102 protein-coding genes, 6 pseudogenes and 1 riboswitch (1 of these 109 cut by a window edge) are annotated in these 111,921 nt (G+C 61.1%); of the genes and pseudogenes, 47 read left to right on the plus strand and 61 right to left on the minus strand.

What is annotated here, in order from left to right:
• From NKJ15_RS19145 to NKJ15_RS19170, 6 genes are all read left to right on the plus strand, one after another.
• Window positions 1–630, plus strand: partial view of a DMT family transporter gene (locus tag NKJ15_RS19145; RefSeq protein ID WP_352502598.1) — the 3' portion only. It extends 282 nt beyond the left edge of the window; the window shows 630 of its 912 coding nt (coding positions 283–912); its start codon lies off the left edge, out of view; it ends in the stop codon at window positions 628–630.
• Between the two features lie 147 nt (window positions 631–777).
• On the plus strand, window positions 778–1,497 hold the full coding sequence (locus NKJ15_RS19150; protein WP_352452148.1) for a FadR/GntR family transcriptional regulator: 720 nt from the start codon (window positions 778–780) through the stop codon (window positions 1,495–1,497).
• Between the two features lie 51 nt (window positions 1,498–1,548).
• Window positions 1,549–2,523: a sialic acid TRAP transporter substrate-binding protein SiaP gene (locus tag NKJ15_RS19155; RefSeq protein ID WP_023717039.1), complete on the plus strand. Its 975-nt coding sequence runs from the start codon at window positions 1,549–1,551 to the stop codon at window positions 2,521–2,523.
• 144 nt (window positions 2,524–2,667) lie between these two features.
• Window positions 2,668–3,240: a TRAP transporter small permease gene (locus tag NKJ15_RS19160; protein ID WP_352470555.1), complete on the plus strand. Its 573-nt coding sequence runs from the start codon at window positions 2,668–2,670 to the stop codon at window positions 3,238–3,240.
• Between the two features lie 3 nt (window positions 3,241–3,243).
• Entirely contained in the window at window positions 3,244–4,650 is a 1,407-nt protein-coding gene (locus tag NKJ15_RS19165; RefSeq protein WP_352540079.1) for a TRAP transporter large permease, read from the plus strand.
• Complete coding sequence (locus tag NKJ15_RS19170) at window positions 4,647–5,696, plus strand: L-idonate 5-dehydrogenase (RefSeq protein ID WP_352816810.1); 1,050 nt, start codon at window positions 4,647–4,649, stop codon at window positions 5,694–5,696. Before NKJ15_RS19165 ends, NKJ15_RS19170 begins: the two co-directional genes overlap by 4 nt.
• A gap of 189 nt (window positions 5,697–5,885) precedes the next feature.
• Here the strand turns inward: NKJ15_RS19170 and NKJ15_RS19175 are convergent, their stop codons facing one another.
• The 12 genes and pseudogenes from NKJ15_RS19175 to NKJ15_RS19230 all read right to left on the minus strand — a co-directional run bounded on the left by NKJ15_RS19175 (window position 5,886) and on the right by NKJ15_RS19230 (window position 12,941).
• Entirely contained in the window at window positions 5,886–6,194 is a 309-nt protein-coding gene (locus tag NKJ15_RS19175; RefSeq protein ID WP_352470553.1) for a type II toxin-antitoxin system RelE/ParE family toxin, read from the minus strand.
• 21 nt (window positions 6,195–6,215) lie between these two features.
• Window positions 6,216–6,453 (minus strand): annotated as a pseudogene (locus tag NKJ15_RS19180) (CopG family ribbon-helix-helix protein).
• 453 nt (window positions 6,454–6,906) lie between these two features.
• Complete coding sequence (locus tag NKJ15_RS19185) at window positions 6,907–8,649, minus strand: relaxase/mobilization nuclease domain-containing protein (RefSeq protein ID WP_352540078.1); 1,743 nt, start codon at window positions 8,647–8,649, stop codon at window positions 6,907–6,909.
• Window positions 8,646–8,897 carry a hypothetical protein gene (locus NKJ15_RS19190; RefSeq protein WP_352470551.1) on the minus strand — a complete coding sequence of 84 codons (252 nt, stop codon included), beginning with the start codon at window positions 8,895–8,897 and terminating at the stop codon, window positions 8,646–8,648. Before NKJ15_RS19190 ends, NKJ15_RS19185 begins: the two co-directional genes overlap by 4 nt.
• The gene (locus NKJ15_RS19195) at window positions 8,894–9,682 is read right to left on the minus strand and encodes a lytic transglycosylase domain-containing protein (RefSeq protein ID WP_352470550.1); all 789 of its coding nucleotides are present in this window, start codon (window positions 9,680–9,682) and stop codon (window positions 8,894–8,896) included. The genes NKJ15_RS19190 and NKJ15_RS19195 overlap by 4 nt, the downstream gene beginning before the upstream one ends.
• A 262-nt stretch (window positions 9,683–9,944) precedes the next feature.
• The gene (locus NKJ15_RS19200; RefSeq protein WP_023674284.1) at window positions 9,945–10,271 is read right to left on the minus strand and encodes a DUF736 domain-containing protein; all 327 of its coding nucleotides are present in this window, start codon (window positions 10,269–10,271) and stop codon (window positions 9,945–9,947) included.
• A gap of 44 nt (window positions 10,272–10,315) precedes the next feature.
• Window positions 10,316–10,876: a S26 family signal peptidase gene (locus tag NKJ15_RS19205; protein ID WP_352470548.1), complete on the minus strand. Its 561-nt coding sequence runs from the start codon at window positions 10,874–10,876 to the stop codon at window positions 10,316–10,318.
• On the minus strand, window positions 10,873–11,304 hold the full coding sequence (locus NKJ15_RS19210; RefSeq protein WP_352470547.1) for a replication initiator protein A: 432 nt from the start codon (window positions 11,302–11,304) through the stop codon (window positions 10,873–10,875). The genes NKJ15_RS19205 and NKJ15_RS19210 overlap by 4 nt, the downstream gene beginning before the upstream one ends.
• Before the next feature lie 17 nt (window positions 11,305–11,321).
• Window positions 11,322–11,612 (minus strand): helix-turn-helix transcriptional regulator, encoded by a 291-nt coding sequence (locus NKJ15_RS19215; RefSeq protein ID WP_352502580.1) that lies wholly within the window; start codon window positions 11,610–11,612, stop codon window positions 11,322–11,324.
• Window positions 11,613–11,737: 125 nt separating this feature from the next.
• On the minus strand, window positions 11,738–12,262 hold the full coding sequence (locus NKJ15_RS19220; RefSeq protein ID WP_352470697.1) for a DUF2285 domain-containing protein: 525 nt from the start codon (window positions 12,260–12,262) through the stop codon (window positions 11,738–11,740).
• A gap of 46 nt (window positions 12,263–12,308) precedes the next feature.
• Window positions 12,309–12,494 (minus strand): transcriptional regulator domain-containing protein, encoded by a 186-nt coding sequence (locus NKJ15_RS19225; protein WP_352452199.1) that lies wholly within the window; start codon window positions 12,492–12,494, stop codon window positions 12,309–12,311.
• A gap of 168 nt (window positions 12,495–12,662) precedes the next feature.
• Window positions 12,663–12,941, minus strand: coding sequence for a DUF2285 domain-containing protein (locus NKJ15_RS19230; RefSeq protein ID WP_352816816.1), 279 nt, complete (start codon window positions 12,939–12,941; stop codon window positions 12,663–12,665).
• Window positions 12,942–13,067: 126 nt separating this feature from the next.
• Between NKJ15_RS19230 and NKJ15_RS19235 the strand changes: the two genes are divergently transcribed.
• Window positions 13,068–13,283: a helix-turn-helix domain-containing protein gene (locus tag NKJ15_RS19235; RefSeq protein ID WP_023674290.1), complete on the plus strand. Its 216-nt coding sequence runs from the start codon at window positions 13,068–13,070 to the stop codon at window positions 13,281–13,283.
• Window positions 13,284–13,476: 193 nt separating this feature from the next.
• On the opposite strand, the gene NKJ15_RS19240 is transcribed toward NKJ15_RS19235, so the two are convergent.
• The 4 genes from NKJ15_RS19240 to NKJ15_RS19255 all read right to left on the minus strand — a co-directional run bounded on the left by NKJ15_RS19240 (window position 13,477) and on the right by NKJ15_RS19255 (window position 17,260).
• Window positions 13,477–13,806 (minus strand): DUF736 domain-containing protein, encoded by a 330-nt coding sequence (locus NKJ15_RS19240; protein WP_352470544.1) that lies wholly within the window; start codon window positions 13,804–13,806, stop codon window positions 13,477–13,479.
• Window positions 13,807–14,654: 848 nt separating this feature from the next.
• Window positions 14,655–15,590 (minus strand): SLOG family protein, encoded by a 936-nt coding sequence (locus tag NKJ15_RS19245; protein WP_352470543.1) that lies wholly within the window; start codon window positions 15,588–15,590, stop codon window positions 14,655–14,657.
• Between the two features lie 312 nt (window positions 15,591–15,902).
• Window positions 15,903–16,949 (minus strand): DUF7146 domain-containing protein, encoded by a 1,047-nt coding sequence (locus NKJ15_RS19250; protein ID WP_352816902.1) that lies wholly within the window; start codon window positions 16,947–16,949, stop codon window positions 15,903–15,905.
• Window positions 16,949–17,260 carry a hypothetical protein gene (locus tag NKJ15_RS19255; RefSeq protein WP_352470542.1) on the minus strand — a complete coding sequence of 104 codons (312 nt, stop codon included), beginning with the start codon at window positions 17,258–17,260 and terminating at the stop codon, window positions 16,949–16,951. The genes NKJ15_RS19250 and NKJ15_RS19255 overlap by 1 nt, the downstream gene beginning before the upstream one ends.
• A gap of 763 nt (window positions 17,261–18,023) precedes the next feature.
• Here NKJ15_RS19255 and NKJ15_RS19260 point away from each other — a divergent pair.
• The gene (locus NKJ15_RS19260) at window positions 18,024–18,437 is read left to right on the plus strand and encodes an excisionase (RefSeq protein ID WP_352470541.1); all 414 of its coding nucleotides are present in this window, start codon (window positions 18,024–18,026) and stop codon (window positions 18,435–18,437) included.
• Window positions 18,438–18,445: 8 nt separating this feature from the next.
• Window positions 18,446–19,486 (plus strand): tyrosine-type recombinase/integrase, encoded by a 1,041-nt coding sequence (locus NKJ15_RS19265; RefSeq protein WP_352470540.1) that lies wholly within the window; start codon window positions 18,446–18,448, stop codon window positions 19,484–19,486.
• A gap of 548 nt (window positions 19,487–20,034) precedes the next feature.
• On the opposite strand, the gene NKJ15_RS19270 is transcribed toward NKJ15_RS19265, so the two are convergent.
• From NKJ15_RS19270 to NKJ15_RS19335, 14 genes are all read right to left on the minus strand, one after another.
• Complete coding sequence (locus NKJ15_RS19270) at window positions 20,035–21,102, minus strand: ABC transporter ATP-binding protein (RefSeq protein ID WP_352470539.1); 1,068 nt, start codon at window positions 21,100–21,102, stop codon at window positions 20,035–20,037.
• The gene (locus NKJ15_RS19275) at window positions 21,102–21,890 is read right to left on the minus strand and encodes an ABC transporter permease (RefSeq protein ID WP_352470538.1); all 789 of its coding nucleotides are present in this window, start codon (window positions 21,888–21,890) and stop codon (window positions 21,102–21,104) included. Before NKJ15_RS19275 ends, NKJ15_RS19270 begins: the two co-directional genes overlap by 1 nt.
• Complete coding sequence (locus NKJ15_RS19280; RefSeq protein WP_352470537.1) at window positions 21,890–22,759, minus strand: ABC transporter permease; 870 nt, start codon at window positions 22,757–22,759, stop codon at window positions 21,890–21,892. The genes NKJ15_RS19275 and NKJ15_RS19280 overlap by 1 nt, the downstream gene beginning before the upstream one ends.
• Before the next feature lie 68 nt (window positions 22,760–22,827).
• Window positions 22,828–23,889, minus strand: coding sequence for an ABC transporter substrate-binding protein (locus NKJ15_RS19285; RefSeq protein WP_352816823.1), 1,062 nt, complete (start codon window positions 23,887–23,889; stop codon window positions 22,828–22,830).
• Between the two features lie 39 nt (window positions 23,890–23,928).
• A complete protein-coding gene (locus NKJ15_RS19290; protein ID WP_352470535.1) occupies window positions 23,929–24,915 on the minus strand; it encodes a PfkB family carbohydrate kinase in 987 nt (328 codons plus the stop codon).
• Window positions 24,912–25,970: an ADP-ribosylglycohydrolase family protein gene (locus NKJ15_RS19295; RefSeq protein ID WP_352470534.1), complete on the minus strand. Its 1,059-nt coding sequence runs from the start codon at window positions 25,968–25,970 to the stop codon at window positions 24,912–24,914. The genes NKJ15_RS19290 and NKJ15_RS19295 overlap by 4 nt, the downstream gene beginning before the upstream one ends.
• Before the next feature lie 3 nt (window positions 25,971–25,973).
• Window positions 25,974–26,699 (minus strand): GntR family transcriptional regulator, encoded by a 726-nt coding sequence (locus tag NKJ15_RS19300; protein WP_352470533.1) that lies wholly within the window; start codon window positions 26,697–26,699, stop codon window positions 25,974–25,976.
• Window positions 26,700–27,111: 412 nt separating this feature from the next.
• Entirely contained in the window at window positions 27,112–27,885 is a 774-nt protein-coding gene (locus NKJ15_RS19305; protein ID WP_352816905.1) for a hydroxymethylpyrimidine/phosphomethylpyrimidine kinase, read from the minus strand.
• Entirely contained in the window at window positions 27,876–28,481 is a 606-nt protein-coding gene (locus tag NKJ15_RS19310; RefSeq protein ID WP_352470532.1) for a thiamine phosphate synthase, read from the minus strand. The genes NKJ15_RS19305 and NKJ15_RS19310 overlap by 10 nt, the downstream gene beginning before the upstream one ends.
• Window positions 28,478–29,251: a thiazole synthase gene (locus tag NKJ15_RS19315; protein WP_352470531.1), complete on the minus strand. Its 774-nt coding sequence runs from the start codon at window positions 29,249–29,251 to the stop codon at window positions 28,478–28,480. Before NKJ15_RS19315 ends, NKJ15_RS19310 begins: the two co-directional genes overlap by 4 nt.
• A gap of 1 nt (window position 29,252) precedes the next feature.
• Window positions 29,253–29,450, minus strand: coding sequence for a sulfur carrier protein ThiS (gene thiS / locus NKJ15_RS19320; protein WP_023679205.1), 198 nt, complete (start codon window positions 29,448–29,450; stop codon window positions 29,253–29,255).
• Window positions 29,419–30,420 carry a glycine oxidase ThiO gene (gene thiO / locus NKJ15_RS19325; protein ID WP_352816828.1) on the minus strand — a complete coding sequence of 334 codons (1,002 nt, stop codon included), beginning with the start codon at window positions 30,418–30,420 and terminating at the stop codon, window positions 29,419–29,421. Before thiO ends, thiS begins: the two co-directional genes overlap by 32 nt.
• Window positions 30,417–32,252, minus strand: coding sequence for a phosphomethylpyrimidine synthase ThiC (gene thiC, locus NKJ15_RS19330; protein ID WP_352517564.1), 1,836 nt, complete (start codon window positions 32,250–32,252; stop codon window positions 30,417–30,419). The genes thiO and thiC overlap by 4 nt, the downstream gene beginning before the upstream one ends.
• Window positions 32,253–32,356: 104 nt before the next feature.
• A riboswitch (TPP riboswitch) is annotated at window positions 32,357–32,473 on the minus strand.
• 181 nt (window positions 32,474–32,654) lie between these two features.
• Window positions 32,655–34,199 carry a Fic family protein gene (locus tag NKJ15_RS19335; RefSeq protein WP_352470527.1) on the minus strand — a complete coding sequence of 515 codons (1,545 nt, stop codon included), beginning with the start codon at window positions 34,197–34,199 and terminating at the stop codon, window positions 32,655–32,657.
• A 1,131-nt stretch (window positions 34,200–35,330) separates the two neighbouring features.
• Between NKJ15_RS19335 and NKJ15_RS19340 the strand changes: the two genes are divergently transcribed.
• From NKJ15_RS19340 to NKJ15_RS19370, 7 genes are all read left to right on the plus strand, one after another.
• Entirely contained in the window at window positions 35,331–35,786 is a 456-nt protein-coding gene (locus NKJ15_RS19340; protein WP_352470526.1) for a YybH family protein, read from the plus strand.
• Window positions 35,787–36,311: 525 nt separating this feature from the next.
• Window positions 36,312–38,309: a conjugal transfer protein TraG gene (locus NKJ15_RS19345; protein ID WP_352816831.1), complete on the plus strand. Its 1,998-nt coding sequence runs from the start codon at window positions 36,312–36,314 to the stop codon at window positions 38,307–38,309.
• Window positions 38,310–38,313: 4 nt separating this feature from the next.
• The gene (locus NKJ15_RS19350; protein WP_352502910.1) at window positions 38,314–38,748 is read left to right on the plus strand and encodes a CopG family transcriptional regulator; all 435 of its coding nucleotides are present in this window, start codon (window positions 38,314–38,316) and stop codon (window positions 38,746–38,748) included.
• 297 nt (window positions 38,749–39,045) lie between these two features.
• Window positions 39,046–40,044, plus strand: coding sequence for a LacI family DNA-binding transcriptional regulator (locus NKJ15_RS19355; protein ID WP_352470523.1), 999 nt, complete (start codon window positions 39,046–39,048; stop codon window positions 40,042–40,044).
• Window positions 40,041–41,558, plus strand: a complete 1,518-nt coding sequence (locus NKJ15_RS19360) for a sugar ABC transporter ATP-binding protein (protein WP_352470521.1) — start codon at window positions 40,041–40,043, stop codon at window positions 41,556–41,558. Before NKJ15_RS19355 ends, NKJ15_RS19360 begins: the two co-directional genes overlap by 4 nt.
• Window positions 41,558–42,613 (plus strand): ABC transporter permease, encoded by a 1,056-nt coding sequence (locus NKJ15_RS19365; protein WP_352470519.1) that lies wholly within the window; start codon window positions 41,558–41,560, stop codon window positions 42,611–42,613. Before NKJ15_RS19360 ends, NKJ15_RS19365 begins: the two co-directional genes overlap by 1 nt.
• Window positions 42,614–42,686: 73 nt before the next feature.
• On the plus strand, window positions 42,687–43,676 hold the full coding sequence (locus NKJ15_RS19370; protein ID WP_352816835.1) for a substrate-binding domain-containing protein: 990 nt from the start codon (window positions 42,687–42,689) through the stop codon (window positions 43,674–43,676).
• 729 nt (window positions 43,677–44,405) lie between these two features.
• On the opposite strand, the gene NKJ15_RS19380 is transcribed toward NKJ15_RS19370, so the two are convergent.
• From NKJ15_RS19380 to NKJ15_RS19430, 11 genes and pseudogenes are all read right to left on the minus strand, one after another.
• Window positions 44,406–45,056, minus strand: a complete 651-nt coding sequence (locus NKJ15_RS19380) for a hypothetical protein (RefSeq protein WP_352470517.1) — start codon at window positions 45,054–45,056, stop codon at window positions 44,406–44,408.
• 32 nt (window positions 45,057–45,088) lie between these two features.
• Window positions 45,089–51,550, minus strand: coding sequence for an RHS repeat-associated core domain-containing protein (locus NKJ15_RS19385; RefSeq protein WP_352816837.1), 6,462 nt, complete (start codon window positions 51,548–51,550; stop codon window positions 45,089–45,091).
• Window positions 51,551–51,575: 25 nt separating this feature from the next.
• Window positions 51,576–54,413: a leucine-rich repeat domain-containing protein gene (locus NKJ15_RS19390; RefSeq protein WP_352816840.1), complete on the minus strand. Its 2,838-nt coding sequence runs from the start codon at window positions 54,411–54,413 to the stop codon at window positions 51,576–51,578.
• 65 nt (window positions 54,414–54,478) lie between these two features.
• Complete coding sequence (locus NKJ15_RS19395) at window positions 54,479–56,596, minus strand: RICIN domain-containing protein (RefSeq protein WP_352816842.1); 2,118 nt, start codon at window positions 56,594–56,596, stop codon at window positions 54,479–54,481.
• 19 nt (window positions 56,597–56,615) lie between these two features.
• The gene (locus NKJ15_RS19400) at window positions 56,616–58,661 is read right to left on the minus strand and encodes a hypothetical protein (protein ID WP_352816845.1); all 2,046 of its coding nucleotides are present in this window, start codon (window positions 58,659–58,661) and stop codon (window positions 56,616–56,618) included.
• Window positions 58,658–59,998, minus strand: a complete 1,341-nt coding sequence (locus NKJ15_RS19405; protein ID WP_352540056.1) for a hypothetical protein — start codon at window positions 59,996–59,998, stop codon at window positions 58,658–58,660. Before NKJ15_RS19405 ends, NKJ15_RS19400 begins: the two co-directional genes overlap by 4 nt.
• Window positions 59,995–63,843, minus strand: a complete 3,849-nt coding sequence (locus NKJ15_RS19410) for a hypothetical protein (RefSeq protein ID WP_352816848.1) — start codon at window positions 63,841–63,843, stop codon at window positions 59,995–59,997. The genes NKJ15_RS19405 and NKJ15_RS19410 overlap by 4 nt, the downstream gene beginning before the upstream one ends.
• The gene (locus tag NKJ15_RS19415; protein WP_352816851.1) at window positions 63,840–65,168 is read right to left on the minus strand and encodes a hypothetical protein; all 1,329 of its coding nucleotides are present in this window, start codon (window positions 65,166–65,168) and stop codon (window positions 63,840–63,842) included. Before NKJ15_RS19415 ends, NKJ15_RS19410 begins: the two co-directional genes overlap by 4 nt.
• A complete protein-coding gene (locus NKJ15_RS19420) occupies window positions 65,165–66,295 on the minus strand; it encodes a hypothetical protein (RefSeq protein ID WP_352502898.1) in 1,131 nt (376 codons plus the stop codon). The genes NKJ15_RS19415 and NKJ15_RS19420 overlap by 4 nt, the downstream gene beginning before the upstream one ends.
• 373 nt (window positions 66,296–66,668) lie before the next feature.
• Window positions 66,669–67,304 carry an Lcl C-terminal domain-containing protein gene (locus tag NKJ15_RS19425; RefSeq protein ID WP_352612586.1) on the minus strand — a complete coding sequence of 212 codons (636 nt, stop codon included), beginning with the start codon at window positions 67,302–67,304 and terminating at the stop codon, window positions 66,669–66,671.
• Window positions 67,305–67,558: 254 nt separating this feature from the next.
• Window positions 67,559–68,351, minus strand: a pseudogene (locus NKJ15_RS19430) (IS5 family transposase); the annotation flags it as partial.
• A gap of 358 nt (window positions 68,352–68,709) precedes the next feature.
• On the opposite strand from NKJ15_RS19430, the gene NKJ15_RS19435 reads away from it, so the two are divergent.
• Window positions 68,710–68,880 (plus strand): hypothetical protein, encoded by a 171-nt coding sequence (locus NKJ15_RS19435; protein WP_352612588.1) that lies wholly within the window; start codon window positions 68,710–68,712, stop codon window positions 68,878–68,880.
• Window positions 68,881–69,593: 713 nt separating this feature from the next.
• Here NKJ15_RS19435 and NKJ15_RS19440 read toward each other — a convergent pair.
• The gene (locus tag NKJ15_RS19440; RefSeq protein ID WP_352612590.1) at window positions 69,594–69,899 is read right to left on the minus strand and encodes a hypothetical protein; all 306 of its coding nucleotides are present in this window, start codon (window positions 69,897–69,899) and stop codon (window positions 69,594–69,596) included.
• 659 nt (window positions 69,900–70,558) lie between these two features.
• Complete coding sequence (locus NKJ15_RS19445; RefSeq protein ID WP_352816854.1) at window positions 70,559–71,452, minus strand: hypothetical protein; 894 nt, start codon at window positions 71,450–71,452, stop codon at window positions 70,559–70,561.
• 640 nt (window positions 71,453–72,092) lie between these two features.
• Between NKJ15_RS19445 and NKJ15_RS19450 the strand changes: the two genes are divergently transcribed.
• Window positions 72,093–72,218 carry a hypothetical protein gene (locus tag NKJ15_RS19450; protein ID WP_352612592.1) on the plus strand — a complete coding sequence of 42 codons (126 nt, stop codon included), beginning with the start codon at window positions 72,093–72,095 and terminating at the stop codon, window positions 72,216–72,218.
• A 234-nt stretch (window positions 72,219–72,452) separates the two neighbouring features.
• Here the strand turns inward: NKJ15_RS19450 and NKJ15_RS19455 are convergent, their stop codons facing one another.
• Both NKJ15_RS19455 and NKJ15_RS19460 read right to left on the minus strand, forming a co-directional pair.
• Window positions 72,453–72,668 carry a DUF3072 domain-containing protein gene (locus tag NKJ15_RS19455; protein WP_352816857.1) on the minus strand — a complete coding sequence of 72 codons (216 nt, stop codon included), beginning with the start codon at window positions 72,666–72,668 and terminating at the stop codon, window positions 72,453–72,455.
• A 425-nt stretch (window positions 72,669–73,093) separates the two neighbouring features.
• Complete coding sequence (locus tag NKJ15_RS19460) at window positions 73,094–73,768, minus strand: Crp/Fnr family transcriptional regulator (RefSeq protein ID WP_352816907.1); 675 nt, start codon at window positions 73,766–73,768, stop codon at window positions 73,094–73,096.
• 375 nt (window positions 73,769–74,143) lie between these two features.
• Between NKJ15_RS19460 and NKJ15_RS19465 the strand changes: the two genes are divergently transcribed.
• Window positions 74,144–74,371 carry a hypothetical protein gene (locus NKJ15_RS19465; protein WP_352816859.1) on the plus strand — a complete coding sequence of 76 codons (228 nt, stop codon included), beginning with the start codon at window positions 74,144–74,146 and terminating at the stop codon, window positions 74,369–74,371.
• Window positions 74,372–74,386: 15 nt separating this feature from the next.
• Window positions 74,387–74,679 (plus strand): annotated as a pseudogene (locus NKJ15_RS19470) (GSU2403 family nucleotidyltransferase fold protein).
• 218 nt (window positions 74,680–74,897) lie between these two features.
• Here the strand turns inward: NKJ15_RS19470 and NKJ15_RS19475 are convergent.
• Window positions 74,898–75,284, minus strand: a complete 387-nt coding sequence (locus NKJ15_RS19475) for a type II toxin-antitoxin system VapC family toxin (RefSeq protein ID WP_352612595.1) — start codon at window positions 75,282–75,284, stop codon at window positions 74,898–74,900.
• Window positions 75,284–75,541 (minus strand): type II toxin-antitoxin system VapB family antitoxin, encoded by a 258-nt coding sequence (locus tag NKJ15_RS19480; RefSeq protein WP_031195575.1) that lies wholly within the window; start codon window positions 75,539–75,541, stop codon window positions 75,284–75,286. The genes NKJ15_RS19475 and NKJ15_RS19480 overlap by 1 nt, the downstream gene beginning before the upstream one ends.
• A gap of 517 nt (window positions 75,542–76,058) precedes the next feature.
• Here NKJ15_RS19480 and trbB point away from each other — a divergent pair.
• The 16 genes and pseudogenes from trbB to NKJ15_RS19560 all read left to right on the plus strand — a co-directional run bounded on the left by trbB (window position 76,059) and on the right by NKJ15_RS19560 (window position 91,889).
• Entirely contained in the window at window positions 76,059–77,075 is a 1,017-nt protein-coding gene (gene trbB, locus NKJ15_RS19485) for a P-type conjugative transfer ATPase TrbB (RefSeq protein ID WP_352816862.1), read from the plus strand.
• 74 nt (window positions 77,076–77,149) lie between these two features.
• A complete protein-coding gene (locus NKJ15_RS19490) occupies window positions 77,150–77,413 on the plus strand; it encodes a TrbC/VirB2 family type IV secretion system protein (protein WP_352474837.1) in 264 nt (87 codons plus the stop codon).
• On the plus strand, window positions 77,413–77,676 hold the full coding sequence (locus tag NKJ15_RS19495) for a VirB3 family type IV secretion system protein (RefSeq protein WP_352685422.1): 264 nt from the start codon (window positions 77,413–77,415) through the stop codon (window positions 77,674–77,676). Before NKJ15_RS19490 ends, NKJ15_RS19495 begins: the two co-directional genes overlap by 1 nt.
• An 11-nt stretch (window positions 77,677–77,687) precedes the next feature.
• Window positions 77,688–80,195 carry a conjugal transfer protein TrbE gene (trbE, locus tag NKJ15_RS19500; protein WP_352816865.1) on the plus strand — a complete coding sequence of 836 codons (2,508 nt, stop codon included), beginning with the start codon at window positions 77,688–77,690 and terminating at the stop codon, window positions 80,193–80,195.
• Window positions 80,192–80,941 carry a P-type conjugative transfer protein TrbJ gene (gene trbJ / locus NKJ15_RS19505; RefSeq protein ID WP_502901235.1) on the plus strand — a complete coding sequence of 250 codons (750 nt, stop codon included), beginning with the start codon at window positions 80,192–80,194 and terminating at the stop codon, window positions 80,939–80,941. Before trbE ends, trbJ begins: the two co-directional genes overlap by 4 nt.
• A 12-nt stretch (window positions 80,942–80,953) precedes the next feature.
• Window positions 80,954–81,322 (plus strand): putative entry exclusion protein TrbK-alt, encoded by a 369-nt coding sequence (gene trbK-alt / locus NKJ15_RS19510; RefSeq protein ID WP_352685424.1) that lies wholly within the window; start codon window positions 80,954–80,956, stop codon window positions 81,320–81,322.
• A complete protein-coding gene (gene trbL, locus NKJ15_RS19515) occupies window positions 81,319–82,689 on the plus strand; it encodes a P-type conjugative transfer protein TrbL (protein ID WP_352772991.1) in 1,371 nt (456 codons plus the stop codon). The genes trbK-alt and trbL overlap by 4 nt, the downstream gene beginning before the upstream one ends.
• Entirely contained in the window at window positions 82,686–83,372 is a 687-nt protein-coding gene (gene trbF, locus NKJ15_RS19520; protein ID WP_352612605.1) for a conjugal transfer protein TrbF, read from the plus strand. Before trbL ends, trbF begins: the two co-directional genes overlap by 4 nt.
• On the plus strand, window positions 83,369–84,433 hold the full coding sequence (gene trbG, locus NKJ15_RS19525) for a P-type conjugative transfer protein TrbG (protein ID WP_502906926.1): 1,065 nt from the start codon (window positions 83,369–83,371) through the stop codon (window positions 84,431–84,433). The genes trbF and trbG overlap by 4 nt, the downstream gene beginning before the upstream one ends.
• Entirely contained in the window at window positions 84,430–85,644 is a 1,215-nt protein-coding gene (locus NKJ15_RS19530; protein WP_352542694.1) for a TraB/TrbI/VirB10 family type IV secretion system protein, read from the plus strand. The genes trbG and NKJ15_RS19530 overlap by 4 nt, the downstream gene beginning before the upstream one ends.
• A pseudogene (locus tag NKJ15_RS19535) lies at window positions 85,641–85,757 on the plus strand (DUF2274 domain-containing protein); the annotation flags it as partial. The gene NKJ15_RS19530 and the pseudogene NKJ15_RS19535, both read left to right, overlap by 4 nt.
• A gap of 32 nt (window positions 85,758–85,789) precedes the next feature.
• Window positions 85,790–86,077: a DUF2274 domain-containing protein gene (locus NKJ15_RS19540; protein ID WP_352474823.1), complete on the plus strand. Its 288-nt coding sequence runs from the start codon at window positions 85,790–85,792 to the stop codon at window positions 86,075–86,077.
• A gap of 305 nt (window positions 86,078–86,382) precedes the next feature.
• Window positions 86,383–87,144: a Tll0287-like domain-containing protein gene (locus NKJ15_RS19545; protein ID WP_352816870.1), complete on the plus strand. Its 762-nt coding sequence runs from the start codon at window positions 86,383–86,385 to the stop codon at window positions 87,142–87,144.
• Window positions 87,141–89,918 carry an ATP-binding response regulator gene (locus tag NKJ15_RS19550; RefSeq protein ID WP_352816873.1) on the plus strand — a complete coding sequence of 926 codons (2,778 nt, stop codon included), beginning with the start codon at window positions 87,141–87,143 and terminating at the stop codon, window positions 89,916–89,918. The genes NKJ15_RS19545 and NKJ15_RS19550 overlap by 4 nt, the downstream gene beginning before the upstream one ends.
• Window positions 89,919–89,930: 12 nt before the next feature.
• Complete coding sequence (locus NKJ15_RS19555) at window positions 89,931–90,302, plus strand: response regulator (protein WP_352816876.1); 372 nt, start codon at window positions 89,931–89,933, stop codon at window positions 90,300–90,302.
• Window positions 90,303–90,326: 24 nt separating this feature from the next.
• A complete protein-coding gene (locus NKJ15_RS19560; RefSeq protein ID WP_352502865.1) occupies window positions 90,327–91,889 on the plus strand; it encodes an adenylate/guanylate cyclase domain-containing protein in 1,563 nt (520 codons plus the stop codon).
• A gap of 446 nt (window positions 91,890–92,335) precedes the next feature.
• Here NKJ15_RS19560 and NKJ15_RS19565 read toward each other — a convergent pair whose 3' ends face one another.
• The 13 genes from NKJ15_RS19565 to NKJ15_RS19625 form a co-directional block, all read right to left on the minus strand.
• On the minus strand, window positions 92,336–92,728 hold the full coding sequence (locus NKJ15_RS19565; protein ID WP_352473010.1) for a hypothetical protein: 393 nt from the start codon (window positions 92,726–92,728) through the stop codon (window positions 92,336–92,338).
• A gap of 231 nt (window positions 92,729–92,959) precedes the next feature.
• Window positions 92,960–93,598: a ribbon-helix-helix domain-containing protein gene (locus NKJ15_RS19570; RefSeq protein WP_352473009.1), complete on the minus strand. Its 639-nt coding sequence runs from the start codon at window positions 93,596–93,598 to the stop codon at window positions 92,960–92,962.
• Entirely contained in the window at window positions 93,595–93,897 is a 303-nt protein-coding gene (locus NKJ15_RS19575; protein ID WP_352473008.1) for a beta-barrel domain-containing protein, read from the minus strand. The genes NKJ15_RS19570 and NKJ15_RS19575 overlap by 4 nt, the downstream gene beginning before the upstream one ends.
• 194 nt (window positions 93,898–94,091) lie before the next feature.
• Entirely contained in the window at window positions 94,092–94,670 is a 579-nt protein-coding gene (locus tag NKJ15_RS19580) for a hypothetical protein (protein ID WP_352473006.1), read from the minus strand.
• Window positions 94,667–95,257 carry a L,D-transpeptidase gene (locus NKJ15_RS19585; protein ID WP_352502864.1) on the minus strand — a complete coding sequence of 197 codons (591 nt, stop codon included), beginning with the start codon at window positions 95,255–95,257 and terminating at the stop codon, window positions 94,667–94,669. The genes NKJ15_RS19580 and NKJ15_RS19585 overlap by 4 nt, the downstream gene beginning before the upstream one ends.
• A complete protein-coding gene (locus NKJ15_RS19590) occupies window positions 95,241–96,404 on the minus strand; it encodes a CpaE/TadZ family protein (protein ID WP_352502863.1) in 1,164 nt (387 codons plus the stop codon). Before NKJ15_RS19590 ends, NKJ15_RS19585 begins: the two co-directional genes overlap by 17 nt.
• Window positions 96,401–97,036, minus strand: coding sequence for a TadE/TadG family type IV pilus assembly protein (locus NKJ15_RS19595; RefSeq protein ID WP_352473002.1), 636 nt, complete (start codon window positions 97,034–97,036; stop codon window positions 96,401–96,403). Before NKJ15_RS19595 ends, NKJ15_RS19590 begins: the two co-directional genes overlap by 4 nt.
• A 2-nt stretch (window positions 97,037–97,038) precedes the next feature.
• Window positions 97,039–97,572, minus strand: a complete 534-nt coding sequence (locus NKJ15_RS19600) for a TadE/TadG family type IV pilus assembly protein (RefSeq protein ID WP_352685437.1) — start codon at window positions 97,570–97,572, stop codon at window positions 97,039–97,041.
• Window positions 97,572–99,056, minus strand: a complete 1,485-nt coding sequence (locus NKJ15_RS19605; protein WP_352816883.1) for a TadE/TadG family type IV pilus assembly protein — start codon at window positions 99,054–99,056, stop codon at window positions 97,572–97,574. Before NKJ15_RS19605 ends, NKJ15_RS19600 begins: the two co-directional genes overlap by 1 nt.
• Before the next feature lie 64 nt (window positions 99,057–99,120).
• Complete coding sequence (locus tag NKJ15_RS19610; RefSeq protein WP_352472999.1) at window positions 99,121–99,387, minus strand: hypothetical protein; 267 nt, start codon at window positions 99,385–99,387, stop codon at window positions 99,121–99,123.
• A 10-nt stretch (window positions 99,388–99,397) separates the two neighbouring features.
• Window positions 99,398–100,843, minus strand: coding sequence for a type II and III secretion system protein family protein (locus NKJ15_RS19615; RefSeq protein WP_352472998.1), 1,446 nt, complete (start codon window positions 100,841–100,843; stop codon window positions 99,398–99,400).
• 55 nt (window positions 100,844–100,898) lie between these two features.
• A complete protein-coding gene (gene cpaB / locus NKJ15_RS19620) occupies window positions 100,899–101,936 on the minus strand; it encodes a Flp pilus assembly protein CpaB (RefSeq protein ID WP_352502861.1) in 1,038 nt (345 codons plus the stop codon).
• 83 nt (window positions 101,937–102,019) lie between these two features.
• The gene (locus NKJ15_RS19625; protein ID WP_352472996.1) at window positions 102,020–102,193 is read right to left on the minus strand and encodes a Flp family type IVb pilin; all 174 of its coding nucleotides are present in this window, start codon (window positions 102,191–102,193) and stop codon (window positions 102,020–102,022) included.
• A 528-nt stretch (window positions 102,194–102,721) separates the two neighbouring features.
• On the opposite strand from NKJ15_RS19625, the gene NKJ15_RS19630 reads away from it, so the two are divergent.
• The 9 genes and pseudogenes from NKJ15_RS19630 to NKJ15_RS19670 all read left to right on the plus strand — a co-directional run bounded on the left by NKJ15_RS19630 (window position 102,722) and on the right by NKJ15_RS19670 (window position 110,593).
• Window positions 102,722–104,104 (plus strand): TadA family conjugal transfer-associated ATPase, encoded by a 1,383-nt coding sequence (locus tag NKJ15_RS19630; RefSeq protein ID WP_352816887.1) that lies wholly within the window; start codon window positions 102,722–102,724, stop codon window positions 104,102–104,104.
• Complete coding sequence (locus NKJ15_RS19635; RefSeq protein WP_352542681.1) at window positions 104,104–105,075, plus strand: type II secretion system F family protein; 972 nt, start codon at window positions 104,104–104,106, stop codon at window positions 105,073–105,075. Before NKJ15_RS19630 ends, NKJ15_RS19635 begins: the two co-directional genes overlap by 1 nt.
• 45 nt (window positions 105,076–105,120) lie before the next feature.
• A complete protein-coding gene (locus NKJ15_RS19640; protein ID WP_502898822.1) occupies window positions 105,121–106,038 on the plus strand; it encodes a type II secretion system F family protein in 918 nt (305 codons plus the stop codon).
• A 54-nt stretch (window positions 106,039–106,092) separates the two neighbouring features.
• The gene (locus NKJ15_RS19645) at window positions 106,093–106,644 is read left to right on the plus strand and encodes a tetratricopeptide repeat protein (protein ID WP_353045347.1); all 552 of its coding nucleotides are present in this window, start codon (window positions 106,093–106,095) and stop codon (window positions 106,642–106,644) included.
• A gap of 9 nt (window positions 106,645–106,653) precedes the next feature.
• Window positions 106,654–107,160: a prepilin peptidase gene (locus NKJ15_RS19650; RefSeq protein ID WP_352816890.1), complete on the plus strand. Its 507-nt coding sequence runs from the start codon at window positions 106,654–106,656 to the stop codon at window positions 107,158–107,160.
• A gap of 195 nt (window positions 107,161–107,355) precedes the next feature.
• On the plus strand, window positions 107,356–108,243 hold the full coding sequence (locus tag NKJ15_RS19655) for an MBL fold metallo-hydrolase (protein ID WP_352816913.1): 888 nt from the start codon (window positions 107,356–107,358) through the stop codon (window positions 108,241–108,243).
• Window positions 108,207–109,025 (plus strand): annotated as a pseudogene (locus tag NKJ15_RS19660) (IS630 family transposase); the annotation flags it as partial. The gene NKJ15_RS19655 and the pseudogene NKJ15_RS19660, both read left to right, overlap by 37 nt.
• Before the next feature lie 121 nt (window positions 109,026–109,146).
• Window positions 109,147–109,944 carry a sterol desaturase family protein gene (locus NKJ15_RS19665; protein ID WP_352542677.1) on the plus strand — a complete coding sequence of 266 codons (798 nt, stop codon included), beginning with the start codon at window positions 109,147–109,149 and terminating at the stop codon, window positions 109,942–109,944.
• Between the two features lie 19 nt (window positions 109,945–109,963).
• Window positions 109,964–110,593 carry a methyltransferase family protein gene (locus NKJ15_RS19670; protein ID WP_352816893.1) on the plus strand — a complete coding sequence of 210 codons (630 nt, stop codon included), beginning with the start codon at window positions 109,964–109,966 and terminating at the stop codon, window positions 110,591–110,593.
• Window positions 110,594–110,627: 34 nt separating this feature from the next.
• On the opposite strand, the gene NKJ15_RS19675 is transcribed toward NKJ15_RS19670, so the two are convergent.
• A complete protein-coding gene (locus NKJ15_RS19675) occupies window positions 110,628–110,912 on the minus strand; it encodes a hypothetical protein (protein ID WP_352816895.1) in 285 nt (94 codons plus the stop codon).
• On the opposite strand from NKJ15_RS19675, the gene NKJ15_RS19680 reads away from it, so the two are divergent.
• Window positions 110,911–111,600: a phosphatase PAP2 family protein gene (locus NKJ15_RS19680; RefSeq protein ID WP_352816898.1), complete on the plus strand. Its 690-nt coding sequence runs from the start codon at window positions 110,911–110,913 to the stop codon at window positions 111,598–111,600. The two genes, NKJ15_RS19675 and NKJ15_RS19680, sit on opposite strands and share 2 nt — an antisense overlap.
• Before the next feature lie 78 nt (window positions 111,601–111,678).
• Window positions 111,679–111,881 (plus strand): annotated as a pseudogene (locus NKJ15_RS33025) (hypothetical protein); the annotation flags it as partial.
• Between the last annotated feature and the right edge of the window lie 40 nt (window positions 111,882–111,921).

Raw genomic sequence — 111,921 nt, forward strand, 5'->3', positions numbered from 1 at the left:
TACGGCGCCGGCTATCTCGTCAGCGGCTTGCTCTCGGTCGTCTTCTCGCTCGCCTCGGTCATCAACATGCTGCTCGCTGCCTTGGTCGTCGGCGAGCGCCCGGCGCCGCGCATTCTCGCCGGCGGCCTCATCGGCTTCGCCGGCATAGCGCTGATGTTCTTTCCCGAAATCGCCGCCAACGGGCTTTCCGGCGGCACGTTGGTGGGCCTTCTTCTGTGCCTCTGTGGCACGCTGAGCTTCTGCGCCGGCAATCTCGTCTCCGTCGCAAACCAGCGCCGCGGCCTGCCGCTCGTTTCAACGAGCGCCTGGGGCATGCTTTATGGCACTCTGTGGTCGACGTTCCTGGCCTTCCTGCTTGGTGAGCCGTTCGTGTTCGCGACGACCGCCTCTTATATTGGCTCGCTGGTCTTCCTCGCCGTCATATCGACCGTCGTCGCTTTCGCCGCCTACCTGACGCTGCTCGGACGCATTGGCGGCGCCCGCGCCGGCTATGCGACCGTCATATTTCCCGTCTTTGCGCTTTTGATCTCCACGGCGCTGGAAGGCTATGCCTGGACCGCTTACGCGGTTGCCGGGCTCGCCCTCGTCGCCGCCGGGAACGTCCTGGTCATTCGCGGGGGACGGCGCTGACGCATGGAATGCTTGCGCAATGCCGCCGCGTTCCGGTTGTGCGGGCCGCGGTTCCATCGAGCTTGACTCTCCGCGTCCTCTGTCTAAGCTGCGGTCAATGGGTCAGACCAATGTACCAGGGTTGGCCCGGGAGGGAACTAAACGCACATGCCGATCCAGGCCGTTGAACCACGCCGGCTTTACCGACAGGTCGCCGATCAGCTCAGGCAGCTGATCGATGCCGGCGAGTTTTCCGTCGGCGACCGCCTGCCGACCGAGCGGGATCTGGCCGACCAGCTCGGAATTTCCCGCCCGACAGTCCGTGAAGCGCTGATAGCGCTGGAGGTCGAAGGCCGCATACGCATCCGCGTCGGCTCGGGTATCTACGTCACCGATCCGCCGAGCGCCGCCGCCTCCGAACCCGAAGTCGAGGAAGGCCCGTTCGAGCTGTTGCGCGCGCGCGAATTTGTCGAAGGCGCGATCGCCGCCGAAGCGGCCCTCCATGTCCGGCCTGCAGATATCGAACGGCTCGACGACGTGCTGCGCCGGATGGAGGCCATGCGTCACCCCAACAAGATGACCATTGCGCTCGACCGGGAATTCCACACCGCTGTCGCCGGCATTCTCGAGAACGCGGTGCTGGTGCGCTTCATCGGCGAGCTTTTCGACCAGCGCATGAACCCGTACTTCGAACGCCTGTCGATCTATTTCGAGACCAGCGATTCCTGGCAGGTCGCGGCAAAGGAACATCGTGCCGTGCGCGATGCAATTGCCGCGCGCGACCCCGAGCGGGCCAAGGCCGCCATGCAGCAGCATCTGCGCCAGTCGCAAATCAGATTCTCACGCAATTTCGATGAGAGAGCCGCAGCCAAGGAGGTTGCGGAATAGCAGTTGGCCGGGGGGAGATCCGGCCGTCAAGTTCAACCAGGGAGGAATTAGATGCTGAGAAAATACGCAGTTCTGCTCGGTGCGATCGCCGCAATTGCCATACCCATGGCGTCGGCCTCGGCGGAAACGGTCCTGAAATGGGCGCATGTCTACGAGACGACGGAGCCCTTCCACACCGAATCCGTGTGGGCGGCCGACGAAATCAAGAAGCGCACCCAGGGCCGCTACGCCATCGACGTCTATCCGGCCTCGCAGCTTGGCAAGGAAGCAGACATCAACCAGGGCCTGATGCTCGGTACCGTCGATATCATCATTTCCGGATCGAGCTTCGCGGCGCGCGAATATCCACCGATCGGCGTCACCTATTTCCCATACACTTTCCGCGATGCCGACCATTTGCTGAAATACACCAAGAGCGACGTCTACAAGGCCCTGACCAAGGGCTATGAGGACAAGACCGGCAATCACATCGCCGCCACCACCTATTACGGGACGCGGCAGACCACCTCGAACCGTCCGATCGCCAAGTGCTCCGACATGCAGGGCCTGAAGATGCGGGTTCCCGACGTGCCGGCCTATCTGGCCATGCCGCGTGCCTGCGGCGCCAACACCGCGCCGATTGCCTTCGCCGAGGTGTATCTGGCCCTGCAGAACGGCACGGTCGAGGCCCAGGAGAATCCGCTGACCACCATCGAGGCGAAGAAATTCTACGAGGTGCAGAAGAACATCGTGCTCACTGGCCATATCGTCGATCATCTCAACACCATCATATCGGCGTCGCGCTGGGCCTCGCTTTCCGACGAAGACAAGAAGATCTTCACCGAGGTGATGCAGGAGGCTGCCGCCCGCGCCACGGCAAAGATCGTCGCCCGCGAAAAGGAACTGGTGCAGGTATTCAAGGACCGCGGCATCAGCGTAACCGATGTCGACCGTGCCGACTTCGAGAAGAATGTGCTGGAGAAGGTCACCTTCGAGGAGTTCGGCTACAACAAGGCCGATTGGGAAGCGATCCGCGCCATCAAGTAGGCCATCGGCAAATCGAATGCTTAATCAAGAGGATAGAGCGGCAATCGGATTTGCTGCTTTAACCTGCTCTTCGGTCCGGCTCCAAATTGCGCCGGACGGCCTTTTCAATCCTTGACGACCCACCAGCTTCGGGAGCCCGCGCCGATGGCCGAGGAACACCACATCGAGATCACCGTCGGAGAGATCGCGCACGCCTTCGAGGAGGTGCCGGTACACGTCGACCTGTCGGACCACGGCATCGAGGACTGGATCACGCTTGCCGTATTCTGGGGCATGGTCGTGTGTGTCTTCCTGCAGTTTTTCACCCGCTATGCGCTGAACAACAGCCTTGCGTGGACCGAGGAGATCGCCATCAACGCGCTCGTCGTCGTCGTTTTTCTGGGCGCCGCCATGTGCGTGCGCCTTTCGCGCCATATCCATGTCGACGTGCTTTACCACTATCTGCCGGAGCGCGTCGGCCGCTGGCTGGCGCTCGCCGTCGATGTTATCCGCATTGCATTCTTCGGCTACGGGTCCTGGCTGATGTGGCGCTACGTCACGATCGTGGCGCATGAGCGCATGGTCACCGTCAACCTGCCGCGGCGCTGGTTTTTCTACGCCGTACTGGCCGGGTTCGTGCTGATGCTACTGCGCTCGATCCAGGTCTTCATCGGCAATTACAGGCGCGGCTATTCGGTGCTCGAGCGTCCTGGCGCGTTCGAGACGGCGGGGGTCTGAGCGATGCTGCTTCTGGTCGGGGGCTTTCTTGTCCTGATGCTCATCGGCGTGCCGGTCGCCGTTTCGATGGCGGCCGCGTCGATCCTTTACCTCGTCATCTACGGCGTCGCGCCCGATATCATCGCGGCCCAGCGCATGATCGCCGGGGTGGAGAGCTTTCCGCTGCTCGCCGTTCCGTTCTTCATCCTGGCCGGCAACCTCATGAACATCGCCGGCGTGACCGGGCGCATCTATTCCTTCGCCCTTGCCCTGGTCGGCTGGATGAAAGGCGGCCTGGCGCAGGTCAACATCATCGGATCGGTGATCTTTTCCGGCATGTCGGGCACCGCTCTCGCCGACGCCGCCGGCATCGGCACCATCGAGATCAAGGCGATGAAGGACCACGGCTATCCTATCGACGCCGCGGTCGGGGTTACCGCCGCTTCCGCCACGCTCGGGCCGATCTTTCCGCCCTCGCTGCCCTTCGTCATCTACGGCATGATGGCCAATGTCTCGATTGGCGCGCTGTTCATGGCCGGCATCCTGCCCGGCGTGGTCATGACCGTGCTGATGATGATCACGGTCGCCATCTTCGCCCACAGGCGCGGCTGGGGCTCCGACACATCCTTCGAGCTTCGGCGGCTGGCCGAAGCTGCGGGCGAGGTGCTGGTGGTGGCTGCCTTTCCGATTGGCTGCTATGTGCTGGTGCAGCTTGGCCTGTCGATCAATATCGCGGTCGGCATAGCGCTGCTGGTGCTGATCGTGGCGGACTGGTATTTCGATTTCTCCGCGGTCATGGCGCTGATGACGCCGGTTATCCTGATCGGCGGCATGACGATGGGCTGGTTCACGCCGACCGAGGCGGCGATGGCGGCTGTGATCTGGTCGCTTTTCCTCGGGCTGGTGCGCTACCGCACGATGACGCTGCGTTTGCTTGCCAAGGCCAGCTTTGACACGATCGAGACGACCGCCTCGGTGCTTTTCATCGTCACCGCCGCATCGATCTTCGCCTGGCTGCTCACCGTCAGCCAGGCAGCACAGCTGTTCTCGAACTTCATTTTCGCGCTCACCGAAAACAAGTGGGTCTTCCTGATCCTGGTCAACATCCTGATGCTGGTGGTCGGCTGCTTCCTCGATACGATCGCCGCGATCACGATTCTGGTGCCGATCCTGCTGCCGGTCGCCGCCGTCTACGGCATCAACCCTGTGCATTTCGGGCTGATCATGACGCTCAACCTGATGATCGGGCTTTTGCACCCGCCGCTCGGCATGGTGCTCTTTGTGTTGTCGCGCGTTGCCAAGCTCTCGGTTGAGCGCACCACCATGGCGATCCTGCCGTGGCTGGTGCCGCTTATCGTGGCGCTGCTTCTGATCACCTTCATACCCGCCATCACGCTTTGGCTGCCGACCGAGATGGGCTTGATCCGGTGAGTGGCCAGGCGATTGCCGCGACGCTGTTCGGCCCGCAGGACCTGCGCGTCGTGGAGCGTCCGCTTGAACCGCTGGCACCAGGTATGGTGCGGGTGCGCTTTGGGGCAGGGGGCATCTGCGGCTCCGACCTGCATTATTTCCGCCATGCCCGTACCGGCGACTTCGTCGTCACTTCGCCGCTTGTCCTCGGCCACGAAATCTCAGGCGAAATCGTCGAGATCAACGGCGCCGCGCCCGGCCTCGGCATCGGCGACCATGTCGCGGTCAATCCGTCGCGCTGGTGCGGGCGTTGCGCGCGATGCCTGGAAGGCCGCGCCAATCTCTGCGAGAACATCTATTTCATGGGCTCGGCATCGAAGACGCCGCATATGCAGGGCGGATTCGCCAGTCTGTTCGACGCCACGCCCGCGCAATGTTTCAAGGTTCCATCTGACGTGGCCTACCAGGCGGCCGCACTTGCCGAGCCGTTGGCGGTCAGTCTGCACGCCGTCGCGCGGGTGGGCGACGTCAGGGGCCGCAACGTCGTCCTGTTCGGTGCCGGCCCCATCGGTCTCTTGACCATGCTCGCGGCCAGGCTTGCCGGCTGCGCTGAACTGACCGTCGTCGATATCGCCGCCGCGCCGCTCGCCTTCGCCCGCCGGCTTGGCGCCGACAGGACGATCGACCTTTCCGGCGGCGACGCCGAACTCCAGGCGCTTGCTGCCGGGGATTCGCTTGATGTCGCGTTCGAGATTTCAGGCACTGCCGCCGGCCTTGCCGCGGCGATCGCCAGTGTCCGGCGCGGCGGCACGGTGGTCCAGGTCGGCAATCTTCCCGGTGGCCACATCGCGCTGCCTGCCAATGCAGTAATGGCCAAGGAGATCGACCTCAAAGGCACATTCCGCTTCGGCACGGAGTTCGGCCGGGCGGTCGATCTCATCGTGTCGGGGGAGGTGGACGTCCTGAAGCTGATGACAGCGGAGCGCACGCTTTCTTGCGCCACCGATGCCTTCCGACTTGCCGCCGACCGTTCACAGAGTGTCAAGGTCGTGCTGACCGCGGACTGAATCGTGGTTCTTGCCAGATCGTTAGCAGCCATAACTCATTGCGAACGGACGAAACTCAGAACGTGCTCGACGTATATGCTCCCACCCAGGTCTCCGGTTAAACTCGGGAGCAATACCCGGCAGCTTGCTGTCAAAATTGTTGGCAGCAAATCCGCTCGCGATTAAAGCCCCTTCGTCGCGAGATTTCGTTCAGTTCGGCCATTCCTCGTCCTGCCAATCGCGCGCTGCGTGGATCACCCGCAAAATTGAAATGCTTTCTCGGCCGCCCTTGGCGGTCACGGCATAAGCGATGATGTAGGGCAGGCGACTCATAGGCTTTTCATAGGTGCCGGATACGCGGCCGGGCCGCCCGGTTGCCATTTCCCCAAGCGCGGCCCCTGCGTCCAGAATCCGGTCTGCTGCCAGGCGCGCAGCGCGCGGATTATCCTGCGAAATATAGGCGATCTGTTCCTTGATGTCGTCCAGCTCACCGCGAGACCACTGAACGGCTCGCGTCACACCTTGCGGCCCGTGCCGGCATCAATCGCGGCATACAATTTCTGCCATAGCCCTATCATGGGACACGATGCGCCCAGCTTCGACATCAGCAAGGCCGCGCTTGATACCTTCAATGATTTCAAGCTCGCGATCGACTTACGCTGCGACGGCTTCACCTGCGAGGAATGACTTGCTACGCCGGGTGTCGGTTTGCGATCCGGTCGAGCTTTTCCTTTACATCGGGACTGACGCGAATTGTCATAGTGGTGCTAGCGGCCATAGCGGTGTCCTGTGTTGATCGGTGTACACCTTAGCACAGAGCGCCGCGCTGGTTCATTATCCCCTGACCGCCGAGCCGACGATCGAATCCACAAAGAAGCGCTGCAGCAAGACGAAGAGCACCAGTGGCGGGAGCACGGCAAGCGTGGCGCCAGCCATCACCAGTCCCGTGTTTAGAGCGCCTCTGTTGTAGCTGAGCAGGCGACTAAGGCCGATGACGATCGGATATTCGTGTGCATTGCCCTGTAGAACGGTCAGCGGCCAGACATAGCTATTCCAGTGATAGACGAAGGCAAACAGCGCCAGTGCCGCGATTGCCGGCGCCAGACTGAATCGAGGATGCGCAAAGTCCCTGTTTTTTGCGAGGCAATCGGCGCTTCACTGTGCAGGTACAAATAGAATGTGCGACCGTGCTGGCTTCCCAGCATCAGGATAGAGCATACGCCTGGAACCTTCATAGCCCGATGCCGCGCTTCTTTCCCAGGTTCCAATCCACGCCCCCCATATCCGAGCACACGACCCCGATGACTTGATTACCCAATCGCTTTTCGAGCGACGGCGACCAGGGCACGAGCTTGAATTCGAGTCCATTGTCGATCATCGCGAGCCGGCCTGAAGCCAGCGAGAAACGCCGCCGGTAAATCCCAGCCACATGATCGCCGTTGGCAGCCTTCGAGAACGAGAGGCCCGTCTGGGCGGCGAGGCGGGCACCGAGCGATTCCACCTCATGATCGTGTAAAGTATCGATCAGATTGCGCACAAGAATGACGCGCTGTCCCTCGCGCTTGGCCAGATCGCGGCTGACAAGGTGGTCGACCCGATCTTGCAGTGCCTGTCTTACGTCCCTACCAAAGCCGCCGTCACCGAATTCGGCAGGCTCGCGTGCAACGAGTTGGCGATCGAGCCAAGTCGCGCCGGAAGCATGGACCTGCTGTTCGATTGACAGGTCGGAGCGGACCGCGAGCGTGACCCGGCCACCGCCATTTGCACTCGCATCGCGGCACAACTCCACGACCGAGCCCGGGTCGGAGTCTCCGGCCGCATCAGGGTCATCGAAGCGAATGTGGTGCGTGCGTCCATCAATGCCATCGACGATGGCATAGGCCGCGCCGCGCCGTTCGTCATAAAGACCGCGTTCGAGCAGTCGGCCGATCACGGGCGCATCAATCCTTTCGGCGGCTAGCACATAGTCGGCCGTCCCTTTTTCTAGCCCATGCACAGTGAGGCTGCGGTGCATGCGCTTGATGATGTCGCCGCGTTCACCGAGGGCGCGCAAAGTGGGCTCGGCCTGTTCGACCACTATCCACTGGCCGGGACGGATCTCGTTCGCGAGGCCCAGGCTTTCCAGTTGCCGCAGCCGGCCGACTTTGAGCCCCAGGAACTCGTCGGGCCGGCGATCAGGATGTGGCGCGAGATCAATGATACCATGACGGTCGGCGTCACGAACAAGCTGGCGATCGAGCTGCGTCCAGCGCTCAGTGTCGACCTGGCGCTCGATGGCCCGGCGGATGTCGAGGTCCATGCGGAGCCCAAGCGTCTGGGTGAGAATGTCGCTCGCCCGATCGCGCATGCCCTGGCGGATGTAGTCCCGCGAGATGACAAGGCTCTCGCCATCGTCGGCAACGCCGCGAACGAGGATGTGAACGTGCGGATGTTCGGTGTTCCAGTGATCGACGGCTATCCAGTCGAGCCTCGTGCCGAGGTCGCGCGCCATGTCGGCCATCAGGTCACAAGCGAAGTTCTTGAGGTCGCCGAGCTCCATTGCATCGTCTGGCGAAACGATGAAACGGAAGTGATGCCGATCATCCTTGCAGCGGTCGCAGAAGGCGTCATGATCTGCATCTTTGGTGTCGGGACCGAACATCCTCGCCTTCTCACCATCACGTGTAACACCTTCGCGGCGAAGATATTTGAGATGGGTGGCGAGTGGCCCAGACCCTCTGAACTGCCGTACCACACGGGTCTTGACGACGGCGCCGCGTGACCGGTCAGAGATGAGGCGACTGGCGCGGATGCTCGCTGACCTGCCGCGGCCAAACGTTGAAGCTCGCGGGGAGGTGATCCGACCCTGGCGTGTAAGGTGACCGCCGGCGCGCTGTGTGGCCGCAAGAGCCTGGAAGATGAAGGGTCGTGCGCGCTGGCCGGCGCGGGAGCGGATGCGACCAGGGCGGACGCGAAAGCTATCGTCACGCTTCATGCTAGACGGCCACGAGGTGCGGTTTCCATTGAAACACTGAAAAATTGGGAATAGCGCACATCGCTGATTGTGCCAGCACATTGCGAAATGAGACGAAAATTGTAAGGAAAACAATCGGCCGAACCGAGCCGCACCTCGCGGCCCTTTATCCTGCCAATCTCTCTGTTCTCATCCACAGCCAACCCTTCCGCCGGAATTTCCGCGACGGAACAGGCCGGAATGCAATTGAGGAGGAACGTGGCGATCATTGCGATATGGCTAAAGAGGGCTGAGCGAATAGGCCGGAACCAGCGTGGTTCGATTGGAAATCGGTTTCACCCGGCTGTGGCTCGATCGCGGTCAGGTCCGCAACAGGATTGCCCATTGGCGACCGCATTGCAGACGAATGAATCGCCGCAAAGATCGTCTCGGCATAACCATTGCCATCCGATGCAGCGGCGTTCCGAATGTCATGGGGATGCGGAAAGATCGTTGCACGGAGTGAGCTGGCTCTGCCCCTTCCGTGCCGCGCGCGCCGCGGAGTGAGAACTGCACCATCGAGCAGCGGCGCAAGTTTCCTGACGTAGTCGACCGTCTCGCGTGGCAGCGGACGGCCGGTTAAGAGATGTTCCGTGTACCGACCAGGACCGGCATTGTAAGCGGCAAGAAAGCCGCTGCGCCCGAAGCTGTCGAGCATTTCGCGAAGATATGCTGCACCTGCAAGAATGTTGTCACGCGGTTGATACGGATCGTCACCGAGACGGTATTTGATGCGCAGTTCTTGCCACGTCGCCGGCATGATCTGCATCAAGCCCATTGCGCCCTTGCTTGAAAGCGCACGAACATCGCCGACGCTCTCAACATGCATGACGCCGCGCAGCAACTGCTCTGGAATGGCGAAGCGTTTTGACGCTTCCCGGATATGCCGCGACCACGGGCCAGCCGACAAGATCGTCGACTCGGAGTGCGCCGGCCGTTCACCAGCAGAGGAAGCCGCTGCACCAGTTTCGGGCGCCACGAAGCCGAGCATCACACATGCGGCAAACGTCGTCATGCCTCTGTGGGCTGCGTCCCGCAGACCGCAGAACCGATGCGCCGCCAGCCTGCGACGGTGTTCGCTTCCGTTAAGGGCAGGGGCTCGCCAATCGAACCGGCTTTGCCAAAATTGTGATGAAATCGGCGTCCGCAGCCACAAGCAAGTGTCCGGCCCCCTCTGGGCTGCCTCGCGGGCGGTCGGGTCGAAGGGTTTGACCGGCGCGCAATGGATCAAAAGGGTTGGCGAGAAAGATTCGTCGAAGGGCTCCAGAAGCATCTGTTCAGCCTCGCCCGTCGCGCTTCGATGATCGGTTCCAGTGCAGGCTCCAGACGCTGTTCTCTGCATCGGACCGGAACAGCTTGGCGCGGATCGGCTGCGTAAAGGACGGGTCGTCAATTGAGACGGAGAGGTAATCCCCAGCCTTGTCTCCGGCGCGGTCCCAAGCCGCACCGACCGCCATCCCTTCGCAATAGATCAGATGGTCGGGCGCGTTTTCGGTTTTGGATTTCTCGGCAGGCAGGATGGCAATCTTCGCCTCGATTGTTAGCGTGGAGAGATTGCCGAAGAAGCCGTCATCATTGCGCGTGAAGGTTCCGATCTGGGTCATTGCAGTGCTCCTTTCTGAGTGTTAGTGCGCGTCGAGCCGAGCCCTCACGGCTCGCTAGCGAGGGGATCGTTGGTGATATCCAGTACCGGAGTGGTGCGCTCCGTGGTCCAGACTGGAACCGCGCGGCCAACTATCGATGAGAGCGGGAGCGGGCCGAAATAGCGGCTGTCAAAACTGTCGGCTGCACCCGGGTTCATAAGGAAGACGTCGGCCTCGGCAACGTCGCGGCAGCCCTGCCAGATGGGCAGGGATCGACCACGACTGTCACGCTCGCGCGCATGTCCATACGTCTTGCCGTTGACGATGATCATTGTGCCTTGGCGACAGACGGTTGCGCCCCCGAGTGCCAAAACATGCTTGAGGAGCGGCACATTTTTCGGCAGATAGCCGCGTCTTGCCATGAAGGCCGCCAATGGCTCGGGCGGCATGATGACGGCGATATTGGCAATACCGATTTTGTCGGCCGGCTGGACGCGATAGAGCCCGACGGGGATGCTCGCCGATGCGTTCCAGATGGACAGCGGCGGATGGCTAATCCATGCCGGCGCCGCGGCGAGCACTGCGCCGCCAACCATGGTGGCGATGATCTTTGTGCGTTTGCTCATGACTCGATCCCGGGGCGCAGCAGGAAAGCTTTACGACGCTTGCCGGTGTATGGACTCGGCTGCTCGCGTGCGGCTATCCGGCTGTGGACGTGCCGCCGTTGACGCGGCGACATGAAGGTCAGGATTTGCTGCTGTTTCGCCGCTACCAAGCGGCGCGGTTGCAATCTCCTGGCTTGCGCGTGGATGGTTTGCGACGCAGCCCAGACCAGGATGGCAGCGTTCCAAATCGTTCCCATGCCGTGCACACTTGCCGCCTCAACGCAGGTCGATTCTTCGCCCGCATGAGGGTGGATCGGTGTCAGGCGGCGGGATTTCACCAATAAGACGAGCTGCCGCGCCACGACGTCCCGCGTGCCGCGTGGAGGGAAGCCGGTTGAGGGGACATAAGACAGCGCAAATTGCTGCTGAACGGTCTCGCGATACTGCATTTTCGGTGCGCCACAGATCAGGAGCTGCGGTCGCGCCGGCCGACATAGGCGGGCGCGCGGGCTGCATGGGGTTTTGCCGGCGGAACATAGGTCGCGTTGGCATCGCTGGTGGAGGTGCGTGCGCCCAGCTCTATCCAGGCGTGCAGGTCGTTGATGTCGTAGAGAACGCGCCCGCCGACCTTCCGGTATTTTGGGCCGGTGCCGTAGGTCCGGTGCTTTTCGAGTGTGCGGACGCAGAGCCCGACGATGGGTGCTGCCTCCTTCGTGCGCAAATACTTTTGGGGCGCGTCCGCGGGACCCTTCGACATCGCTCGATCTCCATTCGGTTCTGCTGTCGTCCTGGCCTGCCGGGACGCGCGAAGTGGACCATGATCGAAATGAGGAAAGGCGAGGGAGGGCAAAGATTGGGGGGCGCGTTTTTGCTACCCCTTTGCTATCCCGAAGAAGGACTTCGGCGGCCGGACTTTTCGCTGCGGTTGTGGGGATAGAAGAGAAGATCGCGATAGCCGCCGGCGACTAAAAAAGCTGCACGGCGTAAGATAGCTCGGACCTTGTGGCGGAGATGATGATCACGCCAATCTCGCGGCACAATCGGCTCTTGCGAAAACAGCACCTCCGCGAGCTGACGATAGGTTGCACCCATGCGGTGACCATCATGTGCGCGCAAATTGAGGATATGCCTGGTCTTGGTCTGTTGCGGCAGCGCGCCGTAAGATGAACTTCCTGCCCGGCCGTTCAGTGCGCGCCAGAACCGGCGCGCTGCATCGAGCCGCGTCTCGAATGCAGCGTCGAGCGGCAGAAGGGTAGCGTTGAATTCACCGGCGCGGTCATCAGCGACGAGATGACTTTTCCCAATTAAGGTAGACCAAATAATGTGAAGGCCTTCGTCCTGCGGCCAAACGCTGGCTCCGGCAAGGCTGGAAGGTCGAACTGTTTGATGGGATGTAGATACCCGCATGACCCGGAGCACGCGCGGCGAGGCCTGTTCCGTCCAGATGATATTGTCAGCTTTCGGAAGTCCGGCACCGGCAGTTTTGAAATCGCGCGCCCCAACGGGCGGCGAGATCGGGCTGACCGGCAGGTTCTCCAGAACCAGCGAGTTGCGATGCAAGCTGGCTGCACTCTGCCACGAATTCGTCATTCCGGATCAGATACTCGGCAGCGAATTCCGTAGCCTGGTAGCTGCACATGTGTGCATACGCCGCCGGATCGGTCCAATCGCCTTGCACTGTTCCTGTCCTCTCCGCGTACCCGGATGTGAGGCGTCGGCGTCAACATTCCCGGCGGATAAGGAAGTTGAATAGTTGGAGAGTCGACAAACCATTATGCCGACTCAGCAAAGTGGAGCGCCGGCCGCGTCAGTGCGGAGCGCCGCCAGCGAGAAGATATCGGTAGCCGCTGGTCGTTATCCATCGCGCGCGGGCAAGATGGGTTTCCCAGGACCGGAACGCTCGTTCCGGCTCCTGCTCCGGGTCTATATGCAAGACGATCCTGGCCACCTCTCGCCAATCGGCATCTTCCGCCGCCGCGTCAAGCAGGCGAATGTAGGTGAGCAGACGCTCCTCGTCATAGCCGATCAGGACCGAGGCATCCGGCGCAATGTCGGCGACATCAGGATCGAGCAGCGGTTTAAGCATGGTATTTGACCGTTCATATTTCGATCGCGATCTCGAAGGAGCCGTCCTTTAGATCGAGCACCAATCATAGCGAATAGGAACGATCATTCCTAGAACGATAGTTCCCTTTCTGGTCCCTAATCCGCCATGAATCTCAAGGAGATCATGGCGGCCAACATGCGTCGTCTGCGCCATGACCAGAACGTGACGCAGGAGGAACTGGCCGCCCGCTCTGGACTGAGCATGCGTTACGTCGGATCGATCGAGCGCGCTCGGGTCTCGGCCAGCATCAGTGTTCTTGGGAGGATCGCAACTGCGCTGAATGTGGACCCATGCGAGTTGATCAGAAAATCGGCACCGTGAGTTGACGCGGGAAACACCTCGAATTTTCGATGATCGGCGAGGCGACATGCAGGAATGAAGTCTCCAGTCGCGAACACGACAGGTAGTCGCCCCGAAGTCCGACGGAGCTCGTTGCGCAGCGACTGCGCTCATCTTGTCGTGAAAAGGAGGACGGCCCCGCCCTGTTCGTCCGGGCGGAGCCTTGGTCGGGGCTTTACTCCGCGTTGCGGCGGCCGTTGGGGCGGGACCAGATGAGGCTGTAGTCTTCGCCTTGCTCATCGTTGAAGAGGTTGGCGTAGATCGGAGCGGTGAAGCTCGGATCGTCCAGCTTCAGGCCGAGAAAGTCGCGGCCTTCATTGGAGCGCTTGGACCAGGCGGCGCCGATCTCGACCCGCCCGACGAAGACACGGTGACTGGGGGCGTTGTCGCCAGAGCGGTTGGCCTCGGGGACGATGCGGACGTTCTTGGCCTGGAGCGAGAGGGTGACGATTTCGCCGGTGAACTCGTTGTTGCCGGTCCTCTTGAAGCTTCCGATTATCGCCATGAGTTTTCTCCTTGAACTCTGTTTCGAGCCCGCACCATTGCGGCCTCAATGGCGATCGGCGGGCCGCAGGCGATCGACGCCGCATCGCTTGCGACCGCAGCGCCAGCGGAGGATGGCAGCCAAGCGACTTTGTTGTTTGGCGAGGAATGACGGCGCAGCTGGCAGGGGAAGAAAGTCGATTGGCGCCATTGCGGCTTAGGCGATCGAGGCGCAGCCGACCTTCGGCCAGATCAGCCCATTAGAGAGGCCGTTTGGAGCGGCCCACCAGATAGAGACATCAACGGAGAACCTGGCGATACCGTCGCTGGCGAAATCCTGGCTACGATGGTCACCGGCGTCGATGCTCCTCTGTACAGGCATCGCGAAGTCGCAAGCTGTTGTCAGCAACGCGCATAAGACACGCACGTGATGGTTCAAGTCACGGCTGACGTGCACCACCGGATATGCGCTATCTTTAGAACGGGTCGGAACCCCGTGGTGGATTCGAACTGTGCGTCGCGCGATGCCGTGTCAGCGACGACGCTAACAATGCGACGGGCAAAAAAAGCATCCTGCCCACGCCGGTTGTTCGGTGAGTTCGCCCAGATCCAGGCCCTGTTCGGTTGAACGGGCGTCGTTATTCGCAGCTGTGATGCCAGCTGCGACGCAGCTGAACGTTGACGGCAAGCGTGACGGCGTCGCGCGCCTTTGCTAGGGCGCGGACTTGAGTATCGCAAAAAGACGGGCGGCGCAGGAAGCCGGAGATCGGGCATCCCGGGCCAAGCACTCCAGCGAGCTGCAAATACAGTACCCGCTGCCCGATCGCGGCCGTATCGCACAATCGAAAAAAGGGTAGGGGCGGGCAGCGCTTACGTGCCGCCTCCCTTGGGGCGGAAGTCGAGGACTGGGATACCGAGCTTCTTTGCCTTGTCTGCAAGATTGTCCTGAATTCCGGTCCCGGGAAAGACGATGACGCCTATCGGCAGCGCCTCCAGCATTGCATCATTGCGCTTGAACGGGGCGGCTTTGGCATGCTTTGTCCATTCAGGGGCAAAGCCGATTTGGGGTACCTTGCGATGGTCTGCCCAACAGGAGGCGATCTTTTCGCCACCCTTCGGCGATTTCCCGTGCATCAATACCATGTCGGGATGCCTGGCGTGGACCTGGTCGAGCTTGGCCCAGATCAGCTGGTGGTCATTGAAGTCGAGCCCAGCGGTGAAGGCGATTTTCGGGCCAGGTGGCAGAAGGACTTCCTGCGAGGCGCGTTTCTTGGCGCTGAGAAAATCGCGGCTGTCGATCAGCGCAGAGGTCATGTTGCGATGGTTGACTATCGATCCGCTGCGCGGTCGCCAACTCGATCCGGTGTGGCGCTCGTAGTGCTCCGCGGCCTGATCACGCATCAGTTCGAAGGCGCTTTGGCGTTCGATCAGCGTCTGCCCTTCGGCCGTCAGGCGTTCCAGCTCGACGGATTTCACTTCGCTGCCGTCCTGCTCACGCTGGCTGCGGCGCTGCGCCTGCTCGTTGTGATCGAGTTCGCGCTCGATCCGATCTGCGGCGCGGTGAAAGATGTTGACGGTCGACCACAGAAGATCGTCGAGATCGGGCTCGAGGCGAGTGTCTTGCAGTGCCACGATGAGGGCGTCGAAGATGTCGGCGATCGCGCCGGCGACGCAGTGGCCCTCTGGAAGCGGTCGAGGATCAGGCTCATCCACGAAGGGACGGTAGCCATAGAGCTGGAGTTCGGTGAGGACGTGGTCGATGGGTGAAGACGAGTGCTGTGGTTCGTAGTCGTCATGCTCGCTCATTGGATGCTCCGCCGGTTGGACCGCGACCCTCGCGGCCTTCATGGCGACGGAAGCCGGCGGACGGGACGGACCTGCACCCGCAGCGAAGCGAAGGGCCGGAGTGTCAGCGGAGGAGGGTGAAGGCCGGCTATTTTGCTTCGCGATGGAAAGCGCTCCCTTGAGGAGCGTGCCGGAAAATAGTCGGCCGGAGACATTGCGGGTCCGGGTCGTTTGCTGGCCGATCGCCCTCTCGAAGGCCCGCAGGCGTGGTTCTCTCCGACTTCAGGAGCATCCAGTGATGCAAGCGACAGCGGACAGGCTGTTCGTTCCGAGTTATCCCGCCACTGCCATGAAACGGGCGATGTCCTGCGGGGCGAGCTGAACACGGACTGCTGCTCGAACGGCATCCACGCCTAGCGTACAGAGATCTTCGTTGAGGTCCCCAAGTGCCGGCGAGAGCACGACCGGCTCGATCCCGGCAGCATTCGCTCTTTCGATCAAGGTGTCACGCGCGCCGTTACCGGCTGGATCGGCGTCACGCACGATGTAGAGCCGTCTCAGCGTGAGGGGAAACAGCATGGCAGCAAGATGAGCGGCCGAGAGTGCCGCTGCCATAGCCATATCGGGCAGGATGCACCGAAGCGACAAGACGGTCTCGATGCCTTCGCCGCCCGCCATGACGTCGCCCGGCAGGCCAAAACGAACCGCGTGACCGAGAAGATCGCCCATCGCGCGCCTCGGCGTATCGACCGGTGCCTTGCCCCTGCCGGAAGGATCAAGCCATGTGCGATGTGCGCCAGTCAAATGGCCGTCGAGATCGGTGACGGAAGCGATCATCGCCGGCCAGGTCTCAGTCGGCGCTTGTTCGTCGGGCCGGTAGTAGCAGCGCGGGTGAAAACGCAGGCTTCCGGTCCCGTGCAAAGCGGTAATACTGCGGTTGTGCAGATACGCCTCTACGACCGTACCCGCAATCGGCTGCGACATCGCAAACAGCCGACGCGCTTTCTCCGACATTTCCGACGGCGCGGCCAGCAACTTCGACCGCATTGATGTCTGCTCTGGTCCGGGATGCGGTAGGCCGAGAAACGTTATTGCCTCATGGGCAACGTCCCTGAAGTCGCTCAAACCGCGGCTTTCGCGGATGATATCGAGAAGATCGCCATGATCCCCGGTCGCCGCGTCAGTCCATTTGCCGGCTGCGCCCTTTCCGCACTGCGAGCCGACGAGCCGCACGAACATAGAGCGACCCGGCGTGTTTCGGACATCGCCAACAAGCCAGTAGCGTCCCTCGCGATGTCCGTTCGAAAGATAGTGGCGACAAACCGCTTCGGCCTGTCGGCCCAGGCGGTGGGCCAGTTCGGACGCGTCGTGTCGGGGCATCATGCATCCTCCCGCGAGTCGATGCGCTGATAGCGCTCCAGCAGCTTGCCCAGAATTGCGGGTTCGGGCGCCTGTGGCTCAGTGGGACTGGCCGACCCTGCGCGAATCTCGACGGCAAGGCGCTCGATGCAACCACTGGTCGTCTTGCGCACGAGGAGGTGCGAGTGGGTCGTCACTTCAGCTACGAGGTCAGGTAGGTCCTCGATCCAGATGTCAGCCTTGACGCGGACCTGGGACATGGAGAACTCCACGTTCTTGAAGGCAATGTCTCGCGAGGACAGAAGGGTAATTTTCTGAGGGGTAGTCGCCATCGGGATGTACTCCGAGACGGGCAGTCGAGAGCCTCTCTCTCGACCTTCAAACTCGTCATGGAGATCCCGGCACTCCTCGTCCTCTTGTGCTTGGCAGCCAACCGAGGTTGTTGCGGGGTAGCAACTCAGTGACGGTGTTCCTGTTTCCAAACGCGGCTGCATACAAACGTGCAGCAGTAGCGATTAAGGACCACAGCGCGGCGATGAACGACGAGCGGGGCCGGTCGCCCCATTGGAAGTATCTAGGTTCTTCATCACGCCTTCGGCGCTGTGGCGTGCGACACCGAGGGCATGCGGCTGAGTTCGAGAGCGAACAGAGCGCTTTTTGCGACGGGAAATCGATTTGGACGTGGTTGGTCATCACGGGCGGCCTGCCGCTAATCGTCGCCAGCAATGACGCTGCCAGCCAAGAAGCGAAGGAGGTACTCCGCTGCCCTGCTCGCCTGAAGGCGGCGCGGCGCGCGCGGGCGTTGCGACGCAATAGGCCCTTCGGCCGCATCGATACTGAAACGATGGTCGGATCCCTTTAGGAGTGTGTCTGGCCGGACTGGAAGCAGAGGCCAGCCATAGATTTGTTGCGCAACCACTCCGATTGACAGGTCGAAGGCGCCTCTTCGCCGCAGCACCTCCGGCGGGCGGTTTTCGCAGCCGGTTTTTTGGAGAAGAGTTCTCCGGCAGGACCGTGTCCAGAACGGCGAGACAGGACGGAGTGCTCAACGAGGTCGGCGAACAGCTCAGACCTAAGAACTGCTGAGGACTTCTTATGAAAATCCCCGACCAATTCGACGAGACCACACCACTGCGCGTCGAAATCGCTGCGCGAATTGCCTTTCCCGACGGCTCGATGAGCGCAGCAGGCCTACGCAAGGAACGTGACGCCGGTCGACTTGAAACGGAGCTAATCGCCGGAAAGGAATACGTCAGCTTGATGGCAATCGCGAGGATGAGGGAACTATGCCGCGGACTTCGAAAGGGCCACGCCTGGTATGGCGTGACGAAAGCTGGAAAAAAGATGGAACGCGCCGAAACAAAGCTGGATGGTTTATCCGCGATGGAACCAGCTTCATCAGCGCTGGCGGCGGCGAAAAAGGCCGTCCAGGAACTGAAGCTGAAAAGGCGCTCGCCGCCTACATTGGAAGCAAATACCACCGAGCGCGGGGAGCCGAGGACGTCTTAATTGCCGATGTGGTCAACCTCTACCTTAAAGAGGTTGCACCGAAGCACGCGACACCAGAAGAGACGGCGGCTCGGCTGGATAAGGTCCTTGATTACTTCGGGGAAAAAACTCTCGCCGCCATCAATGGCAAACTCTGCCGCGAGTACGTTGCGTCGCGCCCCACCGAAGCCGCGGCGCGCCGCCAACTCGAGGATCTTCGTGCCGCCATCAACTACTACCGCAAGGAGGGTTATACAACCGCCGCACCGGTCATCACCCTGCCAGACAGGGCCGCCGCCCGCGAACGCTGGTTGACCCGCAGTGAGGCGGCCGCACTGATCTGGGCAGCTTGGCGAATGAAGCAGACATGGAAGGGCCAAGAGAGTGGCCGGCGCACTGGGCGACATCTCGCGCGCTTCATCCTCGTCGCACTTTATACAGGAACGCGCTCGGCCGCAATCTGCGGTGCCGCCATACGCCCAACGAAAGGGCGCGGTCATGTGGACCTAGACCGCGGTATCTTCTATCGCGGTGCCACCGGCGCAAGGAAGACCAAGAAGCGCCAACCCCCTGTACCGTTGCCCGAGCGGCTGCTGGCGCACCTCCGGCGCTGGGCGCGCACTGATCTTCACATCGAGACCAAATCGCGCGGCAAAAGTGCGAACATCGGTCGCAAGATATCGCAGGATTTTGTCGTGGAATGGAATGGAAAGCCGGTGCGGTCGATAGACAAGAGCTTCAAGACGGCGCGCGAAATCGCCGGCCTAGGGCCCGACGTTACTCCGCACGTGTTCCGCCACACCGCGGCGACTTGGATGATGCAAGCCGGCACCGATATGTGGCAGGCTGCGGGCTTTCTTGGCATTACAGTGGATGTCCTGATCGAAACTTACGGCCATCATCATCCTAATTTCTTGGCAGACGCCGCCGAGAAGATCACGAAGAAGCCAGTTTTCTCCAAGTCGCCGCAAACCGTTCCGAGTATAACTCAAATCGCAAGACACGAACGCGGTGTGCTCATCCCACAGGTTTCCCACAGAAACGGCGAAAGGAAACGCGACCAGTCGTGAGCGAACGTGGCGAAGGAGCCCAGGAACAATAACGACTTGCTGGTAAACCCACATCGTTCGGGACGATGGGATCGCACGTTCAAAACTGCCATCCGCACCCCGCTCAAAGGTCTACTCCGGCTCCCCAGGGCGCGTGCTCGCAGCCGTGCCTTGGATCGGTTTGCCGGGTCCCGAAAGCGACATTGAATGTGGGAGGATTAGAGGCAAAGATCGTGATGCCTGGCTTGACGGAGGCTTGTCTTCGAGGCCAATGAATACGCGCCTGGCCAAATCTCAAAACAGCAGCAAACGGCGCACTAGCCGCAAGCCCGGCGCACCGCTTCTGAGTGAAACTGTCAATCGGCAAGACCTTGGCCATGCCAACCATGTCGTTGTCCATCATCATTGCCGGGATCGGTTGCTCCGGGCCGCAAGACCACCAAAAAACTGGCATGGTCTCGTAGGCGGGACGTATCGGCGTTTCTGGCGCGGACCTCAACCAGGAGGTCGCAATCTTTTGCCATCACAAAAGCCCCATCTGAGTCGGTCAGTGGTCCATCTCTGGCCTGCTACCCCGCGACGATCAAGACTGTGCTTTCCGGCGACCAATGCAGCACGACATCCTGACCTTCCGCCAGCCTGACAGCGCCGGTATTCTGCACAATCACCTTGAGCGTCTGGCCAGCACGCTCGACAAAGTAGGTGCTGCTATTTCCGGCGAAGATGCGCTTCGATACCTGGCCTCGCAGCAGATTCGCGTTGGCCGCATCCGGAGCCTCGGCATCGGTGAAGATGCGGATGCGTTCGGGCCGCACGGCGCAGCTTGCCTTGGCCCCAGCGGCAAGCTTGGTACCCGAGCCGACGGCAATCGCTGTGCCGTCCGGCAGCCGGATGCCGTTGCCCGTGCTGTCGCCGCGAAGGATGTTGGCGTCGCCCAGGAAGGTGGCGGCAAACTCACTCGTCGGCCGATCGTAGATCTCCTCGGGCGAGCCTTCCTGCACCAGCTTGCCATCGCGCAGAATGCCGATGCGGTCGCTCATCGTCAGCGCTTCTTCCTGGTCGTGGGTGACGAAGATGGTGGTGATGCCGATCTCGCGCTGGATGCGCTTGAGCTCGATCTGCATGTCGACGCGCAGCGCCTTGTCCAGCGCGCCGAGTGGCTCGTCAAGCAATAGCACGCGCGGCCGGATGACGATCGCGCGAGCGAGCGCAACCCGTTGGCGCTGGCCGCCGGACAGCTGATGCGGCCGGCGGCCGCCGAGCCTGCCGAGTTGCACAAGGTCGAGTGCGCGCTGTACCTCGCTGGCAATCACCGCCTTGGGCTCGCCGCGCACCGACAGGCCAAAGGCGACATTGCCAGCAACGCTCATGTTGGGAAATAGGGCGTAGTTCTGGAACACCATGCCGATGCGCCGTTTTTCGACTGGCACCCGTTCGACGCTCTCACCACCTATGGTGATGCGGCCGGAATCGGGAAAGTCGAAGCCCGCGATTTGTCGCAGCAGCGTGGTCTTGCCGCTGCCTGACGGCCCGAGCAGGGCATAGAAGCCGCCATCGGCGAAATCGATAGACACATCGTCCAGCGCCTTGTGCGTGCCAAAACTGCGCGATACATTCGATACCTGCACGCCCGCCATTATTTCTCTCCGCCGAATTTGAAGAAGCGCGCTGTCAGCAGCATCAGCGCCATCGACACGACAATGATGATCGTCGAGACAGCATTGATCTCGGGCGTGAAACCTTTGCGGATCGCGGCGTAGATTTCGACCGGCAGCGTCGTCTGGCCGGGCGTCGACAAGAAGTAGGATACGACGAACTGGTCGAAGGACACGGCGAAGGCGAACAGCCCACCGGCAATGACGCCCGGCATGATCCAGGGCAGCGTGACGCGGTTCGTCAACTGCCATTGATTGGCGCCGAGCGAGCGCGCCGCCTCTTCCAGCTCGTGCGCGAAGGTCTGCAGTCGGGCCGACACGACGACAATGACGTAGGGAAGCGCAAGCGCGACGTGGCCAAGCAGGATGGCGAACAGGCCGCGCCCAATGCCGACGCCGAAGAAGAAGATCAACATCGCCGTGCCGGTTATCAGCCACGGAATGGCGATTGGCGGAAACAGCAGCGCCTGCAGGAATTTCTTGCCGCGAAACTCATAGCGGTAGAGCGCAAGTGACGCCGCCGAGCCAAGCACGACGCAGATGATGGTAGTGATGACTGCGATTTCGACACTGTTCCAGGTGGCTGAGATAAGCTGGTCGTTCTGCCACAGCGAGACATACCATTCCGCCGTCCATTCGAACGGCAGCTGGTAGAAGGGCGAAACGTTGAAAGACATTAGCGCCATGATGATGATTGGCACATAGAGGAAGGCGAGCAATAGCCAGATGTAAAGGCGGCCGAGCCATTCGAGAACACGTGTCGTCGCCATCACGTAGCCCTCCGCAGCACCGGCGAGGCAACCGCCAGGATGACCAGCACGACGGCCAACAGGATAAAGGAGAGCGCAGCACCCAGCGGCCAGTTGAACACGGCGACGAACTGGTCCTCGATGACAGTGCCGTAAAAGGTGCCGGTACGGCCGCCGAGGATGCGCGGTTCCATGAACGAACCAACAACCGGGACGAAGACGAGCGCTGCGCCCGCCACCAGCCCCGGCATCGACAGCGGAATGATGACTCGATTCAGCACCTGCAGCCGCGAGGCGCCGAGCGAGCGCCCGGCTTCGATTAGCGAGTCATCGATGGCCTGCAGGGTCAGATAGCAGGTCAGCACCATGTAAGGCACGTAGGAGTGCACCAGCCCGATGATTACGGCCGGATAGGAATACATTAGGTCGATGTTGATCTTGAACGGCAGGACGGCGTTGAGCGCAGTGTCGAGAATGCCGCCTTCACGCAACACCATCGCCCAGGAGAAGATACGCACCAGCCCGTTCGACCAGAACGGCAGGATGACGAGCAGGAAAATCGCCTCTCGGGTGCGGCCTTTCAGCACCTTGGCCAGCACATAAGCGGCGGGATAACCGATGACGATGCACCACAGCGTCACCTCGAGGCCGAGGCGCAGCGAGGCCAAAAGCAATGTCAGATAAAGGCTTTGTGAAAAGAAGGCGGCATAGTTTTCGAGCGTGAACGCCCACGGCTTTCCCGACAGCGGCAGGTCGGTCATGAAGGAGAAGAAGACCATGGCTGAGAGCGGCAGGAAGATCGCAACCGTCAGCCAGAGATAGGCAGGCGCCAGCAGTGGCAAGGCCGATCTCAATCCGCTGCGCGACGCGGCCGCAACCTGTGCTGCCATGACATCCACCTCCCAGGATGGGGAAGCATCAGCCGACATGGATGGTCGGCTGATCCCGGCTTCTGCTGTTACTTCACGTCGACCTTGAGCTGCTGCCAGAGCGACAGATAGGTTTCGCGCTGGGCGTCTGTGATCGGCGCCTGGAACTGAATGCGCTTGGCGACTGCCGGGTCACCCATCACCTTGCGGTTGAACGCATCCCCGGGAAGTGCTTCTACAGCCTTGGTGTTGGCGGATACCGGGGCTCCGACCTTGGTGACCCATTCGACATAGAACTTCGGGTCGATCATGTAGTTGATGAAGGCCTCGGCGCCGGCGACATTCTTGGAACCGACCGGAATTGAGAAGGCGTCGAGCCAGGCGACAGCGCCCTCCTGCGGGATCACGAGCGAGACCGGCAGCTTGAAATGGGTCTTGGCGCGATCGGCCGAGCCGCTCCAATAGGTGCCGATGTCGATCTGGTTAGAGGCAGCCATCTGGTTCCAGTCGTTCTCCGAGCTCCAGAACGTCTTGATCTGCGGCATCAGCGAGGTGAGCTTCGCCTTGACCGCCTCGATATCCTTGATGTCGTTGATGTTCTGGCCGGTGGCAATGGCGCCGAACTGAACCGCCTCGACGGCATCATCACGGATGGTGACGCGGCCCTTGTGAGCGGAATCCCACATTTCGGCGATGCTCGTCGGCGGCTTATCGAAGGATTTTTCATTGATGGCGAGCGCCGTCAGCCCCCAGACCCACGGCACGCCATAGACCTTGCCGTCATGGACGAGCATCGGCGATCCGGCCTTGTCCTTGCTGATGTCGGGAAAGTTCGGCAGCTTGGACGTGTCGATCGGCTGGATCAGCTTTTCCGCCATCGCCTGGTCGTTGAAAGCGGCGTTGATCATGACCACATCGTAAAGGCCGGGATTGGTCCTGAGCTTGGTCAGCATCTCCTGTTCGGAATTGAAAAAATCGTTGACGACCTTGTGGCCGGTCGCCTTCTCGAAGGCTTCGATGGCCCACGGCTCGTCGGCGCCGTAGCCCTTCCAGTTGAGTACGTGCACCTCGTCGGCCTTGGCGGCAAATGCGAGTGCGGAGGTGAAGACGGCGGTCGCCGTCAGCAGGGCAGTCAAGTCGGGCATGCGCATGTTCGTTCCTCTCTGTGTTTGCCCGCTTCCCGGGCTTTGTCAGGCTGTCGGGCGTTTGGCCTCTTGCTTCCGGCCATGGAGGCCGATCGGCGGACCGCCGGCATGGCTTAGGAATGTCTGGATTTCGTGGTCGGTCGGCGCTGATGAACCACCGTGGCGGGTGACGGAAATGGCCGCCGCCGCATTGGCGTAGCGCGCTGCTTCAAAAGGCGGCGCGCCGCGCGCCAGCGCACTGACGAAAGCGCCGATATGGGTGTCGCCGGCGCCATTGGTGTCGATGGCGTCGACCTCGAAGCCGGCACTCGTTTGCGCCGAGCCATCGGCCAGCCGTATGTGGCAGCCTTTCGCTCCGGCGCGAATAACGACGCCGACGGCCTTCGGGGAGTGGTCGCTAAGAAGCCGTGACGCGAGTGCCTCGACGTCGCCCGGACCGGCAATCGCGGCCGCTTCCATCCTGTTGCAGCTCAACCAGGTGGTGCGGGCGAGTATCCGAGGCAGGATAGGGCGGGGAATGTCGACGACGACAGGTGTCGGGTCGAGGACAAGCGGTGTGTCGGCCGGAAGTGCCTCGATCCAGTCGACAAGCGCGTTTCGGCTTCCCGGATAGCTAAGCGTATAGCCGGAGGTGAACACCCAATCCCCCGGGGCGACCGAGACGGGCGCCATCATGTCAAGGCTGAGCAAGCTCTCCGCACCAGGCCACGAGACGAAGGTGCGCTCGGCATCGCTGCTGATCATGGCGACGCAATTGCCGCTGTCCATGACGGGCGATGGCGTCGTCAGCGTCTCGATCCCCTCATTGGCTAAGGCCGTGCGCAGGAAGTCGCCATTGGGTCCGCTGCCGAGCTGGCCGCCGAACACCACCTTCATGCCGGTGCGGCTGGCCGCGACCATCATGTTGAAGCCGCCGCCGGCGACTTGCGTGTAGCTCGACGCCGTCTTCTCCGTACCCGGCGCCGGCAAGGCGTCGATGCGGTAGACATAGTCGACCACCGCGCTGCCGACATGGACGAGACGCCCACTCATGCCGCCGCATCCTTGCCGGGACCCGTCCTGTCGGCACGGCGCTTGGATATACGGGCCGCAACAAGGTCGGCGGTGAGCGCGCCAACCGCCGCAATGTCGATGCCCTTGAGGTCTGCAATGCGGTTCTGAGGCAGTCGGGAAAAGCCGGTGCAGGCGCCGGCCACGCCGGTCGCGATGGCGCCGATCGTATCAGTGTCGCCACCGAGATTGGCACTGATCACCGCCGCTTGCCAGGGATTACCGCCGGCGACTTCCAGCACGGCGAATGCAGCCGGAACGGACTCCTGACTGGCGACGCCGGTGCCGACCAGATCGGTGATCAGCCGGATCGCGTCCTTCGTCGCCTTGCCGCGCACAAGCTCCTGCCCCCACCCAATGCGCGCGGCAATGTCACCGCCGGTCACCCAATGGCCGAGCGTTGCTCCGCACCTCGCCGCGGCGATGGCGCTGTCGGAAGCGGCGCGCCAGTCGCCGCCGGCGACGCCGCGGCTGACGGCCGCCGCAACGGCGGCTGCGGCCGCAATGGCAACCGAGGTGTTGTGCGTGGCCCGGCAGGTCTCGGCAACTTTGGCGACCAGCGCGTCCAGCGGCTCTGGCGGCATCATGATGCCGACCGGCGCAATGCGCATGGCCGCACCATTTGTGTCGCCGCTGCGCCCCGCTTCCTCGGCCGGCACGCCATTGTTGATGGCGTCGATGGCGCGTTTGGTCGATGGTCCCAGCAGATCGTAGCTGCCGCGCGCTTTGACGTCGCGCTCCCAGTCGAGCAGCGCGTTGACCCACCGCGCATGATCGAAGCGGTTACCGGATTCGACCAGGATACGGCCAAGCAGAAGCGCCTGTTCGGTGTCGTCGGTGATCGTTCCAGCGGGAAGCCCCTTCGACACCGGATGGTCGGCGAAAGGAGCAATGAAGCCCTCTACATGGGCGTAGAGTTCGGCAATCCGGGCCGGCGACAAAAGCTGCGTCGGCATGCCCAGCGCATCCCCCAGTGCCCCGCCGACAAGCGCCCCCATGGCCCGATCAATCATATTCCCGGTGTTGTCGTCCGGCATCACTCAGAACCTCATATGCAGCGCAAAATGCGCCGGGTTGAGCAGGCTGGTCACATATTCGATCGGCCGGTCATCGGCGGCGCGGGTCAACCGGCGACCGCGAAGGAACGGCGTGCCTTGCGGGCAACCGAGGATTGCAGAGTCCTCGGCGTTGAGCATTTCGATGCCGACCCATTCCTCGCCATGGTCGGGAATGAGGCCCGCGCCGCGCAGCGTCTGGTGCAGCGAGCCTTCGCGCAGGCCGCGCAACGGCACGTCCTCCAGTTCCGGCGACAATGGCAGGCGGCTGCGCTCGATGGAGATGGCGTGGCCGTCGCTGGCATTGGTGCGCACCCGGTCGACAGCGATGAAAAACGGGTTTTCTATACCAAGCAGTGCGGCAAGACCGGGGTCCTCGATCACCTCGAGCCGCAGCGTCCGCGTCTCGGCGTTGGCGCCGGCGTTGGCGAGCGCCCGCGACCAACCGATGGAGTCATCAACGGGCTTGCCATCGAAGGTGACGAAAGAGCCGATGCCGACCTTGGTGGTGATCAGCCCGCGGTTGGACAGTTCCTCGAGGCCTTTGCGGACGGTGTTGCGGCTGACGGAGAAACGCTGGACGAGCTTGTTCTCGCTTTGCAGCCGGTCGCCGAAGCCGAGAACACCGGAGCGGATTTCATGTTCGAGAACGGTGGCGATCTGTTCGGGCTTGCCCGTGCCGGGAGACAGTTGAACCAAGCGCCGCTTCATATGGGTACCTGTTCAGTGATCCTGTATAATCCTGTTCATATCACGGCAGGCTTGTCAACGAGTGCCGCATGGAGCAGTTCGTGATCCCAAGTCCGGTTCAACAGGACGGCATAAGGAGCGTCAGCCTAGCGCCGCCGCAGCCGAGACGCGGGATCGACCGCTCCCGTCGAGGGGCATCGTTTAGCAGGAGCTCGCGACCAAGGTGAATTCCAGGATCGCAGTCGGATGGGGGGAAAGGATGCCACACAACGCACTAGATACGGCGCACGACGGCCGCCTCGCCATCGTTGATCTCGCGGTCGCCGCCTGGCGAGGCCGTCAAACTACTCCTGTCGAGTGAGGTGAATTACGAGGGGAAATTACCAGCCCGGACCCGCGAGAGGCAGGCGTTTCTTTCGAGAGTTGGAAAATTTTACAAGCTTCGTCGGTCTGCTGCATTCTTCTTAAACATGGCCAAGACAAGCCGCTTGCCTTCGCGCACACTGTCTTCGAGCGGCTTCGCCTTCGCCAGATGCGCCGCAATCGCGCTAGCCAGCATGCAACCCGTCCCGCGCATTGATGCGACAAGACGAGGTGCGTCGAAGCGGATTGGTTCTTGATCGGAACGCAACAGAATATCGGTTGATCGAGGTCCTGATGCGTGGCCCCCTTTGATCAGCAGGCCCGGCACGCCGGCTGCCAGCAATTTCCGTCCCAGTCTCACCGCGTCGCTCTCGTCGGCTGGCGGTTCCGCACCAACAAGGAGCGCCAGCTCCAGGAGATTGGGGGTCACAAGGCAGCAAAGCGGCATCAGGTCGCGCCTCATGGCAGCGATGGCACCTGCTTCCAGAAGCCCCCGGCCGGAGCTCGAGGCCAGCACCGGATCGAGCACTGCCGGCACCTGCGGATTTTCGCGCAGCACGCCGGCAATGGCAACGACGATCTCATCCGTTGCGAGCATGCCGATCTTAATTGCCGCCACCTTGTTGGCCTGTAGCGCGGCGCACATCTGATCGGCCACAAGATCGGGCTGCGAAGGATGGATTTCCATTACGGCTTCGTGCGTCTGCACCGTCAGCGCTGTGACAGCCAGGCAGGTGCGCACGCCAATGGAAGAGATCGTCTCGATATCACGTGCAATTCCAGCCCCACCGCTGGGGTCTGATCCGCCGACCACGAGCACATGCGGTTCTCGCCTCAGCGCCATGGCTTTGTCTTTTCGATCCATTCTCGCGTGCGCGCTTCGGGATCGGCATTCAACGTGATGTCGGTGACCACCGCCGCGCTGTCCGCACCAGCCTCGAAGACACCGTCGAGCCGGTCGGGGTTGAGGCCGCCGATGGAGACCAATGGGATCGGCGCCACTCGATGCTTCCACTCGCTGATCCGCTCGAGCCCTTGCGGCGCCCATTTCATCTGCTTCAGGATGGTGGGATAGATGGGGCCGAGCGCGATATAGTCGGGCTCGGCAGCGATGGCCGTTTCCAGTTCGAGATGATCGTGCGTGCTGAGCCCGAGCTTCAATCCGGCGTACTTAATCGCCAGCAGGTCGGCCGCAGCCAAATCCTCTTGGCCGAGATGGACGAAGTCGCAGCCTTCCTCAATGGCGAGCCGCCAATAATCGTTGACGATCAGTTGGCAACCATGGACCGCGCAGACGCCGTTCGCGCGGCGGATTTCCGTCCGCAGCGTGGCCTCGTCCCTATCCTTGATGCGCAACTGAACCAGCTTGACGCCAAGTGGCACCAGCCGTTCGATCCAGGCGGCGCTGTCGACGATCAGGTAGAAGGGATCGAGCTTCATGAGAAAACCGCCCTGCCGAATGTTGGTGTCGATGGCACCGCGACGTCGCGGGGTTCGAGCATCCCCGAGCTGAAAGCTTCTCGACCGGCGTCGACCGCCTTGCCGAACGCACGCGCCATGCCGACCGGATCGGCCGCCTTGGCGACCGCTGTGTTCAGGAGCACGGCATCAAAGCCGAACTCCATGACTGTTGCCGCGTGCGATGGCCGTCCGAGACCAGCATCCACGATCAGCGGGACATCAGGGAAATGTCCGCGCATCGAGCGCAGCGCCATGATGTTGACCGGCCCGAGGGCGGAACCGATCGGTGCGCACCAGGGCATCAAGACCTTGCAGCCCGCCGCAAGCAGCCGCTCGGCGACGACAAGGTCGTCGGTAGTATACGGGAACACCGCAAAACCGTCCTCGCACAGGATGCGGGCGGCTTCGAGCAGACCGAACACGTCCGGCTGCAGCGTGTCGTGGTTGCCGATCACTTCGAGCTTGATCCAGGGCGTGCCGAAGACTTCGCGCGCCATTTGTGCGGTCGTGACCGCTTCGTTGACGGAGTGGCAGCCAGCAGTGTTGGGCAGGATTCTGACACCAAGCGACCGGATCAACGACCAGAATTTTTCGCCAGCCCTGCCGCCTGCCATTTCACGGCGCAACGAGACGGTCACCACCGAGGTGCCCGATGCCCTGACTGCATCGGCAAGGATGGCCGGCGAAGGATATTGAGCGGTGCCGAGAAGCAGGCGGGAGGGAAGCGTCGTCCCGAGAAGATCGAACATGCTAGCCTCCCTGCATGGGCGAGAGGATTTCGATCCGGTCGCCGTCGTTCAATTGGAATTCCGCCCGGCTGGCTTTGTGCACGAGGTCGTTGTTGACGGCGGTCGCGAGCCAATCGCCCTCATAGTCAAGCGCGGCAAGCAGCTCGGCCAGCGTGGTGGCGGCAACCTCATGCACTTTGCCGTTGACCATCAGTTTCATGAGCAAGCTCCACGGGTTTGTCGTGATTGAAGACAATTTCGCCCGCCAGGCGCGCCATGGCGGGGGCGAGAAGAAAGCCATGGCGATAGAGCCCGTTGATCGCGACGGTGTCTCCGCTCATTTCGACGCGCGGCAGATTGTCGGGAAAGGCTGGACGGACGCCGACACCGGTTTCAACGATCTCGGCCTCGCCAAAGGCCGGATGGAGGGCATAGGCGGTACCCAGAAGCTCCATCATGGAGCGCGCCGTGACCGGTCTGGCGGACCGGCTTTCAATCATCGTCGCACCGATCATGAACTGGGCGTCGGCACGCGGTACCGCATAGAGCGGAAAGCGCGGATGCAGCAACCGGACCGGGCGCGACAGCGAGAAGTCTGGCGTGTTTAGGATCAGCATTTCGCCGCGAACGCCGCGAAGCCTGTCATCGGCGGCTGCCATTCCCGTGCAATCGATCTGACGATCGAAACCGGAAACATGCCGGGCGTCGGTGCCGAAGTGGAATTTGACACCCATGGCTGCGAGCTTGTCATGAAGTGCTGCCATCGCCTGGCGCGGATCGAGATGGCCCTCATCGGGAAAGAGCAATCCGCGGCGAAAGCGGCCGGCTAAGTCGGGCTCCAGGAGCGCAATTTCGTCTTCGTCGACACGCCGATGGCCCGACGTGCGGCTGGCGAGGCGGTCGAGCTCGCCGGCATCACGCGGGGCGGCCACGACAAGTGTTCCGCCCCGTGTCACCTGACCCGGCAGCACCGCATCCCACCAGTCGGCAGCGTCACGTCCAAGGTCCAGCACCGGCTGCTCGGCGCTTTCACGCTCGCACCATGGCGCCAGCATGCCGCCGGCGAACCACGACGCATTGCCTCCAAGGCCATGCCGGATCTCGGCGACCGTGACCGTCGCGCCGCGGGCGGCGAGTTCGAAGGCGGCGATGAGGCCGGCGACGCCGGCCCCCTTTATCAGCACCTTCATGACGGCTTACCTGGCTGAGGCGTGAGCGGTGCGACGGTCTCGTCCGCTGGCACGTAGAGATCGCCGCCCTCGCGGTATTTCGCCGCCATCGCCGCCATGCCCTCTTTCTGTGCCTCGGCGCGGATGTCGTGAGAGATACGCATCGAGCAGAATTTCGGTCCGCACATCGAGCAGAAATGCGCCAGCTTGTGCGCCTCCTTGGGCAAGGTCTGGTCGTGGAAGGACCGTGCGGTTTCGGGGTCGAGCGACAGGTTGAACTGGTCCTCCCAGCGGAACTCGAAGCGCGCGCGGGAAAGGGCGTCATCCCTGACTTTCGCCGCCGGGTGGCCCTTCGCCAGGTCGGCCGCGTGCGCTGCGATCTTGTAGGTGATCACGCCGGTCTTGACGTCATCGCGGTCGGGAAGGCCGAGATGCTCCTTGGGCGTGACGTAGCAGAGCATGGCCGTTCCGAACCAGCCGATCATCGCCGCGCCGATGCCGGAAGTGATGTGGTCGTAGCCCGGCGCGATGTCGGTCGTCAGCGGTCCAAGCGTATAGAACGGCGCCTCGCCACAGACGGCGAGCTGCTTGTCCATGTTCGCCTTGATCTTGTGCATCGGCACGTGGCCGGGCCCCTCGATCATCACCTGGCAATCTTTCGCCCAGGCGATCTGCGTCAGCTCGCCGAGCGTTTCCAGCTCGGCGAATTGCGCCGCGTCGTTGGCATCGGCGATCGAGCCGGGACGAAGGCCGTCGCCGAGCGAGAAGGAGACGTCATAAGCGCGGCAGATGTCGCAGATCTCCGCAAAGTGCTCGTAGAGGAAGCTTTCCCGGTGATGGTGCAGGCACCATTTTGCCATGATCGAGCCACCGCGCGAGACGATACCCGTGACCCGGTCAACGGTCAGCGGGATGTAATGCAGCCGCACGCCGGCGTGGATGGTGAAATAGTCAACGCCTTGCTCGGCCTGCTCGATCAACGTGTCGCGGTAGACCTCCCAGGTCAGGTCCTCGGCGATGCCACCAACCTTTTCGAGCGCCTGGTAGAGCGGCACCGTGCCGATCGGCACCGGCGAGTTGCGCACGATCCATTCGCGGATGTTGTGGATGTTGCGGCCGGTCGACAGATCCATCACCGTGTCGGCGCCCCAGCGGATCGCCCACACCATCTTTTCGACCTCTTCAGCCATCGACGATGTGACGGCGGAGTTACCGATATTGGCGTTGATCTTGACCAGGAAATTGCGGCCGATGATCATCGGTTCGCTCTCGGGATGATTGATGTTGGCGGGAATGATCGCGCGTCCGCGCGCCACCTCGTGGCGGACGAATTCAGGCGTGACGAAGTCGGGGATCGCCGCGCCGAAGGCCTCGCCGTCGCGCTCAAGCTTGCCGTGCAGGATCTCGCGACCAAGGTTCTCGCGGATGGCGACGAACTCCATTTCGGGCGTGATGATGCCAGCGCGCGCATAGGCAAGCTGTGTCACCGCCTTGCCGGTCTGGGCCCGGAGTGGCCGGTTGCGGACTGGAAATTCCGGTGTTAGGCGCTCGCCTGCCGCAAACCCATTGTCTTCTGGCCGGACGTGGCGGCCGTCATAGGCTTCGACATCGCCGCGCGCGGTGACCCATTCATGGCGAAGCCGTGCAAGGCCGTTTTCGATGCTGGTTTCGACAGTCGGGTCGGTATAGGGGCCGGACGGATCGTAAGCGGTCACCGGCGGCTCGCCTGCCGTCGGATGGACGGAGATTTCGCGCATCGGCACCCTGAGCTGCGGGTGGATGGTACCGGATTTGTGGATTTTGCGTGAGGCAGGCAGCGGTCCCGTCGAGACGGCGGGGGTGAGGGCATTCATCTTGAGGCTCCTTTGCTCGTTGCATTGGAGACCCAGTTCTGTGCCGGAAGGATGAAAAGACGCTTCTGTCGACCTGCCGAAACAGGACCTCGGGCGTAAACTCCCGCAAAGCGCTTGCACCGTCCCTACGCCAGTATGAACTGGATCAGGTTCAACGGGTCACTGCGCCGCGAATGCCAGCAGTATCTCAGCCCCTTGCCGGGACTCCCCTGGTGAATGCGTGAGGTTGGACGGGACCGCTCCGGTTTGTCAAGCGCGTTCTGGCCGCGGCTGATCGGCGGCCGGTCAGACCGTGCGGAAAAAATCGTGCATGTCTCGGCGACAAGTCAAGCATCGGAGATGAAGGCAGGGACAAGGGAATCGCAAACCGTCGGACTAAAATCGATCCTGATGATCACACCTTCAATGGGCACCAAAGGTTTGCGCGTAGATCGCCTCGATTCTTCCTGCCTCGTCACTGGTCAGCGCGGCGAATTCCTTCTCGCGCGCGCGGTTCGATAGATGGCCATCATTCTGGTGAAGAAAACGGAAGAGCAGATCGGTCAACCGCTCGGGCATGTCGATAAAGGCGTCCACCTGCTGCCGGAACTGATCGTAGCGCTGCAGAAATGCGGTTTCCTCGGGAAGGTCCCGTTCGATCGTCCGCTGAACGCAAGCATAGAGGAATTCGGCGTGCGGGGTTGCATCGAAGAACCGGTAGAAATCACCGGTGTCATTCAGCACCCGGACGTTGAATTGCGGCGTCGGTTCCCATTCCACCAACGGCAGAAGGCGCTGCGAATAGCTCTCGAGCACGCCCCTGTACTCGTTGATCTGGTCCAGGATCGCGGCCGAGACGGGAAAGACCACTCCCGGCGGATTGAAGCCGCGCATGGCAAGGACGTGGTGGATTAGGTAGCGGTGAATGCGGCCGTTTCCGTCCTCGAACGGGTGAATATAGACAAAGCCGAAGGCGAGGATTGCGGCGGCTACGACTGCATCAAGCTTTTGCGCGGGGCCCTGATCGAACGCCGCCATTCCATCGATTAGCCGCGGCAGGTCCTCGGGCCGAGCGCTGATGTGATCGGGCAAGGGCGTACCGTTGTCTCGATCATGCTCACCGACGAAACCTCCTTCTTTTCGGAAGCCAAGTCTTACGAAACGAGCGTCACCAAGTACAATTCTTTGCAGACGCAGCAGCTCATCGCGATCGATCGGCCAGCGGCCGGCTTCGCCGATGGCGCGGCCCCAGCGCTGGATGCGATCTTGCGGCGGGTGCTCGCCCTCGATCGCGTAGCTTGATCGCGAGTCTTTGAGCAAAAGAAAGGCGGCGGTCCGAGCAAGGAGGTCGCGCGGCACGTCCGCTACGATTGCCTCCGCGCGCCGCGGTAGTTCAAGGCCGATGAATTTTTCGAGAATCTTGGTGCGGAACACCAGAGGGCAGAACTCACGCGTGCCGGGGAGATTGTCCCTTACGCGATAGCGCGAAGCGGTCTTGTCGGGTCCGGGCCACTGCAGCTCGGGATCGACAACCGGAATGTATCGTCCGGCCTCCGCGTCCGGCAGATCGATACGCGCGTCCCTCAGCCATTCATATAAAAACCAGATGCGGCGGGCATAACTGCCGGTCGGGCTTTCACGGACCAGCGCCTCGATCGGCGCGGGACCGGTCACTTGGAACAGCCGCTTGAGGACGGCAAGGTCCAGTCCCTCGTACTTGAGCGCAAAGGTCAGGTGGCCTTCGAGGGTAGGATTTGGGGCATGGCGGGGGGTCATGATCCGCCAGCCATCCCGTTCGGTAATGCGATGATGCTCGCCAGTGGCGAACAACCTACGGGGCAAGGGCGCGGCGAGCCTGTAGGCTCCGATCAGGGCGCTGTACCCGGCCGGGGTCGCCGTTTCAGGAAGGCGGATTTCCTGAAAAACGGTAACAGGACCTGAAAATTGGTGCTGTTGCACCGCAGGCATGAAACGCGAATCCTTCCATTGAATTTTGGTTTAGTCGGCAAAACCTATGAAAAATGATCCTATCCCATGAAAAATGATGCCACAAGACAAATTTTCCGAAAACCGATTCTAAAACAGTGCTGAGGTCGATCAAGCAAGAACTCCGCCACCGGCTCAAGGAAGCGACTTCAGACCAAAAAGGTGAGTCCAGGAACCGCCATTCGCCCGTCTTAGTCACGAGGCCGGCACGGATGGCCCGCTTTACGTCGAGCCGGATTGCTCGAGCGCGCCGTTCGGGGCTCACTCATAGAGCGCTCCGGTGCGCGATCCCGATTTGATAGCCGCGATCACGCTCGCGACTGATCTTGGTGACGTGGCGGCGTCGGAGTAGAAAAGTGATGCAGGATGTCGGTGGCGTCGTGTGTGTGTGACCTGAAGTGAGTTCTCTGCGGTATGGGGGGCGGCACGCAGCGCGCGTCTTCTCGGCAAACAGATCGACGAAGCGGCACCGAAGGGAAGTTCCTGGCATTCATTCTCGCCATCGCTGCCCCAATTTGCCGATCGGACTGCCGATCGATCTCGCCCAATACTTTGCGCGCGCAAGGGCCGAAGCTGAACTGGGCGGCACCTGCTCATTCGGGAGCTGACTCATGCTTGGTGCCCGAGAGAGCTGTGCCTGATCGAATGCGTGAAATCGTAGCTCGGAGTGGAGAGGCTGACGCGGTCATCTGTCACCCGCCTTCGGGCTGTAAGGAAAGCGCGACATCGTCTCCAATGCTCGTTCCCCACGTCGAGGGGCCCAGCGGCTTGGCTACGGGGGGGACTGTCAGCTAGTGGCCGCTGGGCCTTGACGACCAGCGACCGTAAGAGGAGGCCCTGTGCTGGCTGACGAAAACTTGCGAGCAAAGCCACGGAAAAGCATCATTCGAACGAACTCTTTCGTCGAGACGAGGAGGGCAGTGAGGCGGTAGCCGCCGCTTTGAAGTTCTCCGGCAGCTGCTACGCTGGTCATTCCGAGGGTCGCAGTTGCGCTTGCGCCGTCATATCAGATAAGTCTAATAAAATACGCGCCTGGCCATCGAACGCGCCGCGGCGCCCTTGGGTCGGCGCTATTCATCGGGTGGGCATGTCGGGCACGCAAGGGAGGACGAAATGAGACTGGTTCAGTCATTTGCATTTGCTGCTGTGCTGCTTCTTTCGTCTGCATTGTCTGCGGCCGCCCACTCGGCTCGTGAGGACATCGAAGCGGCGTTGGTAAAATTCATGGACGCCTTCAACAGCGGAAACGCAGCAGCGGTAGGTCAAATGTATACCGACGATGCCGCCCTGCTGCCACCCGACGGCAAACGCGTCGATGACCGCAAGGGCGTGGAAGAATTCTGGCAGGGCGCAATCAAGGCCGGGATGAAGAATCTCACCCTGAAGGCGCTGGAAGTGGAAGAGAGCGGGAATCTCGCCTACGAAGTTGGCGCATTTACGCTCGGTGTGCCGAGCAAAGGCGGTGCCCCTTCCACCGTTGCGGGCAAGTACATTGTCGTTTGGAAAAAAGGGGACGACGGGACGTGGCGCCTGCATCGGGACATCTGGAACTTTGGTGCGGCCCAATAGATTCCGCGACCCGTGAGGCCGGCGCGCGCAACAGTTCCAACGAAAGTCCATGGCAATAGTTGATGTGACTGAATTGATTAACAAAATTGAACAGACTTGATGGGTCTGCTCATCGAGTCGGCTCTGGATCTATCGCGCTACCGATCAGGGAGGCGGTAAGATTCGAGCTCAGCAGAACGGCAATTCCGGCTGACCACCACTTGCCGGGACTAGAGCGTTCTCCGGCTCGGCGCGCCGCTGAGGGCTCTTGTTCATTTGGTCGTGGGCAATCCGCGGTTCTCCAAGAACCCGTCCATCTCGTCAAATGCCATCTGAGCCGAGACAACTAATTATCATTGGGCAAAGTAGCGGCTCAACGGCTCCAGAAGAAAGCAGCCCCCCGATGCTCGTTCAACATTCGAGCCCGCATCGGGCAAGTCTTTCCACGTCCGGGTACGCCATGCTGCTTCGACCGCCCCTTTCTTCTTGCGGATTTAGGAATTCGAGCTTTTCGGTTGTTCCGATCATCCATTTGGGAAACGATCGATGCCGGCAAGCAAGGTTTTATGGGGCCAGATACTCACCGCCTTTCTGATCGTCGTCGCGACGACATGGGGAGCAACACAGTGGACGGCAGGGCGGCTCGGCTTTCAAAGCCAACTCGGTCCGCCGTGGTTCGAATTGGCTGGACAGCCCGTTTATCCGCCGCCAGCCTTTTTCTGGTGGTGGTTTTTCTACGACGCCTACGCGCCGAAGGTCTTCCTGGAGGGCGCGGCGATTGCGGCGAGCGGAAGCCTCATGGCTATCGTCGCAGCGATCGGGATGTCGCTGTGGCGGGGGCGCGAGGCAAAGGACACCACGACTTACGGCTCGGCGCGCTGGGCGACGCGAGACGAAATCAAGGCCGCTGGGATGATCGGTCAGGATGGGCTGATCCTGGGTATGTTGGGCCGACACTATCTGCGCCACGACGGTCCGGAACACGTGCTATGTTTCGCACCGACCCGAAGCGGCAAAGGCGTCGGCCTGGTCGTGCCGTCACTACTGACCTGGCCGGGTTCGGCAATCGTCCACGACATCAAAGGCGAAAACTGGGAACTGACGGCCGGATGGCGGGCCCGTTTCGGCCAGGTGCTTCTGTTCGACCCGACCAATGCTGGATCAGCAGCCTACAATCCTCTGCTGGAGGTGCGACGGGGCGAGTGGGAAGTTCGAGATGTGCAGAACGTGGCGGATGTCCTGGTCGACCCAGAAGGCACATTGGAACGCCGCAACCACTGGGAGAAGACCAGCCATTCGTTGCTGGTCGGCGCAATACTGCACGTGCTCTATGCGGAGAAAGACAAGACCCTCGCAGGCGTGGCGAACTTCCTTTCCGATCCAGAGCGGCCAATCGAGGCAACGCTGCGCGCCATGATGCTGACGCGGCATTTGGGTGATGCAGGCCCGCATCCCGTCGTGGCGTCGGCTGCTCGGGAACTGCTTAACAAGTCCGAGAACGAGCGTTCCGGCGTGCTCTCGACGGCCATGAGTTTTCTGGGCCTCTACCGCGATCCAGTTGTGGCCAAGGTGACGTCATGCTGTGACTGGCGGATCGCAGACCTTGTCGAGGAGGCACGGCCGACGACGCTTTATCTGGTCGTGCCGCCATCGGACATCAGTCGCACAAAGCCGCTGATCCGACTCGTGCTTAACCAGATCGGCCGCAGGCTCGCCGAAGATCTTCACGCGAAGGATCACCGGCAGCGTCTTTTGATGCTGCTGGACGAGTTTCCCGCGCTTGGCAGGCTCGATTTCTTCGAAAGCGCGCTGGCCTTCATGGCCGGGTATGGCATCAAGTCGTTCCTGATTGCACAATCGCTCAATCAGATCGAGAAGGCCTACGGACCGAACAATTCCATCCTCGACAATTGTCATGTGCGGGTGAGCTTCGCCACGAATGACGAGAGGACGGCCAAGCGCGTCTCAGACTCTCTGGGGACCGCGACCGAGTTGCGCGCCATGAAGAACTATGCGGGGCACAGATTGTCGCCCTGGCTCGGGCATCTGATGGTGTCGCGGCAGGAAACGGCGCGTGCACTGATGACGCCGGGCGAGATCATGCAGCTGCCGCCGACCGAGGCGATCATTATGATCTCGGGCCAGTTCCCAGTCCGTGCGAAGAAGGCACGCTACTTTGCCGACCCGCGTCTTGCCGAGCGTGTCTTGCCGCCACCAAGGACCGGAGGGACAACGCAGAACGCTCGCCCTGACGACTGGACCGACACGACACTTCTTGCTGAGCCGGAAGGCAAATCTCGCAAGCTGAGGCTTGCCAGGGATCAGCAGGACGAGGATCCGGCCAATGGCGGCATTCGCCGCCAGCCCGAGCTTCCCGAACACGAAGACATCGCGCCGGAACGAACGGCACGCTGCGACGATGAGTTCGACCTCGACAGGGATGAGCCCGATGATGACGCCGTTCGTCGCCGCAGTGTCGATCAAGCCATGAGACGCGCAGCTCGTCAGGCCGCCCTTGACCCCAATGATGGCATTGAGCTTTGAGCGCATGAAGAACGCCAAGAAAAGACGTCTGTCTGCCTATCTCGACCCTGACATAATGAGGGCACTGGCGGATTACGCTGGGCGGCGCGAGGTCTCGCTGTCACTGGTCGCCGAGGCTGCGCTCGCGTCGTTCCTGTCGCCGGACGCCGAAGAACGAAAGCAAGCGGCGATCACTCGCCGCCTCGACCAGATCGATCGACGCGTGCAGCGGGTCGAGCGTGACGTCGGAATTGCTATTGAGACGCTAGCATTGTTCGTCCGGTTTTGGCTCAACTCGACTCCAGCCTTGCCGGAATCGGCGCAAGCGGAGGCGCGCGCCAAGGGCTTGCAGCGCTACGACAATTTCGTCGATGCGCTCGGTCGCCGGCTCAGCAAAGGACCAAGGCTCAGGCAGGAAATAGCCGACGATGTCCCGCCAGTGCCGCCAGCGAGCCGATAAGGTGCGTGACGCCAGATTGAAGCGTCTCTCGGGACCGTGATCTTTCCGACGGGTTGGTATCTGCTCGCGCACCGTTCCTAAACGTGCCCACAAAGTTCGGGTGGTGAGCGAGCGGAGGTCATATGTCTGCTTTGCTCCATTCCAGACAACATTAGTCTAATCAGATCAAAACGACTATCGAATCGATTGCGCAAACGTTTCGATGGCACTATGGTTATTGTATCCGCCAGGACAGAGCGGGTTTAAAGCGCAACATCAGGGAGGAGCGCTTGCGAGTAGCACTCCGTTTGAGCCGCAATGGCAACGATGGTTGAGGTAGCCCTTCGTGCCGGGGTGTCGGTCTCAACGGTGTCACATGTGATCAACCGCACGCGCTTTGTCTCGCCTGCGAAATCGAGAGCCATTAACGAAGCGATTGCTTTGCTTGGATATCAGCCCAATGGGCTGGCGCGTTCCCTCAAGGTCGCTTCAACCAACAGCGTCGGCTTGGCGATTTCGGCGATCTCGAACCCGTATTTCACTGACATCATCTGTGCCGTGGAAGCGGAATGCGCGCGTCTTGGCCTCATGGTTTTCCTTTCCGACACGCAGGACGATCCTGATCGGGAGCTTGCGGTCGTTCGCGCCTTCCATCAACGACGTGTTGACGGCGTTATTTTGGCGCCCTCGGGTGCCCCAGAGCGAGCCACCAATTACCTTGCCGAGAAAATGGTTCCCTGCGTTCTGATCGACCGGTTTGCCGACGAACGATTTGACCAGATCGGTGTTGAGAACCAATCTGCGATGCGCGCTCTTATCGATCACGTCGCATCCTTCGGCCATCAGCGGATTGGGTTCATTGCAGGGCAGCCGGGCCTTGCTACGACTCGCGAACGTATCGATGCGTTCAAGTCAGCTTTGATGGCTAACGGACTTGCCTACGTGTCGGAATATCTGCAGCCAGGGAACGTCGACACGGCGAGCGCTACGGCATCGACCCGCGCGATGTTGTCGTTGCCTTCGCCGCCTACGGCCTTGGTCACCGGCAACAATATGGCGACGATCGGAGCGGTCCGAGCGGTTCGCGAAAAAGGTCTCGAAATACCTCGGGATCTTTCACTTGTCGGCTTTGACGACTTCGAATGGGCCGATTGTTTTGAGCCGCAACTGACCCTTATTGCGCAGCCTTGCGCCGAAATCGGGCGGCAGGCCGCATCGCTGCTTAGCGCCCGAATTGCATCAACGGATACAGAGCCCCGCTCGGTGCGGCTTCAGGCGACGCTGCATGCCCGTCAATCCTGCGGAAGGCCGGCATGAGCGCGCCGCTTCTATCGGTGACAGGGGCCGTGAAACGCTTCGGCGGCGTTCAGGCACTACGCGGTGTCGATTTCGATCTCAAGCCAGGCGAGATCCACGCCCTGCTGGGCGAGAACGGCGCCGGCAAATCGACATTGATGAATCTGCTGTCGGGAGTTTACGCACCCGACGAAGGTACAATCCAGATTGACGGCAAGCCGGTGCGGTTCAACAACCCGCGCGAGGCGCAGACGGCCGGAATTGCGACCATTTTTCAGGAGCTTGATCTCGTTCCAACGCTCGATGTGGCGTCAAACCTCTTCCTTGGCCGCGAATTGATGCGCTCGGGCGGACTGCTCGATGTGGCGGGGATGCGCCGCGAAGCTCGCAAGCGTCTGGAAGCTATCGAACTGGCTATCGATCCCGCCGGGCTAGTCGGCGACCTCTCGATAGGGCAACGCCAGGTCGTTGCGATCGTCAAAGCGTTGTCCTATGCGACGCGGGTCTTGATCATGGACGAGCCGACGGCGGCCCTAACGGTGGGCGAGGTCGAGAGGCTGTTCGACATCATGCGCAAGCTCGCCGCCAGTGGCGTCGGCATCGTCTATATCTCCCACCGTCTGGAGGAAGTGCCGCAGATCGCGGACCGGGTGACGGTGATGCGGGACGGACGTGTAGCTGGCATCACCGATCCGCACACACCGCAGGCCGAACTGGTGCGGCTGCTCGTCGGGCGCCCACTGGACGAACTCTATCCCCAGCGCACCACGGCCGTCGGCCGGGCTCTGCTCAGCCTGCGCAATGCCAGCTTCCGGCTAGCGCGCGACAGCGCCGGCTGGCAGGCCCCGACAGGGCTTTCACTCGAGGTGCATGAAGGCGAGATCGTCGGGCTGGCCGGCATCATGGGGGCAGGGCGCACCGAGCTCCTGAGCGCGCTTTACGGCACCGGCCTTTCCGGCCAATGGGAGGGCGGCGTGGTCATTTCCGGCCGTCCGATCAAGCTTGATTCGATCAGAGCCGCGCGCCTTGCCGGCATCGCCTTCGTCACCGACGACCGCCGTGGCAGTGGCCTAATGCTGAGGATGGCGGTTGGCCTCAACCTCGTCATGTCGGTGATCCGGCGAATATCGCCGGGCGGACTGATGTCACCGGGCCGCCAGGCCGAGGCGGTGAAACAATCGTTCGGCCAGTTCGACATTCGGCCGAAGAATCCCGACATCGCGGTCGGCGCGCTGTCCGGCGGCAACCAGCAGAAGGTGGTGCTGGCCAAGGAGATACTTGGCAATCCCCGGCTCTTGCTGCTCGACGAGCCGACGCGCGGCGTCGATGTCGGCGCCAAGGGCGAGATCTATCAGCGGCTGCGGCAGTTGGCTGCACAAGGCCTGGGCATCCTAGTTGCCTCCAGCGAAATGCCGGAGCTGATTGGCCTGTGCGACCGCATCGTAGTGCTGCGCCAGGGGCGCAATGTAGCGGAATTCACCGGTGGCGTTGACGAGCACACCGTGATGGCAGCGGCAAATGGCAGGGAGGCGTGATGTCCGAACGGAAGATTTCGGTTGCGAGCGGTCCGGTGCTAGCCGCACCGGCCGCAAAGCATCGCGATCCACTCGCGCTGATCGTGCGCTTCCAGAGCTTGATCGGCCTGGTGCTGGTGGCGATCGGCGGCGTCATCTTCTCGCCCAGGCGCCATGGCGAGATACTGTTCCTTGCGCCCGACAACATGGCCAACATCGTGCGCGCCGTGTCGGAGACCGGCATTATCGCCATCGGCATGACCTTCGTCATTATCACCGCCGGCATCGACCTTTCGGTGGGGGCAGTGCTTGGTCTCTCCAGCGTCGTCACCGCGACGATGATGATCTCCGGCGGCTTCGGGCTTATCCCGACCATTCTCGCGGTGCTGGTAATGGGCACCGTCTTCGGCGTGATCCAGGGCACCATTTCCAGCCGCTTTCGGCTTGAGCCGTTCATCGTCACGCTCGCCGGCCTGCAGGCGGCGCGGGGTCTCGCGCTGGTCGTTTCCGGCAACCAGTACATTAATATTTCCTATGGCGAGGGGCCCGGCCTGGCGCCACCTGTCTTCGCGGTACTGGGCGAGCGCCTGTTCAACAACACAGTGCCGGTGGCGACCATCGTCTTCATCGTCTTCGCCGCTATTGCTACCCTGGTACTGAATACCACGCGCTTCGGCCGCTATGTCTTTGCCGTCGGCGGCAACGAGCGAGCGGCGCGCATTTCGGGCGTTCCTGTCTCTATGGTCAAGATCTCGGTCTATGCCATTACCGGATTTGCCGCCGCCCTTGCCGGCGTCGTGCATGCGGGTCAGTTCAACTTCGGCAGCGCCAATGACGGTATGGGCTATGAGCTCACGGCCATCGCGGCCGTGGTCATCGGCGGCACCAGCCTGTTCGGCGGCGCCGGCTCGATGGTCGGCACCGTTGCCGGCACCATCATGCTCGGCGCGCTCGCCAACATCCTTCAGCTCAACAACATTACCCCCGCCATGCAGCTGCTCGCGACCGCCGCGATCATCGTTGTGGCGGCAGTGCTTCAATCCCTCGTTCGCCGCCGCGAGGGTTTGGGACGATAGGAGGCCGGCGGCAGCATTTGGAAGACCATGAAACCAAGGTCTGGCCATAGGCCCGACGAGGAGGAGAGCAAGCATGACAACGATGGAAAAAGGATCGAGGCGCGCCCTGCAGGTCGCCTTTCTGGCAGGCTCTTGCCTGTGCATGGCGGGTGCTGCCCAAGCGGCCGACCCGATGGTCAAGGCCTGCGCCAAGGACGGCCAGTTCATCATCGGCTTTTCGCAGGCGAACAATGCCGAGCCCTACCGCCAGCATGTCAATGACGAGCTGACCGCGGCGGTCAAGGATGTGCCGCAGTTCACGCTGCAGATCGCCGACGGCGCCGGCAACGTCAACACGCAGACCTCGCAGGTGGACAACTTCATAACCCAGAAAGTTGATCTGCTGTTGATCTCGCCCTTCGAGGCAGCACCCATGACCCCGGCGGTGAAGCGCGCGATGGATGTCGGCATTCCCGTCATCGAACTAGACCGCAAAACGGTAGGCGACCCCGGCAAGGACTACACCGCCTTCATCGGCGGCGACAATTACAAGATCGCGCTCGAAGCGGGCAAATACACCGCAAAGACCCTGCTCCCGGAAGGCGGCGAGGCGGCGGTGCTTGAAGGGCTGCCGAGTTCGACGCCAGCGGTGGAGCGGCTCAACGGCTTCAAGGACGGTGTGAAGGAGAATGCCAAAATCCAAGTGGTGGCCGAGCAGGCCGCCGACTGGGTGCCCGACAAAGCTCAGACCGCCTTTTCCGCCATGCTGCAAGCGCACCCGGACATCAAGGTGCTCTATGCCTCGAACGACATGATGGCGGCGGGTGCGCTGCTCGCAGCCAAGGGCGCGGGCAAGCAGGTCAAGATCATCGGCACTGATGGCCTGCCGGGTCCGGCCGGCGGCATCGAGGCCGTGGCCAAGGGCGACTGGGCGGCAACCTTCACCTACCCGACCGGCGCCAAGGAAGCGATCGAGATGTCGAAAAAGATCCTGCTTGAGTGTGCTTCGTCGGTGGAGCCGACGGTGACGGTGGACACGACCGCGATCACGCCGGAAAATGCCAAGCAGATGACGGGAAACTGAGGGCAGGGCCGACAGCAGAGTTGATACGACAAGGCCCGGGAGTGGGCCTTGTTGTTTTTGTGAGCGAGCCGGCGTGGTCGTCGTCGGTCAAAACTCCGGCTAGAAAAATCCCGGCGGTCGAAGGACGGCACGCAGTTGAGCGCGTAGGCGGCATCAGCCCGTCTCGCCGCGATTTCAGCTGGATCTTGCAAGCAGCCTTGTCACGGGCTCGTTTCCATTTGGTTGGCGCCAGGCACTCGCGGAAAGCGCGAAAAGCGCCTCTATTCCGGAATAAAGCGGTCACGCCGATGACCGCCACCGTCACCGCCGCCGCCCTCTCGAGAAAGACTTCGGCGCTCATGAGGATACCTCGGTCCGCAATCCGGTCGTCATCACCAAAACGGCGGCACGCGCCGTGCTGCTGGCCTACGGGGGTTTTGTCCGGCTGTTGAGCGCGACAGGCGGGTCGAGCTGATAGCGGAGCTCAATAAGGACGATATTGCTGCGGTCGAAGCCTCCGCATGGAGCCGAGTCTCGACCATCTCACGACGAGCTCTCTGAGCCAAAACCAAAGTCGCACAGGTCTTCCGATATTCCTATCTCTGGCATTGGCACACCGGGAAGGCGCGGAGAAGGCGACAAGGACCGGCCCGCCTGGTGCTGGCGCTGGTCGGCCCCCACAAAGCACGTGGACAATACCAGTCTAGCCCTTCGTCGGCGCCAGATGTTGCTTGCTACCTCGCGGCTAGCCTACCGCAGGTCCAGCTGCAACAGGCCGCTATAATCCTCCGTCGCCAGGAAGAAGCCCTCGTCGATCGCCTTGGCTCTGAAAGCGGGATCGTCGCCGAGGTTGCGAAATTCCGGCTTCAATGTGCCTGATGCATCGAAGTAGCGATCTCGAAAGGTCGCCCGGTCAAGCCCGGCATAGTCTTTACCCTGACCTGCGACCGTGCAGGATTTCAGTTCGGTTTGGTCGGCAGCGTCCGCCGGGAAACTCTTCCTTGCAAAATCCATGGGACCGATGCCTGGAGCAATGCTGCGGGGGAATTGCGTGACGCACCGCTTCGTCGCGTCACCCGCAGCGATCGTCAGATCGAAATAGGGAGGCCTCAGCCCCTTGGTCGCGAGGTAGGCAAAGGCACGAATGCGATTGGCTGCCTTCAACGTCTCAAGGTCGGTCGTCTCCAGAATGCCGCCATCGATGGTGAGCTTTCCCGACCCGCCAAGTGCGGCAATTTGCTTCTGCAGCCAGTCTGCGTCACGATCGATCCAGGTCAGGAAATCGAGTGGCATCGCTTGCGGCTCCTTCATCTGCGGGTTCATGGATTGAGCGAGGGCCGCCGCAGTGATGAGCATCGCCAGCCCGGCCAGCGCTGCCGTAGAGAGAGGGAAGTTACGCATGTCATGCCTCCGTCCTTCTGCGTTGCCGCGAATCAGTTGTAGTGGTTGCGCGGCTTGATACCGAGCATGTCGCGCAATTGGTTCTCCGTTATGTCGTCAGGCCGCGGCGTTCCGCCGACACCGACGGTCCGCGCTTCCTCGTCCATGGAGGTATGTGGCTTTCCATCAAGCCCGTTGTAGGTGGCTGGACCCATGCCGGAAATCTGTCCCGCCTGGATGTGGGAGGCGTGGATCTGCTCATGGGCGAGCACGATGCCAGGATCGGCCGGGTTTGTCGCGACCGTGCCGGTCGATTTGTCGAACTCGCTCGACGTGCGGATACGGGCTGCCGCCGGATCGTAAGAGATGACCGCCCCTCCCGGTGTCGTCGTCGGATCCTTCGTATGATCGGCGAGATCGGTTCCGGTGCGGCCGGCCACGTTCTGGATCGTCACCGTTTCTGGGCTGTCGACAATCCTCTTGGTGAGTTCGCGCCCTGTATCCATCCCGGTACCGGGTACGAAGAAGTCCTTGACGTCGAGCCAGGCCCCGTGGAGCCAGCTTTGCGAAACTTCGCCGGTCTTGCTGTCGACTCGGGCAGTCGGGTCTGTGCGTTGGATATCCTCCTCAACTTGCCGCCGATAGGCGGCATCGCCGGCCACGATCTCCTTGAGACCTGTCGGGTCGATATAGGCCATCGGATTATTGTTGGCATAGGCGAAGAGATTGCATGATGTGGGGTTGCCGGTGCAGCGCTCAGGATCGCCGACATACAGCGGGTCGGGTGACACGAAGCGGCCAAGGGCCGGATCGTAGTAGCGGGCACCGAAGTAGTAGAGCCCGGTATCGTCGTCGAGATATTTGCCGGTGAACCGATGGTGGGTTTTTTCGCGCGGCAACTCGCCCGAAATGTCTGTCAAGTGATCGGCCCAGGCAGGAGCCAGTACTTCTGGCTTGTGCTCGGTTCCGTATGCCCGATAGAGCATTTGCTCGACCGGGGCGCCGCCCGAGGCGATCACATAGTCGCTGCTCTCGATATGATCCTTGAGGTAATAGAACCATTTACCGGTGCCGTGCTCGAGCCGCACCAACTTGGTCGAGGCAATGTTGACATAGCTCTCTTCGCCCTTTGGGCCGACCTCGAATGTCTCCACTGGATAGAGATAAAGCTGGTCTGGCTTCGATCCGTCCGGAGTAACGATCTTCTTGTATAGGCGTCGACCGGTCTGGTCGTAGCCGTAGAAGACGTCGTTGGTCGCGGTTTGCGCTCGGATGAGCCGGCCGTTGATGTCAAAGACAGTGCCGGTAAGGTTCGGCGACGTCGCCAGCTGGCCGAAGCCATCGAAACCATATGGCTTGGACGCGCTGCCGGCCGGAATGAGGCCGGTCGCGCTGGCTGCCGCCGGGACAATCCGTGCTCCGGGATCGAGCTCGTCATTGCGGGCGAAGGTGCCGGCAGGCGAATAGCCGAATTCGGCATGTTTGCCATAGCGATCGATACTCACGAGCTCGTTCTTGAAGTCATAGTGAAAGGTGCCGGAACGGTCGACATGGGTCGCGTCGCCGGCGCCACTGCCCAGCGCATCGACGATCTGTGTGATGGAGCCGTTCGAGTTGAAAGCCATGGTCAAGTCCTGCAGCGGAACGCCTCCCGCTTGCGAGACGATATGCGTCAGGAACAGCGTCGTCGGATCGTAGGTCATCTGCGTGAAGGCGCCGAGCCGGTAGTTGACGCGCTCGACCCGTCCTTCCGGATTGTACGTGATGTTCTCGATCACTTTCTGCGGGCCGGCGAAGTCCGGATGGGATACCGTCACGGAGCGGAGATTCTTGTCCGGTCCAAGCGCGAATTTCGACGTCAGGCCGCGTGGGCCGATCGATGAATCGATCCGGCCATCAAGCGTGTGATGGAAGCGATCGGCATACTTTGCGTGGTTGATCTCCACCTCGTTGGCGGTCATGCGGCCGTTCGCGTTGTAGGCGTAGCGTTCGGCCGCATCGAACAGGCCGTTGGGATCGTGGATGATGACCTCGGTTATTTTATCGAGCGGCAACGCGATCGGCACTTCGAACCCGGCCGCAGAGGCTATCTCGACGCCCCGGTCGTAGCGGTATTCGAGATGGAGGACACCGTCGTCAACCTCTGTGAGCTTGCGGTTAAGGAAGTCGTAGGTGGACGTCTGCACGGAAGCTTCGCCGTTCACGCCGACGCGCGCGATCGCTGATTGCCGCCCGCGCGCGTCGTAGAAGGCGTACCGGTCGCCCATTCCGGGGATCGACTGGAATTCGATGTCGCCGACCGAATTGTAGATCAACCGTCGAGGCGCAGTTTCGCCCGGCAGCCAAATCTCGCTCAAATAGCCGAAGGAATCGCGCACGAAGCGGGAAATTTGCATCACGCCGTCGCCATTGGCGGCGATGAAGCCGGTCACCCCGTTCTCGTTGCTGAGCGAATATTCCTCGCTCCGCACCGTACCGTCGAACTGATCGGCATAGGTCGTTATTGTGTGCGTGCCCCAAGGCCCGAAGGTCATCTCGGAAACCTTGCCCGACGGGTAAGACTCACGCACCATGCGGCCCGTTGCGTCGTAGGTGTATGTGTTGCCGATTTCGTGATCCGGACGCGGAACGTCGCCCAGCTCGAAGACCTTCTGCAGGTTCAGATCGTCGATACCGCCGAAGCTCCTGACGACGAATGGGGTCCAGCGGAAGACCAGTTTCTCGTTGCGATTGTAGAGCGCGAAGTTGCGGACCCGCACGCCCCCCTCGGCAACGCTTTCCAGGTCGGCGATCTGGTTGCCGCGGGCGTTGTAGGCGGCGAGCTCGGCAATGAATTCGCTCTCGCTTTCCGGAGTTTGGGCAGCGCTTGCGTAACGGCGCTTCGATGTCAAGATCAGTGAGGGCAGGCCGCTCTCGCCGATCTTGTAGCTGTAGAATTTCTCCGCACCGTCGGCTGCCACCTCATGGATCCTACGGCCGAGCGCGTCATAGTCGTTGGTGACGACCATGCCGAGGGGAGTCGTCATCGTTCGCACAGCTCCGGCCCGTGGCCCGTCGTAGGTCATTGACGTGATCTGGTTGAGCTCAGGCGCACCACCCGCCATCTTGGTGTGGCTCATCGGCAAGGTGCCGGTCTCTTCGTAGAGAACGGCCTCTGTCTGCCCAAGGTCGTCCGACAGCGCGGTGGTGTTGCCGAAGACGTCATAGCCCATTCTCTTGGTGAGGGTGCGGGTGGCGTTGCGGAACTGCTCGAGCGACGCCGGCAAGTTGCTGAGGCCGGAAAAGACTTCGAGTGTCCGGGTGCCCATGCGACCGCCCGCGTCGGCTAGATAGGTGAAGCTTTCACGGCTGAGCAGTCGCGTTCCGGTTAGGATACGGCGCTCGGATGCGGCGTTGACAATGCTGAGCGCGGCGAGATCGGCACGCGACTGCGCATACCCGGTCTGGGTGGTGCGGCTAAAGCCCTGAATGGTCAAATCCGCGGGTCCCGGGATATCGCGAACCTGCACAGTTTCCGAGGCGGGCATATTGAATTCGTCGAAATCGGCATACGTCTGGACCTTCACCGGGTCCTTACATTCGGGATCGGCCGGGTCCTGCTGTTCGGCGTCGCCGGCGGAACCGGTCAGCGTCTCCTTGACCTTTCTGAGATAGGACGAGCCGTCGCCACGCGAAAACGTCTCCCAAACCGACGACTCGCACTTCAACATCATCCCCGTCGTCGGCAGCTTCTGGGTGCGCGTGGCGGTCGACAGCGAGTGCAGCGCCGCCGCCGACGGATCGAGCGTCTCGGTCGTCTCCGCGCTCGCGACGAGCGTCGCCTCGGGCTTCACTTCATAGGTCTTGCGGATCTTCAGTTTGCCGGCGAGGTTCAGGTCAGCCGCCGTTTCCGCGAAGGTGTAATACTGTTCGCGATCGAGGCTTGAGCGCTGCGTGACCCGCTGGCCGGCCGCGTTCTCGTCGCCGTACGCGATCCTCTCGACGTCCGAGAAGCCGATAAAACGGCGATTGATCACATCGTAAAATGGATTGTGGTAGAAATATTCGTCCGTCTGCACTTGGGCGCGAACCTGGCCGGGTATGCCCTGCGACGTGACGAGTTGCTTGGCAACGACAACGGGAAAATGCAGGTTGCGCGTCGGCTGGCCGTTGGCGCGGTCGCGCAGCATCTCGTCGATCGAAGTCGCATAGCGAATGTCGTGCCGGCGGCCGGAATCGAAGTCGACGACCGTGAGCAGGTTGGCCTTGACCAACTGCACCGTGTCGGTGCGGTTGAAGTCAATCACGACGACGGGCTTCACCTCGTCGCCGGACGGCTTCTGGAACACGATGATTTCGCTCTGGCCGTCGCCGTCGATGTCTGCGACGCGCGAAGCGAAGGTCTGCGTCGACGCGCCCAGTTGAACCCGCAGATTGAGCGCGATGCTGAGCGGATCCTTCAGGTAGGTCCCGTCGCCGAAGCCGAGCCAGACGCGCATCTGGTCAGTGCGCTCGCCCATCGACGCGAAATCGATGATGCCGTCGCCGTTGGCGTCGATGTACCACATTGTGGCGAGGTTATCGCCGGGCTGCATGCCGCCAATCTTCGAGAAGCTGCCGTGACCGCAGACCGGATCGTTGATCGCGGCGTCGCCAAACAGCAGCGCATTCGGGTCCTTCGAGAACATGTTGCCCTGGTTCTCATAGAGGCAGAAGCCCTGGTCAGCCGGGCGGATGACGACGAGATCGGGCAGCCGGTCGCCATTGATGTCGACCATCCGCACATTGTTGCGGCCGAGTATCTGGCCGTCCTGACTGTTGAATGGGAACGCTTTGGTAAGCGCTCCGAAATTGACGTTGTAACCCCCATCGGCCTGCCGCCGGGTGAGATTGAGAAATATCCGCCATTCCGTGCGGCCATCAGCATTGAGGCGCGTCGTGACGATGTCGGACAGGCTGTCCATATTAACGTCGGCGAAGCGGCCGTTGCCGCCCGCGAATGTCGTTGGCGAGACGCCGGGCAGCGGGATCGAGCGGCCGAGATAAGGGAAGGTCCCGTCGGCTTTGCCGTCATAGACGTGCATCAGCCCGTCTTCGATTTCGACGATATCGACGAAGCTGTCGCCCAGGATGTCGGCAAAAGCGAAGCGATTGTCGGTGAGCCGGGGGGCGATCTGGCGCATTAGTCCAGCCTCGGTCGGACGCGACAGCACGAGTTGGCTGGTGTCGCCGAAGGCGCTGTTCAGGTCGCCGCTTCCGAGATGCACGGTCGCGCCGTCATCCTTGGTCTGCACGATGTCGACCAGTGCATCCATGTTGAGGTCGGCCAATTCGAAATTCTGCGGCGGGATGTCGCCGGCGAACGCCATTTTCGGCGCTTCGAACACGACGGGGCGCGACGCCAGTTCGGCGCTTGTCCACGACGAATAGCCGAAATGGATGTCCGGGAACTTCAGCGTCGATTGCGCCAGCGCCTCGCCGCCGGTGTCACCATACCGGTAGAGCACGCGCAGCTGGTCGAGCACATTGACCGACTGCGCGTCGATGAGCGGCGTGAGGTCGGCCTGAGCCTTCGCCAGGCAGTCCGGATGCGCCCGGACGACGAACTTCGACGTGTCACTGGTATCACGGCCGACATATCCCATGCACCATTGGGCGTAGACGGTGTCTTTGAACTTGGCCGTCACCTTGCCGTAGAGCCGGGCGTTCTCCTGTTTGCTGCCATTGGTGTGGCTTACGAGCGTCGATTGCGTCTCGATCAGCTCGAACTGATAGCTGCTCTGACCGCCGGCGAAGCTGGCCTTTGTCAGGTAGCTGCGTCCACCGAAACGCTGGTACTCGTAGCGGATGGCTTCGCGGTTGGCATTGAGCTGCAGCACCAGCGGCCATTTCGTGACATAGGGCGCGGCTACATCGAAATTGCCCTCCGCCACGGAGGAATCGCCGCTGAAGATCAGCCGTGTTCCGTTGGCGTTGATCACCTCGAAACCGGAGGAGATGGTGTCGGTGTGTAGGCCGCCCGTCAGGTCGAGCGAAAGGACGTCGAACGCGCCAGTGTGGTAGAGGATCTTGACGAAATCCTCGGCATATTCGGGCTTGTACTCCCAGACGCCGTTCTGGTTGCCGAGGAAGATGAGTCGCGCGCCCATATACGACAGGCGGGAGAAGAAATCGCCGCCTGGCTTGGTGCCGGGCACGGCCGTGCCGAGATCGTCATTGGCGGCGATCGCCTGGGTATTGAACTGCCAGCCGATACCGAGCCCGTTGCCGGTATCGCCCGCGAACTGGCTGTAGGTGAGGCTCAGTTGCGGCCCGAACTGGCCGCGCGTCGGCAGGGTGGGTAGCGGCACGGTGAAGTTCGCCGATCCCGTATTGTTGTTCAGCGTGAAGCTGCCTTCCTCCTGCGTGACAGTGCCGCCCGCAGCGGGCAACTGCACGATCGACGTCGCAGATTTGTCTTCGGCGCGGGCCGGTGAGCCGAGTACTGCGGCGCCAGCGGCCAGGGCTGCGAGGGCGGTAAGGGTCTTTATGAACATGGGACTACCTCTCCGGATGCAGGCACTACTGATGAATTTGCGGACCCACGATGATGAGCTGTAAGCAGTTCGGGCGCGGACAGATGACCGAGGGCTGGACGGCGATCGCGTCGTGCAGGTGAATGTTTCCATCGAAGATGCGCCACGGCTCGCGGTTGCAGGCTTCGGCGACTTGAGGGAGGAGCGGCTGCGGGAAGGAGCAGACCGGATTGTTGCCCAGATAGGTCTTTCCGATCACCGGATGGACGCTAGCGAAGTTCTCGATCCGATTGCCTCTCAGATCGACGACTGACAGCGCCGGAAGCGAGCCAAGGGGCAGCGCATCGAAGACCCGGTTGTTGCGCAGATCGATATCCGACAACGCCGGCATGTTCGATAGATTGCCGACATTGGTGATCTGGTTGTCGTTCAGGTAGATGTATTTGAGCCCGCTCGATCCGAAGCGCGGGATCGCGGATAGCCGGTTGGTGGCGAGGTTCAGTTTCTGAAGTCCTGTCAGCGAAGCGATCGGCGACGCGTCGGTGATCACATTGTCGAAGAGGTTAAGTTCGCCCAGCGCCCGGAAATGGACCACGGGGTTGACGGCGATGATCGATTTCTTGTTCAGAGTCAGGCTGGTCAGTGACTGCGCCCAGTTCTGCGCTGCACTGCAATCTGCGCTGTCGACGTGGTCGGCCTGCATGCGGCTGTCGAGCGCCGCCATGAAGCCGCGGGCGTCGCCGAGCGCAATAGAATCGAACCGGTAGACGATGCAGTATTCAGCGAAGCTGGCGTATTGCAGCGGCAGATTGCGCATGCCGGCATCCTCGAGCAGCGGCAGGTCCGCCAACGGCGTCACGGATTGTACGTGTGTGTTCGAGAAATAGAGCTTTGTCAGCTTGTTGAGCATCCCGATGCCGATCAGGTTCGACAGGGGATTGCCGTCGATGTTCAGTTGTTCGAGGCGGCGCAGCTGGAGGATGCCCTGGATCGAGGGGATCTGGTTGTTGCGGATCCAAAGCTTCGTCAGCCCCGGTACCGCCGACAGCGCCGAGACGTCGGACAATTGGTTGTCGGACAGGTCGATGGAGGTCAGATTTCCCATCACTGGGAAGAGCGAGACGCTGGTCAACCCGCGGTTCTTCGCATCGGCGAACTGGCGCGAACTGAGATCGTCATAGGCTCTGCCGCAAACAGTCTTGCCCGAGATCGATAGCAGCGCGTTCACTTCCGCGGTTTGCGCGGGCGTTAGAAAGTCGGTCTGGTTCCGCATCATACATGCCGACAGGAAGTCGCTCGCTTGCACGGGATTGTCGGAAAGATCGAGACTGATCAGGCCCGACAGCGCTGCCAGCGGTCTGACATTGGCGATCGAATTCTTCGACAGGTTGAGTGTGCCGAGATTGGTCAGGCCGGCAAGCGGCGAGACGTCCGTGATGGCATTGTTGGACAGGTTGAGCGAGGTGAGTTGCGGTAAGGTGGCGAGCGGACGCAGGTCGCTGACGATCTTCGACGACAGATCGAGTGCGGTGGTCGCCAGCAGCTTGTTGCCGACCACCAAGCACGTCCCGCCACCCTCCAGTTCGACCATGGCTCGTATGGTTTGCCCAAGCGGGGTCGCCGCGTCGCGGTGCAGCACGCACAGGTCAACGAAGCTCTGCCCGCCATTCGCCACGATTGGATTGCCGCTGAGATTGATGGCCAGCGTCGAGGGGAAGCTGCCGAGATTGGCGAAGGTCTCGATCTTGTTGTTGGCGAGGTTCAGACTGGTCAGGCCGCCGAGCGCGCTGAGCGGATCGAGCATGTCGCCCGTGAGGCCATTGTTGGCGATGGACAGGATCGAGAGCGCCTGCAGGAATTGCAGCGGCTCAAGGCTGGCGATCTTGTTGTCGTCGAGTGTGAGGTTCGTCAGCAACGCGAGCGCCGACAGCGCGCGGATGTCGGTGATGTCGTTGTCGGAGACCTCGGCCCGCGTCAGCGCGATCAGTGGCGCCAGGGCGTTGATGTTGCTGACGTGATTGCCGGAAATATCAAGAAAGGTCAGTGTCTTGAGCTTGGCCAGCGGCCCGAGTTCGGCGATCGAGTTGTTGCCGGCGATCGACAGGCTGGTGAGGTTCGTCAGCACCGCAATCGGCTCGAGTGATTGCACGCCCTTGCCGCTCAGGTTCAGCGTCGTGATCGATTCCAGGAAGGTCTGTGCGGTGGCGCAGGCGGCCGGGTTGCCGAGCGCGGAGACTCCGCCGGGCGTTGAATCGAGCACCGCCATCACGGTCGCCGTTTCAGCCGGCGTGCGGTCGCCCTTGATGCACCATTTCGCGAAGGTGGTCGGCTTGTTGACCAGCGGCGCGCCCGAGAGGCACGTGATGGTGTGGATCTTGCCGGCGAAGAACGGCGTGGGGTCGGCGTTCAGCGCCTGGTCGAGATTGAGCTTCAACTCGGTGACCAGCGGTGCGCAGGATGGAATGTAGAGCCGGTCGGAAAATGTCGTCGCGCCGAAGTCTGAGGGAAATTGCAAGTAGTAGATGAGGCCGCTGCCATTATCGTACGCGAACACCTTTATTGGGTATGTCTCGCCCGAGGGGCACAGCAGCGGATTGGCGGCCGGATCCGCGGCGGCGATCGCGCTGTCGACGGCGGTCAACACCTCCGAGGGAACCGTCGCGAAGCCAAGTCCGCGGATCACTGCTTCCTCGTCCGCCTGGTCCTTGCAGCGGATGCGGTAGCCGCGCCCGTCGGAGATAAGCAACGGATAATGCAGCCGGTTCGCCTCCAGCGCCGGATCCTCGAACAGCACAACCTTCGGCTCGTCCGCGCGGGCCGGGCCGGCGGCGGCGGCCACGAGCATGACCAGAACAAGGAGCAGCGATTGGCCGATGCGGTTCATCTGGTTTCTCCTTTCGAGGCTCAGGCTGATCGATGCGGCTCAATCAGCCCGAACCAATGGCAGCGCTACATCTCGTCCGCGGTCTTGATGGTCCAAAAGCTCGACGGCTCGCGATCGCAAGTGAACTGAAGGGCTGGGATGTTGTTCAAGTTGCTAACCCCGCCGGCAATGATCAGGCACTTGCCTGTCTGGACGTTTTCCGCCTGAACTCCGTCGCGCGTCTCGACAAGGTTCCAACGACGCGAAGGATCGCTGTCACAGTTGAACTGCAAGGCCGGGATGTTGTCTTCGGTACTGACTCCGCCGGCAATCGTCAGGCACTTGCTTGTCCGGACGTTGGCCACCTGGAAGCCATCGCCCGTCTCGACCAGCCTCCAGCGCTGCCATTGACTGCCGTCGCAGTCGAATTGCACCGTCGGTGCATTGTTGTCGGTTCGTCCTTCCGCGACCGAAAGGCACCTTTCGGTTTGCCGGTTCACCAGCAACACTTCCGGGTCGGCCGCCCGGATGCTCCAGAACCGCGACGGATCGCGGTCGCAGTTGAATTGGAGGGCAGGGACGTTGTCATCGGTGCTCACCCCGCCGGCAATGGTCAGGCATTTGCTCGTCTGCATGTTTTCAGCCTGGAAGCCGTCGCCGGTTGCGGTCAGCTTCCAGCGCCGCGACGGATCTCGGTCGCAGTCGAATTGAAGGGCCGGGATGTTGTTGTCGGTGCTGACACCGCCGGCAATCGTCAGGCATTTTCCGGTCCGCACGTTCTGTAACTGAAAACCGTCATTCGTCTCGACCAGCTTCCAGCGGCGCCACTGGTCGCCGTCGCAGTTGAACTGTACGGCCGGCGCGTTGTTGTCGAGGCGCCCCTCGGAAACTGCCAGGCATTTGCCGGTCTGCATGTTTGCCAGCACCACGTCTCCCTCCTTGATCGCCGTGATGCAGGCTTCGAAAATTTTCCCGGTGGCCGCGGTCGATTGCTCCGGTCGACTGATGCAGACCGGATTGCCGTCCAGCGAAGGCTTGAATGGCAGGATGGCGCTGACGGACTGCACCGTGGCCAGACGGTTCGCGCGCAGGTTAAGAGAGGTGAGTTCGGTAAGGCCCATCAAGGCGCGCGCATCCGTGACGCGGTTTTTCGACAGGTCGAGCGCCGTGAGCTCTTGCAGAAACCGCAACGGCGACACGTCGGCGATCTTGTTGCTGGCCAGAACCAGTCGCGTCAGCGCCCGCGCCGAGGCGAGCGGCCGCAGGTCGGCGATCTGGTTGGAACTGAGGTCGGCGTCGGCCAAATCCTTCATCACGCCAGTCACGTTGATGTTGCTGATCCTGTTTCGCGACAGATCGAGAAAGGTAAGCTTGGTCAGCTTTTCCAGATCGCGCGTGTCGGCTATTTCATTGCCGGACAAGGTCAGGCGCGTCAGATGGGTAAGTGTCGCCAGCGGCTCGAGATTTGTCAGCCGTCGCCCGGCAAGGTCGAGCGTCGTGCTCGACGCGAGAAAGTCCTGCGCGCTTGCGCACGCCGCCGGATTGCCCAACGCGGAGGCACCGCCGGGTGTCAGCTCGAGCAGCTCCTCGACCGTCGTCTGCTGGGCAGGATCAAGGTCGTTCTTGATGCACCAACTGGCAAAGGTCGTCGGCCGTCCGACAAGCGGCGGGCCCGCCAGGCATGCGATGGTATGGACCTTTCCGGCAAAGAAAGGGGTGGGGTCGGCCTCGATCGCCTGATTGAGGTTGAGCTTTAATCCTTCGACCAACGGCGCGCAGCCGGGAATGTAGAGTTGGTCGGAAAAGGATGTTGACCCGAAATCGGTCGGGAACTGCAGGTAGTAGACGAGCCCGCTGCCGCTATCATGCGCAAAGACCTTGATCGGGTAGTGCTCGTCGGATGGGCACAACAGCGGATTGGCGGCTGGGTCGGCCGCGATGACCGCATTGTCGACGGCGCTCAGCATTTGCGACGGGACGGTTACTAAGCCCAGTCCGCGGATCACTGCTTCCTCGTCCGCCTGAACACTGCAGCGAATGCGGTAGCCGCGTCCTTCGGAGATGAGCAGGGGATAGTGCAAGCGAGTGGCGTTCAGCGTCGGGTCCTCCAACAGAACGAGCTTCGGTTCCTCGGCTCGGGCCCGACCGGCGCCGATCACCGCAAGCAGCGCCAGCAGGAGCAGCGATCGGGCTATGCGGGTCATCTGGTTTCTCCTTTCCGCTCTATTCGACCAGGCTGAAGCGGCCTGGCCCGCAGGCCCGGCTGGTATTGTCGTGTGCAATGTCGTTGCCCGGCAGCAGGAAACTGGCGCTGGAGGCGCTGTCGGCGAAACTGACCGCGCAGCGGAAGCCGGACACCGTCGAGGTGGTGAAATTCGCCGACGAACCGCGCTCGAGCTGGATGGCGGAGCCGACCGTAAGGCCAGCGGCCATGGGCGCGAGCCTGTCCGAGCGACCCGCCACGACCGCGCCGCGCAGAACTAGCGGATTGGCGGCGGCGATGTCGGTGAAGGCCATCCGCATCAGGCTGTCGGAGGTGAGCACCGCGCCGAAGCGTGCGCGCACAATGCTGGAGCGGGCAGGCGCTTGGGCCGAGATCAGCAGCCGTGCCCGAACGCCTTGGATCGCCAGCATGTCTGCTTCGACCCTGAGCCCGCGCGCATAAAGGTCCGCCAGGCACAGCGACGCGCCCCGCGCGATCGGCGACAGTCCGTCCGCCACGGTGCCGATAGTCACATCGTCGAGCGCGACCGCGCCATTCTGCGCGATCACGGCGACGACCTCGTCGGTCGTTTGAGCGGCTGCCCGCGCCAGATCGATCCGCTCGAGTTCGAGCCGCGGCAATCCATCGGCGACGATGATCACGCCTGTGGCTGACAGGATGCATGACGACGTGCCGGCAGGCACTCGGTTGGCGGTGCCGACGAGCCGCGTGCGGGCAACGCCGGGGGCCGGCGCCATGTGCACGGTCTTGAACGGCAATCCCTTCAGGATTAGCGTCTGCGGCATCTGGACCGATGCGGGCAGTTCGAGCCTGAGATTCGCCCGCCCGGCGCAATCGCCCTCGGCAGAGAATTGCGCCAGCGTCAGCGTGCCGCCATCATTGATGCGGCGAAGGCACGTATCGCCGGCCGAACCCCGACAGTCGAACCCGGTACCCGGCGCCGGAGCGGCTGTCAGCGCGCGATCCGTCTCGCCCATCCAGTCGCCAATGCCGGGGGCGGAGAGGCCGAGCGCCAACGTCAGACGCGGGCAACCCGTAAATGACAGGCTTCGCCCCTCCGCGAAGATCCAATCCAGCCGCGCATTGCCGAGGGAGTCAAGCGAGGTGATGGACAGGCCGGCTGACAGCGGGGTCAGGCCGAGGTCGATACCCGGCTGCGCGAAGGTCGAGTGCTCGCGCTGATAGCCATCGCAATTCGACAGACACAGGTCGACGAAGGGCGCCGAACGAAGCGCCGCCACCGCGTCGGCGCCGAGCAGGGTTACGGCCTCGGCCTCAGCGATGCCGAAGAATGATCGCAGCTTCTTCTCCGCCGCTTCCGCTCCGGCTGCATCGGCAATGATGTCGCGCGTCGCCTTGCCGTCAAGGCGCACAATCGGCAGGTAGGAGGGCTGCGCACCTTCGCCCGGCGGCGCGTAGCGCACGACATAGATCGTGTCGCCAATGCTTTCGGCGCTGAGGAAGGTTTCAAACCGGTGCAGACTCCAGCGCGCCGCACTCGCCACCGCTACATTCGATGTGCCGCCAAGATCGGCGCGCCCGCAATCGAACACGAAGGGTGTCCCGACATCGGGCGGCGCGACGAAGCCCTGCAGTACGCCAGGGAGTTGCAACCGCTCGCGGATGGCGAGCGCTGCCTTGATCTCCGCGCAGGCGGCGGGGACGGCGAAATAACCGCGGCCCGAGACGGCGGGGAGATAGTAGTTGCCCGATGCCTCGACATCGGCCCAGATGGCGGTCGTCGCCGGCCAGTCGATATCGAAGGCCGTGCCGGGGCATGGCAAGCGCGGCTGCGCGCCGAAGCCGTTTTCGGTCTGAAGCTTGGCGAACGTTGCCTCCGAGACGATAGCGGTGTCAGGCAGGTGCAGCAGCCGCTTCGCCTGGCCGGCGCTGGCGCAGCCGGCAAGCTCCACCGCCTTGCCGTCGAAAAGCGCGACATAGACGTCCTTGTTCTGATCGGTGACGAAAGCGTCAAGCTGCGGCTCGGCGCGGGCCACCGAAGTGCTGGCGAGAAACAGGGTGAGCAATGCGGCCGCCTGTCTCATCTCAGTTCGCTCAGGCAGCTTGCCGCACGGGTGGGGTCCATATTGACTTCGGTCATCAACGGATCGAGGCCGGCCGACTGGCACAGCTCCTTGACCGAGATCGAGTGCGGCCCCTGGAAATCGACCTTGAGAGTTCCATTGCTCATCTGCCCGTTCTGGCCGATGCACAGCGGATTGTTGGCGAGCGCCGGCCGACGGCAGGTGCGGATGACGTCTGCCATTGCGCGGCGGTTGGTCAGTTCGCAGAAGTAGATGCGGCAAAGCGCGGCGACTGCGGCGCGGTTCTCGGCGTCGGCATTGATGATGCGCTTGATGTCGGTGATCACGCCGCTCGCCTTGGCTGCGAACGCTAGGCCTTCGACGCGAGTCTTCTCGCCCGCAATCTCGCCCGACCGTTCGGTGATCTTCGGCATCAGGTTGATGTTTTCCGACGTTATGAACAGGCCGCCTTTCCAGCGGTCGAACTCGTCGAGGATCGAGGTCGCCCTCAGGATCGCTTCGCGGTAGGCGTTGTAGATCGGCCCCATCTTGGTGTCGCGCGCCGCCTCGTAAACCTGGTTTAGCGCAGCGTATTCCTTGTTCACCGCGTCGGCGCCCGCCTTGATACCGTCGATGCCGGCGCGCGAACTCTGCACCAGACCCTCGGCACGCTTCAGCTTGCGGGAAAACATCGCCGTAATCGGGCTCTCGACGCTGGCGAAGTAGTTTTCGATCACCTTGCCGGCCGCTCCGTCGGCGAAGGCATTGATCTCGGTGTCGGACAGATTGGAGATCAGGCCGCACTGGGCGTCGAAATCGGCGCTCAAGGGCCCGGCCTGGCAGGAGCTCATCTCCGCCAGTCTCTGATCGAGCGTTCGGTTCGAAGCGAGCCCGTCGGCATACTCGAACAGCGCATGATTCCATTCGATAGCATTCAAGTCAGCCTGGCTGTGCCGCCGGTCGCGGCAGAACAGCGTCTGCTCCATCCGGCTCTGGTTGCCCGAAGCGCGGTAGGCGTCGAGGTGACGCGTCGCCTCGGCGCAGGTCGCCAGACCTGAAATCAGCCCGGCAAGCTGCTGGTGGACGGGCGGCAGTCCGCGTGTCTGCGCCTCCCGCATTAGATTGGCGGCGCGTTGGCTGTCTTCGGGACTGCGGGCCGGGCGGTGGAAGACGCAGAGGCCTTGCTCGAAGGTTTTCAGCGTGCCGTCCGGAATGGCCGGCCCCTCGCAGTTTGGAGCGTCGAGAACACGCGATTCGATCGTATAGCCGGCAAGATTGTCGACGAAGAGGTCGCGCGCGGCCGCTCCCGTCGCGCCAAGCGCCAGACCGAGCGCCGCTGTGGCGATGATCGCTCTCATGGCGCGCTCGCGAAGATGAAATAGAGGGTGAACACAGCGCCGTCGAAGGGGCAGTCGCTCGGCTGCAGCGACAGCCGGTACGAGCCGATCAGCGGCGCGCCGAGATAGGGCAGGATCAGGCTTGTGTCGTTCGACGGTCCGGGTGCGCGCGGGAACTTGCGCGCCTGGTAGCGATCCTGAACCCAGTAGCGGATGATCCGGCTGATCTCGTCGCCGCTGTCGGCCTGGTTGAAAAAGGTCTGCAAGGCGACCCGCTCCGGCCCGACCGAAATGTCGGCGCGGACCTCGTTCGACCCCTTGGTCAGCGGCTTGAACACGAAGCCGCTGCCGCGGTGTTGCAAGGCGAAGCGGTTCCACTGCGCGCCAGTGCACTGGTAGTCGGTGCCGACGAAGACATCGATCAGGGTTAGGTTCTTGCGCTCGCGGAATTTGTTGGGCGCCCATAGCGCGAAATAGCCGTTCGCTTTCATCAGCCCGTCGGTCGATGCGAAGGGCGAAACCTCGAACTCGACATTCTCGTCGAGCGCCAGCTTGCGGGCGAAACCGGAATTGGCGGGCACTACGATCTGGGCGACATCGATATTGATCTGCCGCTCGTCGAAAAAGCGCTTGGCGACAATGTCGTCGATCATTGCCTGCAGCTGGGTTGCGTTGCGCACATAGACCTCGGGCACAGTCGCGGCCTCGCCGGTGAAGGCCTGCACCACTTCAAAGCGGCGGCGCATCAGGTGCATCAGCCGGTTGGCGGTCTCAAGAACGCGCCGCTTGGTCACCAGATATTCGGGAATGCCCTTCATCAGGTCGGCTACGGTGTCCTGGGTCGCGATGAACAGATTCTTGCCCGTCGCCGGATCGTCGATTTGGGTAACGAGCTTGGTCATGTCTTCTTGCTGCTTTGTCACCTCCGCCTGAATATTGCCCTGGAACTTCAGGATGCTGTCCTGGAGCGCGCGGCTCTTGAGACCGAGATCCTTGGCCTGGTTCAGGCCCGCGACGAGTTCCTCGGTGTTGCCGCGCGACTGCGTGATGCGCTGCTCGACGAAGGCGAGTTCGGCATCGTTCAGTGCCAGCATCTTGTCCCTCTGCCTGTCGCGTAGTTCGTTGATCAGGTTGGTCGAGGCATTTGATTTCTCGGCGAGGCCGGTGACGGTCGTCTGCGCAGCGCGAACGCGCTCGATGCGGCCGTTGGTTGCCGCGACCAGTTCGGCAACACGTGCATTGTCCTCGTTGAGCTGAGCTTCCGACAAGGACAGCTTGTCGAGTTCGAGATTGAGGATCGCGATCTCATTGGTCAGCCGGTCGATCGTGCGCTGCTGGTCGGTGATCTGGAAACTGAGCATGTCGTTTTCGCGCGCCTGAAGATCGAGTCCGGCAAGTATTCGTTCATGGTCGGACGTGAGCCGCGCCACCTGTTCGTCGATGCCGAGATCCTGGCTCTGGCAGTCGACCGCCGCCATCGAGCCCTGCAGTGTCAGCTCCTTGATCTCTTCGGCCCCTTGCGCCAGCCGGCCGGCGAGTTGGAAATGCGTGTCGATCAGCGCCCGGGCCTTGAGCGCCTTGTCGAGGTCGAGTTCCTCATTCGCTTGGCGCAGCTGCGTGATCCTCTGCTGCAGGCCGTTGATCTGGTTGATGTTCTCCTGCGTCACCCGCCCGGTCGCGATGATCGTCGACAAGATCGACTGTGCCGCTTCGAGCGACGCCTTGACGACCTTGGAGGTGTCGATCTTGGTCGCCGCGCCGCTGGCGAGCCCGCAGGCGCAGACGTTGACCTCGGGTATCGCCGCGGAGATCGCGTAGGCGGCCTGGATGGCGGTGAGCGTGATCTGCGCGGCCTGCGTCGTGCCGTTGAACGCAGCGAACCAGGCGATCACTTCGGTCAACTGGCCGTCGACCTGGTCGCGGGCTTCCTCAAGGTCCGCCTTTTTCTTGGCATAGGCGTCACGCTCGGCTTCATAGAGCTTCTTGGCGAAGTCGGTTTCCGTCTGTGTGAACGAGCCGCAACTGACGTTCGCCAGTTCCTGCGGCAGCGAGACGTTCGACGTGATCATCTGCTGGTCGGACATCAGCGGCTCGACGTCGGCGAAATCGGCGTCACCGATGACGCACTTCATCAGGAAAGCCCTGGCCTGGGTCTGTGTGGCCAAGAGCTGAGCCCTGAGGCCCGACTGTCCATCAGGGCCGCACATCTGGGCGACATACTGGTTGCGCGTGAAGGCCGGCGTCACTGTCTGGCACGGCTGTTCGCCCGCAAGCAGCGGGGTGAATGGATGGGCCGGCGCCTCTCCGATCAGGGCGAGCTGGTTCTCGATGCCGCAAAGCTGTTCGCGGTCGACGGCCCGGCGGCGCTGATAGAGATCGGTCTGGCGCAGTTGCAGTTCGGTGATTGCGTCGTTGGCGCGGGCGATCGCACCCTGGTTGTTGGTGATCTGGGTTTGGAGGATCTGCCGCTGGCGAACCGCCTGTTCGAGCTGGTTGGCGTTGCGCTCGGTCTGGCGGGCATATTCGGTGATCTGGCTCTCGAGCGAGGAAATCTGCAGATCGAGGTTCATCTGAGTCATTTCCCAATTCAGCAGCCAGCGCAGTTCGTTGCGCCGCTCGACTTCGGCCTCCTTGGAGAGGACGATGAGATCGAGTTCCTGCCTGTCACTGATCTGACGGCGCTGGTTCTCGAACTCGGCGATCTTGGTGCCGAGCTCGATCTCCAGCGACCTGATCTGCTGGCGATAGCCGAACGTGTCCTTCTCGGCGTCGACCGCGTTGATCTCTTGCTGGACGGTGGTGGCGAAGGTCTGCGCCTCGTGCTCCAGCTTGCCGATTTTGTGGGCGATCAGGTTGACTTCCTGGCTGCGGATCGTCCGCTCCTCATCGATCGCGCGGGTCGCTTGGCCTTCCTTGTTCGCGTACCACCGCTCAACCAGCGCCTCGACATTGCGCTCGACCTCGGTCAGTCGCTGTTCGCTTTCGGCCAGGGCCTGCTGCAGTTCTTCGAACGGGATCGTGGTGAACTGCATGGGGTCGATGTTGAGGAACAGGAAACCCTTGTGCACGCTGTCCATGCGGGCATCGAGGTCGCTGTGCTGCAGCAGCAGGTCGGCGCGCAAGTCGTCGTAGGTGGACTCGCCCGGAATATCCATCTGCGTCTCGACCAGCACCCACATTGCGGCCTCGTAATTGGTGTAGGCCTTGGAGAGGTTGGGTTGGCTGTCGAGGCCGGCGCCTCCGACAGCGCCCAGCGTATCGTAGACCAGGAAGTCGAGCGCCTTGACGCGCGCCTCCGAGAGGGTCTGGTACCAGACGTCGCCGGTGTTCATAAGCAACTGGATCTTCAGCGAGGATAGCGCCGTCAACTGCCGCACGAAGCTGCGGTAACTCGCATCCGCTCCCGCCGCGGCTCCCTGGTCGTTGCCTTGTTGCCGCGCGAGAATGCGAAGACCCCTGTCGACGATCTCGATGCCTTGCCGGCCGAATTCCTGCGCCGCCTGCGGCGAAACCGGCGTATCGTTTCGGCTGACACCGCTCGCCGACGACAGGAAGGGCATGTCGGCCGCGAGGAACAGGCGGTAGCGCCCGAGTTGCAGATGGCAGTCGAAATCGCACACGATCGCCAGCCGTCCGGTCGCCTCGTCGCCGCAGGTCGTCAGGAACTGTTCGAGTTCGGTGGCGACTTCACCCATATATTTTACGTCGGCGCGGAAATTAGCGATCTTCAGCAGGGTCGTCAGCTCGCCGGCATGGCCGGCCGCCGCGTCGACGTCGAGCGCCATGCAGTCCTGCGCGCGCGCCATTCCCGCAGCGCCGAAGACGACGCCGGCAACCAGTCCGCAAAGCAGGAAAAACCGTCTCATGGCTGCCCCGTCGTCAGAAGAACCTCGGAAATCTGGCGCACGTGCCGGGCAAGTTCGGCCATCTGCGCCTTGGAAAGCGAAGGATTCTGGAACCGCCCGACCACCGCCCGGGCATGATTGATGCAGTCTTCGTAGGGCCCATTGATCTTCGCAGTCAGCGCGCCGGTGTCCAGCGTGAGGTCGAGCGTCGAATACGCGCCGGCCAGTCCTGCGCAGGAAGAAAGCTCTGACGTGATCGTCGGATCGTCGACGACATGCGCGAGGCCGGACAGAGCCGTCATCACCCCTTCGATTTGTCCGACGATCTGTGCCATCCTTGCCTTACCGTCCTCGAACTCCTTCAGCGAATCCGGCTGGTTGAGGCTGGAGAGATCGACGGCCTGCAGCGTGGCGATCGTCTCGGCTGCTTTCAGCTGGTCCTCCTTGACGAGCACCATGTTGGCCTGAGCGTTGCCGAGTACTCGCTCCAACTCCATCACCTCGGCCGACTTGATCGTCACGTCCATCTCGTTGACCAGCGACTGATATTGGGTCGAAGCGGCGTTCATCAGGTTGAGCGTGTCGTCGACCTTCGTCCTGACCGCCTTGACGATCTGTTCGCGCACCCGCGTCTCGATGAGGCCGGTCGTCTCGGCCCGCCCACGCACTGGCTTGGCCGAACAGACCAGCTTTGCCAGCGCGTCCGAGCCGAGCCGTGCACGCACCGCCCCAACGATCGGGAATAGCGGGCGCCAGGCAGCAGGCAGCGCATCCGCGCTTGCGCCCGACAAAGGTCCAGCATCGATCTCGTTCATACGCGTCAGATGCCGGCATTTCTCCTGCAAGTCGGCCCCGGAAAAGTAAAGCCGCCCGGTGATCAGGTAAGCCTCGATCGCGGCTGCGTATTGTCGCCCGACGAGGGCGGCGAGTTCTTCAGCGTTATCGGTCGAGACCGGGGCGAAGAAGCGGTAGCGGCTGAGATAGATCTCCGCCCAGGCGAGGCGGCGCATCAGCACCGAGGCGTCGTCGGCCGAAAGCGGGATGACCGGAAAGCCGACGCTGCGGCTGCCGCCCGAGGGGGCAGATGCCTCGCCGATCACCTCGCCGGCGAAGGGCAGGCCGAAATCGGGCTGCGTCGCCTCGTGACTCGGTTCGACGGCGACGGGGCCGGGGGCGAGCAAGCTGAACCGGGTCGTTTCGGGCGTCGCGTTCGAGAGCGTGGCGTTCCAGAAGCCGTCAAGTTTTTCCGATGTGTAAGCGCGCTCCAGAATCGATGCGCCGCCGGCTTCGCTGGCCAACACGCAACTGACGATGACGAATAACGCGATGTCTCGGAAGCTTGTCATCGGCAGTACCACACCCTGTCGGCTGCGCCTGCCTGGGCGCAGATGCCGGTCGCAGCGCCGTGCGCCTTCCAGTCCGCCTTAATCTTGGTGAGATCATTGAATGCGCCCTGTGCCGCGTTGTCGGCATGAACCTCGGCATCCAGTCGCCAGAAGGGCTTTGCCGGATCGGTCGGGAGCAGCACCCCGATCATATTGATGTGGAAGGCGGAGACTTTGAGAAAGTCCTCAGCGCTAGCGACGGTCTTGCGATTAAGATTGGCGTATTGCTCAGGCGTTACGTTGCCGAGCGCCCGCTTGAACTCTTCCTCCGAAACTTCGACGGAGCGCAGCATCTGCGTCGTCTTCGCTGCCAACCCGTCGAGGATTGAGGTGTTGGCGACCAGCGTCGCGCCCGCACCGCTCACCGGTCCGAAGATCTCCGCGAAAATGGCGCGGATCGCCTTCAAGTGCGTGTCGGCCGACTTAATCTCGACGCGGCGCAGCGCGATGCCCGTTTCGAGGTCTGACGCCCGACTGACGAAGCCACTCAGCGCGCCTTGCAGCGTTTCGAACGAGGAACGGGCTTCCGGCGGCGGCTGCAGGAACACCGAGCGCGCATAGCGTACGGCCTCACTGCGGGCGATGTCCTCGACGGCGGCGCGTGTGAGTGCCGATTCCGGGCAACCGGTTACGCTGCCGAGGTCGGTCAGCATCTGCGCGGCATGATAGATTTGATCCATCTGTCGCACCGTGCCGAAGGAGCCGCTGGTGGTGAACTCGGTCTCGACGCCGGACAGATAGTCGGTCAGGTATTCGCGCGCGAACTTCACCATCTCGCACTGCACGCCGGCGGCACGTTCGCGAATGTGGCGGCCGTAGAATGAGGCGCCGACGAAGTATTTCTGGTCGGGCGTCGGTTCGAACCGCTCGACGAAGAGCGACTGGATAACGGTATCGTATTCACCGCACGCATAGGTGCGTTCAAGGCATGCGGGGTCGGTCTGCAGGTCGCACTGCGATAGCGCGGGGCCGCAGATTTGCTGGGCTGCAGCGGGGTCAATTCCTTCGCCGTGCACAAGAAACGCCGCGACGATGATCGCTCGATTGAAGATGTACCTCTTCAACATAACGACCAAAGGAAAATGCACAAAAGCCTCCCCCACCGTCGAAACGGCGGCCTCATTGCTCTTTACTGGCAATATGCTAGCAGGCTACTTTTGGTATTTGTTCGCTACAGCGGAAATTGGCCGCCGAAGGCGTGGCCAATTCAAATTCAGCTTCGCTTTAAAATGCACTGCTAAAGTAAGATAGAACGGTTTGTCTGTCGATACACGTGGCTTTTTGCATTCCGTTACGGAAATGCGTGCCTAAGTGTTGATGCAGTTAACGCATCGTAAAGAGTTGTCTTTTCCGCTCTCTTGGCCCCGTCCAAGCATCGTTCGGCGCCCACGGTTCGAATGCGGGAGGTCACGATCTGGCCTTGGCCCTAACCTCAACCAATCTGCGCGCGCTGCCAGGCAGCTAGTCCAAGCCTGTGGCGGGCGCCCCAAAAACGCACCATACGCCTGCCTTCTTGGACGCTTCAAGCGGACGCACCAGAGTGGTGGGGGCACTGAAGGCAACGACCGCAAAGGACCCTGCCAGGCCCGGCCATTCAGTGCGGGTCCAGTATTCGGTTTCGCTACGTGCGAGCGGCGGCAGCTTGTATTGCGCGAACGCCTCGCGCTGACTTGGCCAGTCGGCCGAATCGAGGCTCGTCAGTTCCGCCATCGTCGGAAGCTCCCAGCCCATGTCGCCGTGCGGCCCGCCTTGCCCGAGCGTGGCGCAGTACCCCATCGCATCGCTCAGCGTTGCGGGTTGATCAAGCCTGTCTAGCCGGGCAACAAGGCAAGTGCGTTGGTCGACGAAAGCTTTGCCGTCATGTTCAGCGAGCAACCAGAAATTTTGATCACTCAGCGGCTGGCGGGCTTGCTTGTGCACGATACCGCAAGGTGCAGCTTGGGATTGTGACGCTGATATGGTTGCAAAAAAGCCAAGCCCTATGCTGAAAGTCGCAAGAGTGGCGATCCGATGCATGCCTTCCTCCTCCTTGGCCGCGCGTTCGACATGGCAATCGGAAGCGTACTTGAACCGGCGAATAATTGAAAGTTCCTGCACTTGCCGGGTTGCCTTGTAAATGATCGAACCATTGGTCCACCAAGCGAATGCGTGCAGTAATCCTCGAGCCGAACACCGATCGCTTTAACCTTTCATCGAGCAACCGGGAGTATTGGCTTGTGCTCATATGCGCCGAACGATCAATTCTGGTCTGGAAGTAATCCTCGGTCGTTTCTGCGCCGTCGAGCCAGAGAACAAGCTCTAAGAGCCTGACTCGAAACTCGGTTACGCACGACGCGGAGCTGCCATGCGGCGAGGCCGATCGAGGCGATGAAGATCCACGCCTCGGCGCTGGCGATGGTCGCCTCGAAGTCTTTGGCGAGCCGGCGACAACGTCCCAGCCAGGCGAAGGTTCGCTCGACGACCCATCGTCGTGGCAGCATCTCAAAGCCCTTGGCTGCGTCGGAGCGCTTGATGATTTCGATGGTCCATGTGCCGAGATTGGCCAGAGCCTGCGACAGTTTTTCTCCGGCATAGCCGGCGTCGGCGAACAGATGGCGCAACCAGGGATAAGGCCGTCGAATGGAGGCGATGACGCCGACTGCCCCATCCCTGTCCTGGAAGTCGGCTGCGTGCACCCTCAGCCCGACCAAGTCCCTCGCTGTCGGTAATGATATGGCCCTTGCGGTCTTTGACCTTCTTGCCGGCGTCGTTACCGCGCAAACCGGCAACGTCCGTGGTCTTTGCCGATTGGCTGTCGATGACACCGGCGCTCGGGCTCGCCTCGCGACCAGCGCAGGCGTGCCGCAGCCACCAAGTGCAAGTTGATGGTCTCCACAGCCCGTTGTCCCGCCAGGCATAGAACTAGCGTTGAACCGTCGAAACCGGCGGGAACCGGTCGGGCAATGCCCGCCATTGGCAGCCGGTCCAGGCGATGTAGAGAAGCGCGTCCACGACCGCCCGAAGTTCTGTCGTCCGCGGTCGTCCCGTTGTCTTCGTTCCCGACAGGAACGGCTCGATCAACGCCCATTGCCTGTCCGTCAACGCGTTTGCATCTCGCTGCCCCGCGCGGCAATATCGCCGGCGGGCGGTCTCCATCCAACCCATGTCGTGATCCCGTTCAAGTCTAGACAACTCAAACGAATCACAACGGACGGGGCCACTCAACCGCTTCCACCCCCCTCGGCATTCGTCTCCACAGTCGATCTCGGCCAGCAGTGTGCGTTGCCGAATTGGAGGTCTTTCGACCGCGCATGCTTGGTTGAATTCGAGCCTTGCCGCCGGAGGAAAAGGTTCTTGCCCGTGCCGTAACCAAAGGTTGCAGATGATAATCACTTTGAACAGCCCGGTGGGACGGCATCGCTGTCAAAACCGGACATCGGACCCTTTCCTCAGGCGCAATAACTTTGAAACAAATCCTGCCGGCAAGCGTTCCAGCATAGCGGGCGGGTTGCCGGAGGACCCAATGCCCGACGATGATATCGTCCTTCCCCAAGACCACGACGCTTCGCCACTTCGGGAGGAGGAGTATTATGTCGTCTGCCCGGCGTGCGGCCAGGCGTTCGATATCAGGTGTATGGCAGAGGCGCTTCATCACAACGAGCTGGGCCACGAGCCCTACGACCTCGACTCGTAGTCGGCAATTACCGACGGTCGTCGACGAACGTCAACCCTGATCGAGACCAACACCGAGTTCTCGCTCATCTGGCCGGCGTTGCCGTCCGGTCGGCCTACAACGAATCCCGGTCGCCAGGGCGGAGCTTCGCTGGCACGCTATGTCGTGACAGACACCTTGCGGGCTTTCAGCGACGACTTGATTGCCGTTGCGGGCGTTGTCGGTGCGGTCGTGGCCGCCACTGACCGGCATGGCCGTCAGTGGCCGGGTTCTTAACCCAGGCGGCTTGCTCCACCGCAACATGTCGCCCAGTTGCCTCGCGACGCTCCGAAGCAGACCTTTGCCGGCATCGCGGCCGGGACAAACATGTGATCTCCATAATGCGCACCAACCGGAGCCTGTCGCGATTGAAATTGCTGATCGGCGAACAGGCGCTCGTTGCAGAGAAAGGTTACGATCGATCGCGATGCCCGCGTGCCTTCACGCGAAGGCACATGCTACGCGTCTTGGACGGGCGGGCCGCCTGTTGCCGAGAGCGGACGGCAGGTGAAGCGCGCTTGCGATGGCCCGAATCTGACTTGCTTCACCAGTAACCCGGAAGACGCCAGGGACGCGCTGCGCTGGACACGTGCCCTAGCCGTCGAGCTCCCATCTATCGGACGGCGCCGCACCCTTGGGCTGTTCAAAGGCGCTTGCATCTTCCCTGCGCCGACGCTGGCAGTGTATCCGGAGCGTCAACCCGCTGAAGTCCGGTTGCGCTTTCTCAGCCGAGTAATCGCCGAATTGTCGACAGTGATCACCCCGCCGCAGTCAATCCGCACAGTGAGTTTGTTCACCCCGCGATCGACGCGGGTGACGTCCCCAACAAGAACCACTCTGTCGCCGGCCCGGACTTTCGGTGGCGGATCAATCGTATAAGGATGGTCATACGAAGGAATGCTCACCCTGGCGCGCCCACTGGGGAGAATCGCGATCACGATACCTGCCAGCGCCACCTCATCGCCGACCTCAAATTCGCGAGGCATGTTAACGTGCAGCATGGTCTTCCTCCCGATGCCTTCCTAATTCACGCTTTGCTAAATTAATGCCCGGCCAACCAGGTTGGTTGCTTGCAATCGACTTCGTACGGTTCCGCACAATTCCAAGCTGGTATGCACTCCCAGTTGGCCTCGGATCGGCCTTGTGCGTCAAAATTCTGCAGAAACGGTTTGACCTTCAGGATGACCTTGGCGCGCCCGCCACACGGTAGCGGAGCGGCGGACTTCATCGCAGTCCGGCGATGGCATAAACGCTGAGCGTGAAGCGGAAATGAATCTTTCGCGTTCAGGTACATCGTTCTGGCAAATTCGAGGAACGCCACGCCGGAAGCAGGAATCGTGTGCTGCTCCCAAGCTCCCTCGGAAGGCAAGTTGACCACCCGCCCACCGTTAGTCTAGGTCCGGCCGGTGCGTTCCAAACGTCATAGAAGCCGGTCGATGGCTTTACTGCCACGCGGGTTATTGGAGCCGGATCATCGATGCTGGTGTCGTGCGCCTACGCCCACGTCAAGTTCGGTTTCATGCATGGGAGCTTCAAGGCCAGCGACGTCATCATCGAGCAATGTTCAGCCAAGCCATATTCGTTGCACATGGAAGGCTCCGATCGGGGTAACATCTCAACACTAGGGCAACCGGACAGACGGTGGAAAACGGCCCCAGCTTCAAAAGCTAGAACAATGCCATAAGCCGTGTGCCCTTCTTCGCGCCAGGCTTCGAGCTATTTGGCGAGCTATCCTGAGTTCGGCCAGCGTTGGTTGCCACCAGCCTCGCTGCCGTTCCGGTAATCCGGCAGCACGCCGAGCGGGCCATGTTCTAATCAATTCAGCCAACGTCGCCGGACGCCATCGGCCCCAGACGTGGTCGACGTTCGCCTCGATCAAATGCGGATAGAACGCTGCTATCTGCGAGGCGTCGACGAGTTCACCCGAAATCTCGGTGAAGACCACGATACCGTATTGCTCCGTTGCCACGGCACGGCCAAGCCGGGGTAAATCGTCTGGGGGCAGTGGATAGCGACGTCGCCTGCGTTCGGCATACCGCAATCTGGCGGCTTTATGTTCCTCGGAGTCTTTGGACGCTTCTCGTCGCCGTTTCCTCTCCTCCGGTTCTGCGCGGCCTGCGGCCCTTTCGATGCTTGGCCAATGGCGCTTCAACTCCTCGTATGAGCGGAAAGGCACCCTCCAGGCCCGCAGTTCGTCGTCCCAGCTCGCCCATGGAACGGCTCGTAGTTCCTCAAGAACCGTCCGCGAATAAGGCGTGCGAATGCGCAGGTCGTCCGCGACTTCCAGATACCGGCTCGACAGGGGATCGAAGGCGAAGGCATCCCGTCCCTTGCTGTCATCATGTGCTGCTCGCAAATCCGCCTCTTGCGCAAGCCAGCGCTGGATCCGCCGCTCTGCAGTCTTTCCTGGCACGAACCAGGTTCTGCGCTCGTCACTCCACCTGGCGCGCGGGAATGTCTGTCGAAACCGCTCAACCGCCGCACGATCGTACGGAAAGCGCGCTTCGGCACCAGGAGCTGTCTGCGGTGCAGCAGGGGCGTCGGATATTTCCATCAGATTGCGAAGCACAGCATGCGCGCAAACAACGCGGTGCAGCTCATTTGGGTCCAAGAACATCAGAACGTATAGTTAGACCTGCAAGAGGAAGCCGATGAGGCGATCGGTGAAGACGCTCCCGCCTTACATATGCCGCTACGGTTGACCAGGATCCGCGTGAGAACTTCACGTTTGTGCTCCGATTGGCACCGGGTCCTGACAGCATCGTGCTTTCGGTTGTTCTGTGGTTCCTCGACCGATAGCAGGACGGCGAGCCCGCGTCGCCGGAGGATAAGAACGACGCGGGCCGATCGGAGATATCCGATCTGGCAGCAAAAATATGAGGGAAAGAGTTTGCTGCGTGGGCAGAACTTTTCCTGCGCGCCGGTGTTCCATCGCGTGAGGAAAAAAGCCCGCCGCACAGGTTGATGCGGCGGGTCGATCAAACGCTGTTGCACCGAGCGGGGGGTCGGACATGCCCGGTGCGCGCGGACCACGCGAACTTTAGATGCACCAGCTGCGATGCGTCCACCAACCGACGGTTGGAGTTTCATTCCGAGAACTGTCTCACAGTGCGAAGCGGGCAAGTAGTTTATCGGGAACCCAGCCTTGGCACAGCACGTTGCTCAGTCGCTGACCTTCGCAAAGGATGCATACAATGGCGAAAGACATATCTCGCGAGGAAGAGCAACGCGGCACCGAAAAAGTTTTCTTCTGGGGCGCTGCAATCGCCCTTGTCCTGTTTGTGTCTTTGGTTACCATCGCCCTCGTCGGAAGGGCCTGATCTGTTTCGACAGTAGGATTGGATCGGGGGGTGCGAGGTCTCGGTGGGTTTAGGGCGAATGCCGGGCTGTTGTACCCTATGAGCCGCTCCCATCCGCCGTTTGTCGTCTCGATCGCCGGTCGAGCCACAATGCACTGAATTCAGAAGATTCATTGCGGGTCACCTGCACCAAAACTGTCCCAATCCAATCCGATCGGCTGTCCTTTGCTAGAGACGAAAAGCCACGGGCGGACGCTACAGGCCTAACTTTTCCCGGAGTGCACCAATGCGTTTAGAAGCTTCCGCCTTGCTAAGGCCGGCATAGGCCTCAGGGTCGTCGGCCTGTTCGGCCAGAGTTTTCAGATATGAGGCTTGTGCGGGAGTCATTGGGTCATCTCCGCTGACCCAATCTTCCGGGTCTTTTCCGACATTTGCCGATGCCTCGATTTTTGGGTTGTGCCGGTCGCCCATGGTCAATCTCCCTTGATTGATCAGCACAATGAGAAACGATCATGATTTGTTCCGCCACATTTGGTAGGGTTTCTCAGACCGTTTGCAGGGCTGCTCGTCACCGACCTGGTCAGTGTGTGGGATCGGTCGGAGTAACGTCGACGCTGGCCGGGACCCGGACAACACGTCGACTGCGGCTGGATGGTGGTTCCCGCGCCGGACTGGCAGCCATATCCTGCTCTGGTCGCCAACGGCGCTGACAGAGCCTCCGGTCTCAACATATCAATTCTTTGCGGGAAGGGAGAGACTCGGCGTCCCTCACTCAACGGTCGCAACCAGCAGGGGTTGCCCTTCGCGAATCGAGACCCCCCGCCCAGCATTAGCGATGGCCTGCCGCTTTAGGTAGTTTGTCTCATCCCATCGGCGGACTTCGATATTGGCGCGGATCATGGAGATGCCTGCTCGCCGATCAGGCGGGCGTATTCCGCCTCCGGCTGGCCATATGAGCTGTTTGCCAAGGTGATGAGACCAGTTCGATCACGGACGATGACCTCGCCACGATTTGACCTGATCAGACCGCGGCCTTCCAGCATTTGAAGTGCCAGGGTGACGCCCGGCCGTCGTACACCCAACATGACCGACAGGAATTCATGGGTAATCGGCAGCCGGTCGCCTTCTATGCGGTCGTTGCACATGACCAGCCATCTTGCCAGCCGTTCTTCCAGTTTCAAACGCGCATTGGCGAGGGCGGTATAGCTTGCCTGGATCCACGCGTAGTGCACGTACCGCAGCAGAAAAAGCCGCAGCGTCGGGCTGTCGGAAAGCGCCTTTGTGAATGGCTCGGCGTCCATGCTGGCAACCTCGGCATCCGCTTGAATGTAGCAGTCGTGCGGCGATCGATCGCCGCCCATGATCAGCGCCGAGCCGGTCATGCCCTCGAAACCAATGACCATAACTTCGGCGTCGACCTCCGGCCGGAGTTTCGCCACCATCGAGCCGATCCCCGTCTCAAAGAAGTAGACGGCCTCGATAGCGGCGTTTGCGGTTTCGAGCTGCGTCCTCAATGGCAGAAAGCTGCTGTGAAGGTGAGGGCTGAGCAATTGAAGGTCGGCCGGAGACATGCGCCGCAGCAGTTCGTTTCTGTATACAGGCTCTGGGCTAGGAATTGGCTGTGGCGCCCGATCGCGGTCTTCTGAGTATGCGAGGCCAATTTGGGAGGGGTTGGGGCTGCTCATGGCTCCCTCCCGAATTGGGGCGGAAGCACGATGCTCGCTCACAGCCGGCGATGCCCTTAATGTTTATCACCGATCAAAGCAGAGTACGCCTTTCAAACCGGCGAGTCCCGACAATTATCCGTCGGTCGATGCGGCATGTCCACCTCTCCGGGCCTTCGCGCCCCTGTCTCATAGCAGAGGAACAACCGCACTCGCATCCGTTCGGCACCGCCAGAACCCTCCGGCTGAATGTCTCTTCGGTGCCGCAAATGGAGATGTTGCATGGCTCGATCCGTAGAGCACGTTTTCAGACCATCTGAGGCTGCGTTCCGCGGCGATCTCGAGCAGAATCTCAGGCACAGTTATGCCGACGTCGTTCTCTTGGTCGCGAATCCGAATCTGGTGGGCCATGATGCCGCGCGCGTATCGTCCAAACACCTGCGCGGCCAATTGCCCGAAGGGGAGTTCAAGTACCTCTCAAAACAGGTTCGCGGTCCCACACACTGCTGATCTGGTCTGGCATGGTTGGAAAATGCCCCTGCTTTCGAAGCAATCGCCATCGATGAAAAAGGCGGACCGTTACGGCTCGTGGTTCCCGATCCGCGTATTTTTGCTGCTCACAATTCTGGGTCTCAAAACGAGCTGATCGCGAGCCAGTCAAGCGCGGTCGTGACTTGGCCCAAGCGCAAGTGGTTGTCCGGCTGACGACGCAGTATCTCGAGCATCTCACGTACCAAGCAAGCGAGCTTCGGGCTCTCCCAAGGGCTGTTTTCGACGAGGCCCATCATCTATTCGTGCAGCCAGCGTCGCGGCCGTGAATGTCTGAGTTACAAGTTGGCCGGCTGGATTGGCCCTCAACTTCCAACCCATCCAAGACGCGGCCCAGCAGCGCCAGATCGGAAGGACGAAAGACGCCAGCTTGCTGACCAAGTTGGCATGAGGCCCCTTGATGCAGGCCCAGCCGACAGGGCCGAAACTAATTGGGCGCTATTACAGGTTCAAGCTGGGGACAGCCGATCATCTTACAATCTCGTGCTCATGCCGGTTCGATATCCGTTTGGCAGAAGTCTTTGCCGATGAAAAGCAGCGGTTCGTCTGCACGCTTTGCCAAAGCATAGGAGAGGCAATCGGCAAAATTCAGCGCCGCCGGGTGGTGGCCCTTGCCGTAGGTCAGCCAACCCTGGGTCGCAAGATCAACCAATTCGGAGTCGACAGGAATGATGTCGGCCTCGATTTTGCGCAGCCAAAGATCGATCTCAGCCAACGCGTGTTCGCCGCGCCTGCTGACCAGCACCATGCGTACCTCGAGCACGCAGGTTGCCGGGATCAGACGGATTGGGTCGGAGACCAGCGCTCGTTCCAGCCTTGCTGCCTCAGGCTCGCTCCGAAGGATCGCTACAACAGCTGAGGTATCGATCACCATCAGTTAGGGATTCCATGCTCGTCATACCCGATGATCTCCTCGTCGCTGCGACTATCCAGTTCAGGCAATCGTGCCACTCTTTCTCGGATGGCGCGCAATTCTGCCAGCAGACGCTCCTGAGCGGTCTCTCCAAAGCCCAAGCGGTGCAAGCGCTCGCTAAGGGCCTGATGAATGGCTGCTGTCTTACTGATACCCTGGCGGCGTGCGAGTTCATCGGCGAGAGCAACGGTGGCTGGATTTTTGATGTTCAGGGACACGAGAAGCTCCAAAAATCTACCTTTCTGGCAATTTCTACCATAGTTCTCTAGGCTCTTCAACATACCTGCTAGCCTCGCCTACCCGCGCCGGATTGACCACGACAATCGCCAGGCCGACGCCTGCCAAGCGGCGACCGCAGTCTCCCGAAGCTGCCTGTCGACTCCAATCCGACGACGGCCGGCGAGGAACTCTACAGGGGCCGCGGTAAAGAGCGTTCCGGCAGCGGTCCATAGAGCGTGAAAGCAGTCCCTTCATCCTGTCAGACGCACCTAACGAGGCGCTGATCCTCCGTCGCGATGCCACCTCTTGAATATAGCCGCCTGTTCTGCTGGAGCGGCGATGGCCAGTCGGGCACCGGGTTGCTGAGCTGTCGCGGTCGCGGCACCGCATTTCGCAAGTCTCTGCAGGTCATGCCACGATCGCCGGTTTTGCTTGTTGCAAGGCCGGCGCTCCTGCCTTTTCTAATGTTCCCCGACCGCGGCAAGAACCAGTTCGTGGCGAGAAACGGGGACCCGCATGGCGACCAACTATCATGCCAGTAAGGGAGCGGTATCGCGCGGCGCGCGCATGCTGCGCACCGCCCTCGGCCCGGCGGTCGCAGGCTTCCTTGACGATCCAGCCATTGTCGAGGTGATGCTCAATCCCGACGGTCGCCTGTGGGTTGACCGTCTCAGCGAAGGACTCGCTGCAAGCAATGAAATACTGATCGCGGCAGACGGCGAACGGATCGTCAGGCTGGTCGCGCACCATGTCGGTGCGGAGGTGCATTCGGGCTCGCCGCGCGTTTCGGCTGAACTGCCCGGGACCGGTGAACGGTTCGAGGGCCTTTTGCCGCCTGTCGTCACGGCACCAACTTTCGCCATCCGCAAGCCGGCAGTCGCGGTGTTTACGCTTCAAGACTATGTCGCTGCCGGCATCATGACCGAAGGCCAGGCTGACGTCCTGCAGCTTGCCGTGGAGACACGCAAGAACGTGCTGGTGGCCGGCGGTACATCGACGGGCAAGACCACGCTGGTCAACGCGCTTTTGGCGGAGGTGGCTAAAACCGCCGAGCGCGTCGTGCTGATCGAGGACACACGCGAGTTGCAGTGCGCTGCGCCCAATCTTGTAGCGCTGCGCACAAAGGATGGTGTCGCCTCGCTGTCCGATCTGGTGAAGTCATCATTGCGGCTTCGGCCCGACCGCATCCCGATAGGCGAGGTACGGGGCGCCGAAGCGCTCGATTTGCTGAAGGCCTGGGGCACCGGCCATCCCGGCGGCATCGGCACCATTCACGCCAATTCTGCCATTGGCGCACTGCAGCGACTGGAACAGCTCGTACAGGAGGCCGTCGTCACGGTCCCGCGCGCGCTGATAGCCGAAACCATAGACCTCGTCGCCGTCCTCGCCGGCCGCGGCTCCGCGCGCCGGCTCGTCGAAATCGCCTTTGTCGACGGGCTCGATGCGGCCACCGGTGACTACCGCACCCTGGAAGCAAATCTCGAGACCACAATGACCGTGAATCACCACTCGCCCTTTGGAGCTTCAGAATGACCCCGATCCGCTTCAATTCATCGGCTATCCGCAAACTTGCCGTGGAGCTGTCGTATGCGACGACCGCCGCGATCATGACGATTGCGCCCGCCCATGCTGCCGGTTCCTCCATGCCCTGGGAGGAGCCGCTTCAGCAAATTCTCGAATCGATCGAGGGGCCAGTCGCCAAGATCGTGGCGGTGATCATCATCATCGTCACTGGCTTGTCGCTCGCTTTCGGCGACACATCGGGCGGATTTCGTCGGCTGATTCAGATCGTCTTCGGGCTGTCGATCGCTTTCGCGGCAAGTTCGTTCTTCCTGTCCTTTTTCTCCTTCGGCGGCGGGGCGCTGATCTGATGGAGGAGGAAGTCCGTGGCTTTTTCGCGCCGGTGCATCGCGCGCTTACTGAACCGATCCTGCTCGGCGGCGCGCCGCGCGCGGTCGCTATCGCCAACGGCACGCTGGCAGGCGCGGTCGGGTTGGGTCTTCGTCTGTGGATCGCGGGGCTCGTCATCTGGGCGGTCGGGCATCTCGCCGCCGTCTGGGCGGCAAAGCGCGATGCGCAGTTCGTCGACGTGGTTCGCCGGCACCTGCGCTATCCCGCGCATTTCGGCTGTTGAGGTTTTTCGCCATGATGAACCTCGCGGAATATCGAAACAACAGCGCCAGCCTCGTCGACTATCTGCCTTGGGCCGCCCTGGTGGCGCCGGGCGTGGTGCTCAACAAGGACGGCAGTTTTCAAAGAACGGCGCGTTTTCGCGGGCCGGACCTGGACTCCGCCACGCCGGCGGAGCTGGTCGGCACGACCGCACGGCTCAACGGCGCGCTGCGCCGGCTCGGCTCCGGCTGGGCGATCTTTGTCGAAGCGCAGCGCAATTCCGCCAGCGGCTATCCCGACAGCCGGTTCCCGGATTGCGCATCCGCGCTTCTCGACGTCGAGCGGCGCGAACAGTTCGAAGGGTCCGGCGTGCTGTTTGAAAGCAGCTACTTTCTCACCTTCGTGTGGCTGCCTCCGGCCGAGGAAGCGTCGCGAATGGAGAGCTTGCTCTACGAAGGCCGGCAAAAGACCGGCGTCGATCCTTGGGAGCTCCTGAAGAGTTATGTCGATCGCACGGACCGCGTGCTCAACCTCATCGAAGGCTTCGTTCCCGAAGCTGACTGGCTCGATGATGGCGAGACGCTGAGTTACCTGCACTCAACAATTTCGACCAAGCGGCATCGCGTTCGCGTGCCGGAAACGCCGATGCATCTCGATGGCCTGCTTGTCGATCAGCCGTTAGCCGGCGGGTTAGAGCCGAGGCTTGGCGATGCGCATCTGCGCACACTCACCATCACCGGGTTACCGACCATGACCTTCCCGGGGATTCTCGACGACCTTAATCGGCTTGCCTTCCCCTACCGCTGGTCCACGCGAGCGATCATGCTCGACAAGACCGACGCGACGAAGCTGGTGACGAAGATCCGTCGCCAGTGGTTCGCCAAACGCAAATCGATCGCCGCAATTTTGAAGGAGGTGATGACCAACGAGGCGTCAGTCCTCGTTGATACGGACGCCGCCAACAAGGCGGCCGATGCGGACGCGGCCCTGCAGGATCTCGGTTCAGATCAGATCGGCGAAGCCTATGTCACCGCCTCCGTGACGGTCTGGGATGTTGATCCGGCAATTGCCGACGAAAAGCTGCGCCTGGTCGAAAAGGTCATTTCAGGCAGGGATTTCACTTGCATCGCCGAAAGCGTCAACGCGGTCGAGGCTTGGCTCGGCAGCATCCCCGGCCACGTCTACGCCAATGTCCGCCAGCCGCCGATCTCGACTCTGAACCTCGCCCACATGATTCCACTTTCGGCGGTCTGGGCTGGACCGACTGAGGACGAGCATTTTGGCGCCCCGCCGCTGTTCTTCGCCAGAACGGAAGGCGCCACACCGTTCCGGTTCAGCCTTCACGTCGGCGATGTCGGCCACACCCTCGTCATCGGCCCGACCGGTGCCGGCAAGTCGGTCCTGTTGGCGATGATCGCGCTGCAGTTCCGACGTTACGAGCACAGCCAGGTTTTTGCCTTCGACTTCGGCGGCTCAATCCGCGCGGCCATGCTCGCCATGCATGGCGATTGGCATGATCTCGGAAGAAATGCCGGAACTGGGCAGGGGGCTGACGATCCGTTGCCCTTGCTCACTTTAGCCGATCTGTCGGACGACATTCAGACCGTTTCGCTACAGCCGCTCGCCCATATTCATCATACGCCAGAGCGAGCCTGGGCGGCCGACTGGCTTGTCGACATCCTTCTGCGCGAAGGCGTGTCCATCACGCCGCAGGTAAAGGAACATCTGTGGTCGGCGTTGACGTCGCTGGCCTCTGCGCCCGTCCACGAACGGACGCTGACTGGCCTGTCCGTATTGCTGCAATCTTCGCCGCTGAAGCAGGCGCTCCTTCCCTATTGCATCGGTGGCCCTTATGGCGGCCTGCTCGATGCCGAGCACGAGCGGCTGGGCGAGGCTTCGGTCCAGGCGTTCGAAACCGAAGGCCTGATCGGCACAGGTGCAGCGCCCGCCGTGCTCGCCTATCTGTTCCACCGCATCGAGCAGAGGATGGACGGCCGGCCGACACTGCTGCTCATCGACGAGGGCTGGCTCGCGCTCGACGACGGCGGTTTCGCTGACCAGCTGCGCGAATGGCTGAAGACGCTGAGGAAGAAGAACGCCAGCGTGGTCTTCGCCACCCAGTCGCTTTCGGACATCGACGGATCGCCAATCGCACCGGCCATCGTCGAAAGCTGCCCGACGCGGCTGTTCTTGCCGAACGAGCGCGCCGTCGAGCCGCAGATCACAGAGATCTACCGACGCTTTGGTCTCAACGATCGCCAGATCGAGATCGTCGCCCGAGCGACACCGAAGCGCGACTATTACTGTCAAAGCCGCCGCGGCAACCGCCTGTTCGAGCTGGGGCTTGGTCCGATCGCGCTGGCGCTCTGCGCCGCATCGTCCAAATCGGACCAGGCCGCGATCGACCGGATAATCGCCGAGGCGGGGCGAGACCATTTCCTCGAAGCCTGGCTTACGAACCGTGGTCTCTCCTGGGCGGCAGACCTCATTCCCAATCTCACTGGCGTGATCGACCAATCCACAAAGGAGCTTCCCTCATGAATTCCGTTCTTGCAGGTCGGCGTATCCGTCGCATGGCGGCAGCCGGCGCAATCGTCGTCGCGACGGCGCTGTCATCGGCACCGGCATCGGCACTGATCGTGTTCGACCCAAAGAACTACGCCGAGAACCTGCTTTCGGCATCGCGTGCGCTGGAGCAGATCAACAACCAGATCAGCTCGCTTCAGAACGAAGCGCAGATGCTGATCAACCAGGCGAAGAATCTCACCTCCCTGCCAACCTCGCTGCTTGGCCAGATCGAGGCCAATTTTTCCGAGATGAAGAGCCTGCTCGGCGAGGCCGACAAGCTGGCCTATAGCGTCCAGGAGATCGAGAGCCAGTTTACCTCCGCTTACGAGAATTTCGGTTCGGAACTCTCCAGCCAGCAGCTTGTCGACGGCGCGCGTCAACGCTGGCAGACCTCGGTGTCGGCCTTTGAGCATTCGCTGAAGACCGGCGCCGTCGCAGTAGACAACATCGCAGAGACACAGGAGCAGACGAGTGCGCTGGTTGGTGCCAGCCAGTCCGCGGTCGGCGTGCTTCAGGCGACGCAGGCCGGCAACCAGCTTCTTGCCGTACAGGCCAAGCAAGTTGCCGACCTCACTGCGATGCTGGCGGCACAAGGACGAGCCGACGCCCTTGAACAGGCGAGGCGGGCGGCCGCACAGGAGCAGGCGCGGGAACAGTTCAGCCGTTTCATGACGGGCAGCAGCTACAGCGCGTCATCCGTAAAAATGTTCCACGACTGAGGCGAAGACCGCATGGATCTCAAGATCGCCGCCCGGATAACAGCCGTTCTTGCCCTTGGCGCCGCCATGACCGCCGCCTCCATGGCGCTGCGCGGCGGCGGCTCGCAGGACGCGTCCTCCCCGCGCTCCGCATATCCGGGCGGCGAGCCGGCAAGTGTCGAGCTTGCCCGATGCCGGGACATCGGCATGGCGGCGATCGATGACGACGCCTGCAGGAAAGCCTGGGCGGAAGGCCGCCGACGCTTCCTGCGGCCATCCCGCCCGATCATGCCAAACGTGGCTCCGTCGATCGAAAAGGACCCGACCCGGCTGCCGCCGCTCCAACCGCCAACGCCGCCTTTCGCGGAAGACCGGCCCTATCCCGAAACGGTGGCGCCATGAACGACACCGGCGTCATCGACCGCTTCCTCGAGACTTTCACTCGCTACATCGATTCCGGCTTTGGTCTGCTCGGTGGGGAAGTTGCGTTTCTCACTTCGACCCTGATTGTGATCGACATCACACTGGCCGGCCTGTTCTGGGCATGGGGTGCTGATGAAGACGTGCTGCACCGACTGGTGAAGAAGACGCTCTATATCGGCTTCTTTGCCTTCATCATCGGCAACTTCAACCGTCTTGCCGGGATCGTCTTCGAGAGCTTTTCCGGGCTCGGCCTGAAGGCTGGAGGCTCGGCACTTTCAGGCTCGGCATTGCTGCAGCCGGGCCGCGTGGCGCAAGTCGGCATCGATGCCGGCAATCCGATCCTCGAGGCCGCCAGCCAGCTGATGGGCTACGTATCGTTCTTCGAGAATTTCGTCCAGATCGTAGTGCTGATGATCGCCTGGGCGATCGTACTGATTGCGTTCTTTCTTCTGGCCGTCCAGATCTTCGTCACGCTGGTCGAATTCAAGCTGACGACGCTTGCCGGGTTTGTGCTGATACCCTTTGCGCTGTTCAACCGGACCGCCTTCCTTGCCGAAAAAGTGCTCGGCAACATCGTTGCCTCCGGCGTGAAGATACTGGTCCTTGCCGTCATCGTCGGCATCGGCTCGGGCCTGTTCGGCGAGTTCACCCAAGGCTTCGGCGCCGAACAGCCCACAATCACGGATGCGCTGTCGCTTGTCCTGGGCGCTCTGTCGCTGATGGGACTGTCGATCTTCGGTCCCGGCATTGCGACGGGGCTGGTCTCCGGTGCCCCGCAACTGGGCGCAGGTGCCGCTGTTGGCACGAGCCTCGTCGCTGGCGGCCTTGGCGTGGCTGGCGCTATGGGTGCTCGCGCCGGATTGAGCGGCGCGGCAGGCGCACTCAATGGCAGTGCGCGTATGTCGGCAGCAGCCGCACGCCGCGGCGCGCATCTGGCCGGCAGCACTTCGGCCGCCTGGGAACTTGGCGCAGCGACATCTGGAAGAGGTGGTGCAGGCTCGGTCGCCGCCGGCGTGGCGGGTGTCGCCAGGGCCGGTGCCAGCGCTGCCGTTCGACCGGTGAAGCAGGCCATGTCGCGCGCCGCGTCGGCGCTGTCCGACAGCTATGAGGCCGGCCGCTTTGCGGCTTGGAGTGCGACGAGTGGAGAGCGATCGTCGGGAACGGCTTCCTCGGGTGACTGGTCGACCTCCGAAACCAGTTCCGACGCCCCGCCCGCATGGGCAAAACGAATGAAGCGTAGCCAGGTCATGAGCCATGGCGCCAGCGTCGCCGCGCATTCAGTTCACTCGAGTGATGATGGGGGCGGCTCGATGAATGTTTCCCTCGATCAGGACGACCGCCGATGACCCCCCTTAGACGCCCTTTCGTTCGTTACGCAAAAACGCCCCACCCCGAGACGCCATATCAGCGTGCAGCCCAGATTTGGGACGAGCGCATCGGCTCGGCTCGCGTCCAGGCGAGAAACTGGCGGCTGATGGCCTTCGGCTCTCTCGTCCTGGCCGGCGGTTTTGCATCCGCATTGGTGTGGCAGTCAACGCGCGGCTCAGTGGTTCCCTGGGTGGTGGAGGTCGACAAGTTCGGTGAAGCGCAGGTTGTCGCGCCGGCCGTTGCCGACTATCGGCCGACCGATCCGCAGGTCGCCTGGCATCTGGCCCGCTTCATCGAACAGGTCAGAAGCATTCCGGCCGACCCGGTCATCGTCCGCCAAAACTGGCTGCGAGCCTACGACTACACCACAGACCGCGGCGCCATTTCCCTCAATGATTACGCCCGGTTGAACGACCCTTTTGCCAAATTGGGCAAACTCCAGATCGCCATCGAGGTTTCCAGCGTCATCCGTGCTACCCCCGATTCGTTTCGCGTCGCCTGGGTCGAGCGCCGTTACGAGAATGGCAACCTGGCCGGCACCGAGCGCTGGACCGCAATCCTCACAATCGTGATTCAGCAACCCCGCGACGCTGACCGGCTCAAAGCCAATCCGCTTGGCGTCTATGTCAACGCCATCAGCTGGTCGAAGGAGTTTTCATGATGCGTGCAGCACCAACAAGAACATCGGCGAGACCGGCCACGCGCAATGCGCCCAAGGCACGTAGGCTTGCCCTGACACTGCTGTCGGCAGCGGCGCTCGCCGGCTGTGCATCGAAGAAATACATTCCGCCGGAAATCGCCTACGACGATGCGGTGCCTGCGGTGCGCAGGCTCGACCCGCCTGGTCCGGTCAAAGTGGTGGAAGTGCCGAAACCGCTTCCGCTGCCTGGTCAGTCGAAACCAGTCGACGCTACGAAGGTGGAGCCGGAGCCGACCGATCCGAAGCAGCGTATCGGCCAGGCGAACGAGGCAGCGAGGATGCAGCCGGTTCGCGACGGGTTCGTCAATGCCATCCAGCTCTATCCTTGGAGTGAGGGCGCGCTCTACCAGATCTATGCCGCGCCCGGCCAGGTCACCGACATCGCCTTGCAGCCGGGCGAGCAGCTTGTCGGCTCCGGGCCTGTGGCCGCCGGCGACACGGTGCGCTGGATCATCGGCGATACGCAAAGTGGGGCAGGGGAGCGCCAGCAGGTCCATATCCTTGTGAAGCCGACACGGCCGGATCTGCAGACCAATCTCGTCATCAACAGCGACCGCCGCACCTATCATCTCGAGCTGCGCTCGACCGAAAAGACCTACATGGCTTCGGTCTCCTGGCAGTACCCGCAGGACCAGCTGATTGCGCTGCGGCGCCAGAACGCGCAGGCTTCCGCCGCACAGCCGGTCGCGTCCGGCGTCGACATCCAGAAACTGAATTTCCGCTATCGCATCGAAGGCGACATGGCGCCCTGGCGGCCGCTTCGCGCCTTCGATGACGGTGCAAAAGTCTACATCGAGTTCCCGTCTGGCATAGGGCAAGGTGAAATGCCGCCACTCTTTGTCATCGGCCCATCGGGCGGCTCGGAGCTGGTCAACTACCGTGCTCGCCAGAACTACTACGTCGTTGATCGGCTGTTTGCCGCCGCTGAATTGAGGCTCGGCGACAAAACAAGCGAAAAGCGCGTCCGCATCGTGCGTACGGACGGCAAACGAACCTCGCCCAGCACGAGGCTGTTCCGATGAGCGACCCTGCAAATGCACCCAACCAGGACATTCGAGCGGAACTGCGCCTTCGGCCCGAACCGGCCAGGGTCACGCGACTGTCGCGCAAGGTGCTGATAGGCGTTGGTGGAGTTGCCAGCGCTGCGATCCTCGGCACGTTGATTTGGGCGCTCGACACCAGACAGCGCGGAACCGAACAGCCGTCCGAGCTCTTCACCACCGAAAACCGCTCAACGGCCGACGGGCTACAGAAGCTGCCGAAGGACTATGCCGGTGTTCCGCAACTCGGCCCCGCGCTGCCTGGCGATTTGGGCCGGCCGATCTTGCGCGCGCAGGAGCGCGGCCAGCCGATTGGGGCGTCCAACGTCAGTGGCCCGCGCGCCGATCCGGAGGAGCAGCGCCGACTGGCCGAGATCGAGGCCGCACGCGTGGCGAAGCTCTTCACCGATACGAACACGAGACCTGGTCCCACACGACAGGATGCTGGCAGCAGGGTCATAGGACCGGACACCCAATCTGGTCTGACTCCGCCGCTTGGGCCGCCACCGATCGATCCTGGCGCCGCGCAAAACGTGCAGGATCGCAAGCTGGCCTTCGTCAATGCCGAGCCAGACCGTCGCACAGTCAGCCCCAATCGGCTCGCCGAGAAGGCCTCGCCCTACGTGGTGCAAGCCGGCAGCGTCATTCCAGCTGCCCTTATCACCGGCATCCGCTCCGACCTGCCCGGCGAGATCACCGCTCAGGTCACGGAAAATGTCTACGACAGCCCAACCGGCTCATACCTTCTGATCCCGCAGGGTGCGCGGCTGATCGGCCAGTATGACAGCCAGGTCGCGTTCGGTCAGTCGCGCCTGCTGCTGGTCTGGAACCGGCTGATCATGCCCGATGGCACATCGATCGTGCTGGAGCGCCAGCAGGGCGCAGACACGCAAGGGTTTTCTGGCCTTGAAGACGAAGTTGACCATCATTGGGGCCAGATGTTCCGGGCCGCAGCGCTCTCGACATTGCTGGGCATTGGGACATCGCTCGGGTCCAGCGACGACGAAAGCGAAATCGCCAAGGCCATCCGCGAAAGCGCGCAGGACTCGGCCTCCGATATTGGCCAGCAGATCGTGCGCAATCAGCTCAACGTGCAGCCGACGCTCACGGTGCGGCCCGGGTTTCCGGTTCGCGTGATTGTCAATCGCGACCTTGTTCTTGTGCCTTACGGCAAGTCAAAGGGTCCGTCATGACCAAGCTGAAACTTTCCGCCATTCCCGATGACCGTCCGGTCAAGATCACCGTCGAACTGCCTGCCGCCGTTCATCGCGACGTCGTTGCCTATGTTGATTATCTGAACAGGCAACATGTCTTTGTCTCACAAGCAGGAGGTGAACAATGCCAGATCTGAGGCTCGGTCGGCTGCCGAAGGTTGGCGTCGTCCGCATGACCATCATCCTGCCGGAGCCTCTCAAGGAGGAACTCGATCAGTACGCGGCCGAGCACAGCCGGCTCTATGAACCCGTGGACACCGCTGCCCTGATTCCGCACATGCTGGAGGCCTTCGTCGGTTCGGATCGCGGTTGGCGCAGTCGTAAGGCGAAGGCCGGCCGTGCCCGCCAAAGAGGGGCGTCTCCGGCCAGCAGCACGACGCGAAGCGGTGCTGAAGGTGATGGCTCCGCCTGAAGCTGTCCCAGTGGCTTTACCCTAAGCGGAATGCCGGTTCCGACCTAAGCGGAAGCTCGCTTGCTCCGGGCCAATTCACGGCCATCACCCGAAGCCGTCATCCAGTTGGTCGAGGCTGTGGGTTGGCAATGGGGTGGCGATGGGGTGGTAAGGGACGTTCGGCGGAGATGGGTTACACGCCAGGGACGCTTCGGAACAGACGGCGAATATTCGTTCCCTCCTTCCCTGAGCTTCGAAGTTTGTCGCTGCCTCCCCGGCTTTTATCGTGCTATGCTGTGAGTGGCCTTCCTGGAAGGGAAACGGAAATGTCCGGCATGTCAGCGTTGACGCGGACTTTCATTGCCGCTGTTCTTGTCGGCTGCGCGCTCGTCGTGTCGTCTGCCATCGGAGCGGGAGTTACCGAGGATGTCGCGACGGGAACGCGACTCGCGGAATTGCTCCGTGCGGGGCGACGTATCATATCGAACTACCAGACGCTCATCAATGATCCTGCTCTTGGCGACAAGCACCTCGACGGTGAGCGCATTACGAGAGAGGCCATCGCCGAATACTCAAAACACATCGGCAACGACCCGCTTTCCGGCGAATTGACCGAGCGCGACCGGCGTCTGCTTGAAGTCCAGATTGAGGCGATGCGAGAGGTGGTGGACGAACAGCAAGATAACATCAACCGCGCGGGAATCGCTTTCAAGGGCTTCGTGCCAGCCGTGTTTGCGCGTCTGATGAATGACAAGTTCGTCGCCAAGGCCGGCAACGAAGCTCGGGTGCGCGTGACTGCGCCAGAGCAACTCGTGCGCAACCGCAAATCGCTTCCGGACGCCTGGGAAGCACAGATCATCGAAAAGGTCTTGGTGGATCCGCAGAGAGCGAAGGGAGAAGCCTACACGGACGTCACAGAGGCGGATGGACGCCCGGCATTTCGAATGCTGCTGCCCGAATACTATACCGGCTCGTGTCTTTCCTGTCACGGCGAGCCGAAGGGCGAGATCGACGTGACAGGATATCCAAAGGAGGGCGGCAAAGCGGGCGATCTGGGAGGCGCGATCAGCATCGTCTTGTTCAAATGAGCGCTTTGGAACAATCACCGCACCAAGTGGAAGCCGTATCGGCGCCGGCGAGGCCACTTGCGCGTAGCTTCGCCAATCTACCGATTTCGGCCCGCATAGCTGCGCTGACAGCGGCCGGCCTTGTCAGCCTCATCGTATCGTCCATCTTTCTCACCCAGGCACTTTATCGCAGTGCAGATCGAACCGCGGAGACCAAGGCATTTTTCGATGTCGCATCCACTGCGGCTGCGGCCCACGTAACATTCGGCGAATTGCGCTACTGGCTGACTGATTTGTCGGTTAGCTTGTTGATGAATTCCCAGCGCAATGCCGAGCAGGCGCGCGAGCGACTGCTGACACATCTGGACCGCCTTTCGAAATCATCACCGGATGCGGTCAGGGAAATCCGCGTTGAGATCGATTCCTATGTCAAAACGGCGTTACGAGCGGCAGACAGCTATACTCAAGACAACCGCATCATCGGCAACACTCTCCTCGCCGAGGCGCGCACCCACAGCGCAAATGTGGATGCCGCGCTAAACAAACTCGTCGAACGAGCGAGCGCCGAGGCAGAAGCCGCTCGCAACGAGGTCGTAACGGAAACCCAGAAAACGGCGACGACCGCTGCCGTGCTGGTGGCCATCGTGGTGATGATCGGGTCGCTTCTCACCATCCTTGTTCTTCGCTCGATCGTCGGCCCGTTGCGGCGCTTGAACCGGGTGATCGGAAATCTGACGGAAGGACGCTATGACGTCGAAATACAGGCAGAGGGAGGCGACGAGCTCGGCGCGATGGCGCGGACGCTTCGGCTTTTCCGGGCGAGCGCAATTGAAAAGCAAAGACTGGAAGATGAGGCGGAGCGGCAAAGACGGACGATCGCAGCGGCACTCGAGGCGATTTCTGACGGATTTGTCCTGTTCGATTCGGAGGACAAGGTCCTTCTTGCCAACAGCAAATACTGCGAAATCTTTCCCGGCAATGAGCGAGCTACTCTTCCTGGGCAAAGCCTTCATGATATTCTGAAAGGACGCTTGGCGAGCGGGCACGTCGACCTTGAGGGCGCGTCGCCGGAGGAATGGATTGCGGAGAGGCTGCGCATCCAGAAGGATCCGGCAGGCTTCGTCCACGAGGGTCGCTTCGGAGAACGCTGGGTCCGCGTCAGCAAACGAAAGACCCCTGACGGCGGGACCGTCGCCGTTTACACCGACATCACGGAACTGAAGCAGAGAGAGGTCGAACTCGAGCGGGCCAAGAGCCATGCTGAAGCGGCAAATGAGGCCAAGAGCAGCTTCCTCGCGTCCATGAGCCACGAGCTACGCACTCCATTGAACGCGATCATTGGCTACAGCGAGATGCTGATCGAAGAGGCGAGTGACGAGCAAATGAACGAGTTCGTCCCAGATGTGGAAAAGATCGCAGGGGCCGGTCGCCATCTCCTCGCGCTCATCAACGACATCCTCGATCTGTCGAAGATCGAGGCAAATAAGATGGAAAATTTCCTGGAGACTTTCGACGTCGCCGACTTGTTGCGCGATGTCCAGGCCACAGTCGCGCCACTGATGGCGAAAAACAGAAACAGTTTCGTGCTGGACCTCGCGGGCGACCTTGGGAAAATGCATTCGGACCAGACGAAGTTGCGTCATAACCTCTTCAATCTACTCAGTAACGCGGCCAAGTTCACCGAAGTGGGCCGTGTAACGCTGGCGGTTCGACGCAACAGGAGATCGGATCGCGACTGGCTAATATTCATAGTGTCGGACACCGGGATCGGGATGACGCCAGAGCAGCAAGAACGGCTCTTTGACCCTTTTACGCAAGCAGACGCGTCCACCACTCGCAACTATGGCGGAACGGGATTGGGCCTTAGCATAACCCGGAGTTTCTGCCGAATGATCGGAGGCGTTGTAACGGTCAAGAGCGAGCTCGGAAAAGGCTCGACCTTCACAATGGAGATTCCAGCCGAGTGCAACGAGGAACCTAGCGAGCAGCGATCCGCCGAACCGCTGTCGTCGCGGCCGTCGGACAAGGCGGTTCTGATCATCGATGACGAACCTGCCGCCCGAACCCTCATCGCCAGGGCCTTGGCAGAGGCGGGACTGGCGTCGATCGAAGCAGCAAGCGGCGAGGAAGGAATAGCCGCTGCGCGAGCGCATCGCCCCGTCGCAATCGTTCTCGACATTATCATGCCGCATCAGGACGGCTGGTCAGTGCTGCGCTCGCTGAAAAGCGACAAGGAGCTCTGCGAGATTCCAGTAATCCTTGCGACGATACTTGCAGATCGCGAACTCGGCCTCTCACTCGGTGCGGTCGAATACCTGACGAAGCCGATCGACACGCGGAAGCTTGTTCGAACGATAGAGGCTTGCGGCAGTGGCAACCGCGATGTGCTTGTTATTGATGACGATCAAGCCTCGCGCGATTTCCTTCGGCGTATTCTGGTCAAGAAGGATTGGCGGGTTCACGAGGCAAGCGATGGCCTGCGCGGCCTCAAGCTGATGAAGCGGTTGTTGCCGCGTCTGGTCCTGCTTGATCTGCTGATGCCCGAAATGGACGGATTCGAGACCTTGAACGAGATGCAGCAGGTGCCCGAGCTGCAGAACATTCCGGTCGTCGTCGTGACTTCCAAGGATTTGTCGGCCGATGAGCTCAAATGGCTTCGCGACAGGGCGGTCGCGGTTGTGACCAAGGGCGCAAACAGTCGGTCTCAGTTGGTCGAGGCCCTCGAGCGCCAGATATTCCCGCTTGGATCGACAGGTGCCAGCATTGCCGATCGCGGAACCGCCCCCCATGGCTGAAGGAAGCCGAGGATGACGAGGATCCTTCTCGTAGAAGACAACGAATTGAACCGGGACATGCTCTCGCGGCGGTTGTCGCGGCGTGGGTTCGAAGTCCTAATTGCGGAAAACGGACAGTCGGGCGTGGAACTCACCCTTTCGGAAAGGCCGGATCTCATCCTCATGGATATGAGCTTGCCGGTCATGGACGGGTGGGAGGCGACCAGGCGGATCAAGGCTGATCCGGCCACCTCCGGGATCCCGATCATTGCGCTTTCTGCGCACGCGATGGCCAGCGATCGCGAAATGGCGCTCGAGGCCGGCTGCGATGAGTACGATAGCAAGCCGGTGGACCTGTCGCGACTTGTCCAGAAAATTGAACAATTGCTCGCCGGGAATCGATGAGGCCCAGGCCGACGGTTTGAAAACATGACTGCCAAGAACAAGTTCCAACGCCATGCGATCGCCGTCCATCTGGCACAGCAGCTCGCCGGACCGGCGCGGGCAATCTCAGGATTTCAGGAGTTGCTGACCGAACAGGTGCAGGACCTCGGTCTGATCCACATGACACCGGATCTGGAGAAGGTCAGCGCCGCTGCTTGCGAATTGAATGGCCTGATCGACAGCTTGATCCATGGAAAAGCCGACAATCAGAACCGGGCAGGGGTCGAGATCGAGGCGAAACTGCGCCACGACTTGCGAACGCCGCTCAACGCGATCATCGGCTATTCCGAAATGATTCGTGAAGAAGCCGAAGAATTGCACGAATACGCGCTGGAAGAGGATGTCAGGGTGATGCTCGCCGCGGCGGCCGAGTTGTTGGCGCATGTCGATGCAATCGCCGGCCTCTCGCGCGCACCCGACAGCGAGGAACCGCGGACCACGGATCAGGCTGAGATCGATGCGGCAGGACTCGAACGGGCACTGATCAAGACGGAGCACCCCGTAAGCTCCGGCTGTGGCCGCATACTTGTCGTCGACGACATCAGCAGTAACCGCGGTCTCCTCTCCCGCCGCTTGCAACGTGACGGTCATCAGGTAGTCACTGCCGAGTCCGGTCTGTCAGCGCTGGCTCACCTTGCGGAACACGAGTTCGACCTGGTTCTGCTGGACCTCCTGATGCCGGACATGAACGGCATCGAGGTGCTCTCACGATTGAAAGCGGAGCGCCGATGGCGGCATATCCCTGTCATCATGATATCGGGGTTGGACGAAGTGGATGCAGTGGTCCGCTGCATCGAGGCGGGGGCCGACGACTACTTGCCTAAACCTTTCAATCCAGTCCTGCTGCGCGCCCGGATCAACTCGAGTTTGGAGAAGAAGCGTTGGCTTGACCGCGAGCACCAGTATCTTCAGCAGATCGAGGTGGAGAAGGGGCGGGCTGACTCGCTTCTTCATGCGATCCTGCCCGGTCAGATCGTGGCACGGCTGCATCGGGGCGAAGAGTTCATTGCCGACCGGTTCGATGAAGTGACCATTCTTTTTGCCGATATTGTCGGTTTCTCGAGCATAGCGGCAAGGTTGCCGCCGTCGGACCTGATCAAGCGCCTCGACAGGCTATTCGGCACGTTCGACGTCTTGGCGCAGAAGCATTCCGTCGAGAAAATCAAGACCATCGGAGACGCCTATATGGCTGCGAGCGGTGTTCCCGAACCGGCAGCTGACCATGCCGACAGGATCGTGGCACTCGGGAAATCCATGCTGGACGCGTTGAAGCCCTTAGCTTGGGGTAACGATAGTTTTCGGATCCGCATTGGCGTGCACACGGGACCGGTGATCGCGGGCCTGATCGGCCGGCATCGGTTCGTCTACGACCTCTGGGGCGAGACCGTGAATATTGCAAGCCGGCTCGAGTCCCAGGGCGTGGCCGACCGCATGCAAATCTCGGAGGCAACCAAGCAGGCCCTGCGCACCTCCTGGAAGCTCGAACCGCGCTGTAATCTAGAACTGGCAGGTGTCGGCAGGATCGAAACCTATCTCGTTCAACACTGATCGGAACAATGTCTGACTGCCCTTAGGGAAATTTCGTGAAGCGATGCTCTGGGTCGCAGGGATCGGCGGTGTGTGCTCGGACCGCCGGCGCTCCGCAGCGTGGCATCAAAAGCGGCCCCTGGCCAGTGCAAACACTAGGGTTAGCCCTGTGACGAGGGCTACATCGCCACACCTGCTACCCGAGATGAGATAGTGGGTTTGAGGAGCGCTACCGCCTTTCGGCTTCGGCTATTCCAACACGGCATGCGTTGACGGAAGGGAGAGTGTGAGTTTGAAGACGCAGACTTCTCAGTGGCACTCCGTCTGGCTTCAACCTGAAAATGTCTCAATCGATCAACGCTCAGCAGTGAGATTCGCGGCAAGTGGTCTCAAGACAGTCAACTGTCAGCGGCAAGCTGGGTCTCGAGATCGCCTTCTGAATTCGATATCAGGCGAGAGAACACTCGTTAGTCCGAATTGGCGGGCGCGGAGGAATACTGGTTTTTGCCTGTTGCCCTTGCTCGGCCCCGCCAATGCGATCCGTCGGGAAGTTTAGCCGATAATTCGCCTTGAGTCAGTGCGGCGATAAGTAGAGAGCAATCGAGTTCCTCAAGGAACGGAACCTTCAGGTCACTCTGAGCTGCCATCCGAAGCGATCTCAATCTTGCTGTCTTTTCGCTACGTTCGGCATGCTCAGCCTCGGCAATGACTTTCGCGGAGCGGATAAGCTTTCTATTTTCCAGCCAACACATGTGTTCGATCCTGCGAAATTTCTTCTTGGACCTTGCCGCAGCTTTTCCGCGCGGATTTGCGCGGCGATCAGCCCAGTTCGGATCCAATCCCGTTTTTCTGCTCGCCAAGCCTTCTCTGGCGCCAATACGTCGTCTTGCCCTCTCTCTTCGAGGTTGTCGCCCTTCATTGTAATGAATCCGGTTGATTGGTGATGGTGCCGCTCCCGCCAAACGGCGCGGGCCGTCGGCTGGCAATAGCGGTCGGGCCTAATCGAAGTCTCGCAGACAGTTCCTATTCGCGCTAAATGACACGAAGGATCTTCAGCCCGGATTGAGCCTCGCTCACCGGAGGCCGCAGTTCTAGCTGTTGACGAACGCCATCAGCAATTCCGGTTCGGGTACGGGCGCCCGTACTACATTCAATTGACCTCGGTACCGGCGTTCGCCAGCCCCGATTACAAAGCCGCTGGCGATCGGTACTTCGCCGTTGGCGTCGAGTTGGGCAAAAATGTCGGCGACAGGGAGATCCAGCGCCAGCTTGAGATCTAGTCGTGCATCATTGTTTGGTCCGATCGGCAACTGACGCTTGACGAATTGCTGGAACGAAGCATTGAAAGTCAGGATCTTCTTCGATGACGCCAAGGCAAAAGCGGGCGAGGGGCAGGCAAGCAATATGGCATTGATCGTCCTGATCGATGCAAGCTTCCGCAGGGCCATGTTTTCATCCGCCAGCCCGTGTATGCAAGCCACCCGAATCGCCGATGTCAGGTTACCAGTCTTGGTCGGGCTGTCGGCGATCTCCTCGATCAGCATGCCGATTGTGCATTTCCTACTTTCAGCCATCTGCTTCAGAGATATCCAGAAAGCCTTTTCCAGACGAATGCCGCGGCGTATGCCGCCACGCGCGACGACCCGGAATTCCAGCCCGAAATCCTCTTTTGTGATCGTTAGCAGCCGCCGATCACGATTGATGGGAGGAGAGGTGGCGCTAGCGCTCACTCATGGTCTCCTGACGCGCCTTGTTGATCGGCTTTAAAAGGTAACTCAGAATCGCCTTGCGTCTTGATGTCTACTGAGCACATTATGCCCGGGATGGTTGAATAAGTCTCGCCATCCCTCGCGAGCGTCGATTTGTCCGCCGCGACACGAACCTGGTAAAAGGCTCCCCCGTTTTTCTGATCGACCAAACTGTCGGCGATCATGCTAGAGACCTTGCCTTCGATGCCGCCGGAGATCGAGAGGTCGTAAGCGGTGACCTTTGTCAGCGCCTCGCGGTGGTCGGGACGAATAGACGACATCGCGTAGCGAGACCCACACTTCGATCAGCAAGGTTTCGTGGGTTGGCACGATGTCAGCCACGAGCACCAGGCTGGACGAAGGCACCGTCGTCCACCCGACAAAAACGACGAAAAGCGCCGAATATGGACGCCGACGCGCAAAGCGGCGGACGATCTTCTCTGGCAAGCATTCTCCACGCCCCCTTACCCCGCTTCTAATCGATCTTGCGGTAATAGACCTTGCCGTCAGGCTGCTCTATGCGCCGGTAGGAGGAGCTTGGGGCAGGGGGCACCGCTGCTGCGATCTTCCTTTTGGGCGGGCGTGGTGCTTCGACGATACTGCGTTCGGTCGCTTCTTCACCATCGAGATCGCTGACCGGCTCCGCCGTGGCGCTGGTCGTCTCAACAAAAGGCTCCGCCACGGTAGCCAGCGGCAAGTTCTGTTCTATCCGAGCAATGCTGCCGTTGATCTGGCTGAAGCTACCCTGCAGTTGATTGTCCAGTTTTTCGAACCGGCTTTGAAAGCCGTTATTGACCATGTCGAGCCGGGCCGCAATCCGTTGCTCGAACGATCCGAGCTGTTCCAGCCTCCCTTCGACAGAGCGCAGGTCGTTGATGCCGCGGAAGAGATAGACCGCGGCTATTAAATTTGCGGCTGTGATCAGCAAGGTGCCTGCAGCAACAACCCCGATCATCCTGGCATTGCTCGGTTTCCCAGCGACAACTTGCTCTATAGCTTGGGTCGCCGGCCCAATGTCGATCGCCGGCATGTCCGGGTCGCTAATCATCGTCATTGGATCACCACCTTTGCACCGACCGAGACGCGCCTGAAAAGATCGATCACATCGGTGTTGGTAAGACGAAAGCATCCCGATGTGCCGTCGAAGCCAACGCCTGAAGGGTCGTTGGTGCCGTGTATGCGATAAAGCGTGTCGTGCCCGTCTCGGGATAAGTAGAGCGCCCGTGCGCCGAGCGGATTGTAGGGACCGGCCGGCACCATCTCCGGCAGCTCCGGCTGGCGCGCGCGCATTTCTCTCGGTGGGCGCCATTCCGGCCATTCGGTCTTCGCCCCCACTTCCACGGTGCCGGTCCAGCCAAATCCGTCACGCCCGACGCTGATTTGATAGCGCAGCGCCTCACCCTCTCGGGTCACAAGATAGAGCGCCTTCTCCTGCTTGCGGATAATGATCGTGCCCGGCTGTTCCGCGGTTTGGAAAAAAACGAACTTGCGCAGGCTGGGGCCCATGGCTGGCAGCGGCGGCTGGTCCGATAGCCCGGATCGGGCATGGGCGCAGTCCCAGGACGATGCCGCCAATGCCAGGCCCATGATGCAGGCGCCCGCAAGCGTTGGAACGAAGCGATATCTACCGGGCAGTGTCATCGAGCCGCTCTTTGAACATCCGCTTCAGATCCTTGTTGAAGCGTGCCCGCCCGTCCACTTCGGAAGGCATGATGGCTCGGTTCAGCGCATCGGTCAGCAGCGCATTGTCCAAGGCAACCGATTTGATGTGCGGTACCTTGAATATCTTTTCGAGTTCGCCGCGCGAAAAGTGATTGCCGAACCATTTGCTCTTGTGCTTGTTGGCGACCAGCGTGATGTTCACCGAATTGCCGCGCAAATCGCGGATCTTCTTGTAGAGCCGCTTGCCCTGTCGCAGCGAGGCGACGTTGAGCTCGAACACGATGAAGATCGCGTCGCTCGTGGAAAGCACAGGATTCTGCCAGGGAGTTTCGATGTTGGGCAGGTCGATGACGATGTCATCGAAGCGATAGGCGACGAGGTCCAGCAGCCGGAACACGAAATCCGCGCCCTGCGGCTCGAATGGCAGTTGCGGCCTTTCGAAGGCGTACAGCGTCAGGCCGGACGGGCGCGAGAGCTTGATGACATCCATCAGTTCGACATCGAGCCGTTCCGGCTGGCCGATGATGCCGGCAAGGTCGAACTGGTTGAAGAGGTTGAGATAGGCGCCACAATTGGCGCTTTGGAAATCGAGGTCGACGAGGCAGGTCGAAGCTGCACGTTCGGTGGATTTCGAGGCCAGGAACTCCGCCGCTGACAAAGCGAGCGTCGTAGCGCCGGCGCCGCCGCTAGCGCCGATAAAGGTGATGATGCGGCTCTTGGTGCCCTGGTTGCCGGTGTCGTGGAAGGTGACCGCGTTCAGAAGCTCCTTGGCATCAAGTGGTTTGTGCAGCCAGTCCGAGGCGTTCATTCGCACCAGGACGCGCGTCTGTTCAGAGGTCAGTTCGTCGGAAACCGCAATCAGCGGCACGGCCGCCCACAGGGCGCGCGCCTCGACAATGCCAGGCTTGCCAAGCAGTTCGCCAATGGCAAGGTCGAGGATTACGATGCCCGGCCGCGTGTCGGGGGTCGGGCCTTTGAGAAAATCATCCGTTTCGGAAATCCGGACGTCATAAATCGCCAGCGCATCGAGCCGCGTCGCCACGTCATGCTTGAACTGCGAATCAGACGAGAACAGGGCGACCTGCTTTCGTTTGGTTGGGAGAACCTTCGTGTTGATGGCGTTCATGGTGATGTGCTCTTCAGGTCTTCGCCCGTAACCGTGCTTAGCATCGACGGCATGGTGAGGTTCGCAAAGCCCATCAGCCCTTGCAGAAAGAAGAACTGAAAGGTCACGTTTTGAAGACTTACGGTGATTGTTGGCACCGGTCCGCCCAGCCGGGTCTGATAGCTCAAGCCAGTGGCGCTGTAGGTGACCACCACGTTATCGCGGCGCAAGCGCGGAAAGAAATGGCACATCCCGGGCCGTTGATTTGCTGCGAGTGGGGGACAGGCATCATCGTTGGTGTTTGCCGTGTCCCCGCGGAAGATACGGCTGAAGTTGGCGGCATTGAATGTGCCGCCGTTGGTGCAAGCTCCTGTGCCAGCAGTATATCTGCAGACGAAGGGGCCATATGCCGCGGCAACGACTGGCGCACCCGGTGTCGTCGTCGGCGCCGCAGTTGCAAGAGCCGTCGCAATTGGGTCTGAAATCGAGGCCAGCCGGGCGCCGAGTTGGACCGCCTTGGTAGCAGCGTTCCATTGGTAGAAGGCGTGACCGAAATCGATGAAACCGAGGACAAGGGCAAACAGCAGCGTCGAAACGATGGTCATTTCGACCATCGCCGCGCCGTCGTCCGAATCCGCAAAACGCTTGAACATGGTCAGAACCGGATCAGCCGCTCCTCGTGAGAGCCGTTCAACGTGATCGGGCCGATGCCGATGATCGATAGCATGCCGACCCCGCCGTACGCCAAGGTACCCGCAGCCCTGACGATACAGACCTGCGCGGTGGTTGATCGATATTGCGCGACGCCGGCAACCACAGCGTCATGGCAGGAACCGGAGGCGGCGATTGTCACCGTCACATTCGATTTCTGCCAGCCGCTGACGCGTGCACTGCCTGTTCCCGCGGCATTGCCGAACACGGCGATGTTTGCAGCGATGTCGGCGCAGTTGATCGCCGCAAGCCCGGCTTGTGTATACAATTGGCTGTTGCAGCGCGCGGCGAAGCGGCTTGCATCTGAAAGTCCGGCCTCCATCAAGAGTTTTTCGTGAATCAGATTGCCGAACTCGAACACGCCACCCGCCAAAATCAGCATCAGCGGCGTGATCAGCGTCATTTCGATGAGCACTGCACCGCGTTGATCGCATCGAAATCTATCGAGATGACGCAATAGCATTCCAATCATCGCCATCACCGGTAAAGCTGAGCTTCGTCGCGGAGGAAATTGTCTAGCGTGCCCTGGCCGCCACCCCCAGTAACGTCTACCAATTCAACCATCACGGATGCGTCTTCCGATGGCGACGCAACCGGTTCAGTCAGTAAAAAGCTTCCAAAAGCTTCCACCGGCAGATCCGTGCTGTGGCCGGACAGATCGCTGCCGGCAGCTTGGAGTGCATTGCAGTTCAGGATCGCACCGTAAATCAACCGACGGTCAACCGTCGTGACAGGGGGTTGGCAAGCTGCCGACGGGGTTCCGATCTCTCCACCAGTCGACGCCATGCCTACCAACCCGGCCGATATCTCGTAACGGTAGACCTGATAGCGCGTCGGCTTGGTCGTATTCCATGAAGATGGGTAGGCAGCGGAACCAAAGTTGGTGCTCCAGTAACCAGAGAAATTCCAATTTCCATCGCCCATTCGGCCGCCGAGGTATGGAGTGGTCGCGTCGCGTGGAAGGCCCATAGTTCCAGCTTGGGTGAATGAAAGTTGATTCATGGAAGGACATTGGTTTGCGCTTCCTCGGGTCTTGATTGCCCCTTTGCGGACGTTCGCGGCTGGACCGTATTCAGCACTATTGAAATGGTTGCCGCTGGCTGCAATACCGAAACGAACATTGAAGGCGTCTTGCACTGGGCCGGCGTTCTGGCCAGTTTTCGTGCTAACGTTGGCGGAACTGTAGCAACCAATCGGCCTTGATGTTGCAATCGTCTGAGCGAGGGCTTGAGCACCGTTCCCCACACCGGCCGGAGGTTCGAGGAAGCCGAAGTTACCAGGGCCAGCGGCAGCCCCATTTCCGACCTTCCTCAGTTCGATCAGCCGACGATGTACAGCCGGGTTGGAGACGGCCTGCTCAAGTGTGTATCCGCCCGCTGCATTCGTCCCGTTCACCGTCTCGTAAGGGTTGCACATAAAGACCGGCGTGAAATCGCACACGCCGGAAGTGAAGCCCGCCACAGCGACTGCGCCGACATTGAAATTGTTGCTGGCGCTGGATGACAAGAAGGAAGCCGGGAAGATTGCAGCAAACCCGACCGGGGCTACAGTGACTTCAACAAAACGGGCAAGTTTGGCGTCATTCAGCTCGTCGGTGATCACATTGGCCGGCACAATCGGGAGATTGTCGGTGGCCGGCAATGAGCGAAGATATCGGCGTGTTACTCCGGCGGAAGCGAGCGTTTGAGGAGGGCCGGCGGTCGAGAAGGTGTATCGATTGCTTACCAGCGTAGCGATCGCCCTATCAGCACGGCTGATAGAGCCCGACGTCCCGTCCAGCTCAGCCGCGCCTGCCAGGGCAAACGCATCAGCCCCCTTCTGCAGATCGTTATGCAGATTGTTGAGCCGGCTCATGTCGATCACCAGCAGAGAAAATCCGATGATCGCCGGCAGCATGACGCTGACCAGTATCAGCGCTATTCCCCTCTGATCGTGCCAGAACGCGCGAATAATACGCAGCATGGCCTTGCTCTTTTGCTCCTTGACGCCAGGATCCCTTGTTTACCTGACGCGCTGATCCTTCTGTTCAATCCGCCGTGTCTTGCGGCGTCCCGACATTGACCGTGATGGCCGGCGGCGGCGGTGGTGGCGGTGGAAACTTGTAACTCTGGGCAAGAGCAGCAGCGCGCGCGCCATCCCCTTCAATGGCGGTCTTTTTCGACGCCGGATTGAGCGGATCGACCGTCTGCAGAAGCGAATTGTATTTCTGGGTGTCGCCTGCGGCCAGTGTCACCGTGTCGTAGCGGTTTAGATAGTCGGCGCAGCCCGCCAGCCCGCTGGCACACAAAAGCATGATCAACACCCTATTTCTTGACATAGATCATCTTGTCCTTGGATTTCAGGTCGAGCATGTGGCCATAGGGGCCGACGACGCCTTCGCCCAGTTCATATTTGCGCACCATGTCCTTGGTTACTTCCAGTTGGCCGAGCACGAAAAACTCCGGGTCGTTGGCCGGCCGTGTCTTGTCGAATGGGGTCGCCAGTTGCTCGCCGGGTTTCGCCGGGCGCACGATATGCGGGGTGACGATGACGACCAGTTCGGTCTCTTCCTTCTGATTGCTTGAATTGTGGAACAGCGCGCCGACGATCGGCACTTGGCCCAGCCATGGCACCTGCCTCTGGATTTTGGTATTCTTGCTGGACAAGAGCCCGCCGACTGCGAAACTCTGGCCGTCGCGCAACTCGACGACGGTCGCCAGCTTGCGGGTGGTGAAGATCGGGTCGCCAGCCGGCGTGAAGCCGTTCAGGTCGCTTACCTCCGGCGCTAGCTTGATATGGATCTTGTCGTCGTTGAGCACGATCGGCGTGAACTGCAGATTCACGCCGAACTGCTTGTACACAATGTTGATCTGGCCGTCCCTGTCGAGGCTGCGGATGGGTACTTCACCGCCGGCGTTGAAGCTGGCCGGCTCGCCGGAAAGCGTGGTGAGATTGGGCTCGGCCAACATGCGCACGACACCCTTTGCCTCAAGCGCCTCGATGATCAGATCGACCTTGATGTTGCTGTCGATGACGCGAGTGATCAGCGCCGCGAACGGATTGGTGTTCGAGAGCAGGCCAGTGAGCAGACCGCCCGGTCCGAGCACCACGTTATCTTCATCGACGGCGGCAATGCCCGTTCCAGTTCGGGTCGTTCCGCTGTTGTTCGTGCTCCTGATCGACACACCAAGGTCGCGACCGGCATTGCGCTTGGCCTCGAGCACGCGCACTTCCAGATTCACTTGCTGGCTGTCATCAACGGTAACGGCATTGATAATCGCGTCGGGACCGTATTGCTGGGCCACTTCCAGGATCGACGCCAGCGTCGCGCCGTCCTTCACATGCCCGCCGAGCCGGACCTTGCCATTGACCGAGCCGATATCGATCCGCGATCTAGGCGCTACCTGCCGAATTGCCTGCGCCATATCGTTGACGTCGACGCCGACCTCGATCTGGATTACGCCAAGCGAGCGCTTGTCTTCGGAAAAGAGATTGACGGTTGTGGTACCGGCGCCCTTGGCAATGACGTAGAGCGTCTTGTCGGTCATCGGCTGGGCATCTGCGATCTTCTCGTCGGCGACGACGATATCGCCAAGAGTGGCATTCACCTCAATCGTCAGCGATTGCGACATGGGCAGGAAGACACGATGGACCTTGGGGTTCGACACGTCGATACGGCGATCGGCTGCCGTAGCCTCAAGGCCGATCGGCAGTAATATCACCGAACAGGCCAGCGCGGCGGCTGCCAGTGTTTCCCGGACCGTTCGCATCTACATTCCCCCCTTTGGCGGCTCTTCGGACGCTCTTTATGCCAACATACCAGAGTTATCTTTGTCGCGGTACGTCATATTTTTCGAGCTTCACGCCCCGAAAAACGCCGATAGTCGCACGGGCTGACGGCTCCGGCTGCACATATTTGATCACTTCCTTAACGACCTCTTGCGCTTCGGGTGCCGAGGTCACGGCCGGAGCAGGCTTTGCTTTGCTCAAGTCGTCGAGCCGGTTTCCGACCTGTTCGACGGCCCGAGTCAGGCCATTGATCTTGTCGTCCGCGCGCTTGCGCTCGGCTGCCGCAGCAGCATCGGCCGTGGCCTGCCTGGCGAGTTCGGCCTGCCTGGCTGCGACATCGGCCGGCGTTTCGCCGGTCAGGTCGGAAAGCGTGATGCGTTGGGTGATCTCGTCCTTGCCGGCGGCTGCCTGGCGAAGCGCGAGCGACAACTGGCCGGCGCCGGCGGCCAGCGTCAGCTTCTGGGCGTCCTTGGTGCTAGCCTCGACAGTCACCGATTTCACCACCGTCGGGCTGTCGGTGCTTTCATCGGCGACCTGGTCGACGGCGAGCACCTTCATGCTCTGCAACAGCACGTCGACGAAACTCTGGTCTGCATCTCCAGGGTTGCGCACGGTGCGCGTCAGGAGCACATCGACCCGATCACCTGGGAAAACGAATCCTGCGACGCCGAGCACATCGTTGACTCTGATGGAAACAGCTTTCATGCCTTCGCCGAGCACCGCCGAAAGCGTGGCGCGCTGGCCGGGGCCGGTAATCTTGGTGGCGAGAACGGGTTCATTGGCGCCGATCGCCTGCAGCGCCTGCTTTGTGCCTTCGCCAGCGAGTAGATCTTTTGTCGTCTTGAAAGCCCCGGCCGGAACCGCGCCCGCCGGCCATGTGATTTCACGCAGCTTGTCGGCCGACAGCGTGTCGCCGAATTTCAAAGATACGGCCGCCACCACGACGGTATCGCGCGGCACGTCCGTCTTCGCCATAGCGCTGCGTTGGCTGGTCAGCCAGATATTGGCGAGAACCACTGCGAGCACGCCGAATACGCCGGCGAGAACGATCATGATGACAGTGTTTGCACGCACTTTCTTTTCCCGCCAGACTCCGTTCACCCACCACCTGGATCGACGCCGGGGACCTCCCCGGCGTCGATGATAGGACTAAGCTATCACGGCAACAACGCGTAAAGCCCCGTCCATTGGGTGCTGACCCAGCCACCGACAAGAATGATCGTGGCGATCACCGCCACGGTGATGATGCCGAGCAGGATGGTATATTCGACCATGGCGGCGCCGTGTTCGTCGTCGCGGAACTGCCGGGTCATCGTCATGAGCTTTTTCATGCCAATTTCTCCCTTTGGGGTTCAAACCCTGACGAGACGAGCCAAGGATGAAATCGCATACCTGAGCATCCTCCGTCGACCTAATCCTAGGGGCCGATAAAAAGCAGAGTCAAATATGTTAGTGGTTCTTTAACTTATTTATACCTGTGCTATGCCTGAAATGGTCATATCGTTTCGAGGTCTCTCTGCAGCAAGACGTTGATTCTGCCTGCTTTTCGCCCGTCTTTAACCATCCGTTCACAATTTCGCCGCGTCTGTGGCAGAAGCGAGGCGATATTAGCAGATAGGCATATGCCATTATATCCAAGGGCTTGCCAGAGCCCGTAAGGGCCATCGTGGCCAAAAAGACGCAGGGCGATGTTTTGGCAGGCCCTTGTATATTTACGGTCGGACGCCTCGTTCGAATAGATGAGATGTTTTTTCGACCTGGATGTTAAATATGCACGAAGTATTGAGTTCGGGAACGTGCTCGGTGCCTGCTGTCTTGCGGGTATTCCCCCCAAGGCGTGTCCAAAGGGGTAGCGCAAAATGCTGGGCCGATTCACGAAAGGGCCAAGCGAGCCGCGGGTCGAGCCGAAGCTTGATCCGATCGTGCCGGCAGTCCCCGTACTGTCCCGTTCTGCGGAATTCGAATCGCCGGGGGATGATTTCCTTACGCTCAAGGTCGAGCTCCACCGCCACTTGATTGATCGCTTCAACCTGACGGCCCTTGAAAGTGCGTCCAAGGAGGAAATCCTGAACGAGATCCGCCCCATCGTGCGGGAATTCGTTCGTGCTCGCAACGTGCCGCTTAACGCCCGCGAACTTGACCAATTGACCAGCGACACCGCTGACGAGATGCTCGGGCTGGGTCCGATCGAGCCTTTGCTCAAGGATGATTCGATTTCCGATATTCTGATCAACACCCACAAGCGAGTCTTCATTGAGCGGCGTGGAGTCATAGAGGAGACGGCGATCCGCTTTCGCGATGAAGCCCATCTGCTACGTGTCATCAACAAGATCGTCTCGGCTATCGGCCGGCGTGTCGATGAATCGGCGCCAATGGTCGATGCGCGGCTGGAAGATGGGTCGCGAGTCAATATAGCTGTGCGGCCGATCTCGGTGGATGGCCCGCTGGTCTCGATTCGCAAGTTCTCCAAGAACCCCTATTCGCTCGAACGTCTGATGGCGTTTAATTCGATCCGGCAACCGATGGTCGACCTGTTGCGCATTGCCGTGCAGGCCCGCAAGTCGATCCTGGTTTCGGGCGGCACAGGCAGCGGCAAGACGACCCTGCTCAATGCCCTGTCGAGCTACATCCCAGCCAGGGAGCGCCTGATCACCATCGAGGACGCAGCGGAACTGCAACTGCAGCAGCCGCATGTGGGCCGTCTCGAGACGCGTCCGCCCAATGTTGAGGGCAAGGGCGAAGTTCGCCAGCGCGAATTGCTAAAAAATGCGCTTCGCATGCGGCCGGACCGCATCATCGTCGGCGAGGTGCGCGGCGAGGAAGCCTTCGACATGCTGCAGGCTATGAACACCGGCCATGAAGGTTCAATGACCACCATTCATGCCAACACGCCCCGAGATGCGATATCGCGATTGGAACAGATGGTCGGTATGGCCGGCATGCCGATGAGCCACGATTCAATACGGGCTCAGATTGCCTCGGCTATCGACATCATTGTGCAGACGCAACGGCTTTCCGATGGTGGAAGGCGGGTTGTTTCCATATCAGAACTCACCGGTATGGAAGGCAATGTCGTACAGGTTCAGGAACTTTACCATTTCGTCCGCCGCGATGTGAATGCCGAGGGCCAGATCGTTGGTGAATTTCGGGCGACCGGCATTCGTCCGCGCTTTGCCCAGGAAGCGGCGACCCTTGGCCATCAGTTCGCCAAGGACGCGTTCAACCCACAGGTCCCGCTCTAATGTTGACCGGCCAGACATTGCTCTACTTCATCTATGTACTGGCGGCTGCGTCGCTCATCCTCGCGGCCGAGGCTCTGTATGTGACTTACTCCAAGCGGCGCTCAACGGTCAGCACGATCAACCGTCGACTGAAGCGGCTCGCCGACGACGCTCCGGCCGAACAGACCTTGCAGCGATTGCTGCAAGAACGTGGGCTTACCAGCTCGGGCGACTTTCTTTTCAATGCGGTCGGCCTGAACAGGCTGTACACGCAATCCGGCGTTACCGGAAATCCGCTGTCGTTCGTCGCGACATTTGCTCTCGGTGGACTGGCCCTGGCACTGGTATTTGCGTTCCTGCTGCACTTCTCCGCCGTGTTTTCGTTTATCATCTTTCTGCTCATCGTATTCCTCCTGCCGTTTCTGGTTCTCCGCCGCGCGCGCGCCAGGCGAATCCAGAAATTCGCGAAGCAATTGCCGGATGCCCTTGAGATGATCGTGCGTTCGCTGCGTGCCGGTCATCCGACTTCCGTGGCTATAAGCCTTGTTGCACGAGAAATGCCTGATCCGCTGGGCACCGAATTCGGCATTGTTTCCGACGAGATCACCTTTGGCCTCAGCCTTGAAAACGCGGTGCGAAAACTCTCGCAGCGCGTCGGTTTCGAAGGTCTGCATTTGCTGTCGGTGTCGCTGTCGATTCAGGCCAAGACCGGCGGCAACCTTACCGAAATTCTGTCGAATCTCTCAGTGGTGCTGCGCGAAAGGCAGAAACTCAGGTTGAAGATTCGGGCGCTCTCTGCCGAGGGGCGAATGTCCGCGTGGATCATTTCCCTGTTTCCTCTTTTGATGCTCGCCATCCTCACGGGCCTAGCCCCCAGCTACTACGGTGATGTATGGGGCAGCCCCTTGATCATGCCTGTGTTCTTGGTTTTCGGGTTCTGGGCGCTGCTCGGCGACTTCATCATGTACCGTATGGTCAATTTCGATTTTTGAGCGATCGGAGCTATAGAAGTTGTGACCCAGGATCTGAGCCTTCTGGTGTCCATCGCCGTCTTCCTGGCGGCCGTAGCGCTGTTTCTGGTGGGCGCGCTCGTCGTCTTGCCGGCGCTGCAGACGAGGAAACTGGTTGCGCAAAGCCTGCTGGCAGAGGGCATTCCCAACCGCCGCTCGCTTTTGGGCCAGGAAGAACTGGCCAAGATTTCAGCACAGCGGCCGGTCGACGCCTATTTCAGATCGATCGAAAAGGAACGTGACGAGCCAAGTGCGCTGGACGCAAAACTTTTTCGCGCCGGCTTCTATCAGTCAAGCGCGCCATTGATCTATACTCTGTCACGCCTTGGCGCGGTCTGTCTTGGCTTTTCCGTGACGTATGCGCTCCTGTCGCGGATGTTGCCACCCGAACTTCCCGGTCTTGTCGCCTTTGCAGGCTCTGCCCTGCTTGGGCTGGGATGCATCGTGATTCCGAGCATCGCTCTCGATCGGTTCGAAAAGGGACAAAAACAGATATATCGTCGCGGCTTTCCGGATTTCATGGACATGATGATCACCTGTGCCGATGCCGGCATGAGCCTCGAAGCGGCTGTCGAGCGTGTCGGCAGCGAACTGGCTGGCACCCATAGATGGCTCGGCATCCAACTCGCAATCATGAATCTTCAGTTGCGCGCGGGCAAGCCGTTGCGCGAGGCCCTGCGCGAATTATCCGACCGCGTTGGACTGGAGGAGGCGCGCGCGCTGGCTGTGCTGTTCCGTCAATCGGAAGAGCTCGGTACCAGTTTGACGGACGCCTTGCGCGTCTACAGCGACGAAATGCGGGGACAAAGAATTCTCTTCGCCGAGGAACGCGCCAATGCTTTGCCTGTCAAGATGATGATACCGCTGGGGCTATGCATCTTTCCTGTTGTGATGATGGTCGTGATGCTTCCGGTGATCATTCGAATGAAGGGCATTTTCTTCTAGACAGGGATGTGCTTTGGTCAGGGGACCGGATCGGCAAGATCCCTGGGGGATAAAATGAAAAGGCCAATGTGCCTCGTTGCCGCTGCCAGTTTGCTGGTTGTCGTGCTTTCCGGTTGTCAGTCGAATGCGACGGACCCAACGGGGGTCGTCCGGACTAACGAGCCGGCGAAAGTGGAGCTTACTGCCTTCGGCGATGCCTTCGACGGACTGAAGACGGTCAGCGACGTCGAATATTATGCCTCCGACCAAGCCGTTGCCGAAGCCAAGAACCAGTTCCGCTCGGAAAATTATGGCAATGCGGGCGCCCTGTTCTACAAGGCGACGCAACTCGCCCCCAACGACGGTGCCGCATGGCTGGGCCTCGCCGCCTGCAGCGACCGCATCCACCGCTTCGATCTCGCCGACAGGGCCTATGGCCAGGCCTTCCGGCTCATTGGGCCAACGCCCGAATATTACAACAATGTCGGCTATTCCTATCTGCTGCGCGGCAAGCTGCAGGACGCGCGCAGTAATTTCCTCAAAGCATACGAACTGGCTCCCAATGATCCGACCGTCGCCAACAATTTGCGACTCCTGTCGTCCAGCGTGAAGAATCTCGAACGGTAAGGCGCTAGCATGTTGCTTGCCGGAGCGCTGCTGATGAAGGGGCTAGCGGTTCCTTTGCTGGCAAGGATTGCATGGCTCGACTTCACGACCCAAAAAATATCTAACCGTGACGTGCTGCTGCTTTTGTGTCTTGGGCTGGGTTCGCTGCAGGTTATGTCGATCCTCAGCGGGTCGTGGTGGGACATGGGCCTGAGCGCGGTTGCCGGCCTACTGCTGTTCGTGGCGCTTTTCTTGTTGTGGGCCATGCGCAAGGTCGGCGCTGGCGATGTCAAACTGATGGCGGTGGTTTCGTTTCTGATCGGCGGCAGCGGGCTTCTGGTGTTTTCCGTGCTGTTGCTGGTCTTCGCGCTTGCGACCGCGTTAGTCGTGAAGAATCCCTTGATGCTGCCCGAAGGGGCCTTCCGCGTCTACGTTCAGCATCTGGACCGCAAAGGCGTCGTCCCCTTCGGCGTGCCGATCTCGATCGCTGCTATCTGCACGCTGGCGCTACAGATCTATGGCAACGCACGGTTCTAGTGGTTAAGATCTAACGATTGGTACCCGATCGTAAGCGCGGCCACATCGCGAGCGCCTCCGTCTTCCTATCGGAAGAAAGGTCTGACGCCATCTTGCCGCAAATGTTATATCTAGCGATCCGTCCTCGGTCGAAGAAGGATCGCATCAATGGACGATTGGAGAATCGGGAATATCTGGGTAACCAGAATTCTGGAGATGTGCGACCCTCTGCGGACGCCGTCGGAATGGTTCCCCGACTGCACCGACGAAGCACTCGAACCGCATCTTCATTGGCTCACGCCCCGATTGATATCGCCGGCAACCGGCCGGCTTATTCTTCCCATCCAGAGTTTTCTGGTTCGTACCGGCCACCACACCATTCTGGTCGACAGTTGCGTCGGCAACGACAAGACGTGCGCATACTTCCGGCATTGGCATCGCCGCAACGACGGCACCTTTTTGGCGCGCCTGGCGAATGCAGGTGTTGCTCCCGAGCAGATCGACTATGTGCTGTGCACCCATCTTCATATCGACCATTGCGGCTGGAACACACGATTGGTGGACGGGCGTTGGATACCGACATTCCCGAACGCCCGCTACATCATGGCGCGGCGCGAGTTCGAGGCCGCACAGGCCGCCTCCGGCGATGCCGACGAACGGACCTATGAGGACAATGTGCTGCCAATCGTCGAGGCTGGTCGGGCTGTGCTTGTCGATATGGATTATGAACTCGATGGCGAAGTGTGGCTGGAGCCGACGCCGGGCCACACCCCGGGGCACGTAGCCATCGGCCTGAGATCTCGAGGCGTAGGGGCAGTGTTTTCCGGCGATCTCATGCATTGGCCGATGCAATGCATATACCCCGACTGGAGCTTTCGGTACGACACGGACCCTGACCAGGCACGTCGGACGCGGTGGGCATTCCTGGAGGCTTGCTCGGACAATGGACGTATCGTCATGACATCGCATTTTCCCTTGCCGTCGGTGGGAACTATCTTGCGACGCCAGTCATCATTCTGGTTCGAGGATCATCAGCCGCCACAATCGCCGAGGACGCCGACCACGCGCTCGGACCCGAGGTGGCCGAGCGCGTGGTGGCGCTGACGCTTGTCAATCTGCCGGGCGAGACGACGCACTGGACCGCCGACATGATGGCGCAAGCGGCTGGCATCAGCGCAAGCGCTGTGCGTCGCATCTGGAAGGCGCACGGGCTGCAGCCCAACCGCTGGCGCCAGTTCAAGCTTTCCAACGATCCGCAGTTCGTCGATAAACTGCGCGACGTCGTCGGCCTCTATGTCGATCCGCCTGCTCACGCCATCGTGCTGTCGGTCGACGAGAAGAGCCAGATCCAGGCGCTCGACCGCACCCAACCCGGCCTGCCCATGAAGAAGGGTAGGCTCGGCACCATGACTCACGACTACAAGCGGAATGGCACGACCACACTGTTTGCCGCCCTCAACGTGCTCGACGGCTCCGTTATCGGCAAGAACATGCAGCGGCATCGCCATCAGGAATTCATCCGCTTTCTCAACGCCATCGAGGCGCAAATGCCGGCCAGCAAGGCCGTCCACGTCGTCCTCGACAACTACGCCGCTCACAAACACCCCAAGGTGCGGGCCTGGCTCGGCCGCCATCAGCGCTTCACCTTCCACTTCACACCGACCTCATGCTCGTGGCTCAACGCGGTCGAGGGCTTCTTCGCAAAACTGTCGAAGCGTCGCCTCAAACGAGGCGTCTTCCACTCCGTCGTCGACCTCCAGGCCGCAATCAACCGCTTCCTCGAAGAGCACAACCAGCAACCAAAGCCCTTCAGTTGGACCGCCGATCCCGACAAGATCATTGCCGCCGTCAAACGCGGGCACCAAGTGTTAGATTCCATCCACTAGGCGGGCTCTCAGCCTGACATGTTTGGCGCGCAAATTACCTTTTCAACTAATCTCCGAGAACCATTAGCTTGCGCTCAAGTTGGCGAAGTGCTTGGATTGCGTCTTGCCGGCGGGACGCCGTATGGACATTCTGAATATCAAAGCGCTCTTAATTGCGGTTCTGATCTTCGTTCCGATCGAATACCTGTTCGCTCTGCGCCCCCATCAAAAGATACTCAGGAAAGCCTTTTTCAACGATCTCATCTATGCGCTGTTTAATGGCATCCCGATAAGCCTTGGCCTGATCGCGGCTCTCACGCTAGCAACGAGTACGGTGGGGCGGCTGGTGCCGGCCTATGTCGGCAGCGCAGTATCATCGCAACCTGTTTGGCTCCAGGTATCAGAGATCATTGTCATTGCGGACGTTGGCTTTTACCTGGCCCACCGCACCTTTCACGCCGTTCCCTTTTTGTGGCGCTTCCATTCGATTCATCATAGCATTGAAGAACTGGACTGGTTGGCGGCGCACAGGATTCATCCTGTTGACCAGGCTCTGACAAAGAGCGCGTCGCTCGTGCCTGTATATCTGCTGGGTTTCAGCAGTCCGGCGATCGCCCTGTTTGCAATAATTTTTCACGTCCACGGACTTTTGCTGCACGCCAACGTCAGGCTGAACATCGGCCCGCTTCGGTGGTTGATCGCGTCACCCCAGTTCCATCATTGGCATCACGCTCACGAGCGCGCGGCATACGACAAGAACTTCGCAGGTCAACTTTCATTGATCGATGCGCTCCTCGGAACCATGTACCTGCCCGGTAACGCTGTCCCGGAGCGCTATGGCGTCGATGATCCGATTCCATCAACTTACGTCGAGCAACTCGCCTATCCAGTGATCCCGAAGGGCAGAATCAATGAAGCTCCCTCCACCAGAGATACGTGATTTCGTCGGGCGTGCAACGATGACACTCTACTTTACGTTCTGCGCGACTTTGAAGGCCGAAACGTTCTTGGTAGCTCTTGCCGGCGCAGAATGGACAGTGGCGTGGATTATCCATCTCACCGCAGATGTCGCCGCTGTCGGCTTTCTCGTGCTCATCGTTGGAATGACAGTGGCGCGTCTTCCGCCCCTGGGAACAGCGCAGGGAATTGAACCGCGAATCTCCGCGCTCATCGGATGCTTTGCCACCGCAACTTTGATCGCGGTCCCTCGCATCCAGGCAGCTCCGCAGATCGAGTTTGTTGCGGACCTGACCACCATAGTTGGTTTCGCGCTTTGCATCTTGTGCCTGTGGTGGCTCGGCAGATCCTTCAGCATCACTGCGCAGGCCAGACGGCTCGTCACGGCAGGCCCTTACCAGATCGTGCGCCACCCGCTCTACGTCTGCGAAGCGATCGTCTTGGTCGGTATTCTTCTCGGCAATGCGACATGGGCGACCGTCGGAATCTGCGCCATTGCCCTCGCTTTCCAATATCGGCGGCTCGTAAACGAGGAGAGGGTCTTGCGAGCGGTGTTCCCCGAATACGATGCGTATGGGCAGACCACGCCAATGCTCATTCCATCTTTATCCTCATTGTACTGGTGGCAGTGACTGTGCCCCATGCTGATCCGCAGTCTACTCGAAATCACTTAGTAATTATTGCCTTGGCTACAGCTCTTTTCGGGTTGATCGACATTTTGTGGCTGCCATTTTCCACAGTGGATTTTTCACCGAGGAACTGGATTGACATAGGCAAGGTGGCCCTTGTCCTCAGTGCATCTTGGATGGCATCGGCAATTGCGCTCCACAGAGTGCGATCTGACACAAGCCCAATTGCGAGCGTAATCAAATATCTTTGTGGCTGCCTGAGAATTGTGGTCGTTTCCGCAGCAGCTTTCATTCCGCTCGCCATCACCACGACCGTCTTCATGTACCTGGCGTCGGCCACCTCAAGGCCTCTGGCGGACCCGGTTCTAGCTTCTATCGATTCCGCCCTCGGTTTCGACTGGCAGTGGTTCCTCGCGACGACCAACAAGCCAATTACAGCATCCGTCCTGGTTTTTGCTTATCACGCCCTCGCGTTCCAAATGCCGTTCGTTCTGTTAATCCTCGCGGTGACAAACCAAGGAGAACGAGCACTGGAGTTTGTCGCTCTTCTAGCGGTTGCTTCGGTTTTCACGGGCGCAATGATGGCTTTGGCCCCAGCAGAAGGCGCTTATGCCTATTTCAAGCCGGCGCCGGGGCAATTTTCGAACTTCACCACTGATGCCGGAATGTGGCACCATCAAGTGCTTATGGCGCTGCGATCAGGCGAGCCGTTTGATCTGATTATGGCCAAAGGCACAGGGCTCGTCACGTTCCCGTCGTTCCACACGGCACTTGGATTGGCAGTGGTCTATGCCGCGCGGACCATCCGGCCACTTTTTATCGTGTTGGCCACGGTGAATGCCGCCATGATCGTGGCCACTCTGCCTGAAGGCGGTCATCATTTAATAGATATAATCGCCGGCGTAGTCATCGGCATTTTCTCCATCATTGCAGTCAAGATGCCAAGCTATGTACGCGGAAAGGCCGACGGCGTTGCGAGATCAGCCGTGGGATCGGACGCGGACCACTGAGTTGGCCAGGGCCGTTGCCCTTCAGCTGCCTGGCAATGTCGTGGCGGCGGTGAGACACGGGGAGGAGGACCGCCGCCCTGCGGCCGCATCTGCATACACAGGAAGACGATCAACATCTCCACCGTGCTCGCCGGCCAGAGGCTCGGAATCACGAAGTCGACGACGGCATTTGGCTCGTCTCCTTCATGCATTATGATCTCAGATATATCGACTTGGAACGATACCCTCCGGCGAAGGCCGCCTTGCGAGAGGACGGCACGGTAGCGAGGCTGCGCTCTTAAGGTCGCCCTTACGAGCGAAGTTAGCAGCACAGCATGAGCC

This window comes from Mesorhizobium sp. M0207 (assembly GCF_040321995.1).
Classification (GTDB): Bacteria; Pseudomonadota; Alphaproteobacteria; order Rhizobiales; family Rhizobiaceae; genus Mesorhizobium.

Coding starts and splice junctions, on each gene's coding strand:
- NKJ15_RS19215 (WP_352502580.1), bottom strand. CDS start 11,612: ATGTCGAAGGGTCCCGCGGACGCGCCCCAAAAGTATTTGCGCACGAAG.
- NKJ15_RS19625 (WP_352472996.1), bottom strand. CDS start 102,193: ATGAAAAAGCTCATGACGATGACCCGGCAGTTCCGCGACGACGAACAC.
- NKJ15_RS19390 (WP_352816840.1), bottom strand. CDS start 54,413: ATGAACCGCATCGGCCAATCGCTGCTCCTTGTTCTGGTCATGCTCGTG.
- NKJ15_RS19665 (WP_352542677.1), top strand. CDS start 109,147: ATGGACATTCTGAATATCAAAGCGCTCTTAATTGCGGTTCTGATCTTC.
- NKJ15_RS19155 (WP_023717039.1), top strand. CDS start 1,549: ATGCTGAGAAAATACGCAGTTCTGCTCGGTGCGATCGCCGCAATTGCC.
- NKJ15_RS19250 (WP_352816902.1), bottom strand. CDS start 16,949: ATGCCCCGACACGACGCGTCCGAACTGGCCCACCGCCTGGGCCGACAG.
- NKJ15_RS19195 (WP_352470550.1), bottom strand. CDS start 9,682: ATGACGACGTTTGCCGCATGTGTGATGCTCGGCTTCGTGGCGCCCGAA.
- trbJ (WP_502901235.1), top strand. CDS start 80,192: ATGAATTCCGTTCTTGCAGGTCGGCGTATCCGTCGCATGGCGGCAGCC.
- trbL (WP_352772991.1), top strand. CDS start 81,319: ATGAACGACACCGGCGTCATCGACCGCTTCCTCGAGACTTTCACTCGC.
- NKJ15_RS19260 (WP_352470541.1), top strand. CDS start 18,024: ATGAAAATCCCCGACCAATTCGACGAGACCACACCACTGCGCGTCGAA.
- NKJ15_RS19545 (WP_352816870.1), top strand. CDS start 86,383: ATGTCCGGCATGTCAGCGTTGACGCGGACTTTCATTGCCGCTGTTCTT.
- NKJ15_RS19160 (WP_352470555.1), top strand. CDS start 2,668: ATGGCCGAGGAACACCACATCGAGATCACCGTCGGAGAGATCGCGCAC.
- NKJ15_RS19205 (WP_352470548.1), bottom strand. CDS start 10,876: ATGAGCAAACGCACAAAGATCATCGCCACCATGGTTGGCGGCGCAGTG.
- NKJ15_RS19585 (WP_352502864.1), bottom strand. CDS start 95,257: ATGACACTGCCCGGTAGATATCGCTTCGTTCCAACGCTTGCGGGCGCC.
- NKJ15_RS19360 (WP_352470521.1), top strand. CDS start 40,041: ATGAGCGCGCCGCTTCTATCGGTGACAGGGGCCGTGAAACGCTTCGGC.
- NKJ15_RS19190 (WP_352470551.1), bottom strand. CDS start 8,897: ATGATCGCCACGTTCCTCCTCAATTGCATTCCGGCCTGTTCCGTCGCG.
- NKJ15_RS19410 (WP_352816848.1), bottom strand. CDS start 63,843: ATGAGACGGTTTTTCCTGCTTTGCGGACTGGTTGCCGGCGTCGTCTTC.
- NKJ15_RS19680 (WP_352816898.1), top strand. CDS start 110,911: ATGTACCTGGCGTCGGCCACCTCAAGGCCTCTGGCGGACCCGGTTCTA.
- NKJ15_RS19475 (WP_352612595.1), bottom strand. CDS start 75,284: ATGGTGATCGATACCTCAGCTGTTGTAGCGATCCTTCGGAGCGAGCCT.
- NKJ15_RS19335 (WP_352470527.1), bottom strand. CDS start 34,199: ATGCCTGCGGTGCAACAGCACCAATTTTCAGGTCCTGTTACCGTTTTT.
- NKJ15_RS19445 (WP_352816854.1), bottom strand. CDS start 71,452: ATGGAAATATCCGACGCCCCTGCTGCACCGCAGACAGCTCCTGGTGCC.
- NKJ15_RS19365 (WP_352470519.1), top strand. CDS start 41,558: ATGTCCGAACGGAAGATTTCGGTTGCGAGCGGTCCGGTGCTAGCCGCA.
- NKJ15_RS19400 (WP_352816845.1), bottom strand. CDS start 58,661: ATGAGACAGGCGGCCGCATTGCTCACCCTGTTTCTCGCCAGCACTTCG.
- NKJ15_RS19220 (WP_352470697.1), bottom strand. CDS start 12,262: ATGCGGGTATCTACATCCCATCAAACAGTTCGACCTTCCAGCCTTGCC.
- NKJ15_RS19635 (WP_352542681.1), top strand. CDS start 104,104: ATGTTGACCGGCCAGACATTGCTCTACTTCATCTATGTACTGGCGGCT.
- NKJ15_RS19450 (WP_352612592.1), top strand. CDS start 72,093: ATGGCGAAAGACATATCTCGCGAGGAAGAGCAACGCGGCACCGAAAAA.
- thiO (WP_352816828.1), bottom strand. CDS start 30,420: ATGAAGGTGCTGATAAAGGGGGCCGGCGTCGCCGGCCTCATCGCCGCC.
- trbK-alt (WP_352685424.1), top strand. CDS start 80,954: ATGGATCTCAAGATCGCCGCCCGGATAACAGCCGTTCTTGCCCTTGGC.
- NKJ15_RS19350 (WP_352502910.1), top strand. CDS start 38,314: ATGAAGAACGCCAAGAAAAGACGTCTGTCTGCCTATCTCGACCCTGAC.
- NKJ15_RS19345 (WP_352816831.1), top strand. CDS start 36,312: ATGCCGGCAAGCAAGGTTTTATGGGGCCAGATACTCACCGCCTTTCTG.
- NKJ15_RS19580 (WP_352473006.1), bottom strand. CDS start 94,670: ATGACGATGATTAGCGACCCGGACATGCCGGCGATCGACATTGGGCCG.
- NKJ15_RS19240 (WP_352470544.1), bottom strand. CDS start 13,806: ATGGCGATAATCGGAAGCTTCAAGAGGACCGGCAACAACGAGTTCACC.
- NKJ15_RS19305 (WP_352816905.1), bottom strand. CDS start 27,885: ATGGCGCTGAGGCGAGAACCGCATGTGCTCGTGGTCGGCGGATCAGAC.
- NKJ15_RS19290 (WP_352470535.1), bottom strand. CDS start 24,915: ATGAGTGGGCGTCTCGTCCATGTCGGCAGCGCGGTGGTCGACTATGTC.
- NKJ15_RS19555 (WP_352816876.1), top strand. CDS start 89,931: ATGACGAGGATCCTTCTCGTAGAAGACAACGAATTGAACCGGGACATG.
- NKJ15_RS19670 (WP_352816893.1), top strand. CDS start 109,964: ATGACACTCTACTTTACGTTCTGCGCGACTTTGAAGGCCGAAACGTTC.
- NKJ15_RS19610 (WP_352472999.1), bottom strand. CDS start 99,387: ATGCTTTTGTGTGCCAGCGGGCTGGCGGGCTGCGCCGACTATCTAAAC.
- NKJ15_RS19465 (WP_352816859.1), top strand. CDS start 74,144: ATGGCTCGATCCGTAGAGCACGTTTTCAGACCATCTGAGGCTGCGTTC.
- trbG (WP_502906926.1), top strand. CDS start 83,369: ATGATGCGTGCAGCACCAACAAGAACATCGGCGAGACCGGCCACGCGC.
- NKJ15_RS19385 (WP_352816837.1), bottom strand. CDS start 51,550: ATGTTCATAAAGACCCTTACCGCCCTCGCAGCCCTGGCCGCTGGCGCC.
- trbE (WP_352816865.1), top strand. CDS start 77,688: ATGATGAACCTCGCGGAATATCGAAACAACAGCGCCAGCCTCGTCGAC.
- NKJ15_RS19435 (WP_352612588.1), top strand. CDS start 68,710: ATGCCCGACGATGATATCGTCCTTCCCCAAGACCACGACGCTTCGCCA.
- thiC (WP_352517564.1), bottom strand. CDS start 32,252: ATGAATGCCCTCACCCCCGCCGTCTCGACGGGACCGCTGCCTGCCTCA.
- NKJ15_RS19225 (WP_352452199.1), bottom strand. CDS start 12,494: ATGTGCAGCTACCAGGCTACGGAATTCGCTGCCGAGTATCTGATCCGG.
- NKJ15_RS19300 (WP_352470533.1), bottom strand. CDS start 26,699: ATGAAGCGGCGCTTGGTTCAACTGTCTCCCGGCACGGGCAAGCCCGAA.
- NKJ15_RS19440 (WP_352612590.1), bottom strand. CDS start 69,899: ATGCTGCACGTTAACATGCCTCGCGAATTTGAGGTCGGCGATGAGGTG.
- NKJ15_RS19495 (WP_352685422.1), top strand. CDS start 77,413: ATGGAGGAGGAAGTCCGTGGCTTTTTCGCGCCGGTGCATCGCGCGCTT.
- NKJ15_RS19255 (WP_352470542.1), bottom strand. CDS start 17,260: ATGGCGACTACCCCTCAGAAAATTACCCTTCTGTCCTCGCGAGACATT.
- NKJ15_RS19575 (WP_352473008.1), bottom strand. CDS start 93,897: ATGTCGTCTATTCGTCCCGACCACCGCGAGGCGCTGACAAAGGTCACC.
- trbF (WP_352612605.1), top strand. CDS start 82,686: ATGACCCCCCTTAGACGCCCTTTCGTTCGTTACGCAAAAACGCCCCAC.
- trbB (WP_352816862.1), top strand. CDS start 76,059: ATGGCGACCAACTATCATGCCAGTAAGGGAGCGGTATCGCGCGGCGCG.
- NKJ15_RS19150 (WP_352452148.1), top strand. CDS start 778: ATGCCGATCCAGGCCGTTGAACCACGCCGGCTTTACCGACAGGTCGCC.
- NKJ15_RS19650 (WP_352816890.1), top strand. CDS start 106,654: ATGTTGCTTGCCGGAGCGCTGCTGATGAAGGGGCTAGCGGTTCCTTTG.
- NKJ15_RS19280 (WP_352470537.1), bottom strand. CDS start 22,759: ATGGCAGCACAGGTTGCGGCCGCGTCGCGCAGCGGATTGAGATCGGCC.
- NKJ15_RS19235 (WP_023674290.1), top strand. CDS start 13,068: ATGAATCTCAAGGAGATCATGGCGGCCAACATGCGTCGTCTGCGCCAT.
- NKJ15_RS19630 (WP_352816887.1), top strand. CDS start 102,722: ATGCTGGGCCGATTCACGAAAGGGCCAAGCGAGCCGCGGGTCGAGCCG.
- NKJ15_RS19395 (WP_352816842.1), bottom strand. CDS start 56,596: ATGACCCGCATAGCCCGATCGCTGCTCCTGCTGGCGCTGCTTGCGGTG.
- NKJ15_RS19645 (WP_353045347.1), top strand. CDS start 106,093: ATGAAAAGGCCAATGTGCCTCGTTGCCGCTGCCAGTTTGCTGGTTGTC.
- NKJ15_RS19230 (WP_352816816.1), bottom strand. CDS start 12,941: ATGCTTAAACCGCTGCTCGATCCTGATGTCGCCGACATTGCGCCGGAT.
- NKJ15_RS19270 (WP_352470539.1), bottom strand. CDS start 21,102: ATGGCGGGCGTGCAGGTATCGAATGTATCGCGCAGTTTTGGCACGCAC.
- NKJ15_RS19310 (WP_352470532.1), bottom strand. CDS start 28,481: ATGAAGCTCGATCCCTTCTACCTGATCGTCGACAGCGCCGCCTGGATC.
- NKJ15_RS19550 (WP_352816873.1), top strand. CDS start 87,141: ATGAGCGCTTTGGAACAATCACCGCACCAAGTGGAAGCCGTATCGGCG.
- NKJ15_RS19530 (WP_352542694.1), top strand. CDS start 84,430: ATGAGCGACCCTGCAAATGCACCCAACCAGGACATTCGAGCGGAACTG.
- NKJ15_RS19295 (WP_352470534.1), bottom strand. CDS start 25,970: ATGCCGGACGACAACACCGGGAATATGATTGATCGGGCCATGGGGGCG.
- NKJ15_RS19615 (WP_352472998.1), bottom strand. CDS start 100,843: ATGCGAACGGTCCGGGAAACACTGGCAGCCGCCGCGCTGGCCTGTTCG.
- thiS (WP_023679205.1), bottom strand. CDS start 29,450: ATGAAACTGATGGTCAACGGCAAAGTGCATGAGGTTGCCGCCACCACG.
- NKJ15_RS19275 (WP_352470538.1), bottom strand. CDS start 21,890: ATGGCGACGACACGTGTTCTCGAATGGCTCGGCCGCCTTTACATCTGG.
- NKJ15_RS19200 (WP_023674284.1), bottom strand. CDS start 10,271: ATGACCCAGATCGGAACCTTCACGCGCAATGATGACGGCTTCTTCGGC.
- NKJ15_RS19600 (WP_352685437.1), bottom strand. CDS start 97,572: ATGGCGATGATTGGAATGCTATTGCGTCATCTCGATAGATTTCGATGC.
- NKJ15_RS19405 (WP_352540056.1), bottom strand. CDS start 59,998: ATGAGAGCGATCATCGCCACAGCGGCGCTCGGTCTGGCGCTTGGCGCG.
- NKJ15_RS19165 (WP_352540079.1), top strand. CDS start 3,244: ATGCTGCTTCTGGTCGGGGGCTTTCTTGTCCTGATGCTCATCGGCGTG.
- NKJ15_RS19460 (WP_352816907.1), bottom strand. CDS start 73,768: ATGTCTCCGGCCGACCTTCAATTGCTCAGCCCTCACCTTCACAGCAGC.
- NKJ15_RS19210 (WP_352470547.1), bottom strand. CDS start 11,304: ATGCAGTATCGCGAGACCGTTCAGCAGCAATTTGCGCTGTCTTATGTC.
- NKJ15_RS19675 (WP_352816895.1), bottom strand. CDS start 110,912: ATGAAGACGGTCGTGGTGATGGCGAGCGGAATGAAAGCTGCTGCGGAA.
- NKJ15_RS19560 (WP_352502865.1), top strand. CDS start 90,327: ATGACTGCCAAGAACAAGTTCCAACGCCATGCGATCGCCGTCCATCTG.
- NKJ15_RS19380 (WP_352470517.1), bottom strand. CDS start 45,056: ATGCGTAACTTCCCTCTCTCTACGGCAGCGCTGGCCGGGCTGGCGATG.
- NKJ15_RS19490 (WP_352474837.1), top strand. CDS start 77,150: ATGACGATTGCGCCCGCCCATGCTGCCGGTTCCTCCATGCCCTGGGAG.
- NKJ15_RS19605 (WP_352816883.1), bottom strand. CDS start 99,056: ATGCTGCGTATTATTCGCGCGTTCTGGCACGATCAGAGGGGAATAGCG.
- NKJ15_RS19355 (WP_352470523.1), top strand. CDS start 39,046: ATGGCAACGATGGTTGAGGTAGCCCTTCGTGCCGGGGTGTCGGTCTCA.
- NKJ15_RS19315 (WP_352470531.1), bottom strand. CDS start 29,251: ATGTTCGATCTTCTCGGGACGACGCTTCCCTCCCGCCTGCTTCTCGGC.
- NKJ15_RS19455 (WP_352816857.1), bottom strand. CDS start 72,668: ATGGGCGACCGGCACAACCCAAAAATCGAGGCATCGGCAAATGTCGGA.
- NKJ15_RS19245 (WP_352470543.1), bottom strand. CDS start 15,590: ATGAGCGAGCATGACGACTACGAACCACAGCACTCGTCTTCACCCATC.
- NKJ15_RS19415 (WP_352816851.1), bottom strand. CDS start 65,168: ATGACAAGCTTCCGAGACATCGCGTTATTCGTCATCGTCAGTTGCGTG.
- NKJ15_RS19340 (WP_352470526.1), top strand. CDS start 35,331: ATGAGACTGGTTCAGTCATTTGCATTTGCTGCTGTGCTGCTTCTTTCG.
- NKJ15_RS19655 (WP_352816913.1), top strand. CDS start 107,356: ATGTGCGACCCTCTGCGGACGCCGTCGGAATGGTTCCCCGACTGCACC.
- NKJ15_RS19370 (WP_352816835.1), top strand. CDS start 42,687: ATGACAACGATGGAAAAAGGATCGAGGCGCGCCCTGCAGGTCGCCTTT.
- NKJ15_RS19285 (WP_352816823.1), bottom strand. CDS start 23,889: ATGCGCATGCCCGACTTGACTGCCCTGCTGACGGCGACCGCCGTCTTC.
- NKJ15_RS19590 (WP_352502863.1), bottom strand. CDS start 96,404: ATGAACGCCATCAACACGAAGGTTCTCCCAACCAAACGAAAGCAGGTC.
- NKJ15_RS19595 (WP_352473002.1), bottom strand. CDS start 97,036: ATGTTCAAGCGTTTTGCGGATTCGGACGACGGCGCGGCGATGGTCGAA.
- NKJ15_RS19540 (WP_352474823.1), top strand. CDS start 85,790: ATGCCAGATCTGAGGCTCGGTCGGCTGCCGAAGGTTGGCGTCGTCCGC.
- NKJ15_RS19185 (WP_352540078.1), bottom strand. CDS start 8,649: ATGAAGCGTGACGATAGCTTTCGCGTCCGCCCTGGTCGCATCCGCTCC.